The organism is Sinomonas terricola, assembly GCF_034931225.1.
GTDB classification, from domain to species: Bacteria; Actinomycetota; Actinomycetes; order Actinomycetales; family Micrococcaceae; genus Sinomonas; species Sinomonas terricola.
Map to the genome: position 1 here is coordinate 1 of NZ_JAYGGQ010000004.1, position 110,707 is coordinate 110,707.

Consider the following 110,707-nt stretch of genomic DNA (forward strand, 5'->3'; position numbering starts at 1 on the left):
CCCCCGGGAGGAGGGGCTCCTTAGAAAGGAGGTGATCCAGCCGCACCTTCCGGTACGGCTACCTTGTTACGACTTAGTCCCAATCGCCAGTCCCACCTTCGACGGCTCCCCCCACAAGGGTTGGGCCACCGGCTTCGGGTGTTACCGACTTTCGTGACTTGACGGGCGGTGTGTACAAGGCCCGGGAACGTATTCACCGCAGCGTTGCTGATCTGCGATTACTAGCGACTCCGACTTCATGGGGTCGAGTTGCAGACCCCAATCCGAACTGAGACCGGCTTTCTGGGATTGGCTCAGCCTCACAGCATCGCAACCCTTTGTACCGGCCATTGTAGCATGCGTGAAGCCCAAGGCATAAGGGGCATGATGATTTGACGTCGTCCCCACCTTCCTCCGAGTTGACCCCGGCAGTCTCCCATGAGTCCCCACCCTTACGTGCTGGCAACATGGAACGAGGGTTGCGCTCGTTGCGGGACTTAACCCAACATCTCACGACACGAGCTGACGACAACCATGCACCACCTGTGGACCGGCCCCGAAGGGAAGCCCCATCTCTGAGGCGATCCGGCCCATGTCAAGCCTTGGTAAGGTTCTTCGCGTTGCATCGAATTAATCCGCATGCTCCGCCGCTTGTGCGGGCCCCCGTCAATTCCTTTGAGTTTTAGCCTTGCGGCCGTACTCCCCAGGCGGGGCACTTAATGCGTTAGCTGCGGCGCGGAGGACGTGGAATGCCCCCCACACCTAGTGCCCAACGTTTACGGCGTGGACTACCAGGGTATCTAATCCTGTTCGCTCCCCACGCTTTCGCTCCTCAGCGTCAGTTACAGCCCAGAGACCTGCCTTCGCCATCGGTGTTCCTCCTGATATCTGCGCATTTCACCGCTACACCAGGAATTCCAGTCTCCCCTACTGCACTCCAGCCTGCCCGTACCCACTGCAGACCCGGGGTTGAGCCCCGGGCTTTCACAGCAGACGCGACAAACCGCCTACGAGCTCTTTACGCCCAATAATTCCGGATAACGCTCGCGCCCTACGTATTACCGCGGCTGCTGGCACGTAGTTAGCCGGCGCTTCTTCCGCAGGTACCCTCACCGCCGAAGCGGCTTGTCCCCTGCCGAAAGGGGTTTACAACCCGAAGGCCGTCATCCCCCACGCGGCGTCGCTGCATCAGGCTTGCGCCCATTGTGCAATATTCCCCACTGCTGCCTCCCGTAGGAGTCTGGGCCGTGTCTCAGTCCCAGTGTGGCCGGTCACCCTCTCAGGCCGGCTACCCGTCGTCGCCTTGGTAGGCCATCACCCCACCAACAAGCTGATAGGCCGCGAGCCCATCCAAGACCGCACAAGGCTTTCCACCCCCCACCATGCGGCAGGAGGCACATATCCGGTATTAGACCCAGCTTCCCAGGCTTATCCCAGAGTCAAGGGCAGGTTGCTCACGTGTTACTCACCCGTTCGCCACTAATCCACCCCGAAGGGCATCATCGTCCGACTTGCATGTGTTAAGCACGCCGCCAGCGTTCATCCTGAGCCAGGATCAAACTCTCCGTCAAAAACGAAAAAACAAAGAAAACCAGCCGCGCCCGGAAAAAGACGCAAACCGGCAATCCGATCCAAGCCGAAAACCCGGCCAAACCACACGGGGGTGCGGCAGGCCAGGCAAATCCAGCCATCAAAAAAATGGCGTCGATCAAACATGGCACGCTATTGAGTTCTCAAACAACAGGCCCCTACGGAATAACCAGAGCAATTCAGTCTGGCATCGCCCCGCGGAACGATGTTCTAATTTACCTTCCCGAGCGCATCAGCGCAAATCCGCGGTTTTCGAACCGAGGCGCGCCTTGCGGCTAATAAGGAAAGGATTTCGGTCTCCGCCCTGCGGCGGCGACTCGAAATACAGTACACGGCCCCGACTCAGACAGCAAATCCGCCCAGACCCCCGGGCGTGTCGCTCGGGGCTCTGGGCGGATGAGATGCTAGCGCCGGTCGGGTCAGTCCTTCAGGATGGCCGTCGCGAGGCTCTTCTTGCCGCGGCGGACGAGGAAGTAACGGCCGTGCAGCGCGAGCTCCGAATCCACGACAGCTTCGGGGTCGGTGACCTTGATGTTGTTCACGTACGCGCCGCCCTCCCCCACGGTGCGCCGGGCCGCGGACTTGCTTTCGGAGAGGCCCGTGGCGACCAATAGCTCGATGATGCCGAGCTGATCGACGGTGACTGCCGCCGTCGTCAATTCAGCGGTCGCGGCCTCAAGCGTGCCCTCGTCGAGCACGCCAAGGTCTCCGTTGCCGAACAAGGCGGCCGACGCCGCGATGACCTTCTCGGTCGCGTCGACTCCGTGGACCACAGCCGTGACCTCGAACGCGAGCCGTCGCTGTGCCTCGCGGGCGAACGCCCGCTCTCGCACGGCAGCCTCGAGCTCCTCGATCTCCGCGCGAGTGAGGAACGTGAACACCTTGAGGCGGTCGATCACATCGGCGTCCGCGGTGTTGAGCCAGAACTGGTAGAACGCGTACGGCGAGCACATGGCGGCGTCGAGCCAGATGGCGTTGCCCTCGCTCTTGCCGAACTTCGTCCCGTCCGCGTTCGTGATGAGCGGCGTCCCGAGCGCGTGAACGGTCTTGCCCTCGACCTTGCGGATGAGCTCCGTCCCGCTCGTGAGGTTGCCCCACTGGTCCGACCCACCGGTCTGCAGGACGCAGCCGTAGTCCCGGAACAGCTCGAGGTAGTCCATGCCCTGGAGGATCTGGTAGCTGAACTCGGTGTACGAGATGCCCTCGTCCGAGGCCAGCCGTGACGCGACGGCGTCCTTGCGGAGCATCGTCCCGACACGGAAATGCTTGCCGACATCCCGCAGGAAGTCGATCGCCGAGAGCGGTGCGGTCCAGTCGAGGTTGTTGACCATGCGCGCGGCATTTTCGCCCTCGAAACTCAGGAAGCGCTGCACCTGGGCCTTGAGGTAGCCGACCCACTCCGCAACGGTGTCCTTCGTATTGAGGGTGCGCTCCGCCGTCGGCCGCGGATCGCCGATGAGCCCCGTCGAGCCGCCCACGAGCCCCAACGGCTTGTGCCCCGCGAGCTGGAGGCGGCGAAGGAGCAGGAGCTGGACGAGGTTGCCGAGGTGGAGGCTCGGGGCCGTCGGATCGAAGCCGCAGTAATACGTGATCGGATCCCCGGCGAGGAGAGCCTCGAGCTCCGCCTCATCGGTCGAGACGTGGACGAGGCCACGCCACACGAGCTCCTGCCAGATATTCGGGAAGCTCGGATCGTTCTTCTGCGTATCGAGTAGTGTCTGCGGCACGGCTTCTACGGTATCAGTCACGCCACGGCCAATTCGGCCTCGATGCCCGCAGGAAGGGGCTCGGACGAGATGAGCCGCAGCCGCTGCGTGGGCCGGGTCATTGCGACGTATAGGTCGCCGACGCGGCCGTGATGCGCGTCCACGAGGCGGGACGGTTCGAGGACCACGACGACGTCGAACTCGAGCCCCTTCGCCTCGCGCGGATCTATCACGACGATGTCCTGGTCGAAGCTGCCCGCGCCCTGGCCGACGCGAGCCCCGTACACGTCGCGGAGCGCTGCCCGCGCGGGCACCACAAGCTCCTCCGGCGCGATCACCGCGACGAGTCCGCCGTCGGCCGCACGGAGCTCCTCGGGCATGGAGGCCACGAGCCTCCCAATGACCTCGCCAGCCGGAACCGTGTCGACCAGCGGCGGCCACTGCCCTTCGCGGACGGCCTTCGGCGCCGAGACGGTGAGGCCCGCCGCGGCCGCCATGCGGGCCGCCGCCTCCGCGATCTGGCTCGGCGTGCGGTAGTTGACCGTGAGCTCCTCGAGCTGCCACCGGTCGCCGAAGAACGGCGTGAGCGCGGAACCCCACGACGACGCCCCCGCGGACGCGCTCGTCTGGGCGATGTCGCCCACGATCGTGAACGACTTGAGCGGGCACCGGCGCACGAGCAGGCGCCACTGCATGTACGAAAGCTCCTGCGCCTCGTCGACGATGATGTGGCCGTACGCCCATGTGCGGTCCCCGACCGCGCGCTCGGCCGCCGTGAGCCGCGCCTCGGGCGCCTCCTGGAAGTCGGCGAGGTCCTCGGCGCTCACGACCCCGTCGATGCCCTGCTCGCGCAGCGAGCTGTCGAGATTCGCGAGCGTGCGCTCGGCGTTCTCGAGGTCGCGCCTGCGGTCGGCCTCGCGGCGCGCGGCCTCCGAGCCGCCGCTCGCGTCCGCCTCGCCGAGCAATTCGGCTGCTTCGTCAAGCAGAGGGACGTCGGCCTCGGTCCATGGGGCATCCACTGGGCGCACGAGGAGTTCGCGCTCCTCGGCGGTGAGGTTCGTCGCGACCGCATCGAGGATCGCGCGCTTCGAGAAGAGCTCCGCGAGGAGCTTCTGCGGCGCCATCGGCATCCAGCACAGGTTGAGCGCGACCCTCACGTCCCGCGCCTGGCGGACGTCCTCGGCCAGGTAGGCCCGGTCGGCGTTGTTCCCGACGCTCGCGGCCTCGATCTTCGATTGGAGCTGCTCCGTGAGCTCGCGCAGGAGGATCTTGACGAACGTGTTGCGGGCCTCGTTGTAGGGCTTCCCGGTCGCGCGCGCCTTGTCGCGCGCGCGGCGCACCTGCCGCGGCGTGAGCAGGAGCTTCTGCCCCTCGACGTCGAGGATCCTGTCTCCCGCGGGGATGCGCTGCCGGTTCGCGACCGCCGCTGCGATGACCTCGGCCATCCGCTGGCTCCCCTTGAGCTTCGCGATGCGGGCATCGTCCTCCGGCACCGCAGCGATGCCCGGCATGAGGCGCCCGAGGCTCGACATGACTACGCCCGTCTCGCCGAGCGAGGGCAGCACGCGTTCGATGTACTTCATGAACGACGGCGACGGCCCCACGAGCAGGACGCCCGCCGACTTGAGCCGGTCACGGTGGCTGTACAGGAGGTACGCGGCGCGGTGGAGCGCGACGGCGGTCTTGCCCGTGCCCGGCCCGCCCTGCACGACGAGCGCGCCGGGCATCGGAGCGCGGATGATGCGGTCCTGCTCGGCCTGGATCGTGCTCACGATGTCCGCCATGCGGCCCGTGCGCTTCGAATTGAGGGCCGCAAGTAGGGCGCCTTCGCCTTGATGGTGGTGCGCAGCGTCGAGCATGTCCGAGTCGAGGATGTCGTCCTCGATGGCCTTGACGTCGCGGCCCTGCAAGATGAGGTGCCGGCGGCGCCGCACACCTTGGCGGTCGAACGCCGTCGCCTGATAGAAGTGGCTCGCCTCGGGGGCGCGCCAGTCGACCATGAGGCGCCGGAGGTCATCCGTGCTGAGGCCGATGCGCCCGATGTACTGGGCCTCGCCGTCGTCCAGGTCGAGGCGGCCGAACACGAGCCGATCCTCGACCGCGTCGAGCTGGGCGAGCCGATCTTCATACATCGCCGCGAAGGCGTCCCGCTCCGAGATGTTCTGCACGGAGCCGATCGCGCCCGCCTTGCGCACCGCCGCGAGCTGGCCGCGTTTCTCGTCCCGCAGCTCATCGAGCCGGCGGTACAGGCCCCTCACGTAGTCGCGTTCGTGAGCCAGATCGGCGTCGAGCATCGGCGCATTCCCCTTACTGCAATGACGGACCGTCCATTCTACAGCGATTTGGGTGAACGTGCCGGAAACCGCGTGCTCAGCCGGCGATGCGCTGAAGCGAGCGGACCCGGTGCCCCGCGAGCGCGGCCCGCCCGTGGAGGCCCGTGAGCTCGAGGACGACGCCGATGCCCGCCACGTGCGCGCCCGTGCGCTCCATGAGGCGGGTCGCCGCCGAGAGGGTGCCGCCGGTGGCGAGGACGTCGTCGAGGAGGAGGACGCGCGTTCCCCGCGGAATGTCCTCCTCGTGCACCTCGAGCGTCGCCGTCCCATATTCGAGCGCGTAGTCCTCGGAGATCGTGCGCCGCGGGAGCTTCCCCTTCTTCCGCACCGTGATGACCCCGGTGCCCGTCGCGAACGCTGCCGCGGCGGCGAGGAGGAAGCCGCGGGCCTCGACGCCCGCCACGAGGTCGAACTGGCCCGCGAACGGTTCGGTGAGCGCGTGCACGATCACGCGGAAGCCCTCCGGATCGGCGAAGACCGGCGTGAGGTCCTTGAACGTGATCCCCGGCTTCGGATAGTCCTCCACAGTGGCGCACAGACGGTCGAGGATGTCATCGACCGAGGCCCCTCGAGGCGCTGGAATCCGCGGATCCGAGGGGGTCGACGCGCGGCCGGAAGGGGTGCTCTCAGGGGTCACCATTCCACGTTACCCAATGTTCATGTCCACATGGCCCCGGACCCCATTCCGCGGAGGTCGGGCAGGTGCTTCAATATTCCGCATGCATCACACGGTTGCGCTCGCCGGGCACGGCGTCCGCCTGCTGCCGCTTGCGCCCCTGCAGGCCGAGCAGCTCTTCCCGCTCATCGACGCCGAGCTCTGGTCAGGCATGGCCGCGCGGCGGCCCGAGTGCGTCGAAGAGCTCGTTGGGCTCTTCGTTGCGCGGCTCGACGACCCCGCGGCCCTCCCCTTCGCCGTCGCCGATGCGTACACCGGCTCGCTCGCGGGCACGACGGGGCTCTATGAGCTGAGCGCCCAGCACGGGCGGGCCGAGATCGGCGGGACCTTCTTCGGGCGAGCGTATTGGGGCGCGGGGATCAATCCCGCCTCGAAGCTCCTCCTCATGGGCCACGCGTTCGAGGACATCGGCGTGAGCCGCGTCGCCTTCCGCGTGGACACGCGCAACGGGCGCAGCGCGAAGGCACTCCTCAACCTCGGCGCCGTCTATGAGGGGACGCTGCGCGAATACCGCCCCGGCCACGACGGCGGGCGCGTCGACACCGCGATGTTCTCCGTGCTCGGCCACGAGTGGCCCGAGGTCAGGGGCCGCCTGCTCGACCGGCTCGCGTCCCGCTCCGAGGCGCCGCTCGACGCCGCGTAGATCCCCGCATAAGACCTGAAGACGTGCCCTGGCCCCGCGACGTCGATGTTCGCAACGTCCATCTGAACGTCAGCGGACGACGGCGTCTCCCGCGGCTCGAGCGCGGGTCCGCGGCTTTGCGGCGCGGTAGGCGGAAACGCTCGGCTCCCCGGCTAGCCAGAAGCGCCACGGATACTCGGCCGAGCCGCCCGCGCCGGCCACGCCCACGCGCGGACCGTTGAGCACGGATGCGGGACGGTGCGGCGGGGGCTCAAGCCGGAACTCGCCGCCTTCGAGAGCGGCCCCGTTGTGCTCGCGGCCGATCGCGAGGGCCTGCGCGAGCCGCGCAGGCCCTCGCGCGAGCTCGGCGTCGCGGCGCGCGGAGGGCCGGCGCGAACGCGCGAGCTCGAGGCCCTGAACGATCTCCCCCGCGCGCAGGAGGCAGCCGGACGAGCGGCCGGCGGGGCCGCACACGACGTTCGCGCAGAAATGCATGCCCAATAACCTCTAGAAAACACATACCTATATCGAGCGATCGCGCAGGATCTTCTAACAGAGAGCCTCACAACGCCCCCGAGTTCGCTCTAGAGTGATGAGACCCGACGGGTTCAAGCCGTCGAGCACTCGTACCTACAGGAGATCGATCGTGTTCAAGAAGCTGCTCGGGATCCCCGAATTCGACGGGGCCGCGGAAGTCGTGCGCGCCCTCGACGGAAACCAGCCCATCAGCCTCGGCGTGTTCGACCAGCACATCGAGGTCGTTCGCTCGCCGAAGATCGGCGCACTGACCACTGCCGGCTCTGGGAAGACGTATATCCCCACGAAGGCCATCACGTCAGTCACCGTGATCCAACGGTTCCCGTACAAGTACCTCGTGATATCGACCGCGGGTTCAATCACCGAGTTCAGGCTCACGAACCCGAAGGACGCCGATCGCGCGCTCAAAGCGATCTCGCTTCGAATCGGGACCTGAGCCCCGACTGCGAGACCTTCGCCCGGCGACGCGACGATGCCCCCGCCCTCCGATCCGGAGGGCGGGGGCATCGCTGTTCCTTCTATTGGCTCGGGCTCGGCGGCGCGACTGTGTCCGGACTCTGCGCGATCGTTCCTGGGCCTGTCTGGGTCGCAGGGCCGCCGGGGGGCGCCGGGGCGATCCACGGCAGCCAGCGGCCCGTCCACACGACGACGGCCGGCAGTGCCATGATCCGAGCGAGCGTGGCCGCGAGCGCGCCGACCGCGAGCGCGGCCGCGGTCAGCCACGCGACGACCGCGGGCGGGAGCTGCTGGCCGAACCCGGACACGAACGCGTCGACGACGGCCGGGACGAGGAGCCCGAATCCGATCGCCGCAGGGATGACGGTCTGGACGAAGGTGCGGACGGATGCCCGCCACGGGTGGGCAGCCTGAGTCGGACCGGCGGCTTCGGCGACATGGTCAGCCATGGGCTGCTCCCGTCTGGAGCCGCTTGCCGAGCTCGTCGAACACCTGCTGGGCGATGTCGGTCGGGATCGCGGCAGCGACCTGCTCCGGCGTGAGCTGTCCATAGACGAGCTTCCGGACGTTGTCCCGGATCTCGGCAACGTCACCGGGGCCTTCCGCTGCACCGAGCGCGCCGACAACCTTACGCAGGTTGTCGCGGACCTCGATCTGGTCCTGGTCTGAGAGGGTCATGAGGAATCCTTCCGTGTCTATTGGGGTGATGTCGTTCGCTTGGGGTTCTAATCCGGATGGGAATCCGGTGCAGTAGCGGCGCGGATCCACCCGCCCGTAGGTCCGTTGATCGAGGGCGTAGCCGGGGGGCAGAGCCTCGAAGTGGAGATGTGGGCCGGTCGAGGCCCCGGTGTTGCCGGTGTACCCGATGACCTGTCCCTGCCTGACGGACTGCCCCGCCGTGACCGACACGCTGGAGAGGTGGCCGTAGGTGAAGTCCGGCTGCGCGTCGCCGCAGTTGAGGATGATGCAGATGGAGCCCATCATCCAGAGCGGGTTGTCGTTCGGCGTCCAGTCAGCCTGCCCCGCGAAGTCGATCACGCCATCGCCCACCGCGACGACCGGCGTCCCGATGGGCGTGGCGAAGTCGCGTCCCGTGTGACCCCCGGGCGGGTTCACTGGAGTGCCGTCGGGGAGCGTTGCGCCGGGGTTCGCTCCGAACTCCTGGGTGACCTCGAACTCGGGGTCGACCGGCCATATGTAGCCCATCTATTTCCCTCCAATCAGAGAGTTGGCGGTGCACGTGTAGGTCGTGGACCCGGGCGGGTCCGGCGTGCAGGTATAGGTGCGCCCAGAGGCGTCGACGAAGGTGAAGCTCGCCGGGGCAGGGCCTGCCGGACCTGGTGGCCCTGTCGCGCCTGCGGGACCCGGGCCGCCTTGTGGGCCGGGGGGGCCGGCTGCGCCCTGCTGTCCCGGCGGGCCCTGCTGCCCCGTCGCCCCGTCCGCGCCGGCCGGTCCCTGTGCCCCGGGGCTGCCCTGAGGGCCAGGGGTTCCGGGGGCGCCAGCGGGGCCCTGCGCTCCGTCCTTGCCGTCGATGCCGTCGCGCCCGGCGGGGCCTGCCGGGCCGGGGGCCGGGCTCTGGGCGACATCCTGGGCCTTGCGACAGATGTTCCGTCCGGCTGTCGTGTCCGCGAAGTCATCTCGCTGGCACGCCGCAGCGAACTCCTGTGCGAGCGACTGCTTCTCGGCGGTCTGCGCGGCGGCCAGCCGCTGGTTGTCCACGGCGAGCCATGCCGCCGCCAGCCCGAACAGCACCGCCGCGATCGCCGCCGCCACCAGGAGCAGGTTCCGCCTGCGCATCGCCCGGTTGCGGCGGCTGAGGTCGCTCTCCTGCCATGCGAGGGATTCATTCCACTCAGACTCAGCGGTCATTCTCATCATCCTTGGGCCACTCGGAAGGATCAGGCTCGATGTCGTTCGCGATGAGCTGCTCCCGCCACTGCCCTGCCGTGCGGCGCATCACGCTCAGCTTCCGCTCGAGACGGCGCACTGCCGCCTTGAGCTCCTCGATGCGCTCCTTGAGAGCCGCTATCAACTCGCGCTCTCTCCTCTCGCGCTTCCGGTCCGCTCGGTTGATCAGCCACGCGACACCGCCGCCGAGCACCCCGAGAAACGTCCCCACAGAGGCCAGGAATCCGCCCCATGTCTGAAGATCCACACGCTTTCCGTCCTCAGCCCACCTGCACGACGCAGAGGTGTCCGGTGTCCCACGCGGTTGCGTTGATGTTCTGGGGGAATCCGGAGGACTGGGAGACCATGAGCTCGAGGTAGTCCCCGGCGACGAGGTCGAGATTGGGGACAGCGGCCTTCGCCGAGTACTGGCTGAGCGCCCCGTTGTTCGTGATCGGGACAGCCTGCCCCCCATAGCCGATGTCCGTGCCGTTCTTCCTCAGCCACGCCACGACGCGGCCGGTTGCGGCATTCGTGGAGAACCCGGCCCCGCCGGCCACGCTGTAGCGGCCCGAAACTGTGATCGTGACCCTGGTGGGCTGCGCCCCGAGGTTCGACATGGAGTCCGTGTCCGTGACGGCGGTGCCGAACTGGACCGCTACGGAGGCGCCATCGGCGAAGGACTGCACCGGAGAGACACCGACCGTCGTCAGCGTGCAGCTCGCGCCACCGCCTCCGACCCATTTGGCGCCGTCCCACAGCTCGAGCGTTCCCTTCCGATCGAGCCGCTTCGCCGACATGCCGATCGACGGGCTCGTGATCTCGTCCCGCTCCGCCTGGTTCCGCACCGGGACCGGAGCGCCGCGCGCCGCCGTGTGCCGCCACACCTGGGCGATCGTGTTCGGAGACTGGGACGCGTACGTCGTGCCGGAGAAGATCTGGGCTTCGGCTAGCACGTAGGCTCCGGCGGGAACTGAGCCGTAGGGCTTGGTCGGCGTCGACCCAGACGCTCCCTGGACGACGCCGACGACTGGCTGGTTGTCGGTGTCGCCCTTGCCGGGGTCCCGCTGGAGCACATACACGAGGTCCCACCGCGAGCCCGAGCCCGGGGCCGCCGCCGACACGGCGTTCGTGGTGCCCGTAAGCGTCGGGTTGTAGACCCCCTCGTTCGCCGCGCGGCCGATCACCAGCTGGCACGGGGCGATGTCGTATGAGAACCCATCGGAACGGGCCGTGACGAGGTTCGTGGCGGACTGTGCGAGGACACCCGAGCGCGGCACGCCGGGCGCGTTCTCCGCGTACAGGCCTGCGAGCGCGAGGCGTGCCTCGACGGTGGTCGTGCCGACATAGCTCGGCGATGTCCCTGTGACGGGGACGCCGATGGCTCGGTTCGCGGTCATGCCGTGCCTCCTTGCTGGGGTGCGATGGTGTACGGATCGGGGGCAGGGATGACCTCGGGCGGGTTGTTGCACGCCGTCGACGGCGCTGCGGTCCACGCCGCTGCCGGCGGGGCGAAGGCGGGCAGCACCTGCTGCATGGCTGCTTCGAGGGCTCCGAGGCGCTCTTCCTGGTGGCGCAGGAGGCCTAGTAATGCGACGGCGAGAAGGTCGTAGCGGACGCTCTCGATGCGGCCGTCGTACCACTGGACGAGCTCGGGGAGGTGCTCGGCGACCTGCTCGGCGATCAGGCCGAACTCGGTTAGGCCGCCGTTGATGCGCTCGTAGAGGACTGGCAGGAGGGCGAGGACCCGGGCAGGGTCGATCCAGTGCTCGCGGGCGTTCTCCTTGTAGCGGATGCTCGAGGTGTTCTTCCCGAACTTGAGGTCGTTGCCCTGCCACATCGCGAAGTACGAGGTTCCGCCGACGTTGTTGTTGTAGCCCCAGCTCGACCCGGTCGCGTCCGCGACTGCCGAGGTGACGTCAGCGCCGGGGTGGGTGTGCGAGCTCGGGGGGAACGTGGACGGCTTGCCCGTGATCGCCGCCCAGGACACCGAGGACCCGGTGACGAGCTTGACCCAGACGCCGTTGACTGTGTCCCAGATCTCCCCGCCGTAGGAGCCGTCGGAGAGGAGCTTGCCGAACCGGGCGCGGGGCTGGTTGCTTGCCGGGTCGTAGACGACGAAGGTGCCATCCGAGGTCTGCAGGATCCCGATTGTGTGCCCCGTCGCGTCGACGGTGTAGAACCCGGTCGTGTCGGCGCGGATCCCGGCTCCTGTGGTGTCGCTGATCGACATGGACCTCTGCGGGGCGCCGCGCTGGAGACGCTCGACCTCCTTCTTCGCCTCGGCCTGCTGGTCCCAGAACCTCGCCTCGGGGTCGGGGTCGGGGATGCTGCGCGGGATCAGGTCCGCCACGGTTCTCCTCTCACAGGTCGGCCCTGACGCCGCCCTCGATCCGGGAGGCGCCATAGGCGGTCGCGCCGAGCGTGGAGACAATCGGCGCGGGGGTGATCGTCGCCTCGAGGGAGCCGTCGCCGTCGACCGCCATGATCCGCACGCGCTGCATTCCCTGGCCGATCAGGGGGTGGCCCCGGGGGATGTTCAGCTGGGCGAAGTCGCCCGGGCTGTACGAGCCGAGGGCCGGGGCGACGTCGGCGCGGACCGTGACGCCCCACGGGGAGACGGGGCGCTTGGCCTTGGTCAGGCCGGCGTTCGCGTGGCCTTGCAGCACGGTCAGGTCCTCTACGTCCTTCATCGCGACGTCGCCCTCCGTCCACGGGTAGCCTGCCGTCGTGATCAGGGTCGTGTCCGCCGCCGTGGCGAGCTTCATGGTCAGCTCGGATCCTGCCCCGGGCTGCCACACCTGGTCGGCCATCTTCGATGCGTCCTCTTCGGTGTCGAGCATCACGACGCCGGACTGGTCGACGGCGGGGTCCCAGATCCAGTCCGCGCCCGTCTGGTGCAGGAGCGGATCGGCGTCTGTCCCGGTGACCATGGGCCACTCGACCTTCGTCGCGTCCGTCGCGCTGTAGCGGGGGCGGAAGGCGATGTCCGGGCCGCTGTCGACCTTGGTGAGGTTCCGCAGGAGGTCGCCCACCCATTGGAGTTCGTAGCCCTTCACATGCCGCTCGCTCGTGCCGGCGACGAGCGCCGGCAGGACGATCGGAAGGCCCGGATTGGAGGGGTTCGTCTGGATCGGGATCCTCACGAATTCGCGGGCGATCGAGGCAAGCGTGAGGTTCGTGAGGTCGATCGCGGTCCTGGTCACCGCCGTCCCGGTGAGGATCTGGGCCCAGTTCAGGGCCTTGACCTTGTCCAGGAGCGACCAGATCCCGGCCCCGGTGACGGTGAGGGTTCCGGTCTCCCAGTTGTACTTCCGCTTCCAGATCGGGCCCGCCTCGAGGATTGTGCCGCCGAAGTCGATGCCCAGGAACATCCGCTTCGGGGCCGTCGCGGCCGCGATGTCGCTCTGGGCGAGCTCGAGCGCGTCCGCACGGACCGTGGCCTCCACGAGGCCGGCGTCGTTCAGGCGCACGCCCCACTTGATGGACTCGGCCGGAAGGTCCGCCGTGATCCGGCCCGTGACCGTCTCCCCGACGAACACCCTGTAGCTGTCCGCTACCACCATGCCGGATCCGCCTCCACGAGAAGCTGCGCGCCCGTCGACCCGGCCGCCTCGAACAGCCACGTGCCGGAGGCACCAGCGGCGAGGCGGGTCCACTCCCGTACAGTGAGGAGGGAACCGCGGTCTGCGTACCCGTTCAGGAGCACCGAGCCGCTGCGCGCATCGAGCTTGAGCGAGTCGCCCGCCCCGATCGCGCCCGTGTACACCAGCCGCCTGCGAGCGCCGACGTCCGTGATGGTGAACCCGCTGGGCATCGTCGTTGCGGTGATGGTGAAGCGCGGCGGGGTGGCGGCCTTGCCGGTGTTCGCCACCGTGGCTGTGCCCGGGTAGCCGGGCTGGCCGAAGTCGAGCAGCCCGGGCGGGGACGGGCTGAACAGCGGGTACGTGATCCCGCCGCCGGGCACCGGGACGCCCGTGGTCGCCGAAACCGTGGCCCCGTACTTGCGCGGGTCCGGGCAGTGGAGGTGGATCTGGTACTCGAGCGTGGTGTCGTTCTTGTGCCGGATCTTCGGCGCGTCCGCGAGGTCCGCGAGCGCGGACATGGTCGGCAGTGCGGTGTCGACCACGGTGAGGGTGTCCTGGCCGCCGTCGGCGAGCAGCGCGGCAAGGGCGAGCTTCGCCCCCGCCGCGGCCGCCTCCGACGGGGCCGTGACGTCGCCCTCGAGCGTGACCAGTCGCCCGTCCCTGTAGCCGGGCTCGGTGAACTCCCCGTGCTGCCGGAGCCGCTTCGGGCGCTCGCGCCGGACCCCGACGCCGTCGTCCCACCCCTCGGCGTTGTTGTCCAGCCAGACCGTCCACCCGTCCGGGTGCGTCCAGCCCGTGGCAGCGAACGAGATCCCCCCGACAGTCGCGGTGCGCGGCATTCACGACCTCCACATCAGCTGCTCGGCCGTCATCCGCCCGAGGTTCTCCTCGGACATCCCCGGCGCCGGGTTCACCTGGACTGGCCGCTGCGTGCGCAGCAGCTCGAGGAGCGCGTCGAGTTTCTCGCCGAGCTGCGGGTCAGCGCTCGCGTAGGAGCTGAACCCGGACGGGGCAGACGGCGGGCCGACGAGGGTGGACATGCGGTCATCGATTGCCGAGGCGGTGTCGGAGATGCCGAGGATCAGGCCCTCGCCGATGTTCTTTCCGAACCCGCGGAACACCTTCGACGGGGACGCGATCCCGAGGGCCCGCTTGAACGGCTCGACGATCCAGCCCGGGACCATGTTCAGGAAGAACTGCCCGATGTTCCGGAGCAGCCCTCCCGCGCCGTCGATGAGGCTCTGGATCATGTTCCGGCCGATGTCGGCGAACCAGCCGACCGCCCCGTTGAAGATTCCGGTGATCCGGTTCCACATCCCCGTGAACACGCCGACGACCTGGCCGACCGCCCCTGAGACGGTGCCGGCGATGGTGCCCCAGACGCTTCCGATGAATCCGGCGACCTGGTTGAACACTCCGGATATGAAGCCCCAGGCCGCCGAGAACCCGGCGACGACCGTGTTCCACACGGCGCCGACCGCCCCGGAAACCGCGGCGGCGATCCCGTTCCACACCCCGGAAACGAAGCCCCATACCGTGGTGAGGATGCCGCTTATGAAGTTCCACTCGGCGGTGAATCCCGCCGAGACGACCTGCCACAGCCACGACACCGCGCCCGAGACCGCCGAGACGATCCCGTTCCACACCCCGGTGATCGTCGACCATATCCCGGCGAACACCGAGGTGACGGTGTTCCAGATCGCGGTGAGCTGCTCACCGTGGACAGCCCAGAACGAACGCAGGATGTCCGAGACGAGGCTGTAGACCCAGTTCCAGGCGTCGACGATCGGCTGCACGATCGCCTGAACGATGCCGACGATGAAGTTCCACTCGGCGGTGAACCCGGCGACGATCGTGCTCCACAGCCACGCCATCGCGTCTGTCACGGCCGTGACGATGCCGTTCCACGCACCCGAGACGGCGCCCGCAACGCTGTTCCAGACGTCGGCAAACCACGCTCCGACGCTGCCCGTGATATCCCGAAGCCAGCCGACGAAGCCGCCCCACACATCCGAGAGGAACCTCACGACGGTATCCCAGTTCGCCACCAGGAGCACGATCGCGGCGACCAGCGCCGCGATCCCGAGGATGACCCACGTGACCGGGTTCACTGCCATGAGCGCGTTCCAGATCCCGGTCGCGACGTTGATCGCGGCGATCGCGGCGGAGAGGGCGATGAACACTCCCACGCCGGCTCCGAGGGCGTTCACGAGCCCGGGGACCTTGTCCAGGGCCCCCATGAACCCAGTGAAGCCCTCCACGACCGAGGGCAGGACCGCGGCGACGCCGTCGAATAGCTTGCCGAGGACGTCCTTCAGGAGCGGGCTGCGCTCGAGCAGGACGAAGAACACCGAGGCGACGATCCCCGCGGGGCCGCTGATTCCGGCGAACGCGGCACCGATGAGGGGCAGCTTGCCCAATAGCGGGAGCAGCGCCCCAGACAGCGGCGCGATCAGGGGGCCGAGCTTCTCCAGCCACGACAGATCGATCCCGCGGGCGCCGAGGGCCGCGAGCTTTGCGGTGAGCCCGTCGAAGAACGCCGTGATCTTCGGGATGTTCGCCGAGACCAGAGCCGCGAGCTGGGTCACGATGGGCGCGGCTGCGGTACCGATCTTGTCCAGCATCGCGATGACCGACGGCGACACGGCCGTGGCCGCCTTCAGGAAGGGGGTGGCGAAGTTCGCGCCGATCCGGCCGAGGGCGGCCCGGATGTTCGCCATCGCGCCCTGGAAGGTGTCCCCCGACTTCAGGGCCGCGCCGCCGAGGTTCTCCTGCATGGCCGCGTTGAAGTTGGCGAAGTCGACCTTGCCCGACTGGACCATGTCCGAGGCCGCGGCCGCGGTGATCCCGTAGTGCTTGGCGAGGAACGCCAGCACCGGCACCCCGCGGGCCTGCAGCTGCATCAGGTCGTCGCCCTGGAGCTTGCCGCGCGCGGCGACCGAGCCGAAGATCAGGCCCATGTCCGACATCGAGGCCCCGGCGATCGTCGCCGTGTCCGCGACGGTCTTCAAGACGCCCTCGAGCTGCGCGCCCGGCTTGATGCCAGCCGCGACAGCCGATGCCGCGACCGTGGCCGCATCGCCGAGCCCGAACGCCGTGCCCTTCACCGAGGCGAGGGCGTTGCCCATGATCGCCTTCACGGTGTCGGCCGAGTTCCCGAGCCCGAGGAGCTTCGCCTGCGCGTTCTCGATCGCCAGAGCCCGGTCAATGCCGCCCTTGGCCGCGATCCCGGCGATGACGCCGGTCATGGCCACGCCGATCCCGCCGATCGCGGCGCCAGCCTTCAGAGCCGAGCCACCGAGCGTGGACCCGAACCCCGTGGCCTTCTTCGAGACCTCCTCGAACACCTTCCCCACGCCCTTGTCGCGGCCGAAGATGTCGAAGAACAGCTGCGCAGCGGACACTCTCGCCTACCCCCTGTTCTTGGCCTGCTCCTTGCGGTGGTCGTCCGCGGCGCGGACATACAGAAGCCAGAAGTCGTAGGTGAGGTCCCAGACGTTGTGCGGCCCGATTCCGGGCCACAGGTGGGAGATCAGGAGGATGTTCGCGAAGACGCTCTCTTCGATGTCCTCGATGTGCTGGACCGGGCGGGACGCGCCGCCGCGGCCTCGACGTCCACGGGGGCCGGCTCCGGGACCTCCTCTTTTGGGTCCTGTTCGTCCGCGACCATCTCGAGCTCGTCGAACTCGAACGAGGCAGCCTCGTCGAAGCTGAGCTGCTCCCCCGCATGCCGGCGGGCGAGCCAGATCATCGCGATGAACACGCCGAGGAAGTCCGGGTCGTCCATCGCCTCGATGAACAGCTCTTCCTTCTGCTCGTCGGTGAGGCCCTCGGCTGCGCCCATGGTCTTCTGGAACCTTGGGGCCATGTCCCGGATGGCCTTCATGCCATATCCGGTGCGGATCTTCATCTCGCGGAGCAGGAGCAGCGTGGGCCGCTCCAATGCCGCCTGCAGGTCGTATTCCCTGTCCCTGAGCCTGAACTTCAACTGATTCCTCCGAGCTTCTCCGCTGCCTGCTGCAGCGCCTCGTGGACGGCCTGGCGGAACTCGTCCTCCTTGGCCCGGATCGGGCCGTAGAAGAAGTCCTTGCCGTGCTGGGCCGCCCATTTCCTCTTCGACCCGAACACCGGGTGCCGGAAGTTCCGCAGCCGGTACACCCTGTTCATGGCCTTCTTCTGATCCGACAGCTTCGTGTCGGTGGAGACGATCCGGATCCCCGGGTACTTCCCGCCCCGGACCCGGACCGCGACGCCGCCGGCGATGCCTCTGCGGAGCACGTCCTGCGAGCGCCCCGCCCCGTACCGCGCGCCGCGCAGCCGGGTCGCGGCCTTGGAACGCTGATTCGCCTTCGGCGGCTTGTCCCCAAGGACCGCCGCCTTGACGGCGGCCACAGCGGCCGACCCCGAGCCGCGGAGCGTGCGGTTCACTTCGCGCCGCAGGGTCGGCTCGGCCTCCTTCGCCATACGCCGGATCAGCGCGAGGCTCTCAGGGGCGAGGGCGATCTTGACCTCGTCGGCCATCGGCCTAGATCGCGGTGTCGGTGGTGACGACCGCGATGTAGATCTGCGACCCGGCCACGAGGCCGTCGAGGATGTCGAAGTCGACCGACTGGTTCACCGGGGCGCCGCCGTTCGTCTTGGGGATCTCGCCGTTGAGGCGGATATCCGGCAGGACGACCTGGACCGTCGGGTTCGCCGAGGTGCCGATCACGGTCGAGGTCTTGAACGTGAGCGTGAGCGCAAGGTCCGACTGGTTCAGGTAGGCGTCGCGCAGCACGTTGTCCGAGTACTCGACGGTCAGCTTGCCCTTGCCCTCGGCGACCGCCCCGAACACCGGCTTGCGGCCGCGCTTGCCGCCGAAGCCGAACCCGAAGCCGCCGTCGTCGATCTTGCTGTCCAGCGAGAAGCTGAAGTCCCTGATGATCGCCGCCGGGGTCGTGCCGCCCGTCGCAAGTGCCGTGCTCGTCGGCATTGTCACGGTTCCGCCGACCGTGATCGCGCCATGCACGAAGCTGAGCAGCTCGGCGCCGGAGGCGTAGGACGGGGCCGCGTACGCGGTCGCGGTGTCGACGTCGCGGAAGTTCCAGGACGTCTTCAGCTTCACGATGTCCCCGAGCGCGGCCGTGAGCTCGCCCGAGGTGCACACGCCGCCGCGGAACGTCTCGGGCTGGGCCGCCGACCCGCCGATGAACTGGAGACCCTTCTGGATCGTGTAGGAGGTCGCCACGTCCTGCGCCGCCGGAGTGTAAAGCTGCTGGAACACGCCCGTCTGGCCGGGGACGGCCGTCGAGACGCCGGAGCCGAGCCATGCCTCGAAGAGCTTGCCGAGGCCCTTGGTGACGAGCTCGCACTCGAGGTCGCCCTCGGCAGACTGCTTCACGAGCACGCGGCGGTTCGCCCGGCCGAAGCGGGATCCTACGCGCAGGCCCTGGCCCTGCTTGAACTCCGGCTTCCAGTCGAACGTCTCGGTGAGGTACTCGAGGAACGCCGTCGGGGTGACGCCCGTGCCGTAGACGGACTCGCGGCCGATGCCGACGCTGGTGTCCTGCGAAGTCACTGACCCTCACCCCCTTCGCGCTGTGCGGCTCCGCCGTCGGCCTCCCACTGCTGACCTGCGGAAACGTCATCACCCGGACCGGAGGCCTCGGGTGCAGTCTGGTTGCTCTGTCCCTCGTCGACGCCTTCCAGGGCCGCGAAGATGGCGCGTGCGGCGTCGTCGTCGGGCGCCCAGTTCTCGTCCTGGGCGAGCAGCGCCTCGGCGTGCTCGGGGTCGACGTCGACGGACTCCCCCGCGTCGACGGGGCGGCGCAGGATCGGGACGTCGAGCGCGCCGTACGGGCTGATGTTCTTGATGCGCATGTCGGGGCCTCCTTAGCCTCTGACGCGGTTCTGGGCGGTGAAGGTCGCGATCACGTCGACGCCGCGGCCGGCCTTCTTGTAGTCCTCCGGGGTGACGCCGTCGGACTCGATGTCGGTGAGGAAGCACTGGCGCACAGCGCCGCCAAGCACGGGGTCATTCATGCGGACCTCGCGCTCGACCATGCCGAGCAGGTCCAGGGCCCTCTGCTGCGAGAGGAGCTCGACCTCGTCGCCGCCGCCCTTGAGGCAGGAGAAGACGACCTCGAGCGTGATCGTCTCCTCGCGCGGGCGCATCAAGCCCATCCCGGCCATTTCCTGGGTGACGCGGAACTTGCCGAGGCTGATGATGTCGTCGGGAAGGTCGGTGCCGATCGCTCCCGGGACGACATAGACGTTCTGCGTGTCCGTGCCCGCGGCCATGACCCGCTTGACGAGCTCGTACAGGCCCGTCTTGGCCGCGAGCGCGGCGGTGATGGTGCTGGTCACGCGAAGCCCCCATGTCCCTCGTGAGGGGTGCAGAGCTCCATGACCCTGCGCGGGACCGCGAACCCCGACGGCGTGAACACGTCATCGGAGCTCGCCTGGCCGCGGACGCTGCCGCCGGCCATCTGCATCCCGATCTGCCACCAGTGCCGGACCAGCTCGCGGGTCGCGAGACGGATATTCGCCGGGATCACCGTGTAGCCGGCCGTAAACGTGACCACGACGGCGGCGACCCCGGGCATGAAGAGCCGCGGAGCGAGCTGCCGGCCCGCGTAGACGATCGAAGCCTCGTCGTCGAACACGAAGTCCGCGAGCGCAGTCCCGAGCTCCGTCACGCCCACGACGGCGTCCGCCTTGTACTTCAGGACGACGGCGTACATGCCGCCGTCGAACTTCTGGGTGAACTCGCGGTGCACCACGGGCCCGACGATGTCCTCGATCACTGGCGTCGCCGCGGCGACGAACAGGCGCATGTCCTCGAGCTGATCCGGGGTGGCGTGATGGGCGTTGAGCCCGTTCACCATCTCCTGCGCGGGGATGATGAACAGCGGATCGAGCGGCCACACGTCGAGGACGTCGACGTGCGCGCCCGTCGTGCCGTCCATGGTGAAAGCCGTCCACCGGGCGAGGTGGCGGCCGGGCATGGTCGGAGTGAACGGTGCTGTCGCCGTCGTCGGGCCCGTGGGCGCGGCCAGGGCCGCGACGCTCGTGCCATCCGGCTGGACGATTGAGAGCGAGGGCGCGTCGCCCGAGGGCATCGAGTCCCATTCGAGGACGGTGGTCGCCCCCAGGTCGACGGAGGCCACTGCTACGCCTCAGCCCCCGCTGCTGCCTCGGCCGCCGCGGCGCCGTCTGCGGCAGCGGTCTCGCCCGCGGATGCGTCGGCCGTCTCGGCCTTGAGCGCGCGGCGGCCCTGGACCTGCGCGGCGGGCTCGGTGCCCTCGGGGGCCTCGGCGGCGTCCTGCGAGCGCAGCCACGCGGCGAGCTTGGTGTCGTTCTGGGCTTCGACGCGCTTGGCGATTGACTCCCACGATTCGCCGTGCTCGTCGTGGAGGCGGCGGTAGTTGTCGTAGATCTCTTCCTGGTACTGGTCGTCCATCTCGGCTCCTCTGGAAGCTGAAGGGGTTTGGGGGCACGCGGGCCCCGCGTGGTGCGGGGCCCGCGCGCCGTTGCCCGGCTAGAACGTCGGGGCGATGAGGCCGTTTCCGGCGCCGGTGTCGAGGCCGCCAAACTTGGCGACCGCCTCGGGGTAGCGGCCGGCGGTGAATGCCGCGTAGCCGTAGGCGACGAGCTTCGTGGTCAGATTGCCGCCAGTCGTCTGCTCGAAGCGGAGCTGGCGGGGCATGCCGTCGCCCTCTTCCCAGAGGATGAGCTCGTCGACGTCGAGGGACATCACGACGTCCTCGTTGTTCGTCCCGATGGTGGTCGGGACGTTGACGTCGGTGATGATCGGCAGGCCAGAGTTGTGGATACCTGCGACCTTGACCGGGGCGTTCGCGAAGTCGTCGCCGGCCTGGGCGCCGACGGCGACCATGTTGAAGTTCGTGACGGTGTTCGCGGTGACGATCGGGCGGCCGGTCGTGTCATTGAGGGTTGTGAGCCAGCCCCAGCGGCGCGGGTGCATGAGCAGCACGTCCGGGGCGATGCCGTCCCCGACGGACGCGACCGAGGTGTTCGCGCCGGCGACCTTCGTTCCGAACTTCGCGGCGTCGACCGCCGTGCCGAACGCGGCCGCGGCCGCGATGCCGGCGGTGTTAAGGATGCCGAGCATCTGGCCGGAGAGGCCCGAGCCGTTGATGACCTGCTTGCCGAGCCGCGCCCCGTAGGCGCGAGCAAGGTCAAGGTAGATCAGGGCGTCGACGCCGGCGCCGCGCTCGAGGAGCTGGCGCGAGACGTCCTGCTGGCCCGCGATCGTGACGACGGGGACGGTGACGTTCGTCCACGACTCGTCCGTGTTCGACACGGACGAGTTCTCCGTGGCCTGGACGTCCTCGGTCGCGGCCACCTGCCCCTTCGGGATGATCAGGGACATGCCCTGCTCGGGGAGCTCAAGGCGCGTGACGGCGTTCGCGATGCCGCGGCCTGCCTGGATCTTCGGCGCGGCGAGATCGACGAGGTACTGCGGGATCACGAGGCCCGCGAACCCCGAGGTCTGGACGGCGCGCTGGGACATCTCGCCATGGAACTCGACCTCGGCGGCGTGGCGCATGATCCGGTCGTTGGTGCCGTGCTCGCGGTGCGCGTAGGCGTCGCCGAAGAACGACACGCCACGCTTCGCCGACTCGCTGGTGTAGGTGCGGGGCTCGTTCGTGTCGCCGGTGCGGATGACCTGGTCGTAGGAGCGGCGCTGGCCCTGCGGGATCATCTCCCGGGAGAGCCGCTCGGCGGTGTCGTCGCGGTTCTTCTCCAGCTTGAGCTCCGCGACCCGGACCTGGAGCGCGTCGATCTCGTCGTCCAGGTCCTGCTTCTCGGCGCGGAGCTGGTTCACGCGCGGCTCGTCGACCGTTGCGGCGGAGCGGAGCTCGGCGAGCTCCGTGGACTTCTTGTTGCGCTCCTCGAGCTTGGAGACGATGCTCCCCTCGAGCTGCGCGATGAGCTGGGCCATGTCCATGGCAGAGCTCCTTCCTCCCGCCGGTGTCGCGCGGGATAGGTGGGGGTGATTTGGTGGCCCCGTTGCGACAGGCATCCCGCCCAGGCCAGGCCGCAGCGCGGCGCGGGCGTCGGAAGTGCGCGAAGCTCTCGGGTGATGCGCCGGTGTCCTCAGAGGCGGACGCGGCGCAGGCGGACGTCCTCATCGGTGATGAGGTCGGCGCCGGTCTTGGGGGCGGCGTGGGCGACCAGGGCAGCGATCTCGCGCTGCTCGGCGACGCTCAGGCCGCGGACGAACGACGCGAGGTCATTCGCCGAGCGGAGGCCCGAACCCGCGGTAGCCGGGTTCGCGCCGTAGGAGACGATCGAGACGTCTCCGCGGTGGATGTCGACCTCGTTGACGTGGAACTCGGTCCAGTCCGGGGACCACTCCCCTGCGGTGATGCGGAACATGAAGCTCATCTCGTCGATGAGCCCCGAACGGAGCTTCGGGACGATGTACTGCACGTCGACGTCGTCCGGGTCGAGGCTCGGCGCGTCGACCGAGAGCCCGTGGTCGTCCTCGGCGAGGAGCAGCGTGCCGTTCGTGGTCCGGGCGATCCGGCGGATGCCGTCGTGCTGGATCACCAGCGGCACGTCGAGGTCCGCCCTCGCGAGCGAGGGACCGAAAGCGCCGGCCGAGACGACCTCCGTATAGGGGCCGAACATGTCCCACATCTCGTACCCGACACCCGTGACCGAGGCGTACCCGGAGAACCCGAGCCCGCCGCCCGCGTCGCCGGCCTCGCGCAGTTCGATCCGCTGCATCCGCACGGCCACACGCGGGCCGCTGCCGGGCGCTTCCGTGCACCGACGCTGCGAGGGCCGGTCGGCGGACGCGCGGACGCCCTGGGCGCGCTTCTGGGCCGCTTCGAGCATGTTCATGCCGGGTCCCCTCCTTCGGGTAGCTGCTCGTCTTCCTTGAGCGCGTCGGTGTACTTCGTGAAGAGCTCCTTGAACTTGTCCTTCTGCGCCTGGGTGAGCGGGGGCAGGTTCTCGAGCTCGCGGGCCTCGTCGACGTCGAGCGTGCGCGAGTCGATGCGGGACTTGATGACCCGCTGCCGGGTTTCCGGGTCCATGCGCAGGATCGCGTCCGTTTTGAGCTTCACGTGCTGCTGCGACGGCACGAGCCGGGAGAGCGCCCGCTCGCGGCGCGCGATCGCCGGACCGAGGTTGATGATGAGCAGCTGCAGGTTCCGCTGCGTGACGTTCGCATACGTCACGCTGGAGCCCTTTGCCGGGGCGTCGATCATGTCGCCCGGGACGCCCAGGAACCGCGCGGCGTCCGTGATGCCGAACTCGCGGGACTCGATGAACGCCGTCTCGGCCGCGTTGCCGTTGATCATCTTGTATTCCCAGTCCGAGCCTGTGACGAACGGCTCGCCGTTCTGCACCGACGCCATGAACTGGCGCTTGACGACCTGCGTCTCGCCCTTCTTGAACGTCTTCTGCGTGTTCTTCAAGATCGACCCCGGGCGGGCGCCGTTGCCGAACCAGTCCTGCGCGAACTGCTGGGCCGAGAGGTAACCGCCGATCGAAGCCGCCGCGTACGCGATCGGCGACAGCCCGACCGGGACGCCCGAGAGCGTGAACTGCCGCTCGTGCCAGACTTCGAACGGCTTCAGCTCCTCCTGCCCGACCTTGTAATGGTCGATGCGCCGGTTCTTCACCGAGACGGTGACTTCCTCAAGCGGCAGAGGCTGGATCAGGGACGGGTTCCCGAAGCCGTCCCATGCCGCGATCCGCCCGAAGGCGTTCCCGCCCCGGTCGAGGTCGTACTGGGACCCGTACAGCCACTCGGTGACGTCCACCGGCTGGCCCTCGGCGTAGGTCCACGGGGTGACCAGGACGTCCGGCTTCTTGATCTCCTTGTCGAGCCCGCCGGAGCGGCGGAAGACGTCGATTGGCATCGTGGAGATCAGGCTCGCGCGCAGGTTCAGACATGCCCACACCGCCGAATGCTTGAGGGCCGTCTCGCGGGTCACGGGCATGTGGTTCGGCCGGCCCGGCGAGCGCTGAGGCATCCCGTTCCAGATCAGCTCCGGCGGCCCGAAGTCCCGCTTCTGCCGGAACAGGCTCATCCGCGCCGCCGATCGAAGACCCACGACGCCGCGATGATCCCGACGCCGGCCGTTCCGAGGCTGGCGGCGAGGCCCCATTCGGGGCCCGCGAGCGCAGCGGCTGCGAGCGCCGCGGCTGCGATGACCAGGAGGGATCCGAGGAGGTCGAGCACGGTGGTAAGGATGAACAGGAACACGGCTCCTCCTTTCCAGTTGCCTCAGCCGACTGAGTCGGCCAGGTCGTAGTCGTCCTCGTGCCGCTCTCGGAAGAGCCACCGGGCGAAGGTCACGGCGTAGAGCGCGCTGATGTCCTCGAGCTGCTTGTTCCTGGCCCAGATCCACGCACGCCCGCCCACGCCCTGCTTGACCACCGCCGCGGCGGCGTCGTTCAGGACCGGATCGGACATGAAGTGCACCTTGGCGGTGAGGATGTCGTCGTACAGGCCGCCGCAGGCGTCCACGCGGGCAGGGCCGGGGGCCTTGACCACTGTGAAGCCCTCGGCCTCCAGATCGGGGGCGAGGGTCTTGGCCGCGCCGTTGCCGTCGAGCGCGACGAGGTTCCCGCCTACCCGCGTGCGGAGGTCGACCATTGTGCGGACGACGTCGGCGGTGCCGTGCTGGCGCTCGTACACCTCGAGGTAGCAGGTCGCCTCCGGGTCGGTGGACTTCGCGGCCATCGCAATCGAGGTGAAATCCCGCTCCGGGCTCGTGTCGACCGCCCAGAAAGGCATCCCGTCCCAGCTCAGGTCGTCCTGGCCGATATAGCAGTCCTCCCATGCGGCGATCGGGATCGTGCGGGCCGCTGCCTTCCGCTCCGGCCACCACCCGTAGTACGCGCGGTAGGCCTCGGCCGGGTCGTCGGCGGTCATGATCTCGTTCATGACCCAGTCCAGGGCGATCGTGTGCGTGATCGCCGGGTGCCCCAGGAGGGCGGTCGCCGGGTCGTGCGGGTCCGCGCCGACTGGCGAGCTGAACTCCCAGTAGAGCGTCCGGGACTCGCGCCCCGACTCGACCAGGGCCCGCCCGAGGTCGCGCTGGGCGAGCAGGTACTCCGAGTTCAAGTTCCCCGCCGCCGACATCACCAGACGCTGCGCGCCCGGGACGGTCGCCATCGCCGGGCCGATGCCGCCCTCGATCGTGTTGTCCCGGTGCGCATACGCCTCGTCGATGTGCGCCTCGTGGAGCGTGTCGCCGTGGCCGGTCTTCTGGCCGGCGGCATCGATCCCGAGCTCGGCCCCGTTCTTCCACCGCAGTGCCTCGGATCCGGCCTGCCAACGCGGCTTCCCCATGAACGCCTTCATCGGCGAGCCCATGAGCGGCTTGTAGAAATTCCGCTCGAGCCGCCGACGCGCCTTGTTCCGATCCTGCGCCGTGTACAGCATGTACCCGTCGGGAGTCGTCAACGCCCGGTGCGTCATCTTCCCGCGCGACGTCGAAGTCTTTCCGCCCTGGCGAGGCAGGATCAGAATTCCCTTCGAATACCAAAAGAGGCCCGTTGCGGGGTCAATTTCGCACAGCACATTGAGGAAATCCCGCTGCCACGGCATCGGCGAATTCCGGAACGCCGTCATCACCTTGCCGACGGCCGGCCCGAGGGTCTGACGCGACGGGTTGCGGGGCGTGAACCAGGCTGGCGCCGGGTTGTGGGCCTCAGTCACTCTCCGGCATCCCGAGGGACTGCAGGAACGCCTCCGCGCCGTCTGCTGCGCCCACAGGGGCATTCACGCGGCGCAGCCGGTCGAAGACGTTGAACAGCCGGGACTGCATTCCGCTGATCAGGTCCAGCCGTTCGAGGCGGGGGATCTGGTCGAGCACTCGCGCGTCGTACTTCGCCAGCACGATCAGCGTCTCCCTGAACGGCGGGTCCGCGAACTGCATCGCCTCGAGCTCGCGGGACAGCGTCGCTTCGATCGGGCCCGCCTCGGCATCCCACGAGATCGCCGTCGACGACGGTGAGAGGTCGATGGGCGCGAGAGCCTCGGCCGAGAGCTCGCCGCCACCTTCCCGGAGCTTCTTCGCGAGGCGGTAGGCCTTCATCTTTTCCGAGTGGATGCGCCGGCAGTCCGCGCAGCGGCAGCCCTTCCGATATCCGGTCGGGGAGGCGCCTGCTTTGCCGTGGCGGTATGGGATCGGGCCGACTTCTGACGAGTTATCCACGACTACCCCCGTCCTTGATCGAGTTTCGACGAGAACGATGCAGCTTTTCGTCGAATTCAAAGGGCATCTGGGCGGGGCGAGCGCGGTCGAATTTACCCTCTTCGCGAGGGCGCTACCCCGGATAATTCGGGGGGAGAAATTTTGGAAGACGCGCGGGTCTTCCGCGCGGCGGATTCCTAAAAAACCCGGCCGCTCTCAGGGCGAGGCTCGGGCCGGAGCCTCGACGCCGGCCGCGGCTGCGGCTCGCGGGCATTCTTCCGGGCGGCCCGCCGGCGCGCGTTCTCCTTGCGGGCGTTGCACCCGAGGTGCATGGGCTGCAGGTTCCACGGCGCTGTCGGGTGGCCGCCGTCGGCGAGCGCCACGATGTGGTCAAGCGACGGCCCGAGCGGGTGGCGCGGCCTCAGCCCGAACTCGATCGGCTCACCGCACCACGCGCACACCGAGCCGGGCGGACAATGAAGCGCGACGAGCCGAAGCCACGGCCTGCCGCTCCTGCCCCGCCTCGGATCCCACTCCGACAGGCGAGCCATCGCGCCACCTCCCGGACATGCCGAAGGCCCGGACCAACCGGCCGGGCCTCCCGCGGTGACACTGCACCACCATCGAAATCGAAGTTACAGCGCGTCAAGTACCATTCCTCGGCAACTCTCGATTCCGGGCGTGTCGTCAATCGCTGTGCGCGACAACGCAGGCTTCGCGTGGGGTGCGAATGGGATCGGTCTTCCGTTCATCGGTGAAGTTCCACTGGCAGGTGCACCCGGCGGCCGTCGCAGCCTCGGGGCATTCCCGGCCCGCGTTGAGGTCTCGCGCATAAGGGACTCCGCAGACTTGGCATCGGCTCGCTTGACCGTCGGTCGAGGGCATCCACACATGTGCCAGTTCGCTATTGATCATCGCTCCGCCTTTGCATTGGTACTTCGAGTGTGGACACAATCATCGCGCCGGCAACCGGGCTAGAGGCCTGATCCGGGCATGAACTTTCGCTAAGTGTCGTTCAACGGTATTCGCCTTGTGCCCGGGACAAGATGCCACGACGTCCGAGAGCAGATAGAGCCGCGGCCTGCTCCCTTTGGCCGATCGCCAGCCATCCCGTTTCGCGACCTCGCGGATCCACCTGGCCGACCACCCGGTGAGAAGTCGCACAGACTCAATGTCAACCCACGCCGACGGCCTAACCACGGCGCGCTCTCGCATGCTCGATCCATCGGTCCACGGGCGGAACGCTGTCGAGTCGGCCGGCCGCGCGCGGGATCGACCGCCACGCCTCCCAGACCTCGACCAAGCTGTCGGCCGTGAATCGCGGCTGCGGGTGCGTGGTCAGCCAAGACAAATGCCATCGCCCAATCTCCCCCGCGACAGCTCCCGAGTCCTTGCCACTCGCGATCCTAAGATCCGGCCGGTCCTCAAGGAAGTGAGACGCGAGCGCCGAGACCGCCGCCTCGACCTTCACCGTGATGTCTACGGTCGCGAGCTCCACCGGCACCGCCGGATCCACGCTCTTGCCCCCGACTTGACCGCCGGTCTTCGACGGATACAGCAAGTCCTGGAGAGCCGGCCACGAACGCCCGATGCCGATCAGCGCCGTCTGGACGTCGTCCCGGCACCGCCAACACAGCCACGACCCGCGCTCGGCCTGCACCGGTCCGTCCTCGTGATCGGTCACGCACCAGCCCGAGAACCGAACAAGCCGGCGTGCCAGCTCGTACGGAACCATCCGGACACGGCCGTCCACCACATGCGGGTACTTCTTGGCTAACCACCAGTTGGCAGGAAGCCTCACCGCCCCTGTCACTTCTTCCTCCTCGATCTAGGCCTAGAACGTCTTCCGGTGCGCCCCTGAGAGCGAGCTGGGCTCCTCCCCTTCCCATCCAGACCAGACTCGACCTGACCCGTCCCGTCCCGACGCGGCTTGGTCCGGGACACCTCCGATCTGCCCGAACCTGCCAGATCCGCGCGGCCGGGCACTGCTTCCGTCGCCGCATTCGAGGCCGGACATGCTTCCGTCGCCTCGCTCTTGCCCGGGCCGGGTGCTGCTTCCGTCGCCTCCGGGTGCTCGACCGCTGGGCCCGGGATGGGTGGCGCGGGCGTGATCGGGCCGGGTGCTGCTTCCGTCGCCTCGATCGCGTCCGCGCTGCCCATGCCGTTGGCCTGCGCGGGAGCTGGTCTGGTGTAGGTCGGTTCGACGTCCACGCCGTGGCCGGCGAGGAAGTCAGTCGTCTCGGGCCCGTACAGGGGCTCGGTTGGGGCCGGGATCGTCTTCCACACCCGGTCAGCGTCGTCCTGGCGCCGCCCGTTGCACTCGCGGCACGAGACGACGTACGTCTCAAAGGTCGCGGCCTTGCCCGGGTCTGCATGGTCGTAGGTGCCGGATCGGCCCGAGCGACGGTCTTTCCACGACACCGTCTTGCCGCAGTAGCGGCACGCGTCGCCGTCGCGGAGACGGACCGGAACCGTAAGAGACGGGTCCCGGGCGTCCTTCTTGCGCTGGTTCGTCCACGCCCGCTCAGCCTTGAGGATCATGTGGAACAGATCCTCGTCCTCGACGAGCTTCCACGCCGGCCGCTCCGTGCCGTCCTCATCCCGGATCGTCGTCTCGAACCAGTACCCGCAACGCTTGGCCGCGGCCGCAAGCTCGAGGTACCGGGAATGCGAGCCCGCGAGAGCGCGCGCGGTTCCCACCGTGACGACGTAGTCGAACTCGTGCGCTGCGCATTGCGTAGCGCACCGGGCGACGAACCCGAACAGCTCGTTCAGGATCCGGTCATCAGCCTCCGGCAGTTCTAGGGCGTTGAGGACGATCGGATGATTCGCCGCAGCATCGCTCTGTTTCAGCCACGGCATCCGTCTGGTCCTCCTGAATCTCCCTGTTTACGAGCGCTCTTGTTTTGTCGTTCGCCATTTACTCATCACCGTCGTCCACAAAGCGGTGGCCGGTGAAAAGGTTCATCACTTCGGCGCCCGTGTACCAGCGTTTCTCTGCTGCAGATTCGGCAGCGTAAACAGGCTTCGTAAACCCGGTCAGAGTAGTGAAGTAGGCGGTCGTTCCTGTCGCGCGGGTCTCTGCCCTGAACGGCGTTCCGAGAATGTCTGGCAGGCGGAACGGCATGAAGTTCTCCTTCACGATCGCCTCTATCGCGAAGTATGAGGCTGCTGCCGTCTCGTATTCGAGATCCTCGTTGACCACAATCTCGACGATTCGAGCGATCGCGCTTTCCTGGGGAACCGCCTGCGCGCGCTGCTCCACGATGAGGGCCTCGGTCACGGCAGCACTGACGGCAGCGTCGAAATCCCTCCTCGGTACGACGTTGAGCGCCTTGTAGACCTCCTCAGCGTCGAACTCGGCGGTGACGTCCCCGCGGGGATTGATGGACGCGTCCTCGAGCAGGTGGACGCCGATCGGACCGTCGTGGTAGCTCAGGTCGATCGTGGTGTCGTTGAAGGTGCACTTGATCTTGGTCATGCTGCGTCCTGTCTCTGGTAGGTGGCTGGTTGTTCTCCGGTGCGCAGCCATGTGGCGAGGTCGCGCCTGCCTGCGCGGTAAAGGATCCGGTCGAGGTCGCGCGGGTTGCGGCCGGTCCGGTGGGCTACCTCTTCGGGGCTGGCTCCCGTGGTGAGCATGTGCTCGATGTCCTCGACGAGCTCGGACGTGTGCGCACTTGTCCTCATCGTCTGCTCGGTCCCGGTGGGCGAGGCGGCCGGGTCGTCGATCGTGTCGTCATCCCACGCCATGGGCGGCGCCCAGCCGCGAGCTGCGGCGTGGTTGCGGGCCCTGCTGGCGCTGATCCGCTCGAAGTGGCCCTCGGGTTCGTGGGGGACGTTCCAGAGGCGCTCGTACAGGGCTGCGGCCTTCCTCGCGGTTGCGGCCGTGACCTGGGGATGCCTGCCGATGGGGCCGGCCATGTTCGCCCGGTCTATGCCGAGCATCTCGCCGAGCCGACTGACGCTGTACCCGATCGAGACCAAGGCCTGGAGGCGCCGGTGCGTGCCCGTCGCGTCGACCAGGGCCCCGTCGGCTAAGGCCGCTGTCCCGAGCGCGACGGCGAGGAGCCGGTCGGCGACGTCTCGCTGGCACCGCTCGCGGGGGCCGATGCCTTTCGATGGCACGCCGTAGAGGAGCTTCGACAGTGTCCCTGTCGAGACGCCGGACAAGGCCGAGACGCGTTTGATGCCGATCCCTGCGGCCATGAGTCCCTGAACGTGTTCGCGCACGGGCGCGGCCGGGACGCGGCCGCAGTCGTACCGGCCGTAGAGCTTGGCCCGCGCGCGGGCGCGTTCGGCCGCGAGGTTCGCGTCCGTGCACGGCCGGCATCGGCACTTGTCCCGGACGTACATGGTGCGTGTGCCGTGCTCGTGCCGGGCGCGCTTGCACTGGCATTCCCGTTTGACGCCCTCGCGGATGCGGCGTTCGGCGACGCGCTCGGCCCTTGCCTTGCGCTCGAGGGCGGTCGCGCACCGGTGCAGCGACTGCCCATACTCGGCGGTCGCGCGCGATTTCGAGGTCGTCGTGTGCCCGCACTCCTCGCAGGTGATCGAGACACGTGTGCTCATCGGGACGCACCATCCGGCAGGCCCTTGCATTCATCGCAAAGTTCGCCGATCGAGTCGCACCAGGAGCACGTGGACCGGACGAGCGCCCGCGAGCGCACGAATTCCTCCCGGCGCCTGGCGATGTCGGCGGCGGTGGCGAGCATGGTCCGGGTACTTTCGTCGCCGGTCGCGACGGCGGCCGCCTGGTGCGCGGCCGTGGCCTTGTGTCGGAGCTCGACGATCCACGCCGTGAGCTCGGTGTCGGTCAGGGTGCTCAATCGGAGCACCTGCATTCGCCGGTCTGCTGGTTGATCACGCCGCCGCAGGAGCCGCAGAGCTCGATGTCGGGGGTCATGCGACGGCCTCGATCCTGCGCTCGGCGCGGTGGGCGCCCGCGATGGTCCCGCCGAGCTCGATTGCCTCTTCTCGGTCTTTGAACGAGACGCCCGCGTAGATGCCGCTCATGACGTCGGGCTCGAGCCACATCACGAGCTGCCAGAGGCCTTCGGGGTTGCGGCGGACGCCGGCGCGGGGCCAGGTCCGTTCGTGGCTGGCGCTGAACGGCATGAGGTGCCGGTACTTCTTGAGCACGCGCTGCTTGTACTCGGACCGGGCCATGTCAATGCGCCTCCTGCCGGGTTTTCCCGGCCCCGTGGTCGCGGAGCGGGACGAGGCGGTGCATCCAGCCGTGGCGGGCGATCACGGCGTCCTGGGCGATCTCCGTCTCGTCGCCGGAGCGGATCGGCATAAGGATCCCGAGGAAGCTGTCGCCGCAGGAGATCAGGATGCGCCGCTCGTCAGCGGTCGGCTCCAGCATCAGCGGCGCCCGATAAGCCTGGGCCGCCGTCGTGAACCACCTCACCACCGCCCCGGCGACCGCGAGGCGGGCCGGGACCACCGAATCCGCCGTAAGGCACTCGAGCAACATCCGCGCAAACCCGACCCGGTACTCGTCGCGCGTCTCCCGCGGGACCGTGAACGCCTTCCCCGGAAACAGGCCCGAGACGTCCAAGACGCTGACCTTGTCCTCGGTGACCGTGATCCGCAGACACTCCCCCACGCCCTCCTCCGACGCGGACGTGCCGCCGGACTTGAACACCGTCAAGAGCTCCTTCGCGGTGGCCGGGGACAGGTCGAAGCAGTCCGTGTCCGGGTCCCCGGTCAGGTCACGGTGGTCCCACATGGACACCACTGCGTGGCCGAGGCTGATCGTGTTCGCCCCGGTGACGAGCAGGTTCTCGTCCGTGGCCACGAAATGCAGAACCGCGAGCGCCGGGTACGCCTCGGGGTCCGCCACGTGCGGGAGGCAGGCCTGGAGCGCGCGGCGGAGATCGAGGGTGTTCACGTCAAGGATCACGACTCGTCACCTTCGATCTCGGCCTCGGCGTCGGTCTCCGAGCAGACGCATCCGTCGATCTCCTCGCCGCAGTCGACGCACCAGTTCTCGTCCTCGTCGGCGTCCTGGGCGGCCCGTTTGGCGACGTACTCAAGGGCTTCCTTCTCGATGTCCGACCAGACGTATCCGAGGACGTTCTCGAGGGTCTCGCGCCACTTCTTCGAGTAGTCGCCCGAATAGATGCCTGTGCCCCACCCGTCGAGACGCGAGCCATAACTGACCTCGCCGCGGAGCTGCTTCTCCTGGCGCCCGAACCTCGCGATATGCCGCAGCACCGCGAGCGCCTCATCCGGGAGGCCGCAGAGCTTTTCGCGGAGGACTTTGCGGCTGTCGCTGCCGGACTCGATTCCGAGGACCGCGAGCGCGAAGGGGTTCGGATCCTCGACGAGGATCTTCATGAGCTCGTCGACGTCGCGGCCCTTCGCCCATGCCTTGAGAGTCGCCGGCGGCGAGAGGACAGCTTCGCGAACGAATTCGTCGCGGACGTGGGCGGCGACTTCGAGGCCCGCGACAATCCGGTCCTCGGCTTCTTTGGCTGCGGCCTGTTCGGGGGTTTCCTTCTCGGCCTCGTCCCATTCCGTGGGGCGGGGCGCGATCCAGTTCACGTTCCCACCTGACTGCCGGTCGACGACGGCCTTGTGGCCGGCAGCGATGTGCTGCTCGACGGTCCAATCCTCGAAGTGCTTGCGCGCGTTCCAGTCGCCCGTCGACACGAGGCGCTGGTCGCGCATCTCTTCCCAGTCGGGACGGCTCTCGAGAAGCTCTGCGCCGGCCTTGCGCAGGGCGGCGACCGTCTTCGGGATCTTGGCCTGGACCTCGCGGGCCGTGCGGTGGTTCTCGACGGCGTGCTTCCAATTCCAGTGGTCCCCTGCGACTTCGATGAGTCGGGCGATGATCGCCTCGTCGCCTTCGAATTCGGTCAGGACGAGGGCCTGTTCGATCGTGAGCGTGCGGTCCTCGAGTTTGGCTTTGGCTTTGTCGCCGAGGCGGGCGATCTTCGCTCGGCCGCGGACGAGCTCTCGGGAGCGGCCGATGTTCTCGGCGATCGTCGCCTCGTCGAGGCCGAGGTCGAACAGGCCCTGCACGGCCTCGGCTTCCTCGAGGACGGTGAGGTCGCGGCGGTGGACGTTCTCGACGAGCATGAACTCGATCTGTGCTGCCTCGGTGGTGAGGTCGTCGCGGATCATGCACGGGACCATGCGGAGCTTGGCGAGCTTCGCGGCCGCTCGGCGCCGGTGACCGCCCAGCACGAGGTACTTCGTCCGGTGGCCGGGCTTCGGGACCACGGTCAGGGCCTGCTCGATGCCCTTGGCCTGGATCGACATCGCGAGCTCGGCTAGGTCGCCCAGGTCCTTCCGGGGGTTCTTCGGATGCTCTTCGAGCCTTGCGAGCTCGATCGTCTCGAAAGTGGTCATCTGGCTTGTGCCTCCTGGGCATCGAGAGTCTGCAGGTGTCGGATACGCGCGAGCAGGAACCGGGCATGATGGGCCGCGCGGTCGAGCTCGCCGTTCTCCAGCGCGTCCCCGACCGCGTCGTACGCGTCGTGGGCGGCGTCGGACGCTGCCGCGAACTCGGCGTCGCCACCCTGCGGGGTGTCATCGAACCGCTCTTCGGGGAACGGGAGCAGGGCGGCGTCGGCCTCCGGGTTTCGGCCGGTGCCGAGATCGAACACATCGACCTTCGTGGGCTGGGCTGGCTTCTCGTTCACGGTGGGCCTCTCCAGATCGAGGGCGACGCCGACGACCGCGGCGGCCATGAGGAACGCGCCGAACGCCCAGGCTCCGTTCAGGGTCCCGGCCGCGGCGATGACAACGAACGCGCCCAGCGTGAAGACCGGCGTGTAGACGAAGGCGAGACGGCGACGCCGCGCGATCGCGCGGGACGGGGAGCTCACAGCAGTCCCTCCTGCGCCGTCTGGGCCGGGACCGGGTCGTTCAAGAAGTAATGCGCCCGCTCCACACCGTTGACGAAGATCGACCCGTCCGCCTTCGTCGACCCGTTCGCCTCGATGTGCTTCGGCGACGGATCAATCCGGATCTCCGCCGTCGGCCACACGCTCCGGCAATACGCCTTCAACTGCGTCGCGAGCTCGGCCGGCTTGCCCGACCGGTACGACAGCGCCGCGCGCTGCCGCAGCGGCCGCTCCCCGATCGGCTGGATCGTCGCGTCCTTCCGCACCCGATACGGCCGACTCACGCGCCCCACCTCGCCCGGAGTGCCCGAGACGGGGCCGCCTCTTTGGCCCTCGCGACGTCGGACGGCGACGGGACACCCGGCACCAGGATCACGCTCGAGATGCGGCCGCCGGCGGATGACACGCTCGGCTCCGGCTTCAGCGGCTCCGATAGTGGGGAAGGCGCCGGGATGGGCTCTGAGAGGGGCTCCGCGGGCCGCTCACTGGCCACCGCGGAAATCTCATCGACGAACGTGACGTCAGGCTCCGGGCCCCGGACGCCCGGGGCGACACTGCGCAGCCGCTCGTACGCCCCCTCGAGGTCCGAGACCAGGGACTGGATCGCCATCCGCAGCTCCCCATGGCAGCCCTGGAGATGATTCACCGCGAGGATCGCGTTTCCAGTCCCGTCGAACTGCCGCACGGTGATCAGCGCCGCGCGGGTCCGCTCCGCCGCCTTCACTGCATCCGACAGGAGCGCCGCACGACGGGACTCCTCAGTCTTGAGCCTCGACGGCACCAAGGCGGACGACGGCGTCGGCTCGGCATTCGACTCGGGGTGAAGATCGTCCCGGTCCCAGCACCCGAAGTACAGGTTCCGCATCACGCCACCACCTTCAGCCAGCTGGGCCCCGCCGTCTCGTGGAGCTCGCCGTCGGGCTTCGTGCTGCCGGCGATCCTCTTTACGGGAGCGGTGACCTCAACCCAGAGGCTGTTGCCAACCTCGGCGACCATGACAATCGGCTCGCTTTCGCCCGTCGGGCGGCAGCCAAGCCCAACGACGTCGTCAACCCAGCGGAGCTCGGCCTCGACAAAGAGGTCAGCCGTGCCCGTGTCGACGTCGGCCACCTCGTACATGGCCGCATACACGAGACCCGCGGCGCTCACGACGCCTTCCCCGGACCTGCGAGAGAGAAGTCGTCGCACGTCGCTACGAGCGATCCGGCGAACGCGTCGAAGACGCTGCCCACAGCTTCAATCGCGTTCTGAACGGCCTGGACGATGGGGCGGTAGGCGTGGACCAGCGGGCCCACGAGTGCGCCATACCGGTAGACGGCGAGCGCGAATTCCCGGTCGAACCGCTCGTAGTCACTCGCGACGTCGGCGCGGCGGAGGTAGAGGGCAGCCAGGTTCGGCTGACCCGTGCGCAGCGCGCGCTCCGCGAGCCCAATCAGCTCGCGAGAGGAGCGCGACGGCCTCGGCTCATCAGGAACCGTGATCCAACGCCCCGGACGCGGGACGGTGTTCTGTACGATGGACACAGGACTTTTCCTTTCGTGGGGAGATTTCCTTAGCCCTCAGCCGCTGCAACGGCTGGGGGCCTTCTTCGTGGGGACAACAGCAAATGGGGGGACTTCCCGGATGGACCTGACCAAGTTCGGACAGTTCGAGCTCAAGGACCTGATCACCGTCGCGATCGCCATCGTGGGCCTCGCCCTAGGGCTCTGGAACGCGTGGGGCAATTGGCGCGCGCAGCTCAAGGAACAAGCCGAGTTCGCAGCCGAGATCGTGTACGGGGTCACGGCCGACGGCACTAACTCGTCCGGCACCGCCGACCAGGTCTCTTGGCTTGTGCTGACCAATATCGGCAACGGCCCTGCCTATGCCCTCCGCGCCCAGCACGACGTCGACCCGCGCCATCTCCTTGGGATCAACGACACCGTCCAAGGACCGATGAAGCCCGACGAGACCATAGGCTTCTCCTATCAGCCCGGCGCCGTCCGCCCCGAGGGGGGCCAACTCGCAAACCACTCCACTGAGCTGACCATCACGTGGAAAGACAGATTCGGCATCGCCCGAGCCCAAGTCTTCGCATTCGCCTCGATCCCCAACCGGCGAATGAGCGATGGGGAGAAGCCCCCCAAGGTCATACATGCGACGGGGCGCATCGGGGCCGTCAAATGGCTCGACCAGCACTGGCTCCGAGCCCGCTGGGTCAACCGGTTCGAGGACTGAATCAACGACTGCGAGCGCCATAGCGAGCCTCCGACCGCTCAAAGCGGCGCCTTTCCCGCGCGAGACGCCGCATGAACCGGCGATGCAAGAACTCCCGGCCCGCCTCCGACGCGAAAAACGCGTTCACAACCGCCACCACCAAGCTCAGGACTGCCAAGCCCGTCACGATGTCCGAGAACGAGATCATCCGCGTCGACCCCCGCCCAAACGCTTTAGGAACCGGCGGTGCTCCAGGTACGTGACGGTGCCGAGAACCACCGATGCCGCTCCGACAAGTAGCGCCGCAACGCCTACGGCCAAGGCGACTACAAGAAATCCATCCATGTGAACCGAGGACTCCCTTCGGGTCCGTCGCCCGGGCCGCTGCAACGGCCCGGACGTTTCCTTTGATTTCGTGGGCGTGATGCCCGGCGCGGACCGCGGCTTGGGGGGAAGCTGCACGGGCCGCGCCGGGAGTTCTTATGCCGCGCTCGCTTGGGGGTGTCGGACCGGAGAGAGGAGGCTGATGACGCGATCCATCTGCTCTCGCGTCAGCCGTGGCATCGACGCCACGGTCTCTTGCACGTGATCCCCTTGGGAAGCGGCAACCAGGCGCTCGAGGCGTGCCCTGAACTCGACTGTCTGGGTCCTCGGGTCTTCAGTTCTCATCGGGTGCGATGGGCGCGGCTGTCAGGCGACGCGAGTGATGACTGGCGACGGCTGGGATGGGAGTAAGGCAGTCGCCCGGGCGAGAAGGTCGGCCGGCGACGCCTCGAGGAACTCTGCGATCGCGTACAGCTCGTCGACGTCGAACGCCTTCTTGCCGCCGCTGAGACGGCGGGAGAGGGTTGCGCTCGGAATTCCTGTTGCTTCGGAGAGAGCCGTGTCGGTGATCTTCCGCCGCGCGAGCGCCTCCCGCACGACGGCCGCAACGGCCTGAGTGGGGGTTGATGGTGTCTCCATATGGAAGACATTAGCCTCCACTTGGGGACGGGTCAAACAGGCGCTTGCATGTTTCCATTTTGTGCTACATTGCTCCACATGGGAACGAATAGCCGAGAAGTCGGGACATTTGGCCGAGCGGTCGCCGCGGAGCTGAGAGCCGAACTCGCACGCAAGAACGTGTCGATGCGACGGTTCTCGGTCGAGACCGGCCTCCCGCTCTCAACGTTGCAGAAGACCCTCGCAGGAACGCGCGTCGCTGACGTCGAAGACCTTTACGCGATCTGCGCCGGGCTTGGCATCGACCCCGACGAGATCTTCCGGCGCGCCCAGGCGGAGCTCGATGCCGCCGACCCTAATAGGCGCAAGGCCCACGCCGAGCGGAAGCGGAGAATGCTCGGATGACCGCTGGAATCGTGGCGCAGTGGTCAATGCTCGCCCTGTACGTGCTCGCGACGCTCACCCGACTCCCCGATGCGATCCGCGGCGTCAACCGCTCGATCTTCATCTATTTCCTCATGGTCTCCGGAGCGATCGCCCTTTCGCTCCCAACGTTCTACCTCCCGATTGATGGACTCTTCGGCGGGCAGAACGTGACCAACCTGATGCTCCGCTTCCTCAACTTCGGCGCGTGCCTCGTCATCGGCAGGCGCATCGCCGAGGCTTACGACTCGCCGCTCGCCGAAAAGGCCATCCGCGGCCCGGCCGGATGGATCGCGTTCGGAGTTATCGGTGGCCTCATGACGGTCTTCTTCGTGCTCAGCGACACTCTGGGGTCCGCCGCTGGCCTGGCCGGCCTCCGACCCCAGGAGACCCTCGTAATCTACTCGTCCCTCGGGTACCTCTTCCCCGCCTATGTCGCAGTGTGCCTTCTGGGGCCCGTGTTCAGCGACGTCACCTGGGGCGACGAGAGCGGCGCCAACAAGGCCGCGTCGTGGCTCATGCTCGCGGGGCTCGCCGGCGTTGCGGTCCAGCCCATCCTCTACACCGCGTGCATGGCTGCCCCGAGCCTCAGCCTCATTCAGCTGCTCACGGCCTTCTTCAGCCTCGGCCTCATCGGCATCGCACTCACCGTGATGTGGCTAGCCAACCGGAAGTGGTTCCCCGCCCACAAGTCGGAACCAGACGGCATCCGACCGGTCCTGCGGCTCGTCGGCCCCATCGGCAGTCCCGCCGAGGAACTCGCAGACTCCTAAGCCCAGAGCAGGAACGGCGCGACAACGACGGCTCCTGCAAGCGCGCCGGCCCACGTCTGGGCGGCCGTGTGATCCCCGAGCCGGATACGCGACCATGCAACTGCCGGTATCAGTGCCAGCGAGAATGCCCACCATGGGGACACGCGGACCGCTAGGGCAAGCGTGACGACGGCAACTACAGCGATGTGTATCGAGAGCTTCCAGAAGGCGTTGACGACGCCGACAACGATCATCCCCAAGGAAACGGTCAGGAGACCGGCGATCACGAGCTCGGGGGCGTGGATGGCGATCAGGATCACGAGCCCAATCAGGGCGGAGGCCAGCGAGGCAATGAGGATCGGAAGGCGTTGGGCACGGTCGCGCACGTGGTGACCTGAGACCTTGCCGGCGCGCGCTGCGACATAGATTCCAACGAAGGGTCCGATAGCGCCGAAGAACGCGGCTACCAGCCCTGCCCACCATGATCCGGCGATGATTCCCAGGACGATGAGGAACGAGGCTGAGAGCACGGCTGGCGAGAAGATCTCGGTCAATGCCTTAGCGACTGACTGCACCCGGCTGAGTCTAGCGTTCGGAGGCGACGTCGCGGCCGTCGTCCCTGAGGGTGATGCTGGTCGTCGTGTAGTCATATCGCGAGCCTCTGCCGGTTGGGTGGATCTTGACCTCGAGGAGCGCCCGGATCAGCGCCCGCTGTCGATCTGTGCCCGCGAGGAGCCATGCGGCAGCGGGATCTTCGGCTGTCAAGATCGGTGCCAGAGCGCCTCTGGATGCCAGGGCGGACATCCTTGCCTCGGTCTCCGCGAGGAGCTGTCTGAGGCGCTCTGAGGCCTTCAGGAGCTGGCTCCTGCTCAGCAGGCCTTCGGCGTAGTCCTCGGCGACCTGGTCGAGCCGACGGCGGATCGTGTCGGCTTCGGCGGCGGCCGCAGCCGCCGCCTCGGTCCGTCCGCCGTCGAGGAGCTGCGCTATCCCTTCCTCGCGGGTGAGCAGCCCCACGATCACCGCCGCGACGTGGTCTTCGACGGATTCGGCTTTGCGGCCGACGTGCCCGTCAGGGCACGAGTACAGCCTGACGCCGCGCGCGGTGTAGGCGGTTCGGATGGGTTGATCGCATACGCCGCACTCGGCCGCACCGATGAGGAGGTGCTTGCGGGCTCCTCCGCCCTTGGAGCTGCCGGTGGTAGCGGCCAGGGCCAAGCGCCACACAGCCTCGGACACGATGGGGTCCCATGCTGCTTTGCCGATGACTTCGCCGTTGCGCGCTCGAATGCCTGCGTTGCGGGGATTCCGCAGGAGTGCACGGACCGTTCCCTGGGTCCACTCGTTGCCGAGCGATGTGCGGACCCCGCTCGAGTTCAGGCCGGCCGCGATCGCGTTCTGCGAGGTGCCAGCAAGGATGTCGTCGTACATGCCCCGAACGACGGAGGCCTCCTCGGGCCGGTGCGTCATGCCGTCAGCCTCGAATCCGAACGGCCTTCTCGTCGTCCAAGGCTTTCCGGCCGCGGCGCGCTGAGCGTGCGCGGCCTTCTGCCGTGCGCTCTTGCGCTCGACCTCGCCTCGGGCGACCGACGCCTTGATCCTGGCGTACATGCGGCCGCCGTCCGTGCCGAGATCCGCCTCACCGTTCGCCGTGACGAGCCGCAGGCCGCGCTCTGTGGCACGGTCGATCCAGTCCTCGAGCTGGCGAGGCTGGCGCGTCAGGCGGTCCAGATCCCAGCACACGAGCGCGTCGTACTCCCCGCGCTCCCATGCGGCCACCAGCCTGTCGTACGCCGGCCGCGACTTGCGCGCATCAGATGCCGAGACCGAGTTGTCCACGTACTCGCCGGCGACAGCCCACCCTCGCTGCCGAATGATCTGCATGCACGCTTCCCGCTGCCGCTCGACGGCGAGCCCTTCGCCCGTGCGGTCGAGGCTGATGCGCAAGTAGATTGCCGCCCGCGCGCTCATGACGCCACCGCCTTCCGGCCCGCGTCCGCCCGATACCGCGACACCGTCGGCTCGTCCCGGACCCAGAACCTCCACGGATAGGCCGAAGTCCCGCCCTCGCCGGACACCCCCACGCGCGGCCCCGACATGATCGACGCTTGTCGCTCCCTCGGCAGAATGATCGAGACCGAGAGGCCCGCGCGATGCTCTGCGAGCGCAGCCCCGCTGTGCTCGATTCCGATGCCGATCACGCGGCCCAGGTTTCCCGGTCCGCTTGCCAGACCGCTGTCGGCCTTCGCCGTGGGCCGACGGCTCCGTGCGAGCTCGACGCCGTCGATCACGCGGCCCGATCGCAGGAGGACTCCCGAAGCCGTGCCGTCGGGCCCACACACGAGGTTGAGACACCGATGCACTCCGTGGGAGAGGTAAACATAGAGATGCCCCGGCGGGCCGAACATGGGCCAGTTCCTGGACGTGAGTCCCCTGTAGGCGTGCGATGCCGGGTCAGCTTCCCCCAGGTAGGCTTCTACTTCTGTGAGGCGGACAGCGACTGCGCCCGCCGCCCCTTCGCACAGCAAGACGGCACCGAGCAGATCGGGTGCCACATCCAGGGCACTGCGGTTGAAGAAGTCCACCTCCAAAGTATGCACTAGCTAGAAGTCCTTGCCATACGTGAAGTACACATAGAGATGACCGGGCGGCCCCCACATGACCTCATTGCGTGGCGTGCGCCCGTTGTACGAGTGCGAGCCGGGATCGGCATGCTCAGAATCGCGGTGGCCGCGGTAGGCCTCGACCTCGGTGAGACGGACGCCCACGCTGCCCTCCGCCGTCGTATGCGTGAGCACCGCGCCCAAGAGCTCGGGGGCGACCGCGACCGGATCCCGCAGGAGCCAGTGGATCAGCTCAGTCTCGTCCATGGTCGGGACGGCCGATCAGCTGAACGCGAAGGCCGACGGCCAGGGTCCGATCTCGGGAAGCGATATCGCGGCGCCGTCGAGCTCGGCCCGTACCGAGCCGTGGCCCACAGGCCGCCCCGCCAGCCAGGCGGCGACGTCCTCGAGCCGGCCTTCGAGCAGTACGACGCGGCTCCCGGTGCCGAGGCGGATCTCCCCCGACCGCGTGTGCAGCACGAACGTGCTCGACGAGGGAACGCGCGGATCGAGGAAGTCGACGAGGTGGCGGCAGAATTCCTCGCCCCATTCCTGCTGGGTGCAGCCCGTCCCAAGGTCGCTGCGGTGGATCACAAGCTCGCGCCACAGCGCGAGGGCGACGTCCCGCACGGTCCCGTTGCGGAAGCGCACCGGTAGGTTCCACTGTTCGGGCTCAAGCGAATCGAGATCGGCGAGCACGCGATCGAGCGCCGACCCGACCAGCTCGCGATACTCGTCGGCCGTGGCCCCCGAGCCCTCCTCGATCGCCTGGTCGCGGGCGGGCTGGCCGCCGTCGTACAGCTCGGCTGTCTCGCCGCGCGTCGCGTACTCGACCTGCCGCGCGAGGGCGGCGGCGATGCCCTCGAGATGGGCCAGGACGTGCCCGCGCGTCCAGCCCGGAAGCTCGGACGGGTGGCGCACGGAGTCGTCGGCAAGGCGCTCGAGCTCGGCCCGGGCGCCCTCCGCCGCGACATGGATCTCGCCGAGGAGGCGGTCTTCGCTGAGGGCGGCTTCAGTTCCCATGCCATCAGGGTAGTCAGTCGCCGCCCCCAACGATGAGGCGTCAGCCCGCGAAGCTCCGCGCGTCCGCGAGCTGTGCCTTGAGTGCCTCGAGCTGGCGTGCGACGGCCGACGGCGCGGTGCCGCCTTGGGCGCTCCGGCTCGCGAGCGAGCCTTCCGTGCTGAGGACCGAGCGCACCTCGGGAGTGAGCGCGGGGCTGATGGCCGCGTACTCCTCGTCCGTGAGGTCCCAGAGCTCGACGCCGCGGCTTTCGGCCTGGCGCACGGCGGCGCCGGAGAGCTCGTGCGCCTCCCGGAACGGCACGCCCTCGCGGACGAGCCACTCGGCGATATCGGTCGCGAGGGCGAAGCCCTGCGGCGCGAGCGAGGCCATGCGCTCCGTGTTGAACACGAGCGTCGCGATCATGCCGGACACTGCCGGGAGCAGGAGCTCGAGGGTATCCGCCGCGTCGAAGACCGGCTCCTTGTCCTCCTGCAGGTCGCGGTTGTACGCGAGCGGCAGTCCCTTGAGCGTCGCGAGCAGACCGGTGAGGTCGCCGATGAGGCGGCCCGCCTTGCCGCGGGCGAGCTCGGCGACGTCCGGGTTCTTCTTCTGGGGCATGATCGACGACCCGGTCGAGAACGCGTCGTCGAGCGTGACGAAGGAGAACTCCTTCGTGGCCCACAGGATGACCTCCTCGCTGATCCGCGAGAGGTCGACGCCGATCATTGCGGCGACCCACGCGAATTCGGCGAAGACGTCGCGGGACGCCGTGCCGTCGATCGAGTTGTGCACGGCCGAGTCGAAGCCGAGGTCCGCCGCGACGGCCTCGGGGTCGAGGCCGAGCGACGAGCCCGCGAGCGCGCCCGAACCGTACGGGGAGACGGCCGCACGCCTGTCCCAGTCCGCGAGACGCTGGACGTCTCGCAGGAGCGCCCACGCGTGGGCGAGCAGGTGGTGGCTCAAGAGGACCGGCTGCGCGTGCTGGAGATGCGTCCGCCCCGGCATGGCCGCCTCGGGGTGAGCCTCGGCCTGGGCCACGAGGGCGTCGACCGTGTCGAGGACGCCACGAGCGACAAGCTTCGCATGGTCGCGCAGGAACATGCGGCCGAGCGTCGCGACCTGGTCGTTGCGCGAGCGGCCCGCGCGGAGCTTGCCGCCGAGATGGGCGCCCGCGCGCTCGATGAGGCCGCGCTCGAGCGAACCGTGCACGTCCTCGTCCGACTCGGCCGGGACGTACGCGCCCGAGGCGACGTCGGCGTCGAGGCGTTCGAGGGCGTCGAGCATGCCCGACAGCTCGGCGTCGTCGAGCAGGCCCGCGCGGTGCAGCACGCGCGCGTGCGCCCGCGAGCCGGCGATGTCATAGCGTGCGAGCCGCCAGTCGAAGTGGGTGGACTTGCTGAGCGCGGCCAGCGCGTCGGCAGGCCCGCCGGCAAAGCGCCCGCCCCACAAGGCGCCCTCGTTGGTCCCCTGAGTCACCGGCGCTACTCTCCCGCGACCCGCTGGTCGCGGCCCGAGGCGACCTTGGACGCCATGCCCCAGATGTCGATGAAGCCCTTCGCGCTCGACTGGTCGAACGTGTCGCCCGTGTCGTAGGTCGCGAGGCTGAAGTCGTACAGGGACGTGTCGGAGCGGCGGCCGGTCACGACGGCGGTGCCGGCGTGGAGGGTCATGCGGATCTCGCCCGAGACGTACTGCTGGCTGTCCTCGATGAAGCCGTCGAGCGCGCGCTTGAGCGGCGAGAACCACTGCCCGTCGTACACGAGCTCGGACCAGCGCTGGCCCACGGTCGCCTTGAAGCGTGCATGCTCGCGCTCGATCGTGACGTCCTCAAGGTGCTTGTGGGCCGTGATGAGCGCCATGGCGCCCGGGGCCTCGTAGATCTCGCGGCTCTTGATCCCGACGAGCCGGTCCTCGACGACGTCGATGCGGCCCACTCCCTGCGCACCGGCCCGGCGGTTGAGCTCCTGGATGACCTGCAGCGGGGTGAGCTCGACGCCGTCGAGCGCCGTCGGAACGCCCTGCTTGAAGGTGATCGTGACCTCGTCGGGCGCCGGGGGGAACTCGGGGCTCTGCGTGTAGTCGTAGATGTCCTTCGTCGGGGCGTTCCAGATGTCCTCGAGGTAGCCCGTCTCGATCGCGCGACCCCACACGTTCTGGTCGATCGAGTAGGGGTTCTTCTTCGTCGTGACGATCGGGAGGTGCTTCTCCTCGGCGTATGCGATGGCCTTGTCGCGCGTGAGCGCGAGGTCGCGGACGGGGGCGATGCACTTGAGGTCGGGGCCGAGCGTCTGGATGCCGACCTCGAAGCGGACCTGGTCGTTGCCCTTGCCCGTGCAGCCGTGCGCGACGGTCGTCGCGCCGAATTCGCGCGCGGCCTTGACGAGGTGCTTGACGATCACGGGGCGGGAGATCGCGGAGACGAGCGGGTAGTGGCCCTGGTAGAGGCCGTTGGCCTTGAGGGTCGGCATGCAGTACTCGTTCGCGAACTCGTCGCGCGCGTCGGCGACGTACGCCTCGACGGCGCCGCAGCCGAGGGCGCGCTGGCGCACCGTCTCGAGGTCCTCGCCGCCCTGCCCGACGTCGACGGCCACGGCGACGACCTCGGCGCCGGTGGCGTCGGCGATCCAGCCGATCGCGACGGAGGTGTCGAGCCCGCCCGAGTAGGCGAGGATGATGCGATCCTTCACGGTGTTCTCCCTTGCAGGTGTGCCAAGCGCGGAGGCCAAGCGAATTGTTATTCAGAAGTCTACATAACTATGCAGGCGTTTCGCACACTGCCCCTGCAGCGCGCTCGACGTCCCAGCCTCTCACGCGCCCTGGGACGCGAGCTCGAGGAAACGCGCCGCGACGGCCTCGCCGCCGAGCGGGTCGCGCGTCACGATCATGACCGTATCGTCGCCCGCGATCGTGCCGAGGATCGAGGGGATCACCGAGTGGTCGACGGCGAGCGCGAGGAAGTTCGCGGCGCCAGGCGGTGTGCGGAGGACGACGAGGTTCGCGCTGGCCTCCGCGCTCACGAGGAGCTCGGCGCACAGCCTCGCGAGCCGGGCGTCGAGCACCTCTTGGTCGAGGGCCGAACGGGGGCTCCGGTCGCCGCCCTCGCCACGCACCGCGTAGACGAGCCCGCCATCCGTACCGCGCACGCGGACGGCGCCGATCTCGACGAGGTCGCGCGAGAGCGTCGCCTGGGTGACCTGCACGCCGTCGTCCGCGAGCAGCGCCGCGAGCTCCGCCTGCGAGCGCACGGACTGCCCCGTGAGCAGCGCACGGATGCGCGCCTGGCGGGCGGCCTTCGTCTGCGGCGCGGGACCGGAAGCGACGCTCACGGAACTCAGCCCAGCCCGTCCACCGTGGCCTGGCCGGAGCGGTGCAGGAGCCAGGCGAGCAGGGCCTTCTGCGCGTGCAGGCGGTTCTCGGCCTCGTCCCACACGATCGACTGCGGGCCGTCGATGACATCCGCCGAGACCTCGTACCCGCGGTAGGCCGGGAGGCAGTGGAGGAACACCGCGTCGGGCGCGGCCTTCGCCATCGCCTCCGCGTCGACGCTGTAGGCGCGGAACAGCGTGAGGCGCGCCTCCTTCTCGGACTCCTGCCCCATCGAGACCCACGTGTCGGTGGCGACGACGTCCGCCCCTTCGAGGGCCGCCACGGGATCGACCGTGATGAGCACAGACCCGCCGGTCTCCGCCGCGACCTTCTCGGCCTCCGCCACGATGCTCACCGCTGGAAGGTAGCCCTCGGGACCGGCGATGCGCACGTGCATGCCCGCGGTGACGCCCGCGAGGAGGTAGGAGTTGGCCATGTTGTTCGCGGCGTCGCCGAGGTAGGCGAGCGAAAGGCCCGCGAGCTGGCCCTTGTGCTCGCGAACCGTCAGGAGGTCAGCGAGGAGCTGGCACGGGTGGTAGTCGTCGCAGAGCGCGTTGACGACGGGCACGCGGGAATTGGCCGCCATGTCGACGAGCCCCTGATGCGCCCCCGTGCGCCACACGATCGCGGCGACCATGCGCTCGAGCACCTTCGCGGTGTCCTCGACGGACTCCTTGTGCCCGATCTGGGCCTCGCCGGGGTTGATGATGAGCGGCGCCCCGCCCAGATCCGAGATGCCCGCCGAGAACGAGACGCGCGTGCGGGTCGACGTCTTGTCGAAGATGACGGCGACGGTCTTGCGCGCCGACCCTTCAGCCGCGAGGGGCTGCACTGAGTAGGGCGCGGCCTTGAGCCGGACCGCGAGGTCGAGGACCTCGGCCTGCTCTGCCGGGGTGAGATCGGTGTCCTTGAGGAAGTGCCGGACGGTCATGAATCCTCCTGCTGGGAGTTGAGCGCTGCGGCAGCCCGGGAGACGAGCTGCGGAAGCGCCGCGATGAAGGTGTCCGCCTGGTCGGCGGTGAGGATGAGCGGCGGCGCGAGGCGGATGGTGCGCGGGCCGGGGGCGTTGACGATGAAGCCCGCCTCGAGGCCGGCTTCGACGACGGCGGCGGCCAGGTTCGCGCCGTCGGGCACCGCCGCCGTGTCCCCGCCGGGGCCCGCGAGGTCGAAGCCGATCAGGAGGCCGCGGCCGCGCACCTCCGCGACCTCGGGGAGCTTCGCGAGGGCCGAGCGCACGTGCTCGCCGACCGCCCGCACGTTCGCGAGCACGCCCTGGCTCTCGATCGCGTGCAGCGTCGCGAGCGCGGCCGCGGTCGCGACCGGGTTGCCGCCGAACGTCGTGCCGTGCTGGCCCGCCGAGAGCAGCGCGCTGTTCTCGGGGCCGAACGTGATGAGCGCTCCGATGGGGAAGCCGCCGCCGAGGCCCTTGGCGAGAGAAATCGCATCCGGCACGACGCCCGAATCGCCGATGGCGAACCACTCGCCTGTGCGGCCGACGCCCGTCTGGACCTCGTCGACGATGAGGAGGGCGCCGGCGTCGCGCGTGATGCGCCTCGCCTCGGCGAGATAGCCGTCGGGAAGGGGGACGACGCCCGCCTCGCCCTGGATGGGCTCGAGGAAGAGCGCCTGCGTCGTGTCGTCGACTTCGGCGCGGAGGGCGTCGAGGTCGCCGAACGGGATGTGGACGACGCCGGCGGGCAGCGGTGCGAACGGCTCGCGGTACGCCTTCTTCGCGGTGAGCGCGAGCGCGCCCATCGTGCGCCCGTGGAACGCCCCCTCGAGCGCGACGATCTTCGTGCGCCGGGTGCCGTCGCCGCGCACGCTGTTCCTCCGAGCCAGCTTGAATGCGGCCTCGTTTGCCTCCGTGCCCGAGTTCGCGAAGAACACCTTCGAGCCGGCCGGGGCGTGCGCGAGCTCGAGGAGTTTCTCCGCGAGCGCGACCTGCGTCGGGCTCGTGAAGAAGTTCGAGACGTGGCCGAGGGTCGCGAGCTGCGACGAGATGACGCTCGTGACGAACGGGTGCGCGTGGCCGAGCGCGTTGACGGCGATCCCGCCGAGAAGGTCGAGGTATTGCTTGCCGTCCGCGTCCCACACGTGGCAGCCCTGCCCTCGCACGAGCACGCGCTGGGGTGTTCCGAACACGCCCATGAGGGAGTTCGAGTAGCGGGCGAGCCACGACTCACCCGTGGACGTGCCGACGAGCTCGGAGACAGGACGGGTCTCGGGGGTGTTGGGGGTGCTCATAGTGCTCCTTCTGCGTCGGGCACGACCTGTGTGCCCACGCCAGCGTCGGTGAAGATCTCGAGCAGCATCGTGTGGGGACTGCGCCCGTCGACGATCGCCGCGCGGTCCACGCCCTCCGAGACGGCCTTGAGGCATGCGCCCATCTTGGGGATCATCCCTGATTCGAGGGTTGGGAGCATGTCCCGCAGCTCGGACGCCGCGATCTGCGAGACGAGCGAATCCTTGTCGGGCCAGTCGCGGTAGAGCCCCTCGACGTCGGTGAGCACCACGAGGCGCGAGGCCTTGAGGGCGACGGCGACGGCGGCGGCCGCGGTGTCCGCGTTGACGTTGAGCACCTGGCCGGTGGGCACATAGCGCTCGACGCCGTCGTCGCCCTTCTCGAGGGCGACTTCGGGCGCGACGGTCGAGATGACGGGGATGCGGCCGGCCTCGAGGATGTCGTGCACCGCGGCCGGGTCGACGCCGACGACCTCGCCGACGAGGCCGAGATCGACTTCCTCGCCGTCGACGACCGCGCCAGTGCGCACGGCGCGGAGCAAACCCGCGTCCTCGCCCGAGAGCCCGACCGCGTACGGGCCGTGCGAATTGATGAGGCCCACGAGCTCGCGCCCGACTTGGCCCGTGAGGACCATGCGGACGACGTCCATGGCCTCGGGCGTCGTGACGCGCAGTCCGCCCTTGAACTCGCTCTCGATCCCGACGCGCTTGAGCATCGCGTTGATCTGGGGGCCGCCGCCGTGCACGACGACGGGGTGGATGCCCGCATGGTGGAGGAACACGATGTCCTGGGCGAACGCGCGGCGGAGCTCGTCGTTGACCATCGCGTTGCCGCCGTACTTGACGACCATCGTGCTGCCCGCGAACTTCTGGATCCACGGAAGCGCCTCGATGAGGGTCGCCGCCTTGTCCATCGCGAGGCGGAGGTTGTGGGGAGCCGTCTCAGCCTGGGTCATGGGGTCCTCAGCTCGAGTACGCGCTGTTCTCGTGCACGTAGTCGTGCGTGAGGTCGTTCGTGAGGATCGTCGCCTCGGCGTCCCCCGCCTGGAGGTCGATCTCGACGAGCACCTCCCGCGGCCCGAGGTCCACGAGCGAGCGGTCCTCGCCGATGCCGCCCTTCCGGCAGACCTCGACGCCGTTGATCGTGACGCTCAGCGCGTCGGGCTCGAACACGGCGTCGGTCGTGCCGACGGCGGAGAGGACGCGGCCCCAGTTGGGGTCCTTGCCGAAGATCGCGGTCTTGAAGAGGTTGGACCGGGCGACGGCGCGCGCAACCACCTCGGCGTCGCTCTCCGACGCCGCGTTGAACGCGCGGATCGCGATGTCGTGGCTTGCGCCTTCGGCGTCCCCGATGAGCTTGCGCGCGAGCTCGGCGCAGACCTGCGTGAGGCCCGCAGTGAAATCGACCTCGCCGGGCACCGCGCCCGATGCGCCGGAGGAGAGCAGGACGACCGTGTCGTTGGTCGACATGCAGCCGTCCGAGTCCGCGCGATTGAACGTCACCCGCACGGCGTCGCGAAGGGCAACGTCGAGCATCTCGGGGTTCGTCACGGCGTCGGTTGTGAGCACGACGAGCATGGTCGCGAGCCCCGGCGCGAGCATGCCCGCGCCCTTCGCAATCCCGCCGATCGTGTACTCGGTGCCCTCCGAGTCTGTGCCGGTGAACACGGACTCCTTCGGCACCGTGTCCGTCGTCATGATGGCGACGGCGGCGTCATGCCCGCCGTCGGCCGCAAGCCCTGCGGAGGCCGCCTCGACGCCCGCAAGGATCTTGTCCATGGGGAGCTGCTCGCCGATGAGCCCCGTCGAGCACACGACGACGTCGCCCGCCGAGATCCCGAGGATGTCCGCGGCCTTCTCCGCGGTCGTGTGCGCGTTCTGGAAGCCCTGGGCGCCAGTGCACGCGTTCGCGCCGCCCGAGTTGAGGATCACGGCGTCGGCCCGGCCGTCGGAGATGGCCTGGCGCGACCAGTGGACCGGCGCGGCGGCCACGCGGTTCGACGTGAAGACGGCGGCAGCGCTCTTGTCCGGCCCGTCGTTGACGACGAGCGCGACATCGGGCTTGCCCGACGCCTTGAGGCCGGCGGTGACGCCGGCGGCCCGGAAGCCCTTGGGTGCGGTGACGGTCACGGGGCAACTCCCAGCTGTGCGAGGCCGGCGCCCTCAGGGAGCCCCAGCGCGATATTCATGGACTGCACCGCGCCGCCCGCGGTGCCCTTGGTCAGATTGTCGATCGCGGAGCTCACGATCACACGCCCGACGTGCTCGTCGAATGCGAGCTGCATCGCCGCGTTGTTCGAGCCGAGGACCATCTGCGTGGCGGGCCACTGGCCCTCGGGAAGCACGTGGACGAAGGCCTCGTCCCGGTAGGCCTCCTCCCACGCTGCGCGCAGCGCGGCACCGTCGACGCCGGGCTTGACCCGCGCGGTCGCCGTCGTGAGAATTCCGCGGCTCATGGGCGCGAGCGTCGGCGTGAACGAGATCCGCACGGACTCCCCCGCGGCGTTCGAGAGGCCCTGCTCGATCTCGGGCGTATGCCGGTGGCCGCCGCCCACGCCGTACGGGCTCATGGATCCCATGACCTCGGAGCCGAGCAGATGCGGCTTGGCCGACTTGCCAGCGCCTGACGTGCCCGAGGCCGAGACGATCACGACGTCCTCGGGCTCGAGGTGGCCTGCCGCGAAGCCCGGGACGAGCGCGAGCAGCGCCGACGTCGGGTAGCACCCGGGCACCGCGATGCGGCGGGCGCCGCGGAGCTTCTCGCGTTGCCTCGCGCCCCCGGCAAGGGGCAGCTCAGGCAGGCCGTACGGCCACGTTCCGGCGTGCTCCGAGCGGTAGAACTTGAACCACGCCTCGGGGTCCTCGAGGCGGTGGTCCGCGCCGGCGTCAATCACGAGCGTGTCCGCGGGAAGCTGGGCGGCGACCTCGGCGGACGCTCCGTGCGGAAGCGCAAGGAACACGACGTCGTGGCCCGCGAGGTTCTCCGCCGTCGTCTCGACGATCACACGGTCGGCGAGCGACAGGAGGTGAGGCTGGAGCTCGCCGAGGCGGGCGCCCGCGCTGCTGTGCGCGGTGATCGCGCCGATCTCGATCTCGGGATGGTTGGCGAGCAGCCGGAGGACCTCTCCCCCGGCGTAGCCGCTGGCCCCGGACACTGCTGCGGTAATAGTCACCCGGCCACTATAGGCAAAGTTATGCAGAACTATCAATATTTATGCATTGAGGATTCTGGCGCGCCGCCTCCTAGGATGGGGCACGGACGAGAACACAAGGACGACTCTACGAAGCAGCGCCAGCAAGAGGAGCGAACCCATGATCAACGCCATCGTCGCCGCCGCCCCGGGAGGGCCCGAAGTCCTCGTGTCCACAGCCGTCGAGAAGCCGCAGCCGGGACCGGGCCAGCTCCTCATCAAGGTCGCCGCGACCGGCGTCAACTTCATCGAGACCTACCAGCGCCAGGGCATCTACAACGTTCCGTTCCCCTTCACCCCAGGCGACGAGGCCGCCGGGACCGTCGAGGGGCTGGGCGAGGGCGTGGAGAACTTCGCCGTGGGCGACCGCGTCGCGACGGCCGAGGGGTACTCCGCGTACGCGGAGTACATGGTGGTGGACGCTGTCAAGGCCCTCCCCGTCCCCGATGGCCTCGACCTCGACGCGGCGGCTGCCCTCCCGCTCCAGGGCATGACGGCGCACTACCTCGTCAACTCGAGCTTCCACGTCCAGCCAGGCCAGACGGCTCTCGTCCACGCGGGCGCGGGCGGCGTGGGCCTGCTCCTCATCCAGCTGCTCAAGGCCAAGGGCGCGCAGGTCATCACGACCGTCTCAACCGACGCCAAGGCCGAGCTCGCGGCCAGCGCGGGTGCCGACCACGTGATCCGCTACTCGGGCTTCGACCGGCAGGCGCGCGAGCTCACCTCGGGCGCGGGCGTCGACGTCGTGTACGACGGCGTGGGGCGCGACACGTTTGACGGCTCGCTTGCGTCGCTGCGCATCCGGGGCTCGCTCGTGCTGTTCGGCGCTGCATCGGGACCGGTCCCGCCCGTCGATCCGCAGCGCCTCAACGCCGGCGGCTCGCTCTTCCTGACGCGCCCGACCCTCAAGCACCATCTCTTGAATCCCCAGGAGCGGCTCTGGCGCTCGTCCGAAGTGTTCGCGGCGGCGCTCGAAGGCACCCTCTCGGTCCGCATCGGCGCGACCTATCCGCTCGCCTCCGCAGCGGACGCGCATCGCGCCCTCGAGGGACGCGCTACGACCGGCAAGGTGCTCCTCATCCCGTGAGCGATCCCCAACCTGCGCCGGCCGAGGCGGCCATTCCCGTCGAGCCGGCCGCGCACCCGCATCGTCCGCAGCTCCCCGCCGTCGAGCGCACACCCCCGGTGCGGACGCTCGTGGACGTCCTCGTCGCGACCGCCGAGGCGTTCCCCGAGTCGCCCGCGCTCGATGACGGCGCGCGCGTGCTGAGCTACGCCGAGCTCCTCGGCGAGGTGCGCGCGGCCGGGCGGAAGCTCCACGCGGCGGGCCTCGGAGCGGGAGATCGGATCGGCGTCCGCATCCCGTCGGGGACGAACGAGCTGTACGTCGCGATCCTCGCGATCCTGCTCGTGGGCGGCGCCTATGTGCCGGTCGACGCCGACGACCCCGACGAGCGCGCGAAGCTCGTCTTCAGCGAGGCCAAGGTCGCCGGCATCCTGCGCGGCGGGGGCTCGCTCGTCGTCGGCCGGGAGCGGGCTGCCCCGCATCCGAGCCCTCGGCCGCCGCAGCCCGAGGACGACTGCTGGATCATCTTCACGTCCGGCTCGACGGGTACGCCCAAGGGGGTCGCCGTGAACCACCGCTCGGCAGCAGCGTTCGTCGACGCCGAGTCGCGCCTCTTCCTCCGCAACGAGCCGATTGGCCCCGAGGACCGGGTCCTCGCGGGCCTCTCGGTCGCGTTCGACGCCTCGTGCGAGGAGATGTGGCTCGCGTGGCGGCACGGCGCGTGCCTCGTCCCCGCGCCGCGGGCCCTCGTCCGCACGGGCATGGACCTCGGGCCGTGGCTCGTGCAGCGCGGGATCACGGTCGTCTCGACCGTCCCGACCCTCGCGGCGCTCTGGCCGGGCGAGGCCCTCGAGAACGTCCGGCTGCTCATCTTCGGCGGCGAGGCGTGCCCGCCCGAGCTCGCGCAGCGGCTCGCGGTCGAAGGCCGCGAGGTATGGAACACGTACGGGCCCACGGAGGCCACCGTCGTCGCGTGCGCGGCCCAGCTCGGCGACGGCGGGCCCGTACGCATCGGCCTCCCCCTCGACGGCTGGGACCTCGCGATCGTCGACGCCGAAGGCATCCCGGTGCCCGAGGGCGGCGTCGGGGAGCTCATCATCGGCGGCGTGGGGATCGCGCGATACCTCGACCCCGCGAAGGACGCCGAGAAGTACGCTCCGATGCCGTCCCTCGGCTGGGAACGCGCCTACCGCTCGGGGGACCTCGTGACGTACGAGACGGCGGGACTCGTGTTCCAGGGGCGCGCCGACGAACAGGTCAAGCTCGGCGGGCGCCGGATCGAGCTCGGCGAGGTCGACGCAGCCCTTCAGGCGCTCCCGGGCATCGCGGGCGCCGCGGCGGCCGTGCGGACGACGGCGGCCGGGAACCAGGTGCTCGTGGGGTACCTCGCGCCGTCCGACGGCGCCGTGCCGGACCTCGCGGCGTGCCGTGAGCGGCTTGCGCACGCACTCCCGGCTGCGCTCGTGCCGCTGCTCGTCGTCGTCGACACGCTCCCGACCAAGACGAGCGGGAAGGTGGACCGCGGCGCGCTCCCGTGGCCGCTCCCCGGAGCCGACTCGGCCCCGGGCGAGGCGCTCGACCTGCCGGAGGACGCCGCGTGGGTCGTCGAGCAGTGGTCCGCGGTGCTCGGCACCCAGGCCGCGAACCTCGACGCGGACTTCTTCGCGCACGGCGGAGGCTCCCTCGCCGCCGCACAGCTCGTCTCGGCGCTGCGGCGCCGCTACCCGACCGTCACGGTCGCGGACGTCTACGCCCACCCGCGGGTCGGCGCACTCGTCGAGGCGATCACGGGGACCGCGCGCGCCTCGGGGCCTCCCGCCGTCGAACGCTCGGTCAAGCCCGCCTCGGCGCGGACCCAGCTCGCCCAAACCCTGTTGGGGGTTCCCCTGTTCATCCTCGTGGGCATGCGGTGGCTCACGTACCTCATGGCCGCGAACAACGTGCTCCGCACCGTCGCGGGCTTCTCGGCCGCGCCCACCGTCTCGTGGTGGTGGGTCGCGGCCTCGTGGCTCGTGTTCGTGAGCCCGCTCGGGCGCATGGCGATCTCGGTCGTCGCCGCCCGACTGCTGCTTCGCGGCGTCACGCCCGGCGTGTATCCGCGCTCGGGAAGCGTGCACCTGAGGCTGTGGCTCGCAGAGCAGATCGCGGACCTCGCGCAGGCCGTGAGCCTCGCGAGCGCGCCGTGGGTCCCGTACTACGCACGAGCGCTCGGCGCGAAGATCGGGCGCGACGCCGTGCTGCACTCCGTCCCGCCCGTCACCGGCATGCTCGAGCTCGGGACGAGGGCCTCGGTCGAGCCCGAAGTGGACTTGGCGGGGTGGTGGATCGACGGCGACTCCGTGTACGTCGGGCCCGTCCGAATCGGCCCCGGCGCGACGGTCGGCTCGCGCAGCACGCTGCTGCCGGGCGCGCAGATCGGCGCGAACGCCGTCGTCGAGCCCGGCTCGGCCGTCTCAGGGCGGGTCAAGGCGGGCCTACGGGTCTCGGGCTCCCCCGCCGAGCGGATCGGCAAGGCCAAGCACGAATGGCCCGAGACGACGGGGCGGCGGTCACGGCTCGGCGAAGGCCTCTGGATCGCGGCATTTGCAGCGGGCTCGTCCATGCTTGCGCTCATTCCGTATGCCGCGGGCGCCGCGGCCGCCGGAGTCTTGGTGTGGGCGGCCGCGGGTCATGCGAGCCTCCACGACGCGCTTCCGTCCGTCCTCGCGGCGTTGCCCCTTGCCGCGGCGGCGTGGTTCGCGGCGAACCTGCTCCTCGTCGCGGCCTGCACGCGCGTGCTCGGGCTCGGGCTCCGCGAGGGCACGTACCGGATCCGCAGCCGCATGGGCTGGCAGGTCTGGGCCACCGAGCGCGTCCTCGACATGGCCCGGGACCTCCTCTTCCCCCTCTACGCAAGCCTCTTCACCCCCACGTGGCTTCGCCTCCTCGGCGCGACCGTGGGGAAGGACGTCGAGGCCTCCACGGTCCTGCTCGTGCCCAAGATGACCACAGTGGGCGACGGCGCATTCCTCGCCGACGACACGATGGTCGCCTCCTACGAGCTCGGCGGCGGATGGCTCCGGATCGCCCCGGCCAAGATCGGCAAGCGTGCGTTCCTCGGGAATTCGGGTATGACGGCGGCGGGCCGCTCGGTCCCGAAGAACGGCCTCGTCGCGGTCCTCTCGGCGACCCCCAAGAAGGCCAAGTCCGGCTCGTCGTGGCTCGGGAGCCCTCCCGTGCGCCTCCGCCGGACCTCGCTCGAATCGGACACCGCCCGGACGTTCAGCCCGCCGTCGCGCCTCAAGGTCGCGCGGGCCCTCTGGGAGCTGTGCCGTGCGGTTCCGGTCGTGCTCACGGTGGCCATCGCCGTCGTCGTCCTCGCCGTGCTCGACTGGCTCGCCGCACTGTGGGGCTACGTGCCCGCGGCGCTCGTGTGCGGCGCCGTCATGCTTGCGGCAGGGGCCGTCGCGGCCGGTTCCGCCGTCGCGGCGAAGTGGCTCCTCGTGGGCCGCATCCGCGAAGGAGAGCACCCGCTGTGGAGCTCGTTCGTGTGGCGCAACGAGGTGGTGGACGCTTTCGTCGAGATGGTGGCCGCGCCCTGGTTTGCCCGGGCGGCAGCGGGAACGCCGGCGCTCGTGTGGTGGCTGCGCGCGCTCGGGGCGCGGATCGGCCGCGGCGCGTGGTGCGAGAGCTACTGGCTTCCCGAGGCGGACCTCGTCGAGCTCGGCCCGAGCTCGACCGTCAATCGCGGCTGCGTCGTCCAGACCCATCTGTTCCACGATCGGATCATGAGCCTCGGAAGCGTCGCGATCGGCGACGGCGCGACGATGGGTCCGCACGGCGTCGTCCTCCCCGGCGCGGCCATCGGCTCGGGCGCCACTGTGGGGCCGGCGTCGCTCGTGATGCGCGGCGAGGCCATTCCCGCAGGGACGTACTGGCGCGGCAATCCCGTGGTCCCGTGGTCGGGGCCGAAGGCCCCCACCCGGTGAGCCCCAAGAACGGGGCCCCCGTTCTGGACCCTTACACGCCCGGGCACGGAACGGCCGCCTACCGAGTGGAACGGTACGACCTCGAACTCGACGTCAAGGTCTCAAGCAACCACCTCAGCGGGCGGACCCACATCCACGCCGAAGCACGCGAGAGGCTCGACGCCGTGACGTTGAGCCTCGTGGGCCTGCGTGCGTCGAAGATCTCCCTGGACGGGGCCAAGCCACGCCACTGGACGCAGCGGGGCGACCAGCTCATCATCACGCCGCGCAACCCCCTTCCCAAGGGGCGCGGCTTCGACCTCGACATCCGCTACGAGGGCTCCCCTCGCCCGCTCGATGGCCGGTGGGGCGAGGTCGGGTGGGAAGAGCTCGATGACGGGATCCTCGTGGCGGGGCAGCCCGTCGGCGCGCCGACGTGGTTCCCGTGCAACGACCACCCGAGCCAGAAGGCGGCCTTCGGCATCACCGTGACCGCTGAGGCCGGCTACCGCGTGGTCTCAAACGGAGTCCTCACCGCGCATCGCATGCGATCAAGCCGCGAAACGTGGGTCTACGAACAGTCCGAGCCGATGTCCACCTACCTCGCGACCGTCCTCATCGGGCGGTACCGCGAGCTCGATCTCGGGCGCCTCCCGAACCGGGGCTCGGGCCGGGTCCGCGTCCTCGCGACCGTGCCGCCCAAGCTGCGCGCCGAGGCTAGCGCGGGCCTCCGGGACCAGGTGCGGATGGTCAAGCTCTTCTCAGAGCTCTTCGGACCGTACCCGTTCCGCGACTACACGGTCGTGGTCACCGAGGACGAACTCGAGATCCCGCTCGAGGCCCAGAGCCTTTCGATCGTGGGCCGAAACCACATCAAGCGCACGTGGGACGCCCAACGGCTCCTCGCCCACGAGCTCGCCCACCAGTGGTTCGGCAACTCCGTGACCGTGCGCCGTTGGGAAGACATCTGGCTGCACGAGGGCTTCGCGTGCTACGCCGAATGGCTCTGGAGCGAGGAGGCCGGGGTCGCGTCGGTCAGGGAACGCGCCGCCGCGGCGTGGAAGCTCCTCGCGTCGAGGCCGCAGGACCTCGTGATCGGCTCACCCGGTCCCGCCTGCATGTTCGACGACCGCGTCTACAAGCGCGGGGCCCTCGCACTGCACGCCGTGCGGCGAGCCGTGGGCGACGATCGCTTCTTCCGCTCGCTCAGGGCCTTCGCGTCGGAGTACCGGCACAGGCTCGCCTCGACGGCGGACTTCATCGAGATCCTCGACCGGGTATGCGCGGGCGCGCGGAAGTTCAGCGCCGCCGCCGTCCTCCGCCCGTGGCTCTACGAACGGTCCCTCCCGGCCGCGCCGAAATAGCGCCGCGCCGAAATAGCGCCTCGTCGAGAAGCCGCATCGAGCCGGCCAGCGCGTCAGAGCCGCGCGGCTGCGGCCGAGAAGCCGTCGGGAAGGCCCAGGGCGCGCGCGTCGAGGTCGACGACGCGCGGATCGCCGAGCGTCTCGACCGAGGCCGGGTCCGTGCGCAGCCCCGTGCCCATGGCCTTGAGGAGGGCTTCCTTGCGGGCCCAGAGGCGCGCGGCCTCGGCCTGGGCGTCGCGCGACGCCGTGAGGCGGAGACACTCGCGGGACGAGAAGGCCGAGTCCGGGATCGTCCCGAAGTCGCTGGCGTGTGCGAGGTCGACGCCGATGCGCGCCGGAGCGGAGCACTCGCGGCTGCGCTCGAGCCCGAGGAGGGCCCACCCCGCTGCGCGCGACATGCTCGCGGCCAGCAGGAGGCGCGTCGACAGGGCATCGCCGGCGTCGCCGTCGTCGGACGCAGCGAGCGCGAATCCGGGCGATCCGTGCTCGCCGTCCCCGCACGCGGGGCACCGATAGAGCGGCAGGATACGGCCCGGCCCGACGCCGAGGGCCTCCCCGACGAGAACGCGCAGCGCGATCCGCCCGGCAAGGAACTCGTGGCCCCGCTGAGCGTCCGCGAAGGCGCGCGCGCGAAGGGCCTCCCCTTCCGTCGGCCTGCCGGCCGGAAGAGGAGACCCTTTGTGCCCAAGTGGCACCGCGCGGAGCATCATGCCCAGGTGATCACGCGCGTCAGCGCTGCACGGCCCCGAACCGCTCGGCAGCGAGGGCGACGGCCGCAGCGCGTGCCTCCGAGGCCTCATCCGAGGTGAGCGTCCGGTCCGCGGCGCGGAAGCGGAGGCCGAACGCGAGCGACTTCTTGCCCTCCTCGATGCCCTTGCCCACGTAGACGTCGAAGAGGTGGACCTCCTCGAGGAGCTCGCCCGCGCCTTCGCGCAAGGCCTCCTTGACGTCGTCCGCGGGGATCGCGGCGTCGACGATGAGTGCGACGTCCTGGGTCGCAACGGGGAACGTCGAGATGTGCTTCGCGACGATGACGTCGGGAGCCGCGTCGAAGAGCGCGTCCGCGTCGAGCTCGAGGGCGACGGAGCGGGCAGGCAGGTCGTGGGCGGCGAGGACCTTGGGGTGCAGTTCGCCCGCGTAGCCGACGACCTCCCCCGAGCGCAGCGAGATCTGCGCCGTGCGGCCCGGGTGGAAGGCCTGGTGCGAGCCCTGGGTGATGACGACGTCGACGCCGAGGACGTCGCCCGCGAGGCGCGCGACGTCGATCGCGTCAGCCCAGTCCCACGCGCGCGGCGTGTGCTGTGCCGCAGCGGGCGAGTCGTGCCCCGTCATGATCGCGCCGAGGTGGAGCGGCTGGCGCGGGAGGCCGGCGTCGAGCGCATCGAGGACGTCGTCGGAGGGAAGGGCCCCGAGCGGTGGGATCGACGGCGTGCCGAGCTCCCCATCCTCGGGCAGGAAGACGAGGCCCGCCTCGAAGAGCGCGAGGTCGCGGAAGCCACGCGAGTGGTTGCGCTTGGCGACGTCGATGAGGCCCGGAAGCACGGACGTGCGCAGCCAGCCGAACTCCTCGCTCAGCGGATTCGCGAGCTTGACCGCCGGACGCGGGGCGCCCGGCTCGGAGACGCCGAACGTCTCGTTCGCGGCCTTGCTCACGAACGGGTAGGCGAGCACCTCGGTGAGGCCCGCGTCCGCGAGCGCCTGCACAAGCCGCCGCCGCTGCTGCTGGGTGCGCGTGAACCCGCGGCCGGGGGGCGCGACGGGGAGGCGCGACGGGATCTTGTCGTAGCCGACGAGCCGCGCGATCTCCTCGGAGAGGTCTTCCTTCGTCTCGAGGTCGTTGCGCCAGCTCGGCGGCGTCACGACGAAGTCGGACCCGTTGCGCTCAACCTGGGCGCCGAGGTCGCCGAGCGTGCGCGCGACGAGTTCCTCGGAGAACTCCATGCCAATGCGCTCGGACGCGAAGGCCGGCGGAAGCACGATCGTGGCGGGCTGCGGCTCGGTTCCGACATCCGTCCCGGCCTCGTCGGCGACGCCGCCGCCGAGCTCGACGAGGAGGTCCACGACGCGCTGGGCCGCCTCGTCCGCGACCTCCCAGTCGACACCGCGCTCGAAGCGCTTGGACGCCTCGGACGGAAGCTTGTGGCGGCGGCGCGAGCGGCCGACCGTCACGGTGTCGAAGTGGGCGGCCTCGACGAGGACGTTGACGGTCGATGCGGAGCACTCGGTCGAGGCCCCGCCCATGACGCCCGCGATGCCGATCGGCCCCGACGCGTCGGCGATGAGGAGGTCCTCGGGGTCGAGCTCACGGATCTTGCCGTCGAGGGTCTCGATCTTCTCCCCGTCGGCCGCGCGGCGCACCGTGATGGGGCCCTCGAGCTTGTCGAGGTCGTAGCAGTGCGTGGGCTGGCCGAGCTCGAACATGACGTAGTTCGAGATGTCGACGGGAAGCGAGATCGAGCGGACGCCCGCGAGGCGGAGGCGCGAGACCATCCACTGCGGCGTGGGGCGCGTCGGATCGATGCCGCGCACCGTGCGGGCCACGAAGCGGTCGCAGCCCGGCACCCCGTAGACCGGCGCGCGGTCGTCGAGGACGACGTCGAAGCCTTCTTCGAGCTTTTCGGGCGCCTTGACCTGCGTGGCCGGGTCCTCGAATGCCGTGCCTGTGGCCTGGGCGTACTCGCGCGCGATGCCGCGGATCGAGAAGCAATAGCTGCGGTCCGGCGTGACGTTGACCTCGGCGGCCTCGTCGTTCAGCCCGAGGAGCTCGAGCGCGTCGGTGCCGATCTCGGGGTCGAGGCCCAGGCGCGAGAGCACGATGATGCCGTCGTGATCCTCGCCGATCCCGAGCTCGCGGGCCGAGGCGATCATGCCGGCCGAGACGTGGCCGTAGGTCTTCCGGGCCGCGATGTGGAAGTCTCCAGGGAGGGTCGCGCCCGGGAGCGTCACGACGACCTTGTCTCCCTCGACGAAGTTGTGCGCGCCGCACACAATGCCCTGCACGCCGGACGGGTCGATGCCCTTGCCCGCGAGCGTCTGCTCCTGGCCCTCGGGGACCACGCGGACCTGGCACCAGTTGATCGTCTTGCCGTTGGACTGCGGCTCCTTGACGAGGCTCAGCACCTGGCCGACGACGATCGGGCCCTTGATGCCGTCCGCGGGCCGGTGGACGGCCTCCTCTTCGAGCCCGACGGCGACGAGATCGGCCATGAGGTCCTCCGCGGTCGCGGTGGCCGGAAGCTGCGTGTATTCACGCAGCCACGAAAGGGGGATTCGCATGTGCCTAGATCTCCATCCCGAAGTGCTCGCTGAATCGGACGTCGCCTTCGATCATGTCCCGCATGTCCACGACGTCGTTGCGGAACATGAGGGTCCGCTCGATGCCCATGCCGAACGCGAAGCCCGAGTACTCCTCGGGGTCGATGCCCGCGGCGCGCAGCACGTTGGGGTTGACCATGCCGCAGCCGCCCCACTCGATCCAGCGGGGGCCGCCCTTCGCGCCGGGGTGCCAGATGTCGAGCTCGGCGCTCGGCTCGGTGAAAGGGAAGAAGTTGGGGCGGAGTCGGATCTGGGCGTCCTCCCCGAACATCTGCCGCGCGAAATGCTCGAGCGTCCCGCGCAGATCAGCCATGCTCAGCCCCTTGTCGATCGCGAGGCCCTCGAACTGGTGGAACACGGGCGTGTGCGTCGCGTCGAGCTCGTCGGTGCGGAACACCTTGCCCGGGCACAGCACGTAGATCGGCACCTCGCGCTCGAGCATCGAACGCACCTGGACGGGCGACGTGTGCGTGCGCATGAGCACGTGCCGCTCGATGGGCTCGATGAAGAACGTGTCCTGCATCTCGCGCGCGGGGTGGTCCGGCTTGAAGTTGAGCGCGTCGAAGTTGAACCACTCGGACTCGACCTCTGGCCCCTCGGCGATCTCCCAGCCCATGCCGACGAAGATCTCGCTCACGCGGTCCTGAAGCATCGAGAGCGGGTGCCGCGCGCCCGGTCGGCGACGGCGCGGCGCGGCGGTGACGTCGACCGTCTCCTCGGCGAGGACCCGCGCGTCGTTCTCCGCCTCGAGAACCTCGCTGCGCTCGGCGATGGCCTTGTTCACGCGCCCGCGCGCCGAGCCGACGATCTTCCCCGCAGCCGCCTTGGAGGCCTTGTCGAGCGAGCCGATGGCCCGGTTGGCGAGCGCGAGGGGCGACTTCTCCCCCGTGTGGGCGATGCGGACGGCCTTGAGCTCGTCCAGGGTGGACGCGCCCGAGATCTCCTCGAGGGCGCGGTCGACGGCGGCGGTGACGGCCGACTCGTCCAGGGGATCCGGGACGGCGACGCCGGGCAATGTATCAGTCATGGACCGTTCTTACGCATGCGGGTTGGTCAGCAGGAAGCCAGTCCCGGCGCATCGCCCGGCCCGGCTCCCCGCCCAGTCTATCGTTGCCCTCCGACCGCGATGGCCCGCCCGCCCTCGCGCTCGGATCATTCGCGCCTAGAGCTATCGGGCGGCTGGGGATACGGTGGCCACACCGCGGAGCGTCGAGGAGGCCACCATGGGGAAGATGCGCGATACCGTCACCACCGCCGGAACCGGGACGGCCCGGGCGGTCCCGGACGTCGCGGTCGTGCGATTGGGGGTCGAGGCGCGCGCACAAAGCCTGCCAGCGGCCTTCGAGGAGGCGTCGGCCGCGGCCCAGCGGACCGTCGACGCATCACTCAGCGCCGGGACCCCGCGATCGGATATCGCGTCGGGCGGCCTGTGGGTGCGCAGCGAGACGGTCTGGCGGGAAGGCGCGGGGCAGAAGATCATCGGCTACGCCGCTGGGGCTGCGCTGACGGTGACCTCGCGCGACCTCGCACGGACGCCCGAGCTGCTCGGCGCCGTCGTGCGCGCCGCCGGCGACGCACTGCGGGTCAACGGGCTCACGCTCGAGGTGAGCGATCCCTCGTCAGCCCGGGCGGCCGCGCAGGAAGCAGCGTTCGACGACGCGCGGGCGGCGGCCGCGCGCCTGGCCGCCCGGGCGGGGCGCACCCTTGGCGACGTCATCTCGATCAGCGCCGGCGGGCCGCCGGCGCCCGGTGGGCCGATTCCCCTCGCACGCGCCGCGCTGGCGAGCAGCGTCGAGCCGATGCCGGTCGAAGCCGGGGAGGCCGAGGTGAGTGCGAGCGTCACCGTGACGTGGCGGCTCTTGCCCGGCCCCGGGAGTGCTTGACATCGAATCGAACATGTATTCGAATAGTGCGCATGCGATGGAACACGCAGACGGCCCGGGCCGAGGCAGCTGAGAGCGGTACGGACAGTGCCCCGCTCATCCCGCTCGCGGGGCTCCTGCGCGCCGTCCGGACGCCGGAGTTCCACGGCATCACGTTCCACGAGGTCGCCGCGAAATCGGCGCTCAACAAGGTGCCGCCGGCGTCCTCCATGCCGTTCCGGTGGACGGTCAATCCCTACCGCGGGTGCAGTCACGCGTGCGTCTACTGCTTCGCGAGGGGCACGCACCAGTACCTGGACCTCGACTCGGGCCTTGACTTCGACCGGCAGCTGGTGGTCAAGGTCAACGTGGTCGAGGTCCTGCGGGGGGAGCTCGCGCGGCCGTCGTGGTCGCGCGAGCACGTCGCCCTCGGCACCAACACGGATCCCTATCAGCGGGCGGAGGGCCGCTATGCGCTCATGCCCGGCATCATCGGGGCCCTCGCCGACTCGGGGACGCCCTTCTCGATCCTCACGAAGGGCACGCTCCTCGCGCGCGACCTGCCGCTCCTCAAAGCCGCGGCCGCCCAGGTCCCCGTCGGCACGGCGATCTCCCTTGCGGTCCTCGATCCATCGCTGCAGTCTGTGCTCGAGCCGGGGACTCCCTCGCCGTCCGCGCGCCTCGCGCTCATCCGCAAGCTGCGCGACGCGGGGCTGCCGTGCGGCGTCATGGCCATGCCGATCCTCCCCTGGCTCACGGACGGCGAGGAGCACCTCGACGCGCTCTTCGGCGCCCTCGCCGCGGCCGGGGCCAGCGACGTGACGGCGGGGGCCCTCCATCTGAGGCCCGGGACGAAGGAATGGTTCATGCAGTGGCTCGCGCGCGAGCATCCCCAGCTCGTCGGCCGGTACCGGAGGCTCTACGGCCAGGGCTCCTACGCGCCCAAGGACTACCGCGCGTGGCTCGGCCGGCGGGTTGCCCACGCGAAGGCGCGGCATGGCTTCGGCGGTCCGGACACGGTGGGCCACCGCATGCTGGACGCCGCGCCCCGCCGCACTGCGAAGAGACCGGCGGCCCAGGACGCACTGTTCTAGGCGCGGCGCACGAGCCGCTCGGCCTCAACCCGGACCGCCTCGACGATCGGGTAGTCGGCGGGGATCCAGGGAAGGCCCGTGAGCCGGTCTTCGGCGTCTCGGGCGAGGGGGATCCAGCGGAGCTCGTCGTGGTCTTCGAGCGCGCTGGGCGATCCCTCGGTGATCTCGGCGAACCACACCCTCATGGCGGCCTTCGCACTGAGGGGCCAGCCGCCACGGGCCGGCGCGCAGATCTCGGGACCGAGCCGGACTCCGACCCCCAGCTCCTCGCGGAGCTCGCGGAGAAGCGCAGCCTCGTGGCCCTCGCCCGGCTCGACCTTTCCGCCAGGGAACTCCCACATCCCCGCAAACTGTGGCGGCGCAGTACGGCGCGCGGCGAGGAGCCTCGTGGGCCGCGCAAGCGAATCGACGATCGCTCCTCCCGCCACCTGGACGATCGTCTCGGTACCTTCCACGCCCACAGTCTAGGTCGGCGGAATGAGCCCACAGCGAATAGAGTTGAAGGATCCGAGGGCCGATGCTGCCCCTCCGCGGCGCGGCCGCCCGCCGCGTCCTCTCGAACGACAGCACCGACTTCCAAGGGACCACCATGACGACGCCCCCTGCCCAGAGCGCCCCGAGCGCGCCCTCGGCTCACGCGCCCGCCCAACCAGGCCGGACCCGCCGCGCCCCGCTCGCGCCGAAGCCGCTCTTCTGGGCCATGCTGTCCCTCGCGATCGGCGGGTTCGGCATCGGCACGGTCGAGTTCTCCACGATGGGTCTGCTCAAGGAGATCGAACGCGGCCTCGCCCTCTCCACGCCGCAGGCGGGACAGCTCATCTCGGCCTACGCCCTCGGCGTCGTCGTCGGCGCGCCCATCCTCGCGGCGATCGGCGCGCGGCTCCCCCGCAAGTGGCTCGTCATGGCGCTCGCGGCGTTCATCGCGCTTGCCAACTTCTCCTCGGTTTTCGCGGGCGACTTCGGATCGATGATGATCTCGCGCTTCGCCGCGGGCCTCCCGCACGGGGCGTACTTCGGTGCTGCCGCCGTCCTCGCGGGAACCCTCGTGGCCCCGACGAAACGCGGGTGGGCCATCGCGACCGTCATGTCTGGCCTCACGATCGCGAACGTGCTCGGCGTGCCGTTCGCCACGTGGCTCGGCCAGGCGTTCGGCTGGCGGCTCCTCTTCGTCGTCACAGCCCTCATCGGGCTCACCGCCGTCGCGATGATCTGGCGCTTCGTGCCGTTCGAGCCCGCCCACCCGGAAGCGAGCATGCGGCGCGAGCTCGGCGCGCTCACGCGCGTGCAGATGTGGCTCGCGCTGCTCATCGGCGTCGTCGGATTCGGCGGCTTCTTCGCGACCTACACGTACATTGCCCACACCATGACGAGCGTGAGCGGGCTCCCCGAGAACCTCATGCCGCTCGTCGTCGCGCTCTACGGATTGGGCATGGTGGCGGGCAACGTCATCGGCGGGCGGATGGCGGACCGATCGGTCATGGGCACGATCTACCGGGGCCTCGCGCTCGTGGCGATCGTCATGGTCCTGTACGGCCTTGCCGCGCAGTGGTGGCCGACGGCACTGCTCATGGTGTTCGTCGTCGGCGGCTCGGGATCCACGATCGTCCCCGCCCTCCAGACCCGGCTGCTCGATTCGGCCCCGAAGGCGCCGACGCTCGCCTCGTCGCTCAACCACTCCGCGCTCAACGTCGCCAACGCGCTGGGCGCGTTCGTCGGCGGTCTCGTCATCGGTTGGGGCTGGGGTTTCACGGCTCCGGCCTACGTGGGGGCGGGCCTCGCCGTCCTCGGCCTCGGAATCGCCGCCCTGAGCGGTTGGCTCGAGCGGCGCAGGCCGCTCGCCTGACGAACGCCTCCTACTCCGCTTCCGCCAGCGCGCCGCGCGGGATGTCCGGCTCGAGGTAGATGACCCGCGCGGCCGGGACGGAGCCGCGGACGCGCGCCTCGGCGTCGTCGATCGCCCGGGCGATCTGCTCGCCGCTCGCACCTCGCTCGACGCTGAATTTCGCGGCGACGAGCAGCTCGTCGGGCCCCAGATGCATCGTACGGAGGTGGATGACGCGCGTGCCGTCGTCCTCGAGGGCGGCCGTGATCTTCGCAATGTCCGCGTCGCTCGCGGGCTCCCCGAGGAGCAGCGAACTCGTCTCGAGCGCGAGGACGGTCGCGATCGCGACGAGCAGGATGCCGATGAGCGCCGTGCCGATCGCGTCCCAGACGCCGTTGCCGGTCACGAGGGTGAGCGAGACGCCGAAGAGCGCGCACACGAGGCCGATGAGCGCACCGAAGTCTTCGAGCAGCACAACAGGCAACTCGGGCTGCTTCGCATTGCGGATGAACGACACCCAGCTCTGGCCGCCGCGCAGCGGACGGGCCTCGCGCAAGGCGGTGCGGAACGAGAGGCCCTCGGCGACGATCGAGCCGGCGAGGATCACGAGCGGGACCCACCACCACGGGCCCTCGATGCCGTGCGGATTCTGGAGCTTCTCCCACGCCTCGAACAGCGCGAAGAGGCCACCCACGCTGAACAGCACGATCGAGACGATGAACGCGTAGATGTACCGTTCGCGGCCGTAGCCGAATGGATGCTCGGGGCTTGCCCCGCGCGCCGCTCGGCGCCCTCCGATAAGGAGGAGAATCTGGTTGCCTGAGTCGGCCACCGAGTGGATGGCCTCGGCGAGCATCGACGACGACGCCGTAAGCGCGAACGCGACGAACTTCATCGCGGCGATGGACAGATTCGCGGCGAGCGCCGCGACAACAGCTTTGGTACCCCCAGAGGCCGACATGCCTCGAATCTACCCGCTCCGCCTCTGCGACCGCGCGCTCGCATACAGGCACACCGTGGCCGCCGTGCCCACGTTGAGACTCTCCGCCTCGCCGTACACGGGAACGGCCACGCGGGCGTCCGCAAGGGCGAGTTCGTCGTCGGAGAGGCCCTGCGCCTCGTTGCCGAAGAGCCACGCCGTGGGCCCCTCGAGCGCGGGCCCCGGGGAGGCGGACGACGGCGCGCCATCCTGAGCCATTCCGAGCTGAGTCGCTCCCAGGCGCCGGGCCGCACTCTCGTCCTGGAGGGTGTCGAGGTCCACGGTCCCGTAGCCGTCCGCCGCGAGGATACCAAGCCCCGCGGCGCGAGCCTCGCGTGCCAGCTCATCGACATCCGCGCCGACGACGACGGGAACGTGGAAGATCGAGCCGGCCGTGCTCCGCACGGCCTTGGGATTGTAGATGTCCACGCTCCCGTCGGTCAGGACTACGGCGTCGGCGCCGGCCGCGTCCGCCGCGCGCAGGATCGTTCCGGCGTTGCCCGGGTCCTGGACCCGGCACAGAACGGCAAGGAGCCTCGGAGACCGCGCGAGCACGTCGCCAAGCGGAGTGTCGAGCTGGCGGCACACAGCCAGGATGCCCTGCGGATTGACGGTGTCCGCCATCGCGGCGAGCACATCGTCGTTCGCGAGCCGGAGGGCGCCTGTCGCGCGGGCGAGCGAGCCGAGCTCGGGGTACCTCTCGAGGCACGCCTCGCTCGCGTACACCTCGGCGACGACGCGCGGACCGAGCTTGAGTGCTTCGCGCACCGCCTGTGGGCCCTCGGCGAGGAACAGTCCGCGCCTGGCCCGCGCGGATCGCTGGGCGAGCTTGGCGACGTCGCGCACGCGGTCCGCCCGCGGATTGGCCATGGGCTCGGCCGAGTAGTCGGCTCGGTGTGGGGAAGTCACTGACCTACTCTAGCCGCCGCGGAAAACCAGAATGCCCGCACCGATCAAAGCGGTGCGGGCATTCCGGAATGCCTATGGGCAGTACAGCTTCGCGAAGCCTACTTCGCGGCCGCCGGAGCGTTGACGTCCGACGGGAGGGCCTTCTTGGCGACCTCGACGAGCGCCGAGAACGCGGCGGCGTCCGAGACGGCGAGCTCGGCGAGCATGCGGCGGTCAACCTCGACCTCGGCGGCCTTGAGGCCCTGGATGAGGCGGTTGTACGTCAGGCCGTTCGCGCGGGCGGCAGCGTTGATGCGCTGGATCCAGAGACGGCGGAAGTCGCCCTTGCGCTTGTGGCGGTCCTGGTAGCTGTAGACGAACGAGTGGAGCAGCTGCTCCTTCGCCTTGCGGTAGAGACGCGAGCGCTGGCCCCGGTAGCCGGACGCGCGGTCAAGGACGGTGCGGCGCTTCTTGTGGGCGTTGACCGCCCGCTTCACACGTGCCATGTGTGTACTCCTTCAAAAAATCCTGACTGGGGAACTGACTCAGATGCCGAGCATCCGCTTGATGACCTTGGCGTCGCCGCCGGACACGATCTTGTCCGCGTGAAGGCGGCGCGTCAGCGTGGTCGGCTTGTGCTCAAGGTAGTGGCGGCGGTTGGCCTGCTGGCGCTTGAGCTTGCCCGAGCCAGTCAGCTTGAAGCGCTTCTTGGCGCCACTGTGGGTCTTCATCTTCGGCATGGGAACCGATCTCCTTCGCTTCCCGCGGCACAAGGCCGCGGCTTCTCTGGCGGCCCGCTCTCGCGGGCCGACTGGTGGTACCGACGGCCGCCCGGACCTCATCGGTCAGAGCGGCCCCGGTGGGCTAGCTGCCCCGGCGGCCCGAGGGCCGAGGGGCGGATGGCTTGGGCGCCGAAGGCCGCGGGGCACCCGGCTTCGGGGCCTGCGGGCGCGGCGCCGACGGCTTCGGCGCGGCGGGCTTGGCCGCCTCGCCTGGCTTGGGGGCCTGCGGACGGGGCGCGGGCCTCGGCGCAACCGGCTCCGCGGGCTGCGCGGAGGCCTGCTCAGGAGCAACCTGCTCCGCAGCGGGCTCGTCGGCGGCCGGCTCTTCGGCCGGCTCCTCAGCAGCCTCGGGTTCCGGCTCGGGCGCCTCTTCAGCCTCATCGGCCTCATCCAGCACCTCGTCGGCCAGCACGTCGTCAGCCTGCACGTCGTCAACCAGAACGTCGTCAATCAGAACGTCGTCAGCCAGCACGTCGTCAAGCTCGACGGCCTCTTCGGCCTGAGCCGCAGCCTGACGCAGCGCCTCCGGGAGCGCGTCGCCGAGCGACTGGGTCATCGGAGCCTTGTCCGCCGTGACACTCGCGGACTTCGCGGCCTCGGCCTTCGCCTTGTCCGCCGCGCGCTGTGCGGCGCGGCGCGCTTCGGCCTTGGCCTCCGCCTTGTTCTTGAGCGGGCCGATCACCATGACCATGTTGCGGCCGTCGATGCGCGGCGCGGACTCGACCGCTCCGACCTCGGCGACGTCGTCCGCGAAGCGCTGGAGCAGGCGGATGCCCATCTCCGGGCGCTGCTGCTCGCGGCCGCGGAACTGGATCATGGCCTTGACCTTGTCCCCCGCTCCGAGGAAGCGGAGCGCGTGGCCCTTCTTCGTCTCGTAGTCGTGGGTATCGATCTTGAGGCGGAACCGGATCTCCTTGAGAACCGTGTTCGTCTGGTTCTTGCGCGCCTCGCGGGCCTTGACCGCGGCCTCGTACTTGTACTTGCCGAAGTCCATCAGCTTGCACACCGGCGGCTTGGCCTGGGGTGCTACTTCAACGAGATCGAGATCTGCCTCCGCGGCAAGACGCAGCGCATCCTCGATGCGCACGATGCCGACCTGCTCGCCTGCAGGCCCAACGAGGCGCACCTCGGGAACGCGGATTCGCTCATTGATGCGTGGATCGCTAATGTTCAAGCTCCTCAAGTAGTCAAGGACTGGCCCGGCAACGAGGAAGGCCCCCGATTGCCGGCGCAATCGGAGGCCTCAGAAGGTGCGCGCCGGTGTGGCGCGGTGCCCAGCCACGGTGGATTCCGTGGCGAGCCAACCTGAGTACCCGGCAGCAATGCGATCATGCGGAACGAGTCCGTTGCGATCCTGCACGCCGACGCGGGTGGGAGAAAACTCCGCTTGCAAACTGTCAATCAAGTATACAGGCTCCCATACCCGAGGCTGACCACCCCGGGTGGGCACACTGAAATAACGACATCCAGTCGGTCTGTGCCAAGCTTATCAGCATGACCTCGACTGATCAGGCCTCTGCCCCGCACACTCCGAACGACCAGGCCGACGTGAGCGGCCAGGTGCGCGACATCGCCGAAGTGCCGGCCGTCGAGGTGATCACGACGACGGCGGTTCACCTCATGAGCGCGGCCGCGGTCAAGGTGGGGCTCGCCGAGGGGCCCGAGGGCGAGGCCCTCAAAGACCTCGATGAGGCGCGCAAGCTCATCACGGCCCTCGCAGGGCTCGTGACGGCTGCCGCCCCCGAGATCGGCTCGCAGCACGCGGCTCCCCTCCGGGATGGCCTTCGGTCCCTCCAGCTCGCCTTCCGCGAGTCGTCGCTCATTCAGGACGAGCCCGGCAAGGGCCCAGGCGAGAAGTACACCGGCCCAGTCAACTGAGAGAGGCGCGTCAACTGAGCGAGGCGCGGCGCCGCCGTCGAACGCTTTGCGCGACGAGGCCCGCGACGCACAGCAGGACGCCGAGCGCACCGATCCCCACGAAGCCTGCCCACGGCCCCGCTGCGTCGATCATGAGGCCCGTGAACGGCGAACCCAGCGCCGTGCCGGCGGTGAGCGCCGAGCCGTACCAGCCCATCGCCTCGCCGCGCTTGCCCTCGTCGACGAGCGCCGCGATGGCCTCCGACGCCGCGGACAGCGTGGGCGCGCAGAGGAGGCCGGCGGGGATCGAGAGCAGGCTAAGGCTCCAGACGTCACTCGCGAAGCCCATCGGGATCGTGAGCGCGGCCATGGCGAGGAGCAGCAGGAGGGGCTGAACCCGCTGGGTCATCGCGCCGTACACGAGCCCGCCCACAAGCGACGCGAGGCACCACGCGAGGAAGACGATGCCGAGCTCCTCCCCCTCCCCATGCCCGCGCAGCACCGCGACGATGCCCACGTCCGTGCCCGAGAGGACAATGCCCGAGCCTGCCGCCACGACGAGGACGACGACGACCGAGACCGTGAGCCAGCCGAACCCACGGCGCAGGCCGCCGGGCGCCCGGCTGAGGAGACGCCGCAGCCCGGACGCCCCGTCCGCCTGGCCCGCCGCGACCTCGGCAGGCGCCGCGCTCTCGGCCGATTCGAGGCACGACGCGACGTCGTCGTTCGCGCCCGCACCGGCTATCCCTTCGGGGGCGAGTGCACCCCCGGCCTGGTCAGAACGCGTGGGCGGGTTGAACCAGACGAGGGCGAGGCCCGCGAGGGCAGCGGAGACGCCGACGCCTGTGACCCCGATGACGGTGGAGAGCTGGACGGCGACGAGAGCGGCGAGCGCCGGGCCGACCATGAACGTGACCTCGGTGCAGATCGAGTCGAGCGCGAACGCCGTCCTCCGTTCCGCGGGCGTTGTCATGGCACCGAGCGACTGCCGGACGACCGAGAAGATCGGGAGCGAGAAAACGCCGCCCACGAGCGCCGCCGCGAGAAGGCCGGGATAACCCAAATGCGGCGCGACCGACCACACGACCGCTTCGGCGATGATCGATGGGATGAGCGCGACCCGGAGACCTGCCGTGTCGACGCGCCGACCACGCCACGGCGCCCCGACAGCGATCCCGATCGTGAGGAGCGCTGCGACGGTACCCGCGGCGCCATAGCCGAGGCCGAGCGTCTGCACCACGTGGAGTGTGAGCATGACGCCCGCGGCCGAATGGGGAAGCCGCGCAACCATCGCAACCAGGAGCAGATTCCGCACCGGGCGGCGCCGCCACAGCTGCCTGTACAGGCCGAAGTCCATTCATACCCCCTTGAGGTCCCGCCGCCAGCCATACCCCCAGCCGGTGGGCGAGGAGGGTCAGGTTCCGGCGGCGCGGAGGGAGATCTCGATCGAGTCCACGGCCTCCGCGAAGCGTTCGCTGGCGGCGAGCCGGCCGTTCAGCTCTGCCACGATGTCACGCACGGCGTCGGCAGGCAAACCGTGCTCGAGCTCGAGCACGATCCGCAGTTCGGGCCCGTGCCCTCCGCCGGTCAGGATGCGGCCCAACCGATCCCGGGTTGCAACGCCCCTGCCCGGTTCGAGGCGGGCCGCGCGCGCGGCGTCGAGGCCTTCAAGCGCTTCCGCGACGACGTCGACAAGCGATTCGTCGCGGTACGACGGCGTCCACGGCTTCTGCTGCGCGAGCGCCCAAACGGCGGGGCGCCGCAGGACGAAGGTCACGTCGGCGCCCGGATCGACGACGACGAGCTCGGCACCCTCGGAAACTGCCGAGAGCGCGGCACGCGGCGTAGCGACGGCGACAGGGCGGGCCGCAGCATGCCACGCCTCGAGCCGCTCGACCGAGGTGAAGACCGGAAGCGCCTTGCGTCCATCCGGGGCGCTCAAGGTCACGAGCGCCATGTCCGCCTCTTTGTCCTCCTCGAACCCGTGCTCGCCGAGTGCGCCCTCCGCGAGGGAGGCGACCACGGGCACGAACACGCGTGCGGTCGCAAGCGCCGCAACCACGGCTTCCTCGGAACCGGCCGCCGCGCGCTCCCGCGGCCCGCCCGAGGCGAGCGCCGCGAGGGCCGCCTCGACGCCCGGGTCGGCGGCGCCGTCATCCGCGTCGAACTGGTGCAGGGGGTTTCCCTCGCCCGCGAGGTCGCGCCCGGCCCACGGCCGCCCGGCCGAGTCGCTCGGCTCGCCCGCACGGGCCAGCGCCGCGGCGATATGGCCAGGCAGGTGGCGGGGCGCGCCCATGTCAGCGGCGTCCGGCGACGTCGAGCGCCTCGGGAAGCGTGAACTTGCCCGCGTAGAGCGCCTTGCCGACGATCGCGCCCTCGACGCCGAGCGGCACGAGCTCACGCAGCACCCGGAGGTCATCGAGGCTCGAGATGCCGCCCGAGGCGACGACGGGCTTGGCGGTTCGCTCGCACATCTGCTTGAGAAGTTCGACGTTCGGGCCGCGCAGCGTGCCGTCCTTCGTGACGTCCGTGACGACATAGCGGGCGCAGCCTGCGTCCTCGAGGCGCGCGAGGACCTCCCACAGGTCGCCGCCTTCCTTCGTCCAGCCGCGCGCGGCCAAGGTCGTGCCGCGCACGTCGAGGCCGACGGCGATCTGGTCGCCGTAGCGCGCGATCGCGCGCGCGGTCCATTCGGGATCCTCGAGCGCGGCTGTGCCGAGGTTGACGCGCGCCGCGCCAAGCCCGAGAGCCGCCTCGAGCGATGCGTCATCGCGAATGCCGCCCGAGAGCTCTACCTTGACGGTGAGCTGGCGCACGACGTCGGCGAGCAGCTCGCGATTGCTGCCGCGCCCGAACGCCGCGTCGAGATCCACGAGATGCACCCACTCGGCTCCCGCGTCCTGCCATGCGAGCGCGGCCTCGAGCGGCGCACCATAGCTCGTCTCGCTCCCGGCCTCGCCCTGGACGAGGCGGACGGCCTGGCCGTCGGCAACGTCGACGGCGGGCAGCAGCTCGAGGATGGGCTCCCCAACGGTTGTCATGGAACTCCTTATGGCAGTCGTGTCAGTGGAAAGGCGAGGGTCAGGCCGAGAACGTGAACAGGTAGGCCGCGACGAGCGCGGCGGCCGCGAGGACGCCGAACGAGATCCAGGTCCAGTTCGGAAGCCCCTGCTTGCGGAACGAGACGACGCCGCCCGCGAGCAGGCCGGCGAGGCCGAAGAGGAGTACCGACCACATTCAGCTGGACTTGTCGATCGATGCGGCTTTCGGCTTGAGGGACGCCACCCAGTTCTTGAGCAGCCGGGCGCCGGCATCTCCCGACTTCTCCGGGTGGAACTGCGTCGCGCACAGCGGACCGTTCTCGACCGCCGCGATGAACGGCGCGCCGTGCTCGGACCACGTGACGAGAGGTGCCGTCATGCGGGGCTGGCTCACGTCGAACTCCCACGTCTGCACGCCGTACGAGTGGACGAAGTAGAACCGCTCGTCTTCGACGCCCGCGAACAGCTTCGAGCCCTCCGCGGCCTTGACGGTATTCCAGCCCATGTGCGGCACGACCGGAGCCGGCAGAAGCTCGACCGTCCCGGGCCATTCGCCGAGGCCCTCGCTCTCGACCCCGTGCTCGACGCCGCGCTCGAACATCACCTGGAGCCCCACGCAGATCGCGAGCACGGGCCTGCCCCCGGCCACCCGCCGCCCGATGATCCGGAGGCCGTCGACGGCCTTGAGCTCATCCATGACCGTCGCGAATGCGCCGACGCCGGGCACGACGAGACCGTCCGCGTTGAGGGCGTCCTCGGGCTTCGCGCTGAGCGTCACGGCAGCGCCTGCCCGCTCGAGTGCCCGAACGGCGGAGCGCACGTTGCCGGACCCGTAGTCGAGGACGACGACGGTGGGCCGGCCCGCTGGATCGGCGCCAGGACCGCCGAGGTTGCGTGCGTCGACCGCGACGCCATCGCGCAGTTCAGGCGTCCCCGCCTCGCTCACAGGGCACCCTTCGTCGAGGGGATCGCGTCGCCGATGCGCGGGTCCGGCTCGACGGCTGCCCGCAGCGCACGGGCGAACGCCTTGAACTGCGCCTCGACAATGTGGTGCGGATCGCGCCCGGCGAGAACCGTCATGTGGAGGCAGATCCCCGCGTGCAGGGTGATCGCCTCGAAGACATGCCGCGTCAGGGAGCCCGTGAAGTGGCCGCCGATGAGGTGGTACTCCTGCCCGGCGGGCTCGCCCGAGTGGACGAGGTAGGGGCGGCCGGAGACGTCCACCACGGCGTTCGCGAGCGCTTCGTCGAGCGGGATCGTGGCCTCGCCGAAGCGGCGGATGCCCGCCTTCGTGCCGAGAGCCTGCTTGAGCACCTCGCCGAACGTGATCGCGATGTCCTCGACAGTGTGGTGCACATCGATGTGCGTATCCCCCGTGGCCTTCACCGTGACGTCGATGAGCGAGTGCTTTGCGAGCGCCGTGAGCATGTGGTCGTAGAACGGCACGCTGCTCGAGATGTCGGACCGGCCCGTGCCGTCGAGATTGATCTCGACGACCACCGAGGACTCGGAGGTCGTGCGCTCCATCCGCGCCGTGCGCGAGAGGCGCTGCGCGGTCTGCAGCTCGATGCTCATGGATATATGCCCTTCATTCGAGGCGATCGCTGGGGATGAACCCATTCTAGGTCGGCGTTCTCGGGGTCGGAGTTCGCGGTGGCCGCTGCCTAGGACTCGACGGCGAGAAGCTCCTCGAGCCGCGTGAGGAACGCGCTCGTCTCGAGTTCGGTGCCCGCCGTGACGCGGAGGCTTCCCGGAATCCCGACGTCCCGCACGAGGATCCCGGCGTCGAGGAGTCCGCGCCAGATGCGCCGGGGGTCGCGGAGGCCAGTGAAGAACACGAAGTTCGAATCCGAGGCGGCGGGCTTGAGGCCCAGCCGCGAGAGCTCCTTGACGATCCTGTCCCGCTGGTGCTTGATCTCCTCAACCTCGGACATGAGCGACGCACGGTGCCGAAGCGCGGCGAGCGCCGTGGCCTGCGTCACGGCGGAAAGGTGATAAGGAAGGCGCACGAGGCGCAGCGCGTCGATGACTTCAGGCGCTGCCGCAAGATATCCAAGGCGGGCGCCAGCCAGGGCGAAGGCCTTGCTCATCGTGCGCGTCACGACAAGGCGCGGGCGGCCCGGAAGCAGTGTCAGAGCGCTCTCCGTGCCGAGCTGGGCGAATTCCGCGTACGCCTCGTCGACGATCACGATCGCCTGGCTCGCCTCTCCCGCCTCATAGACGGCGTCGACAACGTCGAGGCCGAGCGCGGTGCCGGTCGGATTGTTCGGGGAGCAGAGGAAGACGAGGTTGGGGGCAAGCTCGCGCACCTGGCGGGCAGCAGACTCGGCATCGAGCGCGTAGTCATCTGCTCGCATGCCCTTGAGATAGGCGGTTCCAGTTCCCGCGGCGAGGAGCGGATACATCGAGTACGTGGGGGGGAATCCGAGGGCGCTGCGGCCCGGTCCGCCGAACGCCTGGAGGAGCTGCTGGAGTACCTCGTTGGAACCGTTGGCGGCCCACAGCTGCTCCGCCGACAGCCCGTGCCCCAGATACTCGGCGAGCGCCTCGCGCAGTTCGGTGAATTCGCGGTCCGGGTAGCGGTTGAGCCCCGCAACGGCCTCGCGCACCGCTTCAGCGATCGCGTCCTGGACGTCCGCCGGAACCCCATACGTGTTCTCGTTGACGTTGAGCATGATCGGCACGTCGAGCTGCGGGGCTCCGTAAGGGTGCTGTCCGCGCAGATCATCACGGAGGGGAAGTCGCGCGAGGCGTTCCTCCGGGGTGAGAACCTCCGGCCGTGCGAGGCCGGACGCTGGTTGCTGGACAGTCTGCTCGTTCACCGGTCCAGCCTACGCCCGCGGCGAGCAGCACCCTGAATTCATGACTTGGGAACCATGAGCTGCTGGCCCGGCTGCACGCGCGTCGAATCGAGCCCATTGAGGTCGACAATCTCGCTGATGACCACGCGGGGATCCCGATCCGGAGCATATTGCGATGCGACGGACCAGAGGGACTGCCCCTGCTGCACGGTCACCTGCACGGCATCGAGATGCGCCGGCGCAGCATCCCCCGCACGCGCCGGGGACCAGAGTGCCGCGAGGCCCACCAGAAGGAACACCGAGGCGATGAACACCGGCATGGCGATAAGCACGAACCGGCCCCGCCGTGTGAGGCGCAGCCTCGGAGGCGCGGACATCCGCGGAGCAGGCTCCTCAAACGCGCCTGCCCGTTCCCCGAGCAGGGCGTCGAGCAGGCTCACGGACTCTCCTCCGAGCGGTGTTGCGAATGCGTGTGCCACGGTTCTTCCTCCTGAGCAATTCGTTCGAATGTGTCTTCGAATCACCTAGGGACCTTTTTAGCACCTCTCGACGAATCGTGTCCAGACGCGATAGAACACATGTTTGAAAGGAGCCGCTTCGTCCCCTACGGTGGGATCAGGATGCTGAAGGGGTCCGACAAAATAAGCGGGCCGCACACGCAGGCATAGAGAAGGAGCACGGCATGGCAGGAGCGACTCGCGCGGCCAAGGGGCTGACGGTGCGCCAGCGGAAGATCCTCGAGACCATCCAGCGCTCCGTCCAGACGAAGGGCTATCCGCCGTCGATGCGCGAGATCGGCGACACGGTGGGGCTCGCAAGCCTTTCGAGCGTGACGCACCAGCTCGCGCAGCTCGAGAAGCTCGGCTACCTCCGGCGCGACCCCAAGCGTCCGCGGGCCATGGAGGTCCTCATGCCGCTGAGCCTCGACGAGGGTCCGCTCACCATCGAGACGGAGCAGAGCTCCCCCGTGCTCGGCGTCGGCGGCATCAGCGTCGATGAGATGGCGAGCGCGGCAGACACGGCGATGGTGCCGCTCGTGGGGCGCATCGCGGCGGGCGGTCCCATCCTTGCCGACCAAGTCGTCGAGGATGTCATGCCCCTCCCTCGGCAGCTCGTGGGCTATGGCGAGCTCTTCATGCTCAAGGTCAAGGGCGATTCGATGATCGACGCCGCGATCTGCGACGGCGACTGGGTCGTCGTGAGGCGCCAGAACAACGCCGAGAACGGGGACATCGTCGCGGCGCTCCTCGACGACGAGGCGACAGTCAAGACGTTCAGGCAGCGCGACGGCCACACGTGGCTCCTGCCGCAGAACACGCGCTACGAGCCGATCCTCGGCGACCACGCGACCATCATGGGCCGCGTGGTCTCCGTCATGCGCTCGGTTTAGGCTCGGGCCCCGCCGCGGCCAGCCGCTCGAGCGCCTGGAGGATGACGCCCCGATCGGTGGTCCCCCACAGCGGCGGAAGCGCCGAACGCAGGAAGGCGCCGTAGCGTTCGGTCGCGAGGCGTGAGTCCAGCACGGCGACGACGCCGCGATCCTGGGTCGAGCGGATGAGGCGACCGGCCCCCTGAGCCAGCCGCACCGCAGCGTGGGACGCCGAGACGCTCATGAAGCCATTGCCGCCCGCCTGCGCGACGGCTCGAGAACGGGCCGTCATCATGGGGTCGTCCGGCCGCGGGAACGGGATGCGGTCGATCACGACGAGCCTGCATGAATGCCCGGGAACGTCGACGCCTTGCCAGAGGGACATCGTGCCGAAGAGGCACGTATCCGGCTCGTCGGCAAACTGACGCACGAGGGCGCTCATCGAGGACTCGCCCTGGCACAGGATCTCGAGATCGAGCCTCGAGCGAAGCTCGTCGGCAGCTTCTTCTGCCGCGCGCCGCGACGAGAAGAGGCACAGCGCGCCGCCTGACGACGCCCGGATGAGGGCCTCGAGCTCGTCGATCGCCTCGCGCGCGAGGCCCCGGCCGGGCTTCGGGAGATGCCTCGCGACGTAGAGCATGCCCTGTTTGGGGTAGTCGAACGGCGACCCGACGTCGACCCCCGTCCAGCTCGGCGCGCCGTTCCCGAGCAGCCCCAGGCCGCCGGCCACGGGCTCGAAGGCTGCGCCGATCGCGAGCGTCGCGGAGGTGAGGACCACCGTGTGGTCGGCGAAGAGGCCGTCCCGGAGCTTGCCGCCGACGTTGAGCGGCGCGACGCTCAACGTCGCGGGCGCGTCGTCGGCCGGTGCCGAGTAGCCCGTCGAGGGATCGAAAGTCGCCGTGCGCGAGACCCACACCACCTCGCCGTTCGACTCGGCATCAAGCAGGCGTTCGCTGCATTCGAGGATCGCGAGGAGACGGGACCGTGCGACCTGCCGCCCGCCGTCGGCCGCGCCTTGGCCATCGCCCGCCTTGGCGTCGGAAAGCGCGGCGCGGCACGCGTCTCGGAGGAGCCCGATGCCCTGCGCAAGCTCCTCGGTGAGCCCCCGGCCGAGGAGCCCCGTAGGCACCGCCGAGAGCGCGAGTTCAAGCTGAGCGGCCGCCGACTGGAGCGCCTCGACCGAGATCCCGCAGTTCCGGCGCGCACTCGCCGCGCCAGCAGTGACCATCGAAACGGAGAGCTGGGCACTCACCGCCCCGGTCACGCGGTCCTGAAGCTCGTGCGCCTCGTCGACCACGACGACGTCGTACTCCGGGAGCACGCTGAGCCCCTCGAACGCGTTGATTGCGAGCATCGCGTGATTCGTCACCACGATGTCCGCCTCGGCGCCGCGCTGTCGTGCGAGTTCGCTGAAGCACTCGGCCGCGAGCGGGCACTTCTGGGCGCCGAGGCATTCGAGCGCGGTGACGGACACCTGCCGCCACGCGCGGTCCGACACCCCGGGCACAAGGTCGTCGCGATCGCCGGTCTCCGTCTCCTCGGCCCACTCGCGGAGGCGCTTGACCTCGCGGCCGAGCTGGGTCGCGGGCCCCGAACCGCCGGGCGTGGCGGCCAAGTGGGCGACGGCGGTGTCCTCCCCGAGCGCGAAGAGCGCCCCGTCGGAACCGTCTTCGCTCGGGAAGCCGCCCGAGAGCTTGTGCTTGCACAGATAGTTCGAGCGGCCCTTGACGAGGGCGACGTCGACCGGGTGATCCAGTTCGGGTGCGACCGCATCGAGCAGCCGGGGGAGGTCGCGGCCCACGATCTGGGCTTGGAGCGCGAGCGTCGCGGTGGCGACAACGGCCGGGCGGCCGCTCTCCTGGGCATGCGCGATGAGCGGGACGAGATACGCGAGGGACTTGCCCGTCCCCGTTCCTGCCTGCACGAGGAGGTGGGTGCCCTCCTCGATAGCACGGGCCACCTGGCGCGTCATCTCGTGCTGGCCCTCGCGCTGCTGCCCGCCCATCGCGGCCACCGCAACGTCGAGGAGCCTGACTGCGGCCTCCTCGGCATCCTCGCTCACTGCGTCACCCATCGACCGCGAACGGCTCCAGTTCCGCAACGAACTCGTCGCGCACGACGACGTGGGCCAGCGTCCCCTCCGCCGTGTGCTCGAGCGATCGGATTTCCGAGCTGCTCTCGTGCAGTCGGCTCAGGAGGTCGCCCCGGCTGTACGGGATGAGGAGCGTGAGCGCGACGTGCGGCCTCGGGATCGATTTGCTGATCAGCTCCCGGAGGGCGTCGATTCCGAGGCCCGTGCGGGCCGAGACGACGACGTGCCGCGGTTCGCGCTGCCGCAGCCGTTCGAGGACGAACGGATCGGCCGAGTCCGCCTTGTTGAGCACGATGATCTCGGGGATCTTCCGCGCGTCGACCTCGGCGAGCACCTCGCGCACGGCCGCGATCTGCCCCTCCGGATCCGGATGCGACGCGTCGACGACGTGCAGCACGAGGTCCGAGTCGGCAACCTCCTCGAGCGTCGAGCGGAAGGCCTCGACAAGCTGGGTAGGGAGCGAGCGGACGAAGCCCACCGTGTCCGCAAGCGTGTACGGGAGCCCGTCCGGCGTCTCCGCGCGCCGCACGGTGGGATCGAGGGTCGCGAAGAGCGCGTTCTGGACCAGCACGCCAGCGTCCGTGAGGCGGTTGAGCAGCGAGGACTTCCCGGCGTTCGTGTAGCCCGTGATCGCGACCGAGGGCACCTCGTTGCGCCGGCGGTTGGCCCGTTTCGTCTCGCGCGCCGGCTTCATCCCGGCGATCTCGCGGCGCAGCTTGGCCATCCGCGTGCGGATGCGCCGCCGGTCGAGTTCGATCTTCGTCTCACCGGGACCGCGAGAACCGATGCCGCCGCCCGCCGCACCCACGCGGCCACCGGCCTGTCGGGACATCGACTCGCCCCAGCCGCGCAGGCGCGGGAGCAGATACTCGAGCTGCGCGAGCTCGACCTGGGCCTTGCCCTCTCGGCTCTTCGCATGCTGGGCGAAGATGTCGAGGATGAGCGCCGTGCGGTCGATGACCTTGACCTTGACGATGTCCTCAAGCCCACGCCGCTGGGACGGCGAGAGCTCCGAGTCCACGATCACGGTGTCGGCCCCCGTGGCATAGACGATGTCCTTGAGCTCCTGGGCCTTGCCCGAGCCGAGGAACGTCCCCGCATCCGGCTTGAGGCGGCGCTGGACGACGCCGTCGAGCACTTCCGAGCCCGCCGTCTCCGCGAGCGCCGCGAGCTCGTGCAGGGAATTCTCGGCGTCCTCGAGCGTCCCCTCGCTCCACAGCCCGGCCAGGACGACGCGCTCAAGCCGGAGCTGCCGGTACTCGACCTCGGTGACGTCCTCGAGTTCGGTCGAGAGGCCGCCGACGCGGCGCAGCGCCCGCCGTTCCTCGAGGTCGCGCTGTTCGCCGTCGAACTCGCTGTGCTCTTCGGCGAGCTCAGAAATCGCCAGCGCCTTGCCGCTCGCAACATTGCTGCGGCCGCCGGACTGGGCTGCTTCGCCGTCGTCGGATGCCCGGGTTCCCGCAGCGTTCGCGCCCTTCGCCGCGGCAGCCTCTTCTTTCGCAAGGATCCGGTCGATGACGGCCTGGATGTCCTGGGCGCTGAGATCCTGGGCGCTCGGCTGGCTGCTCCCGGACTCATTGGTCCTGGGCTCGTTGGTCCTGGGCTGGTTGGTCATGTTCTCCTTCGTGCGAGCTGCATCTCCAGAATAGTTCTCAGGGGTGACAGAAGAGAGGTCACGCACATAGCCTCCAAAGCGGATGACTTCCTGCTGATGCCTGCCGGACGGTGCACGATGACTGTGCTCGATAGCGTGGGTCGACGGCGGGCGCGGCCAAAGGTTGATTCGGCTCTACTTGAACAGGCGCATGGATCTATCCTACTTGACGATGGAATCCGCTCATTACTTCAACGCACAGCCAGGCGTGCCGGACGTGCGCAAGCCTCTCACCGTGATCCTCGAGGGCGCCGAGCGCAGCCTCGAAACCTCTGGCGGCATCTTCAGCCCGGACGGCGTGGACAAAGGCACCGCGGTGCTGCTCGCCGAAGTCCCCGATCCGGCGCCGGACGGCGATCTCCTCGACATCGGCTGCGGCTGGGGGCCGATCGCTCTCACGATGGCGCTCCGCTCCCCCGGCGCGACCGTGCACGCGATCGACGTCAACGAGCGCAGCCTCTCGCTCACAGCGGCGAACGCTCGCCGTCTCGGGCTAGCGAACGTCACCGCCTCGCAACCGGACGATGTCCCCGCAGAGGTGCGCTTCGCGACGATCTGGTCCAACCCGCCGATCCGCATCGGCAAGCAGGCCCTCCACGAGCTCCTCCTCCGCTGGCTGCCGCGGCTTCACGTGGGCGGCGATGCCTGGCTCGTCGTGCAGAAGAATCTCGGTGCGGACTCGCTCGTACGCTGGCTCGCCAACGAACTGGGCGAGAGCTTTGACGTCTCGCGCGATGCGACGTCCAAGGGCTTCCGCATCCTGCGCGTGACGCGTCGCGCGGACTGACGTCAGCCGAGCGTGCCGTGCGCGACGATGACGGCCGGGCCGCTCAGCTCGACGTGCTCGGCCCCATCGGCGCCTGGCACGAAGGCGACGCCGACAGCCCCCCCGGGGACGCGGACGTTCCAGCGGTCCGGCGCCCCCGCGCCGGCCCAGTGCCGGATCGCGACGGCGACCGCGCACGCGCCCGTGCCGCAGGACTGCGTCTCACCCACGCCCCGCTCGTGCACGCGCATCGACACGGTTCCCACGCCGTCGCGGACAAGCGGCTCGGCCGGGACGACGAACTCGACGTTGGTCCCGTGCGGCGGAATCGGATCGACGCTCGGCGCCGTGAAGAGCCGCAGCTCGGAGAGCTCGGCGTCCTCCGCGAGCGCGACGACCGTGTGGGGGTTCCCCATGCTCACGCTCAGCGCGGGACGCGCGACGTCGAGGCCGTCGGCGGTGACGAGAGAATCGCCGGCGTCGGCCTCCGCCTGAGCGGGGAAGATGAACTCCCACGGCCCCATGTCCACGGCGAAACCGTCCTCGCGCCGCTCGACGCGCTTGATGCCCGCGCGCGTTCCGATGGGCAAGACCTGCCCCGGCTCGAGCCCGACGAGCCCCTGGTCGAGGAGGAACGCGACAAACACGCGCACGCCGTTGCCGCACATTTCGGACACCGAGCCGTCCGCGTTGCGATAGTCCATGAACCATTCGGCCGTGCCGTCTTCTGCCAGGATGGCCTCCCCTTCCGGCACGTGCCGGGAGCGGACGGCGCGGATGAGCCCGTCGGCACCGATGCCGAGGTGCCGGTCGCAGAGCGCGGCGGCCTGCGCGGCGCTCACATCGACGCGGCCGTCCGGGTCGGCGACGAGGACGAAGTCATTCCCCGTGCCGTGGCCCTTGGCGAACGCGAGACCTGCGAGGTGGGCGAGCGGGCTGTCGGCAAGGTCGGTCACGGGGACGGTCATGCCTCAAGGATACCGAGCGCGGCGGGGACAACGTCTGGATGCAGGGCGTCGACCCAGTGCACCCGGGGATCCCCGCGGAACCACGTCACCTGTCGCCGCGCGAACTGCCGGGTCGCGACGGTGGTCTCCTCGATGGCCTGCTCGACGGTCGACTCGCCGTCGAGCACGCGGAGGAATTGAGCGTAGCCCAAGGCGCGGGAAGCCGTCTTCCCGTCGCGGAGCCCAGCGGCGTCGAGCGTGCGCACCTCGTCGGGCAGGCCGGCGTCGACCATGCGGCGCACGCGCCGCGCGAGCCGCCCGTGAAGCTCCGCACGCTCCATGTCGAGGCCGATCTGGATGGCAGGCTGCACGTACTCGCGGCGCGGCATGAAGGCGCTGAAGGGCCTGCCCGTGACCTCAAGGACCTCGAGGGCCCGGACAATGCGCCGCGCGTCGTGGACTTTCGCGGCCGACACCGGATCGGCATCGGCGAGCCGGCGCGCGAGCACGTCCAGGCCGTCCCGTTCGCACTCGGCCTCAAGCCTCGCCCGCACGGCCGGATCCGTGCCGGGGAAATCGAGGACGTCGAGCGCCGCACGGACGTAGAGCCCGGATCCGCCCGCCAGGATCGGGCGGTGTCCGCGGGCGCGGATGTCCGCGATCGCCGTGCGCGCCGCCGTCTGGAAGGCCGAGACGCTCGCCTCCTCGCGGACGTCGAGGATGTCCAGCAGGTGGTGGGGGACGCCGCGGCGCTCCTCGGGCGTGAGCTTTGCCGTGCCGATGTCCATGCCCCGGTAGAACTGCATCGAGTCGGTGTTGACGACCTCGCCGCCGAGGGCCAGCGCCAGTTCGACCGCGAGGTCCGACTTTCCCGTGCCGGTGGGACCGACGACGGCGACGATCGGCGGAGACTCGCGCAGCAAGGTCAGACCGCGCGGACCGGCAGCGTCGGCATGCCGAGGCGCACCGAGGCCTTCGAGGCCGCGGCGACGCCCGAAGTCGGCACCCCGCAGGACTCGGCCTGCGCTCGGTCCCACGCATCGCCCGCGCGGGTGCGGCGCACGGAGTACGCTCCCGGCTCCTCGGCGCGAGGATCCGCGATGAGGTGATGCGGCGCGGCATCGGTCACGGCGAGCGTCACGAGGTCGCCGGGGCGTGGCTCCTCGCCGCCCGCCGGCACGCTGAAGTGCACGAGGCGATGGTCCTTGGCGCGGCCGGACAGCCGATGGGTCTCACCCGCCTTGCGGCCGCTCTGCGCCGTCACGAGCAGCTCAACTTCACGCCCGATCTGCCGCGCGTTCTCCTCGCCGGAGATACGCTCCTGAAGGGCGATGAGGCGTTCATACCGCTCTTGCACGACCGCCTTGGGCAGCTGGTCGGCCATGTCCGCGGCCGGCGTGCCCGGCCGCTTCGAGTATTGGAACGTGAAGGCGCTCGAGAAGCGGGCGCGTTCGACGACGTCGAGCGTCGCCTCGAAGTCCTCCTCGGTCTCGCCGGGGAAGCCGACGATGATGTCCGTCGTGATGGCCGCGTCGGGAATCTGCTCGCGCACCCTGTCGAGGATTCCGAGGAATTTCGCCGAGCGGTACGAGCGCCGCATCGCGCGCAAGAGCCGATCTGACCCGGATTGAAGGGGCATGTGGAGCTGCGGCATGACGTTCGGCGTCTCCGCCATCGCGTCGATGACGTCATCGGTGAACGCGGCGGGGTGCGGGCTCGTGAAGCGCACACGCTCAAGGCCCTTGATCTCGCCGCACGCCCGCAAGAGCTTGCCGAAGGCGAGCCGGTCCCCGAACTCGACGCCATACGAGTTGACGTTCTGGCCGAGCAGGGTGACCTCGATCGCCCCGTCGTCGACGAGCGCCTGAACCTCGGCGAGGACGTCGCCCGGCCGGCGGTCACGCTCCTTGCCCCGCAGGCTCGGGACGATGCAGAACGTGCACGTGTTGTTGCAGCCCACCGAGATGGAGACCCACCCGCTGTAGACCGAATCGCGCTTGGTCGGAAGCGTCGAGGGGAACACTTCGAGCGATTCGAGGATCTCGAGCTGCGCCTCGTGGTTGTGGCGCGAGCGCTCGAGGAGCGCGGGGAGAGCACCGACGTTGTGGGTCCCGAACACGGCGTCGACCCAGGGAGCCTTCTCGAGGATGGTCTCGCGGTCCTTCTGCGCGAGACAGCCGCCGACGGCGATCTGCATCCCGGGGTGCCGGTCCTTGACCGGGCGGAGCTGCCCGAGGTTGCCGTAGAGGCGGTTGTCCGCGTTCTCCCGGACGGCGCACGTGTTGAAGACGACGACGTCCGCCTCCGCCCCCTCGGCGACGCGCACATAGCCGGCGGCCTCGAGAAGGCCGGACATCCGTTCGGAGTCGTGGACGTTCATCTGGCAGCCGAAGGTGCGCACCTCATAGCTGCGGGGCTCGTCGATCGTGGAACTCACCCATCAAGGGTACCCGCAGCCGCCGGGATCGGGGCGCTCAGTACCAGCCGATCGCCACTTCGTGCGCCCATGCGTTGCATGGGCTCCCGTAGCGGTCACGGATGTAGCCGAGGCCCCAGTTGATCTGGGTCCTGTAGTTCGTGAGCCAGTCGTTGCCCGCGGAGTAGTACTTGTCGGCGGGGAGGGCCTGCGCGATCCCGTACGCGCCGCTCGACGGATTGGTCGCGTCCGTCATCCAGCTCGACTCCCTCGTCCACAGCTGGAGAAGGCATTGGAACTCGGATCCGCCCCAGCCGTAGCCGCCGATCTGCGACCCTGCGTATGCCTTCGCCCCTGCCGGATCGTTGACGACGGACCCCACGCCGGGACTCACGACCGTCGCGGCCGGAATGATCTGGGCAGCCGCTGCGGCCCGCTCCTTCTGCAGCTGCGCCTGCCGCTGTTTCTCAGCCTGGGCGGCCTGATACGCGGCAAGCGCAGCCTGGCCCGCCTCATACTGCTGCTCGACCGAGACCGACGTGTTCTTGAGGTCGGCGAGCTGGGCCGTGAGCGTGTCCTGTTGCTGCTGCGTCTGGGCGACGACGTCCTGGGCGTGCTTCTGTGCTGCCGCGGCGGCGTCGAAGTCCTGCTTCGCGGCATCCGAGAGCTTCGCGAGTGCGTCCTCGGCCTCGCGGGACTGTGCTTCGGCCGCGTTCGCGTTGTTCGCCGCCGCTTTGTACTGGGCCACCGCCTTGGCCGCTTGGTCGCCGAGAATCTGGAGCGTCCCCAGCCGATCGAGGCCGTCGGACTGCCCGAGAACGGAGAACGCGTCGAGCATGCCCGACGCGCTCCCGCCCGTGTAGGCGGCAGCGGCCACCCTACCGGCCGTCTGCTGGGTCGAGTCTCGCTCCTTGACCCGCTGAGCCGCGACCGCGTGGAGCGCATCGACGACCTTCTGCTGGTCCTTCACGGCCTGGGCGGCCTTCGCATAGGCCGCACCGGCCGCCACCGCTTTCGCCGAGGCATCTGCTGCCGCGGCCTGGACGCCCGCGAGGAGCCCAGTGATCTTGGTCACCTCGGCCTGAGCCGCGTCGACGTTGACCTTCGCCGCCTGCACGTCGTCCCACGAGGGAAATCCGGTGGGCGGCCCGTCATCGGCCATCGCCGTCGTCACGCACGAGCCCAGCACCAGAAGGGTGCTGAGCATCGCCGCGAGGGCGGGTCTGTGCAGGCGAAGTGGCCAGACGCGTCGCATAATGCCTTCGAGTATTGGCCGTCAATACGCTCAGAGTCCACGAGGCACGCGCACGCTGCCGCAATTCACCGGTTTTTCACAGGTTCGAGCCGAGCACCTCCGAGACGATCCGGAACGCGCGTCCCGGCGAGTGGCCCTTTCGCGCGAGCATCCCCACAAGGCGGCGAGTTTCCCGATCGACGGCCGCCCGGTCATCGGCCGGCACGGGCCGCCGTCGTCGTTCGACGAGCTGCCTCGCCGCGTCGTCCTCCTCGTCGTCGCCCACGGTCGCCAAAGCCTCCTCGGCCACGGCACCCGATATCCCCTTGGCCGAAAGCTCTCGGCGCAGGGCCGCCCGCGAGAGAGCCTTGGCGGAGGAGCGGCGGCTCACCCACAGCGATGCGAACTCCGCATCGTCAACGAGGCCGACCTCCTCGAACCTCTCGAGGACAGCATCCGCCACCTGCTCAGGGACGTTGCGCTCCCTCAGCTTGACGGCGAGCTGATGGCGGCTCTTCGGCCCCAACGTGAGCTGGCGGAGGAGGATCGCACGCGCCACCGCCTCCGGATCAGCGTCACGGTCTTCGGGGAGGGGGCTGCTCACTCCCCGTCGACGGCCTTGAGGCGAGGCTCCCCGTCAGCTTCCTTCTTGGCACCCACCCCGAGCTTCTCCTTGATGAGCCGCTCGAGCTCGTCCGCGAGTTCCGGATTGTCCCGAAGGAAGCGACGCGAGTTCTCCATGCCCTGGCCGAGCTGATCGCCGTCGTAAGTGAACCACGAGCCCGACTTCTTGATGATTCCGTGCTCGACGCCCATGTCGATGATCCCGCCTTCGCGCGAGATACCCTGCCCGTAGATGATGTCGAACTCGGCCTGCTTGAAGGGCGGAGCCATCTTGTTCTTGACGATCTTGGCCTTCGTGCGGTTGCCGACGGAGTCAGCCCCCTCCTTGAGGGTCTGGACGCGGCGCACGTCGATGCGGACCGATGCGTAGAACTTCAGCGCCTTGCCACCAGTAGTCGTCTCGGGCGAGCCGAAGAAAACGCCGATCTTCTCGCGGAGCTGGTTGATGAAGATCGCGGTCGTCTTGGTCTGGTTGAGGCGACCCGTGACCTTGCGGAGAGCCTGGCTCATGAGACGCGCCTGGAGGCCCACGTGGCTGTCGCCCATCTCGCCTTCGATTTCGGCGCGCGGAACGAGCGCCGCGACCGAGTCGATGACGATGATGTCGATCGAGCCCGAGCCCACGAGCATGTCCATGATCTCAAGCGCCTGCTCGCCCGTATCAGGCTGCGAGACAAGAAGAGCGTCGGTATCAACACCGAGCTTCGCGGCGTACTCGGGGTCGAGCGCGTGCTCGGCGTCGATGAAGGCTGCAATTCCGCCGTTGCGCTGGGCATTGGCGACGGCATGCAGGGCCACGGTCGTCTTTCCGGAGGATTCCGGGCCATAGATCTCCACAACGCGCCCTCGAGGAAGGCCGCCGATGCCGAGGGCGACATCGAGGGCAATCGAGCCCGTGGGAATCACTTCGATGGGGGCACGGGTGTCATCCCCGAGCCGCATGATCGAGCCCTTGCCGAACTGCTTGTCAATCTGCGCGAGAGCCGCCTCGAGGGCCTTTGCTCGCTCTGGCGATGCCGCCATGGTCCACCTCCGGTCAGGTTGCCGTTCAATCCACTCGCTACGCTACCGAGCCCCACCGACAAAGCACGCTGCATGCTCAGCTATGTGGATGGCTTGGCCAGAAATCGCGAATTCACGTCCTGTTGAGGACAATACATCGAACCGAACACACCTTCGAATAGGGTCGCGGCGTGTCGCGCACGAATCAGCCTTTGAGGGGGCGGTCCCGGCCGAGCCTGCGCTCCGCGGGGACGTCCTGCATGTCGCACACGGCCAGCCACACCTCGCGCGGCGCCCGCCCTGCCTTGAGCGCCTCGTCGGCCGTGCGACCGCCCACGGAGGTCAGCACAAGCGTCGACGCGAGGACGCGCGCGTACGCCGTCCCGAATTCGTCTTCCATGAGTCGCCAGAAGTCACTGTGCCGCACTGATCGATTCTCCCTCACTCCTATGATGGGCACATGCCCACCCCGAGCCAGAGCCCCGAAGAGTTCGACGCGGCCTTCGAAACGATCGAACAGCAGCTGAGCCTCTTCTGGCGCCGCGCCCGGGCCGTTTCCCACGGGATCTCCCGTTCGCTCCACCCCGACATGGAACCTGGGGCCTATGGCCTGCTCATGATCCTCCGTCGCGAAGGGCCCCTGCGGGTCACCGAGCTCGCGGCGCTCATCGGCATCGGGAAGCCGTCCGTGAGCCGCCAGGTGGCGCTCCTCGAGCAGCTCGGCCTCGTCGTCAAGGAAGACGACCCCGACGACCGCCGCGCACAGCGCGTAAGGCTCAGCGACGCCGGCGCGGCCGAAGTCGATGAGCTCAGGCGCCGACGCCTCTCGTTCTTCCGCGACGCCCTCGGATCATGGGACCTCGCCGACCTCTCGCAGCTCGCCGCCTACTTCTCTCGCGTCAACGAAGCCCTTGCCGCCGCAAAGCAGCGTCGGCAGGGCACAACGCCGGAGGGACCGGGCGAAAACCCGGTCCCTCCGGCGAACGAATAATCGGTGGGCGAGGACTGACGCGCCTCAGCTCATGAGCTCGGCCGAGAGGTCCCGGCCATAGCGCTGCGAGAACTCCTGCGGAACCGTGTCAGGCACCGCGATCCCCTCCGCGACGGCCACCCGATCGCTCACTTCGCGAAGCATCGCGGAGAGAGGGACGTCGAGGGCACCGCAGATCGAGGAAAGCAGCTCGGACGAAGCTTCCTTCTGGCCTCGCTCGACTTCGCTCAGATAGCCGAGGGAAACCCGTGCGTTGTGCGAGACTTCACGGAGCGTACGGCCCTGGCGCTGGCGGACGTCACGCAAGACGTCACCAATCTCATGACGCAGAACAACCATCTTGCGCTCCTTCTTCTCTTCAGGGGCGTTTTCAGCCAAGCCCACATCGCGCCAGCGGACTACGCCATTGACGGTTACGGGCTGCTTGACCATGTGAATCAGTGCGCTCCTTGTGGTTGGAGTCCGGCTTCCCGGGCTTCCGTGTGACCCATCCTAGTGGTGCCGCCTGTCACGGCGACACTAACAACAACTCCCATCCACAATTCTTTGTTCCCCCGCGGGCAGCGCTCCGAGCCAAACTCACAGCTGGCTCTCAGCTAACTGCCTCGAGCAGCGCGGCGAGGGCGGCGTCCCGTGCGGCTTCTCTGATCTCGGCGCGAGACCCTGCGAAGCGGTACTCGAGGGCATGCGTCGCGTCCGGCCCCGCCACCCCCACGAAGACGGTTCCGACGGGTTTTCCGTCGTGGGCCTCCGGCCCCGCGACGCCTGTGGTCGAGACGGCGTAGTCGGCCCCGCACGCCGACCGTGCACCCACCGCCATCTCCTGAGCGACCCGCGCGTCGACCGATCCCGCTTCGGCGAGCAGCGCCGTCGACACGCCCAGCAGGCCCGACTTCACGCCGTTGGCATAGCTCACGACGCCCCCGCGCAGCATGGCCGAGGCGCCCGGAACGTCCGCGAGGGTCGCCGCGACGAGGCCCGCCGTGAGCGATTCCGCCGTTGCGACCGTCAGCCCGCGCGAGATGTAGGCGGCGACGACGTCCTGGGCTGTCACTCTGCTCGCACTCCGGTACACGCGCAGCCCTATTCGCCTCGGAGGGATGCCGAGCGGAGCCGCACGGCCTTCACGACGTAGTCGACGCCCGTCGCCACTGTGACGGCGGTCGCCGCGAGCATGATGACGAAGGCCACCGGCTGGAGCGCCGGGACCACGTCCCGGAGTGGCAGGAGGTAGAGGAAGAGCGCAATCGTCTGGAGGACAGTCTTGAGCTTGCCGCCCGGCGAGGCGGGCATCACCCCGTAGCGGATGACGACGAAGCGCAGCGCCGTGATGCCCCACTCGCGCACGAGGATGACAATCGTCATCCACCATGGGAGCTCGCCGAGTGCCGACAGCAGGATGAGCGCCGCGCCGGTCAAGAGCTTGTCCGCGATCGGATCGGCGATCTTGCCGAAGTTGGTGATGAGGTTGCGGCGGCGGGCGATCTGCCCGTCGAGCTGATCGGTGTACATCGCGACCGCGAACGCGAGCAGCGCGAGCCAGCGCAGCGGCCCCTGATGGGAGCCGTCCGCCACCATGAACCAGACGAACACTGGGACGAGGACCATGCGGAACATCGTCAGGACGTTGGGCAAGTTCCAGAGCTGGGACGGCCCCGTGCTAGTCATCGTCCAAGCCTAGCGGCCGGTGAGCTGCCAGGCGTCCTCCCCGCCGTCGTCGTCATCGTCGTAGTAGTCGACCGCCGCCGGACGCGAGTCGAGATCCTTCGCGACGAGGTCCTCGGCGTAGGGCGAGTCGATCGCGTGCTCGCCGAGCTGGTGGTTCGCATTCGCATTGTCGGCCAGCGCCTGGTCGACCGGGTTGCGCGGAGCGGCGGACGACGGCGAGTCCTCGCCACGGAGCGCGGCCAGGACGGCGGGCAGGTCGTCCGGCTTGACGAGGACGTCGCGCGCCTTCGAGCCTTCCGAGGGCCCCACGACGCCGCGGCTCTCAAGCAGGTCCATGAGGCGGCCGGCCTTCGCGAAGCCGACGCGCAGCTTGCGCTGGAGCATCGACGTCGAACCGAACTGCGTCGTCACGACGAGCTCGGTCGCCTGGAGCAGGACTTCGAGATCGTCACCGATCTCCTCGTCGATCTGCTTCTTCTCCGGTTCCGCGGCAACGTCGTCGCGATACGTCACCTGGAGCTGGCCCTTGACGTGCTCGACGACCTGGTGGATCTCCGACTCGGAGACCCACGCGCCCTGCACGCGCATGGGCTTGGACGCTCCCATCGGCAGGAAGAGCGCGTCGCCCTGGCCGATGAGCTTCTCGGCACCGGGCTGGTCGAGCACGACGCGCGAGTCGGTCACCGAGGACGTCGCGAACGCCATGCGGGAGGGCACGTTGGCCTTGATGAGGCCGGTCACGACGTCGACCGACGGCCGCTGCGTCGCGAGGACCAGGTGGATGCCGGCGGCCCGCGCGAGCTGCGTGATGCGCACGATCGAGTCTTCCACGTCGCGCGGCGCCACCATCATGAGGTCCGCGAGCTCGTCGACGATGACCAGAAGGTACGGGTACGGCTTGATCTTCCGCTCGGATCCGGGAGGCGGGACGACCTTCCCGGCCTTGGCGGCCTTGTTGAAGTCGTCGATGTGCTTGAAGCCGTAGTTCGCGAGGTCGTCGTACCGGGCGTCCATCTCGCGCACAACCCATTGGAGGGCCTCGGCAGCCTTCTTCGGATTCGTGATGATGGGCGTGATGAGGTGCGGCACGCCCTCGTACGCCGTGAGCTCGACGCGCTTCGGGTCGACCATGACCATGCGGACCTCGTCTGGCGTCGACCGCATGAGGATCGACGTGATCATCGAGTTCACGAACGAGGACTTGCCCGCGCCGGTCGCGCCGGCCACGAGCATGTGCGGCATTTTGGCGAGGTTCGCGACGACGAAGCCGCCCTCGACGTCCTTGCCGACGCCCATGACCATGGGGTGGTCGGTGCGCCGCGCGTTCTGGCTGCGCAGCACGTCGCCGAGCGAGACCGTCTCGCGGTCCGTGTTCGGGATCTCGATGCCGATCGCGCTCTTGCCCGGGATCGGGCTCAGGATCCGAACGTCGGAGCTCGCGACCGCGTACGCGATGTTCTTGCTGAGCGCGGTGACCTTCTCGACCTTCGTACCCGAGGCAAGCTCGATCTCGTACCGCGTGACCGTCGGCCCTCTGCTGAAACCGGTGACTTCGGCGTCGACATTGAACTGCTGGAGGGTGTTCGTGAGAGCCGCGACGATCGCGTCGTTCGCCTCGGTGCGCTCCTTCGGCACCGTCCCCTGGACGAGGAGCTCGGAGGACGGGAGCGTGTACGTGACGTCGCCCGCAAGCTGGAGCTGCTCCGTGCGCTGCGGAATGGGCGGCGGCGGGGCCATGGGCGGGCGCGGCGCGGAGGGGACGCTCGCGGCGGCAGGCGACGCTGCGCCGTCGGACGCTGCATCGGGAATACCGACTGTGGGGATCGCCTCGGTGGCTGCCTCTGGGCCCTTGCCCGCACGCGCGGCACGGATCTTCTCGATCGCCGCCTCGGCCTGGGAGCGCCCGCCGTTCGGGGCAAGGCCCGCCGAGGAGGCGTCGCCCGATGCGGAGCCGGCAGGCTCCGCGCTGCCGATGACCGCCTGCTCGTACGGCTCGTCTCCCGCGAAGCCCTCGGGGGCTGGCGCGTCGTCGTCCTCGCCGCGCCCGAACAGCCCGCGCTTCTTCTTCGCCTTCTTCTCGCCCTTCGGCTGCTTCGCGGCTTCCGCGGCGCGCCGCTCGGAGTCGTAGAGGTAGCTGCGGTCGTGCCCGTCTCCGTCCTCCCGCGGCAGGTCAACGCCGACGAGCTGGTCCCACGCCGCGCGCAGGCGCCGCGGGATCGCGGTGAACGGGGTCGCTGTGACGATGAGCACGGAGACCACAACGAGGAACGAATAGATCGCCGCCGGCACGGCAGGGTGGATCGAGGCGAGGAGGGAGGACGCGAGGAAGCCCAGCATCCCGCCCGCACGGCGAAGGCCGTCGAAGCCCTGCGCGACCGACGGAAGGCCACCCAGGACGTGGGCGAGGCCAGTCGCCGAGAAGGTCATGACGAGGAAGCCGATGCCGATCCGGTTGTTCCCGCGCTGGTCCTCGGGATGGCGGAAGAGCCGCACCGCGCAGACGAACAGCATGAGCGGGAGCACGAGCGAGACCCAGCCGAACGTCCCGTTCACGACCGCGTAGACGACATCCGGGAGCCAGCCGTGCCAGCCCCACCACGCGAACGTCGCGATGAACACCGCGAGGGCCAGATTGAAGAGGCCCGCGCCGTCGCGGCGAAGGTCGGGGTCGACGTCGCTCACGTCCGTGCCGATCCTCCGCACGCCGGCACCCACCGTGTGGGCGACGGCCTGCCACGCCCCGCCGACGACCCGCGCGAGCCACGGCTGGCCCGAATCGTGGCTCGTCACGGCGGCCGAGCGGCCTGAGGGTCGCTTCGACGCGGGGCCCGGGCCTTTGGCCTGAGCGGACCGGCTGGACGTAGATCGTGGCGCGGAGGAGGTACGGGTCGCCATAATCCCTACCGTAACGCGAGAGGCCGGCGAACCGCGGGATAGCCACGGTTCGCCGGCCTCGAACGACTTGAGCAGGGGCGTCAGGCCTCGAGCACCACCGGGATGATCATCGGGCGACGGCGCAGCTTGCGGCTCACCCACGTGCCGATGACACGACGCACGACCTGCTGAAGCTGGTACGCAGTGTGGTCCGGCTTCGCGAGAATCGCCTCTTCGAGCGCTTCGTTGACCTTCGGGATGATGTCGTCGAACACGGCATCATCCTCGGCGACGCCGCGCGCGTGGATCTCGGGCCCGGAGACGACCTTGCCGGTCGAGCGGTTCACGACCGTGATGACCGAGATGAAGCCCTCGTCGCCGAGGATCCGGCGATCCTTGAGGTCGGCGTCCGTGATCGCGCCGACGCTGCTGCCGTCGACGTACACGAAGCCCACCTCCACCTGGCCCACGATCGTGGCGCGGCCGTTCGCGAGGTCCACCACGGTGCCGTTGTCCGCGAGGATGACGCTGTCCGGCTCCATGCCCGTCTCAAGCGCGAGATTGCCGTTCGCGATCAGATGCCGGGTCTCGCCGTGCACCGGCATCGCGTTGAGCGGTTCGAGGATGTTGTAGCAGTACAGGAGCTCGCCGGCAGCGGCGTGGCCCGAGACGTGCACCTTCGCGTTGCCCTTGTGCACGACGTTCGCGCCGAGCTTGAGGAGGCCGTTGATGACGCGGAAGACCGCGTTCTCGTTGCCGGGGATGAGCGAGGACGCGAGGATCACGGTATCCCCCGGGCCGACCTGGACGCGATGGTCCCCGTTCGCCATGCGGGAGAGCGCCGCCATGGGCTCGCCCTGCGACCCCGTGGACATGAGCACGAGCTGGTGGTCCGGGTAGTCGTCGATGTTCTTGATGTCGACGAGGATGCCGGGCGGGACGTCGAGGTATCCGAGCTTCGACGCGATCGTCATGTTCCGCACCATCGAGCGCCCCACGAAGGCGACCTTGCGGCCATGGTGATGTGCGGCGTCGAGCACTTGCTGCACGCGGTGGACGTGCGACGAGAAGCTCGCCACGATGATCCGCTTGCGGGCCTGGCCGAACAGCCGGTCGAGGACGGGGCCGATCTCCTTCTCCGCCGTCGTGAATCCGGGGACGTCCGCGTTCGTCGAGTCCGCCATGAGAAGGTCCACGCCCTCCTCGCCGAGGCGGGCGAAGTGGCGCAGGTCCGTGATGCGGCCGTCGAGCGGAAGCTGGTCCATCTTGAAGTCGCCCGTGTGGAGAACCGTCCCCCCGGCGGTGCGGATGAACACCGCGAGTGCGTCGGGGATCGAGTGGTTCACGGCGACGAACTCGGTCTGGAAGGGACCGAAGTCGAGGACCTGGCCCTCCTCGACCACCCGCAGGACGGGCGTGATGCGGTGCTCGGCGAGCTTCGCTTCGACGAGGGCGAGCGTGAGCTGGGAGCCCACAAGCGGGATGTCGCGGCGGTGCCGGAGGAGGTACGGCACGGCGCCGATGTGATCCTCGTGGCCATGCGTCAGCACGCAGGCCACGACGTCCTGCATACGGTCTTCGATGTAGGAGAAATCAGGGAGGATAAGATCCACGCCGGGCTGGTTCTCCTCGGGGAAGAGGACTCCGCAGTCGACGATGAGGAGCTTGCCTTCGATCTCGAAGACGGCCATGTTGCGGCCGACCTCGCCCAGTCCCCCGAGGGGCACAATCCGGAGCGTGCCTCGCGGCAGCTTCGGCGGCGTCGTGAGGACCGGGAGGGCAAGTTGGGTCATTTGTTCTTCTTTCTAGGCACAGGCCTTCAGCTAGGCACCGGCCGTCAGGCAAAATCCATTCCGGCTTCTGCCAGATCGGCTCGGATGAGGGCAAGCTCCGCGTCGCTGGGCTCTACGAGCGGCAGACGGACGGTAGAGCTGGGCAGGACTCCCTGCCAGGTGAGAACTTGCTTGGCCGCTACGGCGCCCTGAACGCGGGTCATGATGCCGCGGATCACGGGGTCGAGCTCGAAGTGGATCTTGCGGGCGGCGGCGAAGTCGCCGGCGAGGCCCGCATCCACGAGGGCCCGGAACTGCTTGGTGACGACGTGGGCCGTGACGCTCACGACGCCGAGCGCGCCCGCGGCCATCCACGGCAGCGTGAGGCCGTCGTCGCCCGAGTAGACCGCGAGATCGGTCTTGGCGAGCACGCGCGTGATGGCGCCGAAATCGGCCTTCGCGTCCTTGAGGCCCTTGATGTTCGGATGCTCGGCGAGGCGGATGATGGTCTCGGTCGCGATCGGGATGCCTGAGCGCCCGGGGATGTCGTAGAGCATGACGGGGAGGTCCGTCGACGAGGCGACGGTCTCGAAGTGGGCCTGGACCCCCGCCTGGCTCGGCTTGTTGTAGTACGGCGTCACGATGAGGAGGCCGTCGACGCCGAGCTCCGCCGCACGCCGGGACAGGTTCACCGAATGGCGGGTATCGTTCGTTCCGGTGCCGGCAATGATCTTGGCGCGACCGCCGACGGCCTCAAGCACCACTTTGAACATGCCGAGGTTCTCTTCGTCGGTGAGGGTCGAGGTCTCGCCCGTCGTGCCAGTCACGACCAGGCCGTCGCATCCGTCGTCGACCAGCTTGGCTGCCAGGTGACCCGCCGCGTCGTAGTCGACGTCGCCGTCCTTCGTGAACGGCGTGACCATGGCGGTCAGAAGTGTGCCAAAGGTGTTCGTCCGGATGTCAGAGTCAGCCATGGTCAAAACGTTACCTTGTCGGCGCAGGTCATGGAGAACGCGGGGACCCGTGCAAGACCCCTCAGCGTCGGTAGCGTTCGAGCGCCGAGCGGAACAAGAGGGCCGAGACGACCTCGGGACCCGTGCCCTGCGCGTGCGCCATGAGATGGCCGTCGGGCCCCCAGACTCCGCTCTGGCCGCACGATGGCCCCAGCGACGACTCCCCCGCGGCGTTCGCGAGGAGCGCGAAGAAGCGGCTGTCCATGGCACGCGCCCCGAAATGCAGATCGAGCCGGCGTTCCTCGCCGACGACATAGACGGCCGACGCCGCATAGAGGTCCGCGCCCGACGACGCCGCCTGGGCCGCGTGGTCCGGCTGGGCCACGTCGAAGCACACGGCGAGCGCCACGTTCCAGCCGTCGATGTCGGCGTGGGTGGGGCCGGCTCCGGGCTCGAAATAGTGCTTTTCGTCACCATGGACATGTGTCTTGGATGCGATGAGCGGCACGGTTCCCGGGCGCATGAGCACCGAAGCAAGTCGCGGAGTCCCATCGGGTTCGCGCAGAGCTGCACCGACGACGGCGATGATCCCCATGTCCTCGCACGCCGCCTGGATTTCGGCGAGCTCGGCAGACGGGTTGGTCAGCCAGCAGGCTTCGTCGTCGAGACGCGCGAGGTCGTAGCCGATGAGGGAAAGCTCAGGGAAGACCGCGAGACGGGCGCCGTGCCCGTCCGCATCCTCAAGGGCGCGGACGTGGCCGTCGAGATTGGCGGCGATGCCGCCTTGCTTCGACTCGTACTGCACGGCTGCGACGGTGAGCTCAGCAGTCATGCCGCAATCCTAGGGCATCGCGGAGAACCTCACTGGCCGTCCGCGAGCCGGGCAAGCCGCGAGACCGCGGAGACACGGAGGGCTTCGGCCCACTGGGCAAGATGCGCGGCAGCGAGGGAGAACTGGACCAGCTCAGCCGGCCTGAGGACCGAGAGGTCAACCTCGCCGAGGCGGCGGGCGAGCTCGCCCGCCGGAACTGATCGGATTGACGAGCGCTCAGGGCTCCACGCCTCGGGATCCGGGCCCGCCGACCCGTGGGACAGGTGCGGGTCGGCGGACCAGACCATTGGCGGCCCCGAGTGCTGTGGAGCGTCCATGCCCCGAGCATAATCGAACATATATTCGACTCGCAAGGTCTCCCTTCTCCCGCGGCGTGAGGGCATGGCACGGCGTGAGAGCATGGCTCCATGGCCGCGCTGACTTCCCGACGCCGGCGCTCCCCCCGGCAGACGATTGCGGGGTCCCATCAGCGCCTGGCGGGAGTGGACCTCGCCCGCGGGGCCGCGCTTCTGGCCATGATGTCCACGCATCTCCTGCCGACCCTCGCCGCAGACCCGACCCTGGGCGGACAGATCACCCCCACCTGGGTCGGACTCGTGCTCTCCGGGCGTGCGGCGGCGCTCTTCGCGGTGCTGGCCGGCGTTTCGCTCTCGCTGGGCCGCGTTCCTGCAGCGGCCAACCGTCCCGGCTTGGCCCTTCGCGCGGGGGCCATCGCCGTCGTCGGCCTCTCCCTTGGTGCCCTCCAGGTGAACATCGCCGTCATCCTCGTCCAGTACGCCGTGCTGTTCTGGTGCGTCATTCCCGCGCTGGGGCTCGGGCAAAAGGCGCTTGGGCTTCTCACGGCCGCGTGGCTGCTCATCGCACCGCTCGCGACCTTCGAGGTGCGGCCGTGGCTGCTCGACGCGCCCGAGCCCCTCCGCCTCGGACACAGCCCGGCCTGGACCGATCTGATGGAGCCGCCAAAGCTCCTCGCGGACGTCTTCGTGACCGGGGCATATCCGGTCCTCGAATGGTTCGGGTACATCCTCGCGGGCCTCTGGATCGGCAGACTCCCCCTGCGGCGGGCTGGAACGGCCGTGGCCCTCCTCGTGGGCGGCGCCGCGACGGCCCTTCTGGCCAAGGGAGCCGAGTGGGCGCTCATGACCCAGCTGGGAGGCCACGCGGCCCTTCTTGCGACGCCTCAGGCGAAGCAATGGCCGCTCGATGCGATGCTCACAGCGAACCTCACGGGAGTCGACCAGACCGGTTCCGTGTGGTGGCTGGCCACCGCGGCGCCGCACTCCGGGACGACCCTCGATCTTCTCCACACGTGCGGAACGTCTGCCGCGGCTCTCGGCGCATTCCTGCTCGTCGCCCGAATTCGCCCGCTCGAGAAGACGCGGATCCTTCTCCCGCTCGCAGGCACCGGTGCGATGACGCTCACGCTCTACACCGCGCACGTCTGCGCCGTCGCGTGGTCGGAGGCCGGGAATCCCCCGCAGCTCTCACGCGAGGGACTGCTCGCCGTCCACATCGTGGCCGCGCTCGCCGTCGGCCTACTCTTCCGCGCGAACGGCTGGCGCGGCCCACTCGAATGGGCCACGCACGGCGCATACCGGCTCGGTCTCATAGGTCAGAGATCCCGGCCGCCCGGGCGTGGGGGCGGGATTGGTCGGGGCGGCGTCAAAAGGGCGGAGGCCGGTCATCCTCGGTGAGTCGCTGAACACTTTTCGGTGTGGCCGCCAGGGATTGGGCGGGTGTGGAGTGCTGCGTGGGTTCAGTGCGGTGAGCGCGGCCTAGCGGGGAGCGCCAATGGAGGCTGCCGTGATCCGAGTTCGTGTACGTCCAGGCGCCGATGGATTTGAGGGCATGGTGCCTGGGGCATAGGAGGGCGAGGTTGTGCGGGTCGGTCGTTCCGCCGTCCTGCCATTCTGTGGTGTGGTCGGGCTCGCAGCGGTGGGCGGGGCGCGTGCACGAGGGGAAGCGGCAGGTGCCGTCGCGGTGGGCGAGGTAGCGGCGCAGTGCTTTGGGCGGTCTGTAGGCGGTGCGGCCGACGCCGAGGGCGTGTCCGGTGGCGGCATCGATGTAGAGCCGCTGCCAGTTCTCGGCCAAGGCCGCGAGCTGACGGGCGGTCGAGGTGTCGATCGGTCCGTAGCCGGCCAGCTCTGCGGCGAACCGCCCGGGGCTCTGGCCAGTGGCGGACGCTGCGTGGTCGGTGCCGCCGAGCAGTGTGTGAACGGGGATCGTCACGACGATCTCGGGCCGGAACGCGGTGGTTGAGCGGGTTCCGTCGTCGAGGAGCTGTGCGGCGAGGGAGTCGGCGCGGAGTTGGTCGAGGGTCTCGGTCGCGCCGTGGACGCGGGCGGCGCGGGCGGCGGTGTCGAGGCCGTTGTAGATGGCCAGGCCAGCCTCGGCGGGCAGGCGGGCTTCGAGGGTGCACATGCCGTCGGCGTCTGGGGCGAACCACACCCCGCGTCCGCTGAGGGCAGCCTTCTTGCGTACCACGATGGACTCGGGGTGAACCCGCTCGCGCATGCGGCGCAGAAGGATGCGCAACTCCCCGGGGGTGCGGCGGCGCCCTCCCCGGGTCACAGCGCGCACGAGTGCGGCCCGGGCGAAGTGCGGGGCGTCCTCGGCCGGGACAGTTCGAGCGGCGTCGAGGATCACGCGGACATGAGCCTCGGAGAATTCCCCGGCTTCGAGCGCGGCCAGCACCGAGCGCTGGGACGTGCACAGGTCCTCGGCGTCGTTCAGCTGCCGCGCTGCGGCGTGCTCGGAGACCGCGGTCGCCGTAGCGACCTCGACCACGGCCAGAGCGCGGGCCTCATTTCCGCCGAGGCGCGAAGGCTGGCGGGCCCGACGGAAAAGGGGCTCGTCCGCCATCGCCTCGGCGAACCGGGCCATCGCCCTCATCCTGATCGCGCTTCCCCATGCCATCAGCCGATCGAGCGCGCCCAGCAGTTCGAGCGCTTCTGATGCGCCGAGGCATTCAGGGGACGGGATGCGGAGCAGGCCGTCCACGACGGAGCCCTGGCCGCCGTCGAACGCGACCACCGGAACCGGCGCACCGGCGGCGTCGTCGGATGCGGTGCCTGCCATTGTCCATCACCCCCCTGATGATGGATCCAGCCTATCGACGGGCACCGACAGAATAAGGGCCGCCCACCCGACCGGCACAGCGGGGGGCGCTCAGCAGCCTTCGCGGTGGGGGTTCTGGAGGCAGTTCTCGGCGTAGAGCTTGACCTCGGAGCGCCACACGCTCAGCACCCGGGGTTGACTCGGGACGGCGGCGGTGCCTGCGATCGCCTGCCAGGGCCCGCCCTCGACCGAGAACTCGCCAGAGAACACGGTCGTGAGGCTCACCGTCAAGTCCCCCGTCTGGGCGAACGCGTGGGACGTGACGGTCTTCTCGCCCCACCGCGCCTCCGCGATCGGCCCGCCCGGGGCCGCGGACACCAGGGCCGTGCCGTCGCCGTAGTCGAAGCGATGCTCCACCGGGCGCACCCGCACCCTGACCTTGCGCCCCAGCACCGCCGTGTCGAAGGACTGCACCCCCTCGGCCGAATCCCCCGCCGGGACCGCGTACACGTTCGTCTCCGCGCCCTTGAGCGTGTGCCGCCCCGGCTGCGACCCCACCGCCGACGCCGCAATCGGCAACGCCCGCAACTCCCGCTCCGTCACAGCGACGACAGTCCCACCGCCGGGACGCTCAGGGGCCTCCCCCGGATACAGGCAGGCCCCTTTGAGGCGCTCCGGCTCCGAACCCGGCAGCTGCCGGTACCAGCTCACCAGCATCCCACCCGGCTTCTCCCGGCACGCGGCCGCAGCGGCCTCACACGACCGCGAGTCTCCAAAGCCCTCCGGACTCCGACAAACACACATGGCCGTACGAATAGGTGTAGGGATCAACGCCGCGCTCTGGCGACGGTGGGAAGTCAACCTTAACGCGCCCGACCTGGGACCCATTGGCGACGACAGCCTTGTCGTTGAAGGAGGTATCGACATCTGCGGCCCGTACAGGGAGTGCGTTTCCAACGAGAATCAGCAGACAGGAGATCATGAGCCCAAGCTTGCGCAGCCCGGGCTTCATGCTTGGCCTAACTGCGATGCGAGCCAGCGACCATCCTCGTAGATGGCGTAAATCTCCTTGAGGCGATTGTCATTGCCGCCCTTCCTCGACTTGAGAATGCTTCCCTGCGCGTCGAACCTCGAAGACGCAGACTCTTCGAGAAGAAACTGCCCCAGAGCTTGCTTCAAGGGATCTCGCGACATATCACTCAGGAATCCAGTCACACGCCATCGGGGTCCCTCATACCAGCCCCCGCCCGTGGCAGAGTCCAAAGCGTCTGAAAAATATGCGTTGCAAACTTTGCAATCCGACCTCGAGACGTTCTTGATGACATTGGGGTCATTGTTCTCGAGACCATACGTCACCGTGTCGAACCAGTACTGCGTGAACGCCTCGAAGCCCTCCTTGGTGTTCTGCTTCGCGGCCTCGGGCAGGACGGGCCTGGGCACGTTGCGGGCGGGGCCCCTCGAACTTGCGGGGGTCGGGCGCGAATCGGGCGAAGCGGCTGCCTCGCCGCTGGGGCCTCCGGACGACGGTTCCGAGGAGGGCTCCGCGGCGCCCGTCGGCCCACTGCATCCCGCGAGCGTGAACACGAGGACGAGAAGCCCGACAGGCAGCAAAGACAACAGAACACGGCGCAGCGCCATTGATTCCCCCCAAAAAACAACCACCGGTGCGAATATGCGACAGTGCCCAAGATCGGTGCGGATCGTTGGGTCTTCCGGCAGTCTAGCAACCCGGGTGGATGCCTCGAGTCAGACGCTGGTTCGGTGCAGGGCTATCGCGCGCCGCATCGCGGCGCGGGCGCGCTTGCGATCCCCGGAGGCGTCGTAGGCGAGGCCGAGGCGATACCACGAGCGCCAGTCGCTCGGCGCAGCTTCGACACCGGCTTGGAAGGCGGGAAACTCGGCGTCGGCGGCCGCACGGACAATGCGCCCACCGGGCGTCCTGGGAAGGTTGTCCTCGGGGAGACCTCCCTCGGCGTCGAGCTCGCGGCCCAGCCGCTCAAGGCCCGCTCCGAACATGATCTCCCGTGCGAGCGCCCACGCTCCGATGATCGGCAGCACGAGGTACCCAGCGCCAATCGCCTTGGCGATGGGCTGCGGGTCGGCAAGCAGGAGAATCGCCCGATTGAAGGTCAGCACGAGGTAGAACACGAGCAGGAGGGCGACTCCCCCGACCCACAGCTTGGTGCGATGCGCCTTGAGCCATTCCATCCGGTCACAGCCCCAAATCGAGATAGCCGTCGAGGCCGACAGTCAGCCCGGGATGCGCGGCAACGGATCGCAGGCCGAGGAGGACCCCCGGCATGAAGGAGGCACGGTCGAAGGAGTCGTGGCGGATCGTGAGCTGCTCTCCCGGGCCGCCGAGGAGGACCTCCTGATGGGCGACGAGTCCGCGGAGCCGCACTGAGTGGACGCGCACGCCGTCGACGTCGGCGCCCCGTGCGCCGTCGAGCGCTGTCTGGGTCGCATCGGGCGACGGCGCGACGCCGGCCCCAGCGCGCGACGCCGCGACGAGCTGTGCGGTGCGCACAGCCGTGCCGGACGGGGCGTCGACCTTGTCCGGGTGGTGGAGCTCGATGATCTCGACGGACTCGAAATAGCGCGCGGCCTTCGCCGCGAAGGCGCTTGCGAGCACCGACCCGAGCGCAAAGTTCGGCGCAATGAGCACACCGACGCCGGGATTCCCAGCGAGCAGGCTCCGGAGCGATTCGAGGCGCTCGGCCGTCCAGCCTGTCGTGCCGACGACGGCGTGGAGGCCGTGTTCGACGGCGAAGCGGACGTTCGCCTCGGTCGAATCCGGGACGGTGAGGTCCACAACGTAGCGGGCTCCGGCGTCGACGATCGATTCGAGCGAATCGCTCCGGCCCAGTGCTGCGACGAGCTCCATGTCCGGCGCCGCCGTGACGGCCTTCACAGCCTCGGAACCCATGCGTCCGTTCGCGCCCAGCACTGCCACGGGAAGTCGTTCTGCCATGGGGTCAAGCCTATCCGAGCGCCGCGACCCACTCCTTCCCGCCGTCGTCGAAGAACTGCTCCTTCCAGATCGGCACTTCGGCCTTGACCCGGTCGACGAGGTCGGAGCACAGGCGGAAGGCCTCGCCGCGATGGGCCGACGAGACGGCACACGCGAACGCGACATCCCCGACGCCCAGATCCCCGATGCGGTGGGCGATCCACACCCGCATCGCGCGCTCCGACGGCCCGAAGCGCTCAAGGTGTTCCGCGACGACGGCGTCGACGACGCCGCGCAGTGTCGCCTCGGCGGTGGGATGGGCCGTGTAGGAGAGGCGGAGGACGCCTCGTCCCCCGTCGTGGTCCCGCACGATCCCGGAGAAGGCGACGACGGCGCCCGCGTCGGGCGCGTCGACCGCGTGGCGGGCGACAGCCTCGTCGAGCGGGTCGGAGGAGATGGACGCGTGGATGATCTCAGTGGCCATGGTTGCCCTCCAGCTGGTCGCACAGGTGAGCGATGATCGGGTCGAGCACCGAGAGCCCGTCCATGACGCCGGACGGCGAGCCTGGGAGGTTCACGAGGAACGTCTTGCCCGCGGTTCCGGCGTGCCCGCGGCTCAGTGCGGCAAGGGGCGTCTTGGCCGCGCCCGCGCTCCGGATCGCCTCCATGATCCCGGGGATCTCGCGGTCGAGGAGCGGAAGGGTCTCTTCGGGGGTCGCGTCGTCTGGGCTGAGGCCCGTGCCGCCGCTCGTCACGACGACGGACGGCTCCAGGGCCAGGAGCGCCCGAATGGCTGCCCCGACCGAGGGGCCGTCCGGCACGACGGCGGCGGGGATGACGTCGAACCCGTGCTCGGCGAGCCAGTCGGCGATGACGGGCGCGGAGAGGTCCTCGTACACGCCGGTCGCGGCCCGCGTCGACGCGATGACGATGCCGGCACGGCGCGTCACTCGCCAGCCCCTGTCCCGGCGCCGAGCGCCCAGTCGCCGCTCTTGCCGCCGCTCTTCGCGAGCACCCTCACATCCGAGATGACGGCCTGCCGGTCAACCGCCTTGACCATGTCGTACACGCCGAGCGCCGCGATGCTCGCCGCTGTGAGCGCCTCCATCTCGACGCCGGTCACGCCGCGGGTCTTGACGGTCGCAATGACCCGCACGGCGTCCATCTCGAGCTCGAAGTCCACCGTGACCTTGGAAATGGGGAGCGGATGGCACAGCGGGATGAGATCGGACGTCCGCTTGGCGGCGAGGATGCCCGCGACGCGGGCGACGGCGAGGGCGTCGCCCTTGGGCAGCCCCCCCTCGGCGAGGAGCGAGAGCACCTCGCGGGTTGTGCGCAGAACCGCCTGGGCCGTGGCCTCGCGGGTCGTCTCGGGCTTGACGCTCACGTCGACCATGTGCGCGCTCCCGTCGGATCGCACGTGGGTGAGGCGAGCGGCAGCTTGGGGGTCGTTCACAGGATCGTTCACAGCAGCCATACTTCCACGTTGGCCCCGGGGGGCAGGTCGGTCACGTCCTCGGGGACCAGAACGAGGGCGTCCGACGCGGCGAGGGCGCCGAGGAGATGCGACCCAGGGCCGCCGACGAGGGCGACGGCACCGCCGTCGACCCGCGCGCGCCGCACCTGGAGCTTCCCGGCGGGCGAATCGAGCGGCTCGGCGAGCGGAAGGACGATCCGGCGCCGCGGCGCCGGCGCGCCGAGCAGCTCCGCCAGGACAGGACGCAGAAGGACCTCCCACGAGACCCAGCAGCTCACGGGGTTGCCGGGGAACCCGAGGAACGGCACCCCGTGGACCGTGCCGAGGCCTTGGGGCCCGCCGGGCTGCATCGCGAGGTGCACGAACTCGACGGGATCGTCCGCGAGCGCGAGCTTCGTCGCCTCGAAGGCACCCTTCGAGACCCCGCCGGTCGTCACGACCAGCTCGGCCCACGTCGCGGCGTCGTCGAGCGCTTCGCGGAGGGCGGCCGGCTCGTCGCTGCGCACCGCCGTCGCCCGCGCGTCGAGCCCCGCCTCGCGCAAGGCCGCGGTGAGGAGCGTGCCGTTCGCATCGTGGATCTGACCGAGGCCCAGCACGGCGCCGGGCTCGGCGAGTTCGGCGCCCGTGCTCACGACGGCGACGCGCAGCGGCCGCCATACACTCACCTCCGTGAGGCCGAGCCCAGCCGCGAGGCCGAGCTGGGCCGGGCCGAGACGTGTTCCCGCCGCGAGGACGACGGCGCCCTCCGCGACATCGCTTCCGACGAGCCGCACGAACGTGCCTGGCTTGATCTCAGGAAGGAGGACTGGATCTGCCGAGCCGAGTGGCGACGGCCCGGGAAACCGCGGCGGCACGGCGTGCTCGACGGGCACGACGGCGTCGGCCCCCTCGGGCATCATGGCTCCCGTCATGATCGGCGCGGCCTGCCCGGCGGAAAGGGGCCCGGGCACGGCGCCGGCGGGGATCGACGCCGCAAGCGAGAAAGCACGGAGCCCTCCTGCGCCGTCGCGCGCCCCCTCGCCGCCGGTGGCGACGTCCGGATCGCGGAAATCGGCGGTGCGCACCGCGAAGCCGTCCATCTGGGAGTTGTCGAACGGCGGAAGGCTCACGGGGGCTACGACGTCACGGGCCAGGGCAAGGCCCAGCGCGTCGACGAGCGCACGCACTTCGGGTTCGCGGGCGGCGAGCGGCGCCAGCAGTCCGCGGATCGCAGCGCGGTGCGCGGAAACGCTTCTCCCCATGTATCAGGCTCCTGCCTCGATCGTGATGCTGTGGTATCCGGTGGCTCCATCCGGCGGCGGCGGCGCGACCTGCTCCGCCTGCAGCGCGCCGGTGCCGTCCATCGCCCGCACGGTCGCGACGTGGCGTCCCGGCGAAAGCTGAACCGTCGCCGACCATTGGTACCACGTGTCCCGCGAGATCCCGGTTCCGAGCCGTGCGGGCAGCCAGTCGCCGTTGTCGACCTTGACCTCGACGCGCGAGATCCCCCGGTGCTGGGCCCATGCGACCCCGCCCAGCGTGACGGTCCCCGCCGTGACGCGCGCACCGTCCCGCGGGGCATCGATACGGGAGGCAGTCTTGATCGGCCCGTGATCGGACCAGCCGCGCGTGCTCCAATACGCCTTGTCCGCAGCGAACGTCGTGACCTTGAGCTCGGTGATCCATTTGGTGGCCGAGACGAAGCCGTACAGTCCCGGCACGATCATGCGCACGGGGAAGCCGTGCTCGGCAGGGAGGGGCTCGCCGTTCATCCCGATCGCGAGCATCGCATCCACGCTCGGGTCCATGAGGATTTCGAGCGGGGTCCCGGCCGTGAAGCCGTCGACGCTGCGGGAAAGCACCATGTCCGCCCCGGCCCGCGGCCGCGCCCGGGCAAGGAGCTCGCGGACCGGCCAGCCGAGCCACCGGGCGTTCCCGATGAGGTTGCCCCCGACCGTGTTGGACACGCACGCGATCGTCACATGGCGCTCTATGAGCGGCTGCGACACGAGCTCCTGCCAGGTGATCGACACGGGCTCGTCGACGAGGCCCGTGACGTCCAGCTTCCAGCCGCCCGGGTCGACGGACGGCACGACGAGCGCCGTGTCGATGCGGTAGAAGTCGCGGTTGGGGGTGACGAGGGGCGTGATCCCGTCGACGCCGACAGCGGCGTCCGGGGGGATCGGAGGCGCCGAGGACGCGGGCGAGGGCAGGCGAAGCGCCTCGCGGGCCGCGCTGGCCGCGAGCGACGTCCCGCGCACCACCGCCGTGACGACCGCTCCGAGGGCGACGACGGCGGCGCTCCCCGCGAGTGCGCGGACGAACCTCCGGCGGGACAGGCCCCATCCCGCCGCGCCGTCGGCCGGGGGCGGTTCGAGCGCGTCAGTGCGGAGGCGCCGCACGAGCCAGTGGATCATGGCGGCCGCGACGATGCCTGCGGCGATCGCGCACGCGACCGCGAGCGCGCTCACGAGCGACCGGGTCGCGACGGCCACAACCCCCACGACGCCGATCAGGGCCGCGAGGGCCGCACCGAAGCCGGGCCGACGCAGCTCGAGAAGGCCTGCGGCGGCCCCCAAGGCGACGAGGACGACGGCGATGGCCGTCACGAGGAACGCCTTGTCCCCCGTGCCGAAGGTCTGGATGGCCCACTCTTTGGCCGCTGGCGGCGCGAAGTCCACGACTGCGCCGGCGACCGCCGAGACGGGGCTCAGCGACGGGCTCGCGACGCCTGCGAGGAGCTCTCCCGTGAGGACGCCGGCGACGGCGGAGAGCACCCCCGCCGCGGATGCCCACCAGTTGAGGTGGCGCAGAGGATGGCTTTGCGCGAGCTCGGCCTGTCGGGGCCCAATTGCTCCCATGGGTCCAGAATAGGTCCGCTGGCGTACCGTAGATCTATGACTGTCCAGCTCGGCATCCCGCAGGTTCTGGGGAACCGACCCCGATTCGAAGGGCTGAGGGACCGCTACGGCCGGGTCGCGACCGATCTGCGGCTCTCGCTCACCGACAAGTGCAACCTGCGCTGCTCGTACTGCATGCCCGCCGAAGGCCTCCCGTGGCTCGTCAAAGACGCCGTGCTCACGGCCGCGGAGATCGTGCGCCTCGTCGGAATCGGCGTCGACAGCCTGGGCGTACGGGAGCTGCGCCTCACGGGCGGCGAACCGCTCGTGCGCGCTGATGTCGTCGAGATCGTCGCAGCGCTGCGCGCGGCGCACCCTGAGCTGCCGATCGCGCTCACGACCAACGCAGTCGGCCTCGACCGGAAGGCCGCGCCGCTCAAGGCGGCCGGGCTCACGCGCATCAACATCTCGCTCGACACCCTGCACCCCGAGACGTTCGCCCAGCTCACGCGCCGGCCGTTCTTCGACCGGGTGCTCGCCGGGATCGAGGCCGCCGACGCCGCAGGCCTCGGGCCGATCAAGATCAACTCCGTGCTCATGCGGGGAATCAACGACGACGGCGCCGCGGATCTCCTCGCGTGGTGCCTCGAGCGGGGCTACGAGCTGCGCTTCATCGAGCAGATGCCGCTCGACGCCGACCACGGCTGGACTCGCGAGGGCATGGTCACGGCGGCGGAGGTGCGCGAGCTCCTCGGCGAACGCTTCCGGCTCTCCCCCGACCCGAGGGCGCGCGACGGCGCCCCCGCCGAGCGCTTCGAGGTGCGGCGCCAGGACACCGACGAGATCCTGGGCACCGTCGGCATCATCGCCTCCGTCACCGAACCGTTCTGCGCGGACTGCAAGCGGACCCGCCTCACGGCCGAGGGCAAGGTCATGAGCTGCCTCTTCTCCCACGAGGAAGTGGATCTGCGCGAGCTGCTGCGCTCGGGCGCGAGCGACGCCGAGATCGCCTCGCGCTGGCAGGACGCGATGTGGCTCAAGCCGCGCGCCCACGGCATGGACCACACGGGCCTCGGCGCCGCGGACTTCGTCCAGCCCGACCGCACGATGAGCGCGATCGGGGGCTGACGCGTTCGTGGTCATCACCGTGCGGTACTACGCCGCGGCCCGGGCCGCCGCAGGCGTCGAGTCGGAACACCTCGAACTGCCCGACGGCGCGACCCTCGCGCTCGCGCTCAAGGCCGCGAGCGCCGTCGTCCGCGTCCCGGAGCCCGGGGCACCCGAGCTCGGCGACGTGCTCCGCCGCTGCTCGTTCCTCGTCAACGAGATCGCGGCGAAGGATTCCGAGCGGACGCTCGAGGACGGGGACACCGTGGATGTCCTCCCGCCGTTCGCAGGCGGGTAGCACCCTCATCTCCGGGCGAGAGCAGGCTACTACCACGGGATGACGACACCGCGCCGGGCCAGGCGTAGCGTGGAGGCAGAATCCCCTCTGGAGGTCGTCATGAAGCGAATCTGGACGAGATGGCTCCCCGCGGCTGCCGTGCCGGCCGTCGTCGCGATCGCCGCGCTCGCTGGCGGCGCCGTCGCCGTGAGCCCGCCTCCGCCCGCGACGGCAGAGCAGGTGCTCGCCCTGGTGGCCTCGCACACGACCCGCCAGTTCTCGGGAACGCTCGAGGAGCGCGCGGACCTCGGCCTCCCGTCGATCCCGTCCCAGGCCCTCGGGCCAGCCACCGCGAGCTCGTCCCTCGGCTCCGCGGCCAGCCTCCTCGAACTCCTCACGACCGCCCACACGGCCCGCGTCTACGCGGACGGGCCGACCAAGTTCCGCCTCCAAGTCATCGACCAGCTCGCCGAGCGTGACGCGATCCGCAACGGAAACGACTTCTGGACGTTCGACTCGAAGTCCAACGCGGTGACCCACACGACGCTTCCCGCGGGCGAGAAGACCCCCGACGGCGCCGCTCCGACCGCCCCGAACGGTTCCGCCCTCACCCCGGACGCGCTCGCCCAGCGCTTCCTCGCGGCGGCCGACCCGAGCACTTCGGTGACGCTCGGGAACCCCAAGTCCGTGGCCGGCCATAGCGCGTACGTGCTCGTTCTCACGCCGAAGAGCTCGGGCACGCTGGTCGGCTCGGTTCAGATCGCGGTCGAGGCCAGCACAGGCATGCCGCTTGCGGTCGACGTCTACGCGAAGGGTCAGGCCGATCCGGCGTTCCACGCGGCGTTCACGCAGCTGGACCTTGCCGCACCGGACCCGTCGGTCTTCGCGTTCGCTCCCCCGCCCGGCGCGACCGTCACCCAGAAGCCTCTCCCGACGCCGCCCGCGGGCGAGCCCGGCGCGTCCTCGTCGCCCAAGCCCACCGCCGCGCCGACTCCCAAGCCGACCACCGGGCCGGCTGCGATGTCCGGCAAGGGCTGGGACGCCGTCGTCGTCATTCCCGCCGCGAAGGTGCCAGCAGGCTTCATCGACCAGCCGATCGTGAAGCAGCTCGCGGCGCCCGTGCCAGCCGGCCGCCTGCTTTCCTCGTCGCTCGTGAACATCCTCATCACGAATGACGGGCGGGTCCTCGTCGGCGCCGTCCCGGCCTCGACGCTCATCGCCGCAGCGGCCCACTGACGTGGCGGCCCCGTGACCGCCATCAGGACGTCCGGCCTCACAAAACGCTTCGGCCGCCACACCGCCGTCGACCAGCTCGACCTCGAAGTGCCGCGCGGCGCCGTCTTCGGCTTCCTCGGTCCCAACGGCTCGGGGAAGACGACGACGATCCGCATGCTCCTCGGGCTCGTCAGCCCGAGCGCGGGGCGCGTCGAAGTCCTCGGCGAGGAGATCCCGGCCAAGGTCATGGCTGTGCTTCCGAGAGTCGGGGCGCTCGTCGAGGGGCCTGCCTTCTACCCCTTTCTGAGCGGCGCATCTAACCTGCGCCGCCTCGACACCGCGGACCTGCGGGCGTCCGCCACGACGCGCGACGCCCGCGTGTCAGCGGCCCTCGACCGCGTGGGCCTAGGCCACGCCGCCCACAAGCGCGTCCACGCCTACTCGCTCGGCATGAAGCAGCGGCTCGGCCTCGCTGCGGCGCTGCTCGCGCCGCGTGAACTCCTCGTGCTCGACGAGCCCACGAACGGCCTCGACCCGCAGGGCACCCGCGAGGTCCGCAGCCTCATCCGCTCCCTCGCCGACGACGGAACGACCGTCTTCGTCTCAAGCCACCTCCTCGCAGAGGTCGAGCAGATCTGCACCCACGCGGCCGTGCTGAGGGCGGGGAAACTCGTCGCACAGGGA

General features: G+C 69.5%; 118 protein-coding genes and 1 rRNA gene (1 of these 119 cut by a window edge). 20 read left to right on the forward strand and 99 right to left on the reverse strand.

The window, feature by feature from the left end; genetic code table 11:
• Positions 1-24: 24 nt before the first annotated feature.
• The 4 genes from SPF06_RS06960 to SPF06_RS06975 form a co-directional block, all read right to left on the reverse strand.
• Positions 25-1,550: ribosomal RNA gene (locus SPF06_RS06960) — 16S ribosomal RNA — on the reverse strand.
• 438 nt (positions 1,551-1,988) lie between these two features.
• Positions 1,989-3,296, reverse strand: coding sequence for a tyrosine--tRNA ligase (gene tyrS, locus SPF06_RS06965; protein ID WP_323278302.1), 1,308 nt, complete (start codon positions 3,294-3,296; stop codon positions 1,989-1,991).
• Positions 3,297-3,313: 17 nt separating this feature from the next.
• The gene (locus SPF06_RS06970) at positions 3,314-5,569 is read right to left on the reverse strand and encodes a HelD family protein (RefSeq protein ID WP_323278303.1); all 2,256 of its coding nucleotides are present in this window, start codon (positions 5,567-5,569) and stop codon (positions 3,314-3,316) included.
• A gap of 76 nt (positions 5,570-5,645) precedes the next feature.
• The gene (locus tag SPF06_RS06975) at positions 5,646-6,191 is read right to left on the reverse strand and encodes an adenine phosphoribosyltransferase (RefSeq protein WP_323278543.1); all 546 of its coding nucleotides are present in this window, start codon (positions 6,189-6,191) and stop codon (positions 5,646-5,648) included.
• Between the two features lie 136 nt (positions 6,192-6,327).
• Here SPF06_RS06975 and SPF06_RS06980 point away from each other — a divergent pair, with 136 nt between their 5' ends.
• Positions 6,328-6,927, forward strand: a complete 600-nt coding sequence (locus SPF06_RS06980; protein ID WP_323278304.1) for a GNAT family N-acetyltransferase — start codon at positions 6,328-6,330, stop codon at positions 6,925-6,927.
• A gap of 69 nt (positions 6,928-6,996) precedes the next feature.
• Here SPF06_RS06980 and SPF06_RS06985 read toward each other — a convergent pair whose 3' ends face one another.
• On the reverse strand, positions 6,997-7,401 hold the full coding sequence (locus SPF06_RS06985) for a DNA-3-methyladenine glycosylase (RefSeq protein ID WP_323278305.1): 405 nt from the start codon (positions 7,399-7,401) through the stop codon (positions 6,997-6,999).
• A gap of 151 nt (positions 7,402-7,552) precedes the next feature.
• On the opposite strand from SPF06_RS06985, the gene SPF06_RS06990 reads away from it, so the two are divergent.
• Positions 7,553-7,879 carry a hypothetical protein gene (locus SPF06_RS06990; protein WP_323278306.1) on the forward strand — a complete coding sequence of 109 codons (327 nt, stop codon included), beginning with the start codon at positions 7,553-7,555 and terminating at the stop codon, positions 7,877-7,879.
• An 82-nt stretch (positions 7,880-7,961) separates the two neighbouring features.
• Here the strand turns inward: SPF06_RS06990 and SPF06_RS06995 are convergent, their stop codons facing one another.
• The 36 genes from SPF06_RS06995 to SPF06_RS07170 all read right to left on the reverse strand — a co-directional run bounded on the left by SPF06_RS06995 (position 7,962) and on the right by SPF06_RS07170 (position 35,918).
• Positions 7,962-8,348: a hypothetical protein gene (locus SPF06_RS06995; RefSeq protein WP_323278307.1), complete on the reverse strand. Its 387-nt coding sequence runs from the start codon at positions 8,346-8,348 to the stop codon at positions 7,962-7,964.
• Positions 8,341-9,105 (reverse strand): M23 family metallopeptidase, encoded by a 765-nt coding sequence (locus SPF06_RS07000; RefSeq protein ID WP_323278308.1) that lies wholly within the window; start codon positions 9,103-9,105, stop codon positions 8,341-8,343. Before SPF06_RS07000 ends, SPF06_RS06995 begins: the two co-directional genes overlap by 8 nt.
• Positions 9,106-9,768, reverse strand: a complete 663-nt coding sequence (locus tag SPF06_RS07005) for a collagen-like triple helix repeat-containing protein (protein ID WP_323278309.1) — start codon at positions 9,766-9,768, stop codon at positions 9,106-9,108.
• The gene (locus SPF06_RS07010; RefSeq protein WP_323278310.1) at positions 9,758-10,054 is read right to left on the reverse strand and encodes a prefoldin domain-containing protein; all 297 of its coding nucleotides are present in this window, start codon (positions 10,052-10,054) and stop codon (positions 9,758-9,760) included. Before SPF06_RS07010 ends, SPF06_RS07005 begins: the two co-directional genes overlap by 11 nt.
• A 13-nt stretch (positions 10,055-10,067) precedes the next feature.
• Positions 10,068-11,186: a hypothetical protein gene (locus tag SPF06_RS07015; RefSeq protein ID WP_323278311.1), complete on the reverse strand. Its 1,119-nt coding sequence runs from the start codon at positions 11,184-11,186 to the stop codon at positions 10,068-10,070.
• A complete protein-coding gene (locus SPF06_RS07020) occupies positions 11,183-12,139 on the reverse strand; it encodes a tail fiber domain-containing protein (RefSeq protein WP_323278312.1) in 957 nt (318 codons plus the stop codon). Before SPF06_RS07020 ends, SPF06_RS07015 begins: the two co-directional genes overlap by 4 nt.
• A 10-nt stretch (positions 12,140-12,149) precedes the next feature.
• Positions 12,150-13,352 carry a hypothetical protein gene (locus tag SPF06_RS07025; RefSeq protein WP_323278313.1) on the reverse strand — a complete coding sequence of 401 codons (1,203 nt, stop codon included), beginning with the start codon at positions 13,350-13,352 and terminating at the stop codon, positions 12,150-12,152.
• A complete protein-coding gene (locus tag SPF06_RS07030; RefSeq protein ID WP_323278314.1) occupies positions 13,343-14,212 on the reverse strand; it encodes a phage distal tail protein in 870 nt (289 codons plus the stop codon). Before SPF06_RS07030 ends, SPF06_RS07025 begins: the two co-directional genes overlap by 10 nt.
• Positions 14,213-16,777 carry a phage tail protein gene (locus SPF06_RS07035; RefSeq protein ID WP_323278315.1) on the reverse strand — a complete coding sequence of 855 codons (2,565 nt, stop codon included), beginning with the start codon at positions 16,775-16,777 and terminating at the stop codon, positions 14,213-14,215.
• A 128-nt stretch (positions 16,778-16,905) separates the two neighbouring features.
• On the reverse strand, positions 16,906-17,361 hold the full coding sequence (locus tag SPF06_RS07040) for a hypothetical protein (RefSeq protein WP_323278316.1): 456 nt from the start codon (positions 17,359-17,361) through the stop codon (positions 16,906-16,908).
• Entirely contained in the window at positions 17,358-17,894 is a 537-nt protein-coding gene (locus SPF06_RS07045; RefSeq protein ID WP_323278317.1) for a hypothetical protein, read from the reverse strand. Before SPF06_RS07045 ends, SPF06_RS07040 begins: the two co-directional genes overlap by 4 nt.
• Before the next feature lie 4 nt (positions 17,895-17,898).
• Positions 17,899-18,930, reverse strand: coding sequence for a phage tail tube protein (locus SPF06_RS07050; RefSeq protein WP_323278318.1), 1,032 nt, complete (start codon positions 18,928-18,930; stop codon positions 17,899-17,901).
• Entirely contained in the window at positions 18,927-19,232 is a 306-nt protein-coding gene (locus SPF06_RS07055) for a hypothetical protein (protein ID WP_323278319.1), read from the reverse strand. Before SPF06_RS07055 ends, SPF06_RS07050 begins: the two co-directional genes overlap by 4 nt.
• 12 nt (positions 19,233-19,244) lie before the next feature.
• On the reverse strand, positions 19,245-19,718 hold the full coding sequence (locus tag SPF06_RS07060) for a hypothetical protein (RefSeq protein WP_323278320.1): 474 nt from the start codon (positions 19,716-19,718) through the stop codon (positions 19,245-19,247).
• Entirely contained in the window at positions 19,715-20,521 is an 807-nt protein-coding gene (locus tag SPF06_RS07065; protein ID WP_323278321.1) for a hypothetical protein, read from the reverse strand. The genes SPF06_RS07060 and SPF06_RS07065 overlap by 4 nt, the downstream gene beginning before the upstream one ends.
• Before the next feature lie 2 nt (positions 20,522-20,523).
• Positions 20,524-20,814: a hypothetical protein gene (locus SPF06_RS07070; protein ID WP_323278322.1), complete on the reverse strand. Its 291-nt coding sequence runs from the start codon at positions 20,812-20,814 to the stop codon at positions 20,524-20,526.
• Positions 20,815-20,892: 78 nt separating this feature from the next.
• Positions 20,893-22,326, reverse strand: coding sequence for a phage major capsid protein (locus SPF06_RS07075; RefSeq protein WP_323278323.1), 1,434 nt, complete (start codon positions 22,324-22,326; stop codon positions 20,893-20,895).
• A 149-nt stretch (positions 22,327-22,475) separates the two neighbouring features.
• Positions 22,476-23,228, reverse strand: coding sequence for an HK97 family phage prohead protease (locus SPF06_RS07080; protein ID WP_323278324.1), 753 nt, complete (start codon positions 23,226-23,228; stop codon positions 22,476-22,478).
• Entirely contained in the window at positions 23,225-24,424 is a 1,200-nt protein-coding gene (locus tag SPF06_RS07085) for a phage portal protein (RefSeq protein WP_323278325.1), read from the reverse strand. The genes SPF06_RS07080 and SPF06_RS07085 overlap by 4 nt, the downstream gene beginning before the upstream one ends.
• Positions 24,421-24,600, reverse strand: a complete 180-nt coding sequence (locus SPF06_RS07090) for a hypothetical protein (RefSeq protein ID WP_323278326.1) — start codon at positions 24,598-24,600, stop codon at positions 24,421-24,423. Before SPF06_RS07090 ends, SPF06_RS07085 begins: the two co-directional genes overlap by 4 nt.
• A 21-nt stretch (positions 24,601-24,621) precedes the next feature.
• Positions 24,622-26,061 carry a hypothetical protein gene (locus tag SPF06_RS07095; protein WP_323278327.1) on the reverse strand — a complete coding sequence of 480 codons (1,440 nt, stop codon included), beginning with the start codon at positions 26,059-26,061 and terminating at the stop codon, positions 24,622-24,624.
• On the reverse strand, positions 26,054-26,440 hold the full coding sequence (locus SPF06_RS07100; RefSeq protein ID WP_323278328.1) for a hypothetical protein: 387 nt from the start codon (positions 26,438-26,440) through the stop codon (positions 26,054-26,056). Before SPF06_RS07100 ends, SPF06_RS07095 begins: the two co-directional genes overlap by 8 nt.
• Positions 26,441-26,736: 296 nt before the next feature.
• Positions 26,737-27,090, reverse strand: a complete 354-nt coding sequence (locus SPF06_RS07105; RefSeq protein ID WP_323278329.1) for an HNH endonuclease — start codon at positions 27,088-27,090, stop codon at positions 26,737-26,739.
• A 641-nt stretch (positions 27,091-27,731) separates the two neighbouring features.
• A complete protein-coding gene (locus SPF06_RS07110; RefSeq protein WP_323278330.1) occupies positions 27,732-28,223 on the reverse strand; it encodes a hypothetical protein in 492 nt (163 codons plus the stop codon).
• 125 nt (positions 28,224-28,348) lie between these two features.
• Positions 28,349-29,401 (reverse strand): HNH endonuclease, encoded by a 1,053-nt coding sequence (locus tag SPF06_RS07115; protein WP_323278331.1) that lies wholly within the window; start codon positions 29,399-29,401, stop codon positions 28,349-28,351.
• Between the two features lie 58 nt (positions 29,402-29,459).
• A complete protein-coding gene (locus SPF06_RS07120; protein ID WP_323278332.1) occupies positions 29,460-30,020 on the reverse strand; it encodes a hypothetical protein in 561 nt (186 codons plus the stop codon).
• Positions 30,017-31,108 (reverse strand): hypothetical protein, encoded by a 1,092-nt coding sequence (locus SPF06_RS07125; protein ID WP_323278334.1) that lies wholly within the window; start codon positions 31,106-31,108, stop codon positions 30,017-30,019. The genes SPF06_RS07120 and SPF06_RS07125 overlap by 4 nt, the downstream gene beginning before the upstream one ends.
• Positions 31,105-31,365, reverse strand: a complete 261-nt coding sequence (locus SPF06_RS07130; RefSeq protein WP_323278335.1) for a hypothetical protein — start codon at positions 31,363-31,365, stop codon at positions 31,105-31,107. Before SPF06_RS07130 ends, SPF06_RS07125 begins: the two co-directional genes overlap by 4 nt.
• Before the next feature lie 73 nt (positions 31,366-31,438).
• Positions 31,439-31,705, reverse strand: a complete 267-nt coding sequence (locus tag SPF06_RS07135; protein WP_323278336.1) for a hypothetical protein — start codon at positions 31,703-31,705, stop codon at positions 31,439-31,441.
• Position 31,706: 1 nt separating this feature from the next.
• Positions 31,707-32,444, reverse strand: coding sequence for a hypothetical protein (locus SPF06_RS07140; RefSeq protein WP_323278337.1), 738 nt, complete (start codon positions 32,442-32,444; stop codon positions 31,707-31,709).
• Complete coding sequence (locus tag SPF06_RS07145) at positions 32,441-33,898, reverse strand: ParB/RepB/Spo0J family partition protein (RefSeq protein ID WP_323278338.1); 1,458 nt, start codon at positions 33,896-33,898, stop codon at positions 32,441-32,443. The genes SPF06_RS07140 and SPF06_RS07145 overlap by 4 nt, the downstream gene beginning before the upstream one ends.
• Entirely contained in the window at positions 33,895-34,377 is a 483-nt protein-coding gene (locus SPF06_RS07150; protein WP_323278339.1) for a hypothetical protein, read from the reverse strand. Before SPF06_RS07150 ends, SPF06_RS07145 begins: the two co-directional genes overlap by 4 nt.
• Positions 34,374-34,679: a hypothetical protein gene (locus SPF06_RS07155; protein ID WP_323278340.1), complete on the reverse strand. Its 306-nt coding sequence runs from the start codon at positions 34,677-34,679 to the stop codon at positions 34,374-34,376. Before SPF06_RS07155 ends, SPF06_RS07150 begins: the two co-directional genes overlap by 4 nt.
• The gene (locus tag SPF06_RS07160) at positions 34,676-35,263 is read right to left on the reverse strand and encodes a hypothetical protein (protein WP_323278341.1); all 588 of its coding nucleotides are present in this window, start codon (positions 35,261-35,263) and stop codon (positions 34,676-34,678) included. The genes SPF06_RS07155 and SPF06_RS07160 overlap by 4 nt, the downstream gene beginning before the upstream one ends.
• Positions 35,260-35,544 (reverse strand): hypothetical protein, encoded by a 285-nt coding sequence (locus SPF06_RS07165; RefSeq protein WP_323278342.1) that lies wholly within the window; start codon positions 35,542-35,544, stop codon positions 35,260-35,262. The genes SPF06_RS07160 and SPF06_RS07165 overlap by 4 nt, the downstream gene beginning before the upstream one ends.
• Positions 35,541-35,918, reverse strand: coding sequence for a hypothetical protein (locus SPF06_RS07170; RefSeq protein ID WP_323278343.1), 378 nt, complete (start codon positions 35,916-35,918; stop codon positions 35,541-35,543). The genes SPF06_RS07165 and SPF06_RS07170 overlap by 4 nt, the downstream gene beginning before the upstream one ends.
• 100 nt (positions 35,919-36,018) lie before the next feature.
• Between SPF06_RS07170 and SPF06_RS07175 the strand changes: the two genes are divergently transcribed.
• A complete protein-coding gene (locus tag SPF06_RS07175; RefSeq protein ID WP_323278344.1) occupies positions 36,019-36,612 on the forward strand; it encodes a hypothetical protein in 594 nt (197 codons plus the stop codon).
• A 669-nt stretch (positions 36,613-37,281) separates the two neighbouring features.
• Here the strand turns inward: SPF06_RS07175 and SPF06_RS07180 are convergent.
• Positions 37,282-37,554, reverse strand: coding sequence for a helix-turn-helix domain-containing protein (locus SPF06_RS07180; protein WP_323278345.1), 273 nt, complete (start codon positions 37,552-37,554; stop codon positions 37,282-37,284).
• Between the two features lie 78 nt (positions 37,555-37,632).
• Here SPF06_RS07180 and SPF06_RS07185 point away from each other — a divergent pair, with 78 nt between their 5' ends.
• Both SPF06_RS07185 and SPF06_RS07190 read left to right on the forward strand, forming a co-directional pair.
• A complete protein-coding gene (locus SPF06_RS07185) occupies positions 37,633-37,938 on the forward strand; it encodes a helix-turn-helix domain-containing protein (protein ID WP_323278346.1) in 306 nt (101 codons plus the stop codon).
• Positions 37,935-38,729 (forward strand): hypothetical protein, encoded by a 795-nt coding sequence (locus tag SPF06_RS07190; protein ID WP_323278347.1) that lies wholly within the window; start codon positions 37,935-37,937, stop codon positions 38,727-38,729. Before SPF06_RS07185 ends, SPF06_RS07190 begins: the two co-directional genes overlap by 4 nt.
• On the opposite strand, the gene SPF06_RS07195 is transcribed toward SPF06_RS07190, so the two are convergent.
• The 13 genes from SPF06_RS07195 to argC form a co-directional block, all read right to left on the reverse strand.
• On the reverse strand, positions 38,726-39,283 hold the full coding sequence (locus SPF06_RS07195; protein WP_323278348.1) for a phosphatidic acid phosphatase: 558 nt from the start codon (positions 39,281-39,283) through the stop codon (positions 38,726-38,728). The genes SPF06_RS07190 and SPF06_RS07195 overlap by 4 nt on opposite strands.
• Positions 39,284-39,293: 10 nt before the next feature.
• Positions 39,294-40,676, reverse strand: coding sequence for a recombinase family protein (locus SPF06_RS07200; RefSeq protein ID WP_323278349.1), 1,383 nt, complete (start codon positions 40,674-40,676; stop codon positions 39,294-39,296).
• Positions 40,673-41,305 carry a DNA-3-methyladenine glycosylase gene (locus SPF06_RS07205; RefSeq protein WP_323278350.1) on the reverse strand — a complete coding sequence of 211 codons (633 nt, stop codon included), beginning with the start codon at positions 41,303-41,305 and terminating at the stop codon, positions 40,673-40,675. Before SPF06_RS07205 ends, SPF06_RS07200 begins: the two co-directional genes overlap by 4 nt.
• A 3-nt stretch (positions 41,306-41,308) precedes the next feature.
• On the reverse strand, positions 41,309-41,575 hold the full coding sequence (locus SPF06_RS07210) for a DNA-3-methyladenine glycosylase (RefSeq protein ID WP_428985724.1): 267 nt from the start codon (positions 41,573-41,575) through the stop codon (positions 41,309-41,311).
• A gap of 15 nt (positions 41,576-41,590) precedes the next feature.
• Positions 41,591-42,331 (reverse strand): maleylpyruvate isomerase family mycothiol-dependent enzyme, encoded by a 741-nt coding sequence (locus tag SPF06_RS07215; protein WP_323278351.1) that lies wholly within the window; start codon positions 42,329-42,331, stop codon positions 41,591-41,593.
• 40 nt (positions 42,332-42,371) lie between these two features.
• Positions 42,372-43,787: an argininosuccinate lyase gene (argH, locus tag SPF06_RS07220; RefSeq protein WP_323278352.1), complete on the reverse strand. Its 1,416-nt coding sequence runs from the start codon at positions 43,785-43,787 to the stop codon at positions 42,372-42,374.
• A gap of 5 nt (positions 43,788-43,792) precedes the next feature.
• Positions 43,793-44,998, reverse strand: a complete 1,206-nt coding sequence (locus SPF06_RS07225; protein WP_323278353.1) for an argininosuccinate synthase — start codon at positions 44,996-44,998, stop codon at positions 43,793-43,795.
• Positions 44,999-45,118: 120 nt separating this feature from the next.
• On the reverse strand, positions 45,119-45,637 hold the full coding sequence (locus SPF06_RS07230; RefSeq protein ID WP_428985725.1) for an arginine repressor: 519 nt from the start codon (positions 45,635-45,637) through the stop codon (positions 45,119-45,121).
• A 5-nt stretch (positions 45,638-45,642) separates the two neighbouring features.
• The gene (gene argF, locus SPF06_RS07235; protein WP_323278354.1) at positions 45,643-46,608 is read right to left on the reverse strand and encodes an ornithine carbamoyltransferase; all 966 of its coding nucleotides are present in this window, start codon (positions 46,606-46,608) and stop codon (positions 45,643-45,645) included.
• Positions 46,605-47,921, reverse strand: coding sequence for an acetylornithine transaminase (locus SPF06_RS07240; RefSeq protein ID WP_323278355.1), 1,317 nt, complete (start codon positions 47,919-47,921; stop codon positions 46,605-46,607). Before SPF06_RS07240 ends, argF begins: the two co-directional genes overlap by 4 nt.
• A complete protein-coding gene (argB, locus tag SPF06_RS07245; RefSeq protein ID WP_323278356.1) occupies positions 47,918-48,874 on the reverse strand; it encodes an acetylglutamate kinase in 957 nt (318 codons plus the stop codon). Before argB ends, SPF06_RS07240 begins: the two co-directional genes overlap by 4 nt.
• A 7-nt stretch (positions 48,875-48,881) precedes the next feature.
• Complete coding sequence (argJ, locus tag SPF06_RS07250) at positions 48,882-50,048, reverse strand: bifunctional glutamate N-acetyltransferase/amino-acid acetyltransferase ArgJ (protein WP_323278357.1); 1,167 nt, start codon at positions 50,046-50,048, stop codon at positions 48,882-48,884.
• Entirely contained in the window at positions 50,045-51,091 is a 1,047-nt protein-coding gene (argC, locus tag SPF06_RS07255) for an N-acetyl-gamma-glutamyl-phosphate reductase (RefSeq protein WP_323278358.1), read from the reverse strand. The genes argJ and argC overlap by 4 nt, the downstream gene beginning before the upstream one ends.
• A 139-nt stretch (positions 51,092-51,230) precedes the next feature.
• Between argC and SPF06_RS07260 the strand changes: the two genes are divergently transcribed.
• The 3 genes from SPF06_RS07260 to SPF06_RS07270 are packed head-to-tail and all read left to right on the forward strand — an operon-like array spanning position 51,231 to position 57,486.
• Complete coding sequence (locus tag SPF06_RS07260; RefSeq protein ID WP_323278359.1) at positions 51,231-52,196, forward strand: quinone oxidoreductase family protein; 966 nt, start codon at positions 51,231-51,233, stop codon at positions 52,194-52,196.
• Positions 52,193-56,143 (forward strand): Pls/PosA family non-ribosomal peptide synthetase, encoded by a 3,951-nt coding sequence (locus SPF06_RS07265; RefSeq protein WP_428985726.1) that lies wholly within the window; start codon positions 52,193-52,195, stop codon positions 56,141-56,143. The genes SPF06_RS07260 and SPF06_RS07265 overlap by 4 nt, the downstream gene beginning before the upstream one ends.
• Positions 56,140-57,486 (forward strand): M1 family metallopeptidase, encoded by a 1,347-nt coding sequence (locus SPF06_RS07270; RefSeq protein ID WP_323278360.1) that lies wholly within the window; start codon positions 56,140-56,142, stop codon positions 57,484-57,486. The genes SPF06_RS07265 and SPF06_RS07270 overlap by 4 nt, the downstream gene beginning before the upstream one ends.
• A gap of 53 nt (positions 57,487-57,539) precedes the next feature.
• Here SPF06_RS07270 and SPF06_RS07275 read toward each other — a convergent pair whose 3' ends face one another.
• From SPF06_RS07275 to pheS, 3 genes are read right to left on the reverse strand one after another with little or no spacing between them, the layout of a single operon-like run.
• Positions 57,540-58,196 (reverse strand): 4'-phosphopantetheinyl transferase family protein, encoded by a 657-nt coding sequence (locus SPF06_RS07275; RefSeq protein WP_323278361.1) that lies wholly within the window; start codon positions 58,194-58,196, stop codon positions 57,540-57,542.
• A gap of 19 nt (positions 58,197-58,215) precedes the next feature.
• Complete coding sequence (gene pheT / locus SPF06_RS07280) at positions 58,216-60,762, reverse strand: phenylalanine--tRNA ligase subunit beta (protein WP_323278362.1); 2,547 nt, start codon at positions 60,760-60,762, stop codon at positions 58,216-58,218.
• 4 nt (positions 60,763-60,766) lie between these two features.
• Complete coding sequence (pheS, locus tag SPF06_RS07285) at positions 60,767-61,828, reverse strand: phenylalanine--tRNA ligase subunit alpha (protein WP_323278363.1); 1,062 nt, start codon at positions 61,826-61,828, stop codon at positions 60,767-60,769.
• A 196-nt stretch (positions 61,829-62,024) separates the two neighbouring features.
• Here pheS and SPF06_RS07290 point away from each other — a divergent pair, with 196 nt between their 5' ends.
• Complete coding sequence (locus SPF06_RS07290; RefSeq protein WP_323278364.1) at positions 62,025-62,684, forward strand: SIMPL domain-containing protein; 660 nt, start codon at positions 62,025-62,027, stop codon at positions 62,682-62,684.
• A 32-nt stretch (positions 62,685-62,716) separates the two neighbouring features.
• Complete coding sequence (locus SPF06_RS07295) at positions 62,717-63,757, forward strand: Rv2578c family radical SAM protein (protein ID WP_323278365.1); 1,041 nt, start codon at positions 62,717-62,719, stop codon at positions 63,755-63,757.
• Here SPF06_RS07295 and SPF06_RS07300 read toward each other — a convergent pair.
• Positions 63,754-64,212 carry a (deoxy)nucleoside triphosphate pyrophosphohydrolase gene (locus SPF06_RS07300; protein WP_323278366.1) on the reverse strand — a complete coding sequence of 153 codons (459 nt, stop codon included), beginning with the start codon at positions 64,210-64,212 and terminating at the stop codon, positions 63,754-63,756. The two genes, SPF06_RS07295 and SPF06_RS07300, sit on opposite strands and share 4 nt — an antisense overlap.
• A 245-nt stretch (positions 64,213-64,457) precedes the next feature.
• Here SPF06_RS07300 and SPF06_RS07305 point away from each other — a divergent pair, with 245 nt between their 5' ends.
• On the forward strand, positions 64,458-65,600 hold the full coding sequence (locus tag SPF06_RS07305) for an MFS transporter (RefSeq protein WP_323278546.1): 1,143 nt from the start codon (positions 64,458-64,460) through the stop codon (positions 65,598-65,600).
• Between the two features lie 10 nt (positions 65,601-65,610).
• Here the strand turns inward: SPF06_RS07305 and SPF06_RS07310 are convergent, their stop codons facing one another.
• The 5 genes from SPF06_RS07310 to infC all read right to left on the reverse strand — a co-directional run bounded on the left by SPF06_RS07310 (position 65,611) and on the right by infC (position 69,402).
• The gene (locus SPF06_RS07310) at positions 65,611-66,540 is read right to left on the reverse strand and encodes a cation diffusion facilitator family transporter (RefSeq protein WP_323278367.1); all 930 of its coding nucleotides are present in this window, start codon (positions 66,538-66,540) and stop codon (positions 65,611-65,613) included.
• A gap of 9 nt (positions 66,541-66,549) precedes the next feature.
• Positions 66,550-67,428 carry a TrmH family RNA methyltransferase gene (locus tag SPF06_RS07315; protein ID WP_323278547.1) on the reverse strand — a complete coding sequence of 293 codons (879 nt, stop codon included), beginning with the start codon at positions 67,426-67,428 and terminating at the stop codon, positions 66,550-66,552.
• A 137-nt stretch (positions 67,429-67,565) separates the two neighbouring features.
• Entirely contained in the window at positions 67,566-67,952 is a 387-nt protein-coding gene (rplT, locus tag SPF06_RS07320) for a 50S ribosomal protein L20 (RefSeq protein ID WP_323278368.1), read from the reverse strand.
• Positions 67,953-67,991: 39 nt separating this feature from the next.
• Positions 67,992-68,186, reverse strand: coding sequence for a 50S ribosomal protein L35 (rpmI, locus tag SPF06_RS07325; RefSeq protein WP_043127037.1), 195 nt, complete (start codon positions 68,184-68,186; stop codon positions 67,992-67,994).
• Between the two features lie 124 nt (positions 68,187-68,310).
• Positions 68,311-69,402, reverse strand: coding sequence for a translation initiation factor IF-3 (infC, locus tag SPF06_RS07330; RefSeq protein WP_323278369.1), 1,092 nt, complete (start codon positions 69,400-69,402; stop codon positions 68,311-68,313).
• Positions 69,403-69,722: 320 nt separating this feature from the next.
• Here infC and SPF06_RS07335 point away from each other — a divergent pair, with 320 nt between their 5' ends.
• Positions 69,723-70,106 carry a DUF1844 domain-containing protein gene (locus SPF06_RS07335; RefSeq protein WP_323278370.1) on the forward strand — a complete coding sequence of 128 codons (384 nt, stop codon included), beginning with the start codon at positions 69,723-69,725 and terminating at the stop codon, positions 70,104-70,106.
• Between the two features lie 10 nt (positions 70,107-70,116).
• Here SPF06_RS07335 and SPF06_RS07340 read toward each other — a convergent pair whose 3' ends face one another.
• The 8 genes from SPF06_RS07340 to SPF06_RS07375 all read right to left on the reverse strand — a co-directional run bounded on the left by SPF06_RS07340 (position 70,117) and on the right by SPF06_RS07375 (position 76,406).
• Positions 70,117-71,442, reverse strand: a complete 1,326-nt coding sequence (locus SPF06_RS07340; protein WP_323278372.1) for an MFS transporter — start codon at positions 71,440-71,442, stop codon at positions 70,117-70,119.
• A gap of 57 nt (positions 71,443-71,499) precedes the next feature.
• Positions 71,500-72,381, reverse strand: a complete 882-nt coding sequence (locus SPF06_RS07345) for an SseB family protein (RefSeq protein ID WP_323278373.1) — start codon at positions 72,379-72,381, stop codon at positions 71,500-71,502.
• Between the two features lies 1 nt (position 72,382).
• On the reverse strand, positions 72,383-73,126 hold the full coding sequence (gene priA / locus SPF06_RS07350) for a bifunctional 1-(5-phosphoribosyl)-5-((5-phosphoribosylamino)methylideneamino)imidazole-4-carboxamide isomerase/phosphoribosylanthranilate isomerase PriA (RefSeq protein ID WP_323278374.1): 744 nt from the start codon (positions 73,124-73,126) through the stop codon (positions 72,383-72,385).
• Positions 73,127-73,166: 40 nt separating this feature from the next.
• Entirely contained in the window at positions 73,167-73,322 is a 156-nt protein-coding gene (locus SPF06_RS07355; RefSeq protein ID WP_323278375.1) for a hypothetical protein, read from the reverse strand.
• On the reverse strand, positions 73,323-74,048 hold the full coding sequence (gene hisH, locus SPF06_RS07360) for an imidazole glycerol phosphate synthase subunit HisH (RefSeq protein WP_323278548.1): 726 nt from the start codon (positions 74,046-74,048) through the stop codon (positions 73,323-73,325).
• A gap of 20 nt (positions 74,049-74,068) precedes the next feature.
• Entirely contained in the window at positions 74,069-74,701 is a 633-nt protein-coding gene (hisB, locus tag SPF06_RS07365; protein ID WP_323278376.1) for an imidazoleglycerol-phosphate dehydratase HisB, read from the reverse strand.
• 89 nt (positions 74,702-74,790) lie between these two features.
• Entirely contained in the window at positions 74,791-75,948 is a 1,158-nt protein-coding gene (locus SPF06_RS07370) for a histidinol-phosphate transaminase (RefSeq protein ID WP_323278377.1), read from the reverse strand.
• A gap of 38 nt (positions 75,949-75,986) precedes the next feature.
• The gene (locus tag SPF06_RS07375) at positions 75,987-76,406 is read right to left on the reverse strand and encodes a LysM peptidoglycan-binding domain-containing protein (RefSeq protein ID WP_323278378.1); all 420 of its coding nucleotides are present in this window, start codon (positions 76,404-76,406) and stop codon (positions 75,987-75,989) included.
• A 203-nt stretch (positions 76,407-76,609) separates the two neighbouring features.
• Between SPF06_RS07375 and lexA the strand changes: the two genes are divergently transcribed.
• Positions 76,610-77,317 carry a transcriptional repressor LexA gene (gene lexA, locus SPF06_RS07380; RefSeq protein WP_323278379.1) on the forward strand — a complete coding sequence of 236 codons (708 nt, stop codon included), beginning with the start codon at positions 76,610-76,612 and terminating at the stop codon, positions 77,315-77,317.
• On the opposite strand, the gene SPF06_RS07385 is transcribed toward lexA, so the two are convergent.
• Positions 77,301-79,370: an ATP-dependent DNA helicase gene (locus SPF06_RS07385; protein WP_323278380.1), complete on the reverse strand. Its 2,070-nt coding sequence runs from the start codon at positions 79,368-79,370 to the stop codon at positions 77,301-77,303. The two genes, lexA and SPF06_RS07385, sit on opposite strands and share 17 nt — an antisense overlap.
• Entirely contained in the window at positions 79,363-81,003 is a 1,641-nt protein-coding gene (gene hflX, locus SPF06_RS07390) for a GTPase HflX (RefSeq protein WP_323278381.1), read from the reverse strand. The genes SPF06_RS07385 and hflX overlap by 8 nt, the downstream gene beginning before the upstream one ends.
• Before the next feature lie 211 nt (positions 81,004-81,214).
• On the opposite strand from hflX, the gene SPF06_RS07395 reads away from it, so the two are divergent.
• A complete protein-coding gene (locus SPF06_RS07395; RefSeq protein ID WP_323278382.1) occupies positions 81,215-81,829 on the forward strand; it encodes a class I SAM-dependent methyltransferase in 615 nt (204 codons plus the stop codon).
• Between the two features lie 2 nt (positions 81,830-81,831).
• Here SPF06_RS07395 and dapF read toward each other — a convergent pair whose 3' ends face one another.
• From dapF to SPF06_RS07430, 7 genes are all read right to left on the reverse strand, one after another.
• A complete protein-coding gene (gene dapF / locus SPF06_RS07400) occupies positions 81,832-82,776 on the reverse strand; it encodes a diaminopimelate epimerase (RefSeq protein WP_323278383.1) in 945 nt (314 codons plus the stop codon).
• The gene (gene miaA, locus SPF06_RS07405; protein ID WP_323278384.1) at positions 82,773-83,678 is read right to left on the reverse strand and encodes a tRNA (adenosine(37)-N6)-dimethylallyltransferase MiaA; all 906 of its coding nucleotides are present in this window, start codon (positions 83,676-83,678) and stop codon (positions 82,773-82,775) included. Before miaA ends, dapF begins: the two co-directional genes overlap by 4 nt.
• Positions 83,679-83,680: 2 nt before the next feature.
• Complete coding sequence (gene miaB / locus SPF06_RS07410) at positions 83,681-85,135, reverse strand: tRNA (N6-isopentenyl adenosine(37)-C2)-methylthiotransferase MiaB (RefSeq protein ID WP_428985731.1); 1,455 nt, start codon at positions 85,133-85,135, stop codon at positions 83,681-83,683.
• Positions 85,136-85,229: 94 nt separating this feature from the next.
• A complete protein-coding gene (locus SPF06_RS07415) occupies positions 85,230-86,426 on the reverse strand; it encodes an aggregation-promoting factor C-terminal-like domain-containing protein (RefSeq protein ID WP_323278386.1) in 1,197 nt (398 codons plus the stop codon).
• A 76-nt stretch (positions 86,427-86,502) separates the two neighbouring features.
• Positions 86,503-87,009: a regulatory protein RecX gene (locus SPF06_RS07420; protein WP_323278387.1), complete on the reverse strand. Its 507-nt coding sequence runs from the start codon at positions 87,007-87,009 to the stop codon at positions 86,503-86,505.
• Complete coding sequence (gene recA, locus SPF06_RS07425; protein WP_323278388.1) at positions 87,006-88,052, reverse strand: recombinase RecA; 1,047 nt, start codon at positions 88,050-88,052, stop codon at positions 87,006-87,008. Before recA ends, SPF06_RS07420 begins: the two co-directional genes overlap by 4 nt.
• A gap of 184 nt (positions 88,053-88,236) precedes the next feature.
• Positions 88,237-88,458 carry a DUF3046 domain-containing protein gene (locus SPF06_RS07430; protein WP_323278389.1) on the reverse strand — a complete coding sequence of 74 codons (222 nt, stop codon included), beginning with the start codon at positions 88,456-88,458 and terminating at the stop codon, positions 88,237-88,239.
• 33 nt (positions 88,459-88,491) lie between these two features.
• Here SPF06_RS07430 and SPF06_RS07435 point away from each other — a divergent pair, with 33 nt between their 5' ends.
• On the forward strand, positions 88,492-89,022 hold the full coding sequence (locus SPF06_RS07435) for a MarR family winged helix-turn-helix transcriptional regulator (protein ID WP_323278390.1): 531 nt from the start codon (positions 88,492-88,494) through the stop codon (positions 89,020-89,022).
• 24 nt (positions 89,023-89,046) lie between these two features.
• Here SPF06_RS07435 and SPF06_RS07440 read toward each other — a convergent pair whose 3' ends face one another.
• The 8 genes from SPF06_RS07440 to SPF06_RS07475 form a co-directional block, all read right to left on the reverse strand.
• Complete coding sequence (locus SPF06_RS07440) at positions 89,047-89,454, reverse strand: helix-turn-helix domain-containing protein (RefSeq protein ID WP_323278391.1); 408 nt, start codon at positions 89,452-89,454, stop codon at positions 89,047-89,049.
• A 160-nt stretch (positions 89,455-89,614) separates the two neighbouring features.
• Entirely contained in the window at positions 89,615-90,076 is a 462-nt protein-coding gene (locus tag SPF06_RS07445; RefSeq protein WP_323278392.1) for a CinA family protein, read from the reverse strand.
• Positions 90,077-90,105: 29 nt separating this feature from the next.
• Positions 90,106-90,690 carry a CDP-diacylglycerol--glycerol-3-phosphate 3-phosphatidyltransferase gene (gene pgsA, locus SPF06_RS07450; RefSeq protein ID WP_323278393.1) on the reverse strand — a complete coding sequence of 195 codons (585 nt, stop codon included), beginning with the start codon at positions 90,688-90,690 and terminating at the stop codon, positions 90,106-90,108.
• 9 nt (positions 90,691-90,699) lie between these two features.
• Positions 90,700-93,585, reverse strand: a complete 2,886-nt coding sequence (locus tag SPF06_RS07455) for an FtsK/SpoIIIE family DNA translocase (RefSeq protein ID WP_323278394.1) — start codon at positions 93,583-93,585, stop codon at positions 90,700-90,702.
• Positions 93,586-93,665: 80 nt separating this feature from the next.
• Positions 93,666-95,357, reverse strand: a complete 1,692-nt coding sequence (locus SPF06_RS07460) for a ribonuclease J (RefSeq protein WP_323278395.1) — start codon at positions 95,355-95,357, stop codon at positions 93,666-93,668.
• Positions 95,358-95,401: 44 nt separating this feature from the next.
• Positions 95,402-96,310: a 4-hydroxy-tetrahydrodipicolinate synthase gene (gene dapA, locus SPF06_RS07465; protein ID WP_323278396.1), complete on the reverse strand. Its 909-nt coding sequence runs from the start codon at positions 96,308-96,310 to the stop codon at positions 95,402-95,404.
• 61 nt (positions 96,311-96,371) lie between these two features.
• Entirely contained in the window at positions 96,372-97,121 is a 750-nt protein-coding gene (locus SPF06_RS07470; protein WP_323278397.1) for a carbon-nitrogen hydrolase family protein, read from the reverse strand.
• Between the two features lie 29 nt (positions 97,122-97,150).
• Positions 97,151-97,438: a hypothetical protein gene (locus SPF06_RS07475; RefSeq protein ID WP_323278398.1), complete on the reverse strand. Its 288-nt coding sequence runs from the start codon at positions 97,436-97,438 to the stop codon at positions 97,151-97,153.
• A 90-nt stretch (positions 97,439-97,528) separates the two neighbouring features.
• On the opposite strand from SPF06_RS07475, the gene SPF06_RS07480 reads away from it, so the two are divergent.
• The gene (locus SPF06_RS07480) at positions 97,529-98,815 is read left to right on the forward strand and encodes a heparan-alpha-glucosaminide N-acetyltransferase domain-containing protein (RefSeq protein WP_323278399.1); all 1,287 of its coding nucleotides are present in this window, start codon (positions 97,529-97,531) and stop codon (positions 98,813-98,815) included.
• Here the strand turns inward: SPF06_RS07480 and SPF06_RS07485 are convergent.
• The 10 genes from SPF06_RS07485 to SPF06_RS07530 form a co-directional block, all read right to left on the reverse strand.
• Positions 98,784-100,199, reverse strand: a complete 1,416-nt coding sequence (locus SPF06_RS07485) for an HNH endonuclease signature motif containing protein (protein ID WP_323278400.1) — start codon at positions 100,197-100,199, stop codon at positions 98,784-98,786. The two genes, SPF06_RS07480 and SPF06_RS07485, sit on opposite strands and share 32 nt — an antisense overlap.
• Before the next feature lie 90 nt (positions 100,200-100,289).
• Positions 100,290-100,889 (reverse strand): hypothetical protein, encoded by a 600-nt coding sequence (locus SPF06_RS07490; RefSeq protein ID WP_323278401.1) that lies wholly within the window; start codon positions 100,887-100,889, stop codon positions 100,290-100,292.
• A gap of 297 nt (positions 100,890-101,186) precedes the next feature.
• Positions 101,187-101,816 (reverse strand): DUF6318 family protein, encoded by a 630-nt coding sequence (locus tag SPF06_RS07495; RefSeq protein WP_323278402.1) that lies wholly within the window; start codon positions 101,814-101,816, stop codon positions 101,187-101,189.
• A gap of 108 nt (positions 101,817-101,924) precedes the next feature.
• Positions 101,925-102,386: a tetratricopeptide repeat protein gene (locus SPF06_RS07500; RefSeq protein WP_323278403.1), complete on the reverse strand. Its 462-nt coding sequence runs from the start codon at positions 102,384-102,386 to the stop codon at positions 101,925-101,927.
• Positions 102,387-102,390: 4 nt separating this feature from the next.
• On the reverse strand, positions 102,391-103,149 hold the full coding sequence (dapB, locus tag SPF06_RS07505) for a 4-hydroxy-tetrahydrodipicolinate reductase (RefSeq protein WP_323278404.1): 759 nt from the start codon (positions 103,147-103,149) through the stop codon (positions 102,391-102,393).
• A 10-nt stretch (positions 103,150-103,159) separates the two neighbouring features.
• A complete protein-coding gene (locus tag SPF06_RS07510; RefSeq protein ID WP_323278405.1) occupies positions 103,160-103,612 on the reverse strand; it encodes a molybdenum cofactor biosynthesis protein MoaE in 453 nt (150 codons plus the stop codon).
• On the reverse strand, positions 103,602-104,078 hold the full coding sequence (locus SPF06_RS07515) for a MogA/MoaB family molybdenum cofactor biosynthesis protein (protein WP_323278406.1): 477 nt from the start codon (positions 104,076-104,078) through the stop codon (positions 103,602-103,604). The genes SPF06_RS07510 and SPF06_RS07515 overlap by 11 nt, the downstream gene beginning before the upstream one ends.
• Positions 104,075-104,605, reverse strand: a complete 531-nt coding sequence (gene moaC, locus SPF06_RS07520) for a cyclic pyranopterin monophosphate synthase MoaC (RefSeq protein ID WP_323278407.1) — start codon at positions 104,603-104,605, stop codon at positions 104,075-104,077. The genes SPF06_RS07515 and moaC overlap by 4 nt, the downstream gene beginning before the upstream one ends.
• Positions 104,593-105,846: a molybdopterin molybdotransferase MoeA gene (locus tag SPF06_RS07525; protein ID WP_323278408.1), complete on the reverse strand. Its 1,254-nt coding sequence runs from the start codon at positions 105,844-105,846 to the stop codon at positions 104,593-104,595. Before SPF06_RS07525 ends, moaC begins: the two co-directional genes overlap by 13 nt.
• 3 nt (positions 105,847-105,849) lie before the next feature.
• Positions 105,850-107,445 carry a molybdopterin-dependent oxidoreductase gene (locus SPF06_RS07530; protein ID WP_323278409.1) on the reverse strand — a complete coding sequence of 532 codons (1,596 nt, stop codon included), beginning with the start codon at positions 107,443-107,445 and terminating at the stop codon, positions 105,850-105,852.
• A gap of 36 nt (positions 107,446-107,481) precedes the next feature.
• Between SPF06_RS07530 and moaA the strand changes: the two genes are divergently transcribed.
• The 4 genes from moaA to SPF06_RS07550 all read left to right on the forward strand — a co-directional run.
• Positions 107,482-108,552, forward strand: coding sequence for a GTP 3',8-cyclase MoaA (gene moaA / locus SPF06_RS07535; RefSeq protein ID WP_323278410.1), 1,071 nt, complete (start codon positions 107,482-107,484; stop codon positions 108,550-108,552).
• 7 nt (positions 108,553-108,559) lie between these two features.
• Entirely contained in the window at positions 108,560-108,829 is a 270-nt protein-coding gene (locus tag SPF06_RS07540; protein ID WP_323278411.1) for a MoaD/ThiS family protein, read from the forward strand.
• Between the two features lie 99 nt (positions 108,830-108,928).
• Positions 108,929-110,044 (forward strand): LolA family protein, encoded by a 1,116-nt coding sequence (locus SPF06_RS07545; protein WP_323278412.1) that lies wholly within the window; start codon positions 108,929-108,931, stop codon positions 110,042-110,044.
• A gap of 12 nt (positions 110,045-110,056) precedes the next feature.
• On the forward strand, positions 110,057-110,707 hold the 5' portion of the coding sequence (locus SPF06_RS07550) for an ABC transporter ATP-binding protein (protein ID WP_323278413.1). Its footprint extends 300 nt past the window's final position; the window shows 651 of its 951 coding nt (coding positions 1-651); it begins with the start codon at positions 110,057-110,059; its stop codon lies beyond the right edge, outside the window.

What these genes read in the sequence shown, in the direction of transcription:
- SPF06_RS06970 (WP_323278303.1), bottom strand. Translation starts at nt 5,569, where the DNA reads ATGCTCGACGCCGATCTGGCTCACGAACGCGACTACGTGAGGGGCCTG.
- SPF06_RS06980 (WP_323278304.1), top strand. Translation starts at nt 6,328, where the DNA reads ATGCATCACACGGTTGCGCTCGCCGGGCACGGCGTCCGCCTGCTGCCG.
- SPF06_RS06985 (WP_323278305.1), bottom strand. Translation starts at nt 7,401, where the DNA reads ATGCATTTCTGCGCGAACGTCGTGTGCGGCCCCGCCGGCCGCTCGTCC.
- SPF06_RS06995 (WP_323278307.1), bottom strand. Translation starts at nt 8,348, where the DNA reads ATGGCTGACCATGTCGCCGAAGCCGCCGGTCCGACTCAGGCTGCCCAC.
- SPF06_RS07000 (WP_323278308.1), bottom strand. Translation starts at nt 9,105, where the DNA reads ATGGGCTACATATGGCCGGTCGACCCCGAGTTCGAGGTCACCCAGGAG.
- SPF06_RS07005 (WP_323278309.1), bottom strand. Translation starts at nt 9,768, where the DNA reads ATGACCGCTGAGTCTGAGTGGAATGAATCCCTCGCATGGCAGGAGAGC.
- SPF06_RS07015 (WP_323278311.1), bottom strand. Translation starts at nt 11,186, where the DNA reads ATGACCGCGAACCGAGCCATCGGCGTCCCCGTCACAGGGACATCGCCG.
- SPF06_RS07025 (WP_323278313.1), bottom strand. Translation starts at nt 13,352, where the DNA reads ATGGTGGTAGCGGACAGCTACAGGGTGTTCGTCGGGGAGACGGTCACG.
- SPF06_RS07030 (WP_323278314.1), bottom strand. Translation starts at nt 14,212, where the DNA reads ATGCCGCGCACCGCGACTGTCGGGGGGATCTCGTTCGCTGCCACGGGC.
- SPF06_RS07045 (WP_323278317.1), bottom strand. Translation starts at nt 17,894, where the DNA reads ATGGCCGACGAGGTCAAGATCGCCCTCGCCCCTGAGAGCCTCGCGCTG.
- SPF06_RS07055 (WP_323278319.1), bottom strand. Translation starts at nt 19,232, where the DNA reads ATGCGCATCAAGAACATCAGCCCGTACGGCGCGCTCGACGTCCCGATC.
- SPF06_RS07070 (WP_323278322.1), bottom strand. Translation starts at nt 20,814, where the DNA reads ATGGACGACCAGTACCAGGAAGAGATCTACGACAACTACCGCCGCCTC.
- SPF06_RS07075 (WP_323278323.1), bottom strand. Translation starts at nt 22,326, where the DNA reads ATGGACATGGCCCAGCTCATCGCGCAGCTCGAGGGGAGCATCGTCTCC.
- SPF06_RS07080 (WP_323278324.1), bottom strand. Translation starts at nt 23,228, where the DNA reads ATGAACATGCTCGAAGCGGCCCAGAAGCGCGCCCAGGGCGTCCGCGCG.
- SPF06_RS07085 (WP_323278325.1), bottom strand. Translation starts at nt 24,424, where the DNA reads ATGAGCCTGTTCCGGCAGAAGCGGGACTTCGGGCCGCCGGAGCTGATC.
- SPF06_RS07100 (WP_323278328.1), bottom strand. Translation starts at nt 26,440, where the DNA reads ATGAAGGCCTACCGCCTCGCGAAGAAGCTCCGGGAAGGTGGCGGCGAG.
- SPF06_RS07105 (WP_323278329.1), bottom strand. Translation starts at nt 27,090, where the DNA reads ATGGCTCGCCTGTCGGAGTGGGATCCGAGGCGGGGCAGGAGCGGCAGG.
- SPF06_RS07115 (WP_323278331.1), bottom strand. Translation starts at nt 29,401, where the DNA reads ATGCCGTGGCTGAAACAGAGCGATGCTGCGGCGAATCATCCGATCGTC.
- SPF06_RS07120 (WP_323278332.1), bottom strand. Translation starts at nt 30,020, where the DNA reads ATGACCAAGATCAAGTGCACCTTCAACGACACCACGATCGACCTGAGC.
- SPF06_RS07125 (WP_323278334.1), bottom strand. Translation starts at nt 31,108, where the DNA reads ATGAGCACACGTGTCTCGATCACCTGCGAGGAGTGCGGGCACACGACG.
- SPF06_RS07135 (WP_323278336.1), bottom strand. Translation starts at nt 31,705, where the DNA reads ATGGCCCGGTCCGAGTACAAGCAGCGCGTGCTCAAGAAGTACCGGCAC.
- SPF06_RS07145 (WP_323278338.1), bottom strand. Translation starts at nt 33,898, where the DNA reads ATGACCACTTTCGAGACGATCGAGCTCGCAAGGCTCGAAGAGCATCCG.
- SPF06_RS07175 (WP_323278344.1), top strand. Translation starts at nt 36,019, where the DNA reads ATGGACCTGACCAAGTTCGGACAGTTCGAGCTCAAGGACCTGATCACC.
- SPF06_RS07180 (WP_323278345.1), bottom strand. Translation starts at nt 37,554, where the DNA reads ATGGAGACACCATCAACCCCCACTCAGGCCGTTGCGGCCGTCGTGCGG.
- SPF06_RS07185 (WP_323278346.1), top strand. Translation starts at nt 37,633, where the DNA reads ATGGGAACGAATAGCCGAGAAGTCGGGACATTTGGCCGAGCGGTCGCC.
- SPF06_RS07190 (WP_323278347.1), top strand. Translation starts at nt 37,935, where the DNA reads ATGACCGCTGGAATCGTGGCGCAGTGGTCAATGCTCGCCCTGTACGTG.
- SPF06_RS07200 (WP_323278349.1), bottom strand. Translation starts at nt 40,676, where the DNA reads ATGAGCGCGCGGGCGGCAATCTACTTGCGCATCAGCCTCGACCGCACG.
- SPF06_RS07210 (WP_428985724.1), bottom strand. Translation starts at nt 41,575, where the DNA reads ATGGACGAGACTGAGCTGATCCACTGGCTCCTGCGGGATCCGGTCGCG.
- SPF06_RS07215 (WP_323278351.1), bottom strand. Translation starts at nt 42,331, where the DNA reads ATGGGAACTGAAGCCGCCCTCAGCGAAGACCGCCTCCTCGGCGAGATC.
- argF (WP_323278354.1), bottom strand. Translation starts at nt 46,608, where the DNA reads ATGACCGTCCGGCACTTCCTCAAGGACACCGATCTCACCCCGGCAGAG.
- SPF06_RS07240 (WP_323278355.1), bottom strand. Translation starts at nt 47,921, where the DNA reads ATGAGCACCCCCAACACCCCCGAGACCCGTCCTGTCTCCGAGCTCGTC.
- argB (WP_323278356.1), bottom strand. Translation starts at nt 48,874, where the DNA reads ATGACCCAGGCTGAGACGGCTCCCCACAACCTCCGCCTCGCGATGGAC.
- SPF06_RS07260 (WP_323278359.1), top strand. Translation starts at nt 51,231, where the DNA reads ATGATCAACGCCATCGTCGCCGCCGCCCCGGGAGGGCCCGAAGTCCTC.
- SPF06_RS07275 (WP_323278361.1), bottom strand. Translation starts at nt 58,196, where the DNA reads ATGATGCTCCGCGCGGTGCCACTTGGGCACAAAGGGTCTCCTCTTCCG.
- pheT (WP_323278362.1), bottom strand. Translation starts at nt 60,762, where the DNA reads ATGCGAATCCCCCTTTCGTGGCTGCGTGAATACACGCAGCTTCCGGCC.
- pheS (WP_323278363.1), bottom strand. Translation starts at nt 61,828, where the DNA reads ATGACTGATACATTGCCCGGCGTCGCCGTCCCGGATCCCCTGGACGAG.
- SPF06_RS07290 (WP_323278364.1), top strand. Translation starts at nt 62,025, where the DNA reads ATGGGGAAGATGCGCGATACCGTCACCACCGCCGGAACCGGGACGGCC.
- SPF06_RS07295 (WP_323278365.1), top strand. Translation starts at nt 62,717, where the DNA reads ATGCGATGGAACACGCAGACGGCCCGGGCCGAGGCAGCTGAGAGCGGT.
- SPF06_RS07305 (WP_323278546.1), top strand. Translation starts at nt 64,458, where the DNA reads ATGCTGTCCCTCGCGATCGGCGGGTTCGGCATCGGCACGGTCGAGTTC.
- SPF06_RS07310 (WP_323278367.1), bottom strand. Translation starts at nt 66,540, where the DNA reads ATGTCGGCCTCTGGGGGTACCAAAGCTGTTGTCGCGGCGCTCGCCGCG.
- SPF06_RS07315 (WP_323278547.1), bottom strand. Translation starts at nt 67,428, where the DNA reads ATGGCCAATCCGCGGGCGGACCGCGTGCGCGACGTCGCCAAGCTCGCC.
- rplT (WP_323278368.1), bottom strand. Translation starts at nt 67,952, where the DNA reads ATGGCACGTGTGAAGCGGGCGGTCAACGCCCACAAGAAGCGCCGCACC.
- rpmI (WP_043127037.1), bottom strand. Translation starts at nt 68,186, where the DNA reads ATGCCGAAGATGAAGACCCACAGTGGCGCCAAGAAGCGCTTCAAGCTG.
- SPF06_RS07335 (WP_323278370.1), top strand. Translation starts at nt 69,723, where the DNA reads ATGACCTCGACTGATCAGGCCTCTGCCCCGCACACTCCGAACGACCAG.
- SPF06_RS07340 (WP_323278372.1), bottom strand. Translation starts at nt 71,442, where the DNA reads ATGGACTTCGGCCTGTACAGGCAGCTGTGGCGGCGCCGCCCGGTGCGG.
- SPF06_RS07345 (WP_323278373.1), bottom strand. Translation starts at nt 72,381, where the DNA reads ATGGGCGCGCCCCGCCACCTGCCTGGCCATATCGCCGCGGCGCTGGCC.
- priA (WP_323278374.1), bottom strand. Translation starts at nt 73,126, where the DNA reads ATGACAACCGTTGGGGAGCCCATCCTCGAGCTGCTGCCCGCCGTCGAC.
- SPF06_RS07355 (WP_323278375.1), bottom strand. Translation starts at nt 73,322, where the DNA reads ATGTGGTCGGTACTCCTCTTCGGCCTCGCCGGCCTGCTCGCGGGCGGC.
- hisB (WP_323278376.1), bottom strand. Translation starts at nt 74,701, where the DNA reads ATGAGCATCGAGCTGCAGACCGCGCAGCGCCTCTCGCGCACGGCGCGG.
- lexA (WP_323278379.1), top strand. Translation starts at nt 76,610, where the DNA reads ATGGCAGGAGCGACTCGCGCGGCCAAGGGGCTGACGGTGCGCCAGCGG.
- SPF06_RS07385 (WP_323278380.1), bottom strand. Translation starts at nt 79,370, where the DNA reads ATGGGTGACGCAGTGAGCGAGGATGCCGAGGAGGCCGCAGTCAGGCTC.
- hflX (WP_323278381.1), bottom strand. Translation starts at nt 81,003, where the DNA reads ATGACCAACCAGCCCAGGACCAACGAGCCCAGGACCAATGAGTCCGGG.
- SPF06_RS07395 (WP_323278382.1), top strand. Translation starts at nt 81,215, where the DNA reads ATGGAATCCGCTCATTACTTCAACGCACAGCCAGGCGTGCCGGACGTG.
- dapF (WP_323278383.1), bottom strand. Translation starts at nt 82,776, where the DNA reads ATGACCGTCCCCGTGACCGACCTTGCCGACAGCCCGCTCGCCCACCTC.
- miaB (WP_428985731.1), bottom strand. Translation starts at nt 85,135, where the DNA reads ATGAACGTCCACGACTCCGAACGGATGTCCGGCCTTCTCGAGGCCGCC.
- SPF06_RS07415 (WP_323278386.1), bottom strand. Translation starts at nt 86,426, where the DNA reads ATGCGACGCGTCTGGCCACTTCGCCTGCACAGACCCGCCCTCGCGGCG.
- recA (WP_323278388.1), bottom strand. Translation starts at nt 88,052, where the DNA reads ATGGCGGCATCGCCAGAGCGAGCAAAGGCCCTCGAGGCGGCTCTCGCG.
- SPF06_RS07435 (WP_323278390.1), top strand. Translation starts at nt 88,492, where the DNA reads ATGCCCACCCCGAGCCAGAGCCCCGAAGAGTTCGACGCGGCCTTCGAA.
- SPF06_RS07440 (WP_323278391.1), bottom strand. Translation starts at nt 89,454, where the DNA reads ATGGTCAAGCAGCCCGTAACCGTCAATGGCGTAGTCCGCTGGCGCGAT.
- pgsA (WP_323278393.1), bottom strand. Translation starts at nt 90,690, where the DNA reads ATGACTAGCACGGGGCCGTCCCAGCTCTGGAACTTGCCCAACGTCCTG.
- SPF06_RS07455 (WP_323278394.1), bottom strand. Translation starts at nt 93,585, where the DNA reads ATGGCGACCCGTACCTCCTCCGCGCCACGATCTACGTCCAGCCGGTCC.
- SPF06_RS07460 (WP_323278395.1), bottom strand. Translation starts at nt 95,357, where the DNA reads ATGACCCAACTTGCCCTCCCGGTCCTCACGACGCCGCCGAAGCTGCCG.
- dapA (WP_323278396.1), bottom strand. Translation starts at nt 96,310, where the DNA reads ATGGCTGACTCTGACATCCGGACGAACACCTTTGGCACACTTCTGACC.
- SPF06_RS07470 (WP_323278397.1), bottom strand. Translation starts at nt 97,121, where the DNA reads ATGACTGCTGAGCTCACCGTCGCAGCCGTGCAGTACGAGTCGAAGCAA.
- SPF06_RS07475 (WP_323278398.1), bottom strand. Translation starts at nt 97,438, where the DNA reads ATGGACGCTCCACAGCACTCGGGGCCGCCAATGGTCTGGTCCGCCGAC.
- SPF06_RS07480 (WP_323278399.1), top strand. Translation starts at nt 97,529, where the DNA reads ATGGCCGCGCTGACTTCCCGACGCCGGCGCTCCCCCCGGCAGACGATT.
- SPF06_RS07485 (WP_323278400.1), bottom strand. Translation starts at nt 100,199, where the DNA reads ATGGCAGGCACCGCATCCGACGACGCCGCCGGTGCGCCGGTTCCGGTG.
- SPF06_RS07495 (WP_323278402.1), bottom strand. Translation starts at nt 101,816, where the DNA reads ATGGCGCTGCGCCGTGTTCTGTTGTCTTTGCTGCCTGTCGGGCTTCTC.
- SPF06_RS07500 (WP_323278403.1), bottom strand. Translation starts at nt 102,386, where the DNA reads ATGGAATGGCTCAAGGCGCATCGCACCAAGCTGTGGGTCGGGGGAGTC.
- dapB (WP_323278404.1), bottom strand. Translation starts at nt 103,149, where the DNA reads ATGGCAGAACGACTTCCCGTGGCAGTGCTGGGCGCGAACGGACGCATG.
- SPF06_RS07510 (WP_323278405.1), bottom strand. Translation starts at nt 103,612, where the DNA reads ATGGCCACTGAGATCATCCACGCGTCCATCTCCTCCGACCCGCTCGAC.
- moaC (WP_323278407.1), bottom strand. Translation starts at nt 104,605, where the DNA reads ATGGCTGCTGTGAACGATCCTGTGAACGACCCCCAAGCTGCCGCTCGC.
- SPF06_RS07525 (WP_323278408.1), bottom strand. Translation starts at nt 105,846, where the DNA reads ATGGGGAGAAGCGTTTCCGCGCACCGCGCTGCGATCCGCGGACTGCTG.
- SPF06_RS07530 (WP_323278409.1), bottom strand. Translation starts at nt 107,445, where the DNA reads ATGGGAGCAATTGGGCCCCGACAGGCCGAGCTCGCGCAAAGCCATCCT.
- moaA (WP_323278410.1), top strand. Translation starts at nt 107,482, where the DNA reads ATGACTGTCCAGCTCGGCATCCCGCAGGTTCTGGGGAACCGACCCCGA.
- SPF06_RS07545 (WP_323278412.1), top strand. Translation starts at nt 108,929, where the DNA reads ATGAAGCGAATCTGGACGAGATGGCTCCCCGCGGCTGCCGTGCCGGCC.